Annotated in this window: 99 protein-coding genes (2 of these 99 cut by a window edge); 35 read left to right on the top strand and 64 right to left on the bottom strand. The window is 59.5% G+C overall.

What is annotated here, in order from left to right; genetic code table 11:
• From DX909_RS10975 to DX909_RS10890, 18 genes are all read right to left on the bottom strand, one after another.
• Positions 1-1,005, bottom strand: partial view of a glycosyltransferase family 4 protein gene (locus DX909_RS10975; RefSeq protein ID WP_128545219.1) — the 5' portion only. 156 nt of this gene lie to the left of the window's left edge; the window shows 1,005 of its 1,161 coding nt (coding positions 1-1,005); it begins with the start codon at positions 1,003-1,005; the stop codon falls past the left edge of the window.
• 59 nt (positions 1,006-1,064) lie between these two features.
• Positions 1,065-2,417 carry a hypothetical protein gene (locus DX909_RS10970; RefSeq protein WP_128545218.1) on the bottom strand — a complete coding sequence of 451 codons (1,353 nt, stop codon included), beginning with the start codon at positions 2,415-2,417 and terminating at the stop codon, positions 1,065-1,067.
• Between the two features lie 5 nt (positions 2,418-2,422).
• Complete coding sequence (locus DX909_RS10965; RefSeq protein ID WP_128545217.1) at positions 2,423-3,313, bottom strand: glycosyltransferase family 2 protein; 891 nt, start codon at positions 3,311-3,313, stop codon at positions 2,423-2,425.
• A 17-nt stretch (positions 3,314-3,330) separates the two neighbouring features.
• Complete coding sequence (locus DX909_RS10960) at positions 3,331-4,476, bottom strand: glycosyltransferase family 4 protein (protein WP_229311013.1); 1,146 nt, start codon at positions 4,474-4,476, stop codon at positions 3,331-3,333.
• Between the two features lie 134 nt (positions 4,477-4,610).
• Positions 4,611-5,582 carry a hypothetical protein gene (locus DX909_RS10955; protein ID WP_128545216.1) on the bottom strand — a complete coding sequence of 324 codons (972 nt, stop codon included), beginning with the start codon at positions 5,580-5,582 and terminating at the stop codon, positions 4,611-4,613.
• Between the two features lie 9 nt (positions 5,583-5,591).
• A complete protein-coding gene (locus DX909_RS10950; RefSeq protein WP_128545215.1) occupies positions 5,592-6,620 on the bottom strand; it encodes a glycosyltransferase family 2 protein in 1,029 nt (342 codons plus the stop codon).
• Positions 6,604-7,437 carry a DUF5672 family protein gene (locus DX909_RS10945; protein ID WP_128545214.1) on the bottom strand — a complete coding sequence of 278 codons (834 nt, stop codon included), beginning with the start codon at positions 7,435-7,437 and terminating at the stop codon, positions 6,604-6,606. Before DX909_RS10945 ends, DX909_RS10950 begins: the two co-directional genes overlap by 17 nt.
• Before the next feature lie 33 nt (positions 7,438-7,470).
• Positions 7,471-8,454, bottom strand: coding sequence for a glycosyl transferase (locus tag DX909_RS10940; RefSeq protein WP_128545213.1), 984 nt, complete (start codon positions 8,452-8,454; stop codon positions 7,471-7,473).
• A complete protein-coding gene (locus tag DX909_RS10935; protein ID WP_128545363.1) occupies positions 8,451-9,518 on the bottom strand; it encodes an acyltransferase family protein in 1,068 nt (355 codons plus the stop codon). Before DX909_RS10935 ends, DX909_RS10940 begins: the two co-directional genes overlap by 4 nt.
• Before the next feature lie 16 nt (positions 9,519-9,534).
• Positions 9,535-10,746 (bottom strand): glycosyltransferase family 4 protein, encoded by a 1,212-nt coding sequence (locus DX909_RS10930; RefSeq protein WP_128545212.1) that lies wholly within the window; start codon positions 10,744-10,746, stop codon positions 9,535-9,537.
• Positions 10,747-10,778: 32 nt separating this feature from the next.
• The gene (locus tag DX909_RS10925) at positions 10,779-11,432 is read right to left on the bottom strand and encodes an acetyltransferase (RefSeq protein ID WP_128545211.1); all 654 of its coding nucleotides are present in this window, start codon (positions 11,430-11,432) and stop codon (positions 10,779-10,781) included.
• A 103-nt stretch (positions 11,433-11,535) separates the two neighbouring features.
• Positions 11,536-12,240: a WbqC family protein gene (locus tag DX909_RS10920; protein WP_128545210.1), complete on the bottom strand. Its 705-nt coding sequence runs from the start codon at positions 12,238-12,240 to the stop codon at positions 11,536-11,538.
• A gap of 26 nt (positions 12,241-12,266) precedes the next feature.
• Entirely contained in the window at positions 12,267-14,321 is a 2,055-nt protein-coding gene (locus tag DX909_RS10915) for an ArnT family glycosyltransferase (RefSeq protein WP_128545209.1), read from the bottom strand.
• Entirely contained in the window at positions 14,318-15,391 is a 1,074-nt protein-coding gene (locus DX909_RS10910) for a DegT/DnrJ/EryC1/StrS family aminotransferase (RefSeq protein ID WP_128545208.1), read from the bottom strand. The genes DX909_RS10915 and DX909_RS10910 overlap by 4 nt, the downstream gene beginning before the upstream one ends.
• Entirely contained in the window at positions 15,384-16,649 is a 1,266-nt protein-coding gene (locus tag DX909_RS10905) for an ABC transporter ATP-binding protein (RefSeq protein WP_128545207.1), read from the bottom strand. Before DX909_RS10905 ends, DX909_RS10910 begins: the two co-directional genes overlap by 8 nt.
• A 69-nt stretch (positions 16,650-16,718) precedes the next feature.
• A complete protein-coding gene (locus tag DX909_RS10900; RefSeq protein ID WP_128545206.1) occupies positions 16,719-17,549 on the bottom strand; it encodes an ABC transporter permease in 831 nt (276 codons plus the stop codon).
• A 108-nt stretch (positions 17,550-17,657) separates the two neighbouring features.
• Complete coding sequence (locus tag DX909_RS10895; protein WP_128545205.1) at positions 17,658-18,752, bottom strand: hypothetical protein; 1,095 nt, start codon at positions 18,750-18,752, stop codon at positions 17,658-17,660.
• 32 nt (positions 18,753-18,784) lie between these two features.
• Complete coding sequence (locus DX909_RS10890; protein ID WP_128545204.1) at positions 18,785-21,385, bottom strand: SLBB domain-containing protein; 2,601 nt, start codon at positions 21,383-21,385, stop codon at positions 18,785-18,787.
• A 308-nt stretch (positions 21,386-21,693) separates the two neighbouring features.
• Here DX909_RS10890 and DX909_RS10885 point away from each other — a divergent pair, with 308 nt between their 5' ends.
• Positions 21,694-23,580 (top strand): DNA topoisomerase IV subunit B, encoded by a 1,887-nt coding sequence (locus DX909_RS10885; protein ID WP_128545203.1) that lies wholly within the window; start codon positions 21,694-21,696, stop codon positions 23,578-23,580.
• Positions 23,581-23,668: 88 nt separating this feature from the next.
• Positions 23,669-24,745, top strand: coding sequence for a prephenate dehydratase (pheA, locus tag DX909_RS10880; protein WP_128545202.1), 1,077 nt, complete (start codon positions 23,669-23,671; stop codon positions 24,743-24,745).
• On the opposite strand, the gene DX909_RS10875 is transcribed toward pheA, so the two are convergent.
• The 6 genes from DX909_RS10875 to DX909_RS10850 all read right to left on the bottom strand — a co-directional run bounded on the left by DX909_RS10875 (position 24,724) and on the right by DX909_RS10850 (position 29,850).
• Positions 24,724-25,665 (bottom strand): bifunctional riboflavin kinase/FAD synthetase, encoded by a 942-nt coding sequence (locus DX909_RS10875; RefSeq protein WP_128545201.1) that lies wholly within the window; start codon positions 25,663-25,665, stop codon positions 24,724-24,726. The genes pheA and DX909_RS10875 overlap by 22 nt on opposite strands.
• Positions 25,662-26,360 (bottom strand): tRNA pseudouridine(55) synthase TruB, encoded by a 699-nt coding sequence (gene truB, locus DX909_RS10870; protein ID WP_128545200.1) that lies wholly within the window; start codon positions 26,358-26,360, stop codon positions 25,662-25,664. Before truB ends, DX909_RS10875 begins: the two co-directional genes overlap by 4 nt.
• Before the next feature lie 145 nt (positions 26,361-26,505).
• Positions 26,506-27,285 (bottom strand): undecaprenyl-diphosphate phosphatase, encoded by a 780-nt coding sequence (locus tag DX909_RS10865; RefSeq protein ID WP_128545199.1) that lies wholly within the window; start codon positions 27,283-27,285, stop codon positions 26,506-26,508.
• Complete coding sequence (locus DX909_RS10860) at positions 27,282-27,485, bottom strand: DUF3098 domain-containing protein (RefSeq protein ID WP_128545198.1); 204 nt, start codon at positions 27,483-27,485, stop codon at positions 27,282-27,284. Before DX909_RS10860 ends, DX909_RS10865 begins: the two co-directional genes overlap by 4 nt.
• 28 nt (positions 27,486-27,513) lie before the next feature.
• On the bottom strand, positions 27,514-28,392 hold the full coding sequence (locus DX909_RS10855; protein WP_128545197.1) for a cell division protein FtsX: 879 nt from the start codon (positions 28,390-28,392) through the stop codon (positions 27,514-27,516).
• A gap of 159 nt (positions 28,393-28,551) precedes the next feature.
• On the bottom strand, positions 28,552-29,850 hold the full coding sequence (locus tag DX909_RS10850; RefSeq protein WP_128545196.1) for a serine hydrolase domain-containing protein: 1,299 nt from the start codon (positions 29,848-29,850) through the stop codon (positions 28,552-28,554).
• Positions 29,851-30,060: 210 nt separating this feature from the next.
• Between DX909_RS10850 and DX909_RS10845 the strand changes: the two genes are divergently transcribed.
• The gene (locus DX909_RS10845; RefSeq protein ID WP_128545195.1) at positions 30,061-31,098 is read left to right on the top strand and encodes a spore photoproduct lyase family protein; all 1,038 of its coding nucleotides are present in this window, start codon (positions 30,061-30,063) and stop codon (positions 31,096-31,098) included.
• 292 nt (positions 31,099-31,390) lie between these two features.
• On the opposite strand, the gene DX909_RS10840 is transcribed toward DX909_RS10845, so the two are convergent.
• From DX909_RS10840 to DX909_RS10825, 4 genes are all read right to left on the bottom strand, one after another.
• Positions 31,391-31,579, bottom strand: coding sequence for a hypothetical protein (locus DX909_RS10840; protein ID WP_128545194.1), 189 nt, complete (start codon positions 31,577-31,579; stop codon positions 31,391-31,393).
• A 208-nt stretch (positions 31,580-31,787) separates the two neighbouring features.
• Positions 31,788-32,219, bottom strand: a complete 432-nt coding sequence (locus tag DX909_RS10835; RefSeq protein WP_128545193.1) for a DoxX family protein — start codon at positions 32,217-32,219, stop codon at positions 31,788-31,790.
• Between the two features lie 62 nt (positions 32,220-32,281).
• On the bottom strand, positions 32,282-33,280 hold the full coding sequence (locus DX909_RS10830) for an endonuclease/exonuclease/phosphatase family protein (RefSeq protein ID WP_128545192.1): 999 nt from the start codon (positions 33,278-33,280) through the stop codon (positions 32,282-32,284).
• A 45-nt stretch (positions 33,281-33,325) separates the two neighbouring features.
• A complete protein-coding gene (locus tag DX909_RS10825) occupies positions 33,326-35,425 on the bottom strand; it encodes a tetratricopeptide repeat protein (RefSeq protein WP_164851257.1) in 2,100 nt (699 codons plus the stop codon).
• 254 nt (positions 35,426-35,679) lie between these two features.
• Here DX909_RS10825 and DX909_RS10820 point away from each other — a divergent pair, with 254 nt between their 5' ends.
• On the top strand, positions 35,680-36,036 hold the full coding sequence (locus DX909_RS10820) for a hypothetical protein (protein ID WP_128545190.1): 357 nt from the start codon (positions 35,680-35,682) through the stop codon (positions 36,034-36,036).
• 14 nt (positions 36,037-36,050) lie between these two features.
• Here DX909_RS10820 and DX909_RS10815 read toward each other — a convergent pair whose 3' ends face one another.
• A complete protein-coding gene (locus DX909_RS10815; RefSeq protein WP_128545189.1) occupies positions 36,051-37,094 on the bottom strand; it encodes a sensor histidine kinase in 1,044 nt (347 codons plus the stop codon).
• A gap of 529 nt (positions 37,095-37,623) precedes the next feature.
• Between DX909_RS10815 and DX909_RS10810 the strand changes: the two genes are divergently transcribed.
• Positions 37,624-38,466: a DNA/RNA non-specific endonuclease gene (locus DX909_RS10810; RefSeq protein ID WP_128545188.1), complete on the top strand. Its 843-nt coding sequence runs from the start codon at positions 37,624-37,626 to the stop codon at positions 38,464-38,466.
• A 15-nt stretch (positions 38,467-38,481) separates the two neighbouring features.
• Here DX909_RS10810 and DX909_RS10805 read toward each other — a convergent pair whose 3' ends face one another.
• The gene (locus tag DX909_RS10805; RefSeq protein WP_128545187.1) at positions 38,482-38,829 is read right to left on the bottom strand and encodes a hypothetical protein; all 348 of its coding nucleotides are present in this window, start codon (positions 38,827-38,829) and stop codon (positions 38,482-38,484) included.
• Positions 38,830-39,026: 197 nt separating this feature from the next.
• Here DX909_RS10805 and DX909_RS10800 point away from each other — a divergent pair, with 197 nt between their 5' ends.
• The 4 genes from DX909_RS10800 to DX909_RS10785 are packed head-to-tail and all read left to right on the top strand — an operon-like array spanning position 39,027 to position 41,808.
• A complete protein-coding gene (locus DX909_RS10800; protein WP_128545186.1) occupies positions 39,027-39,545 on the top strand; it encodes a GFO_1088 family ECF-type sigma factor in 519 nt (172 codons plus the stop codon).
• A complete protein-coding gene (locus tag DX909_RS10795) occupies positions 39,529-40,275 on the top strand; it encodes a HEAT repeat domain-containing protein (RefSeq protein ID WP_128545185.1) in 747 nt (248 codons plus the stop codon). Before DX909_RS10800 ends, DX909_RS10795 begins: the two co-directional genes overlap by 17 nt.
• 42 nt (positions 40,276-40,317) lie before the next feature.
• Positions 40,318-41,094 carry a DUF4097 family beta strand repeat-containing protein gene (locus DX909_RS10790; protein WP_128545184.1) on the top strand — a complete coding sequence of 259 codons (777 nt, stop codon included), beginning with the start codon at positions 40,318-40,320 and terminating at the stop codon, positions 41,092-41,094.
• 12 nt (positions 41,095-41,106) lie between these two features.
• Positions 41,107-41,808 carry a DUF4097 family beta strand repeat-containing protein gene (locus DX909_RS10785; protein WP_128545183.1) on the top strand — a complete coding sequence of 234 codons (702 nt, stop codon included), beginning with the start codon at positions 41,107-41,109 and terminating at the stop codon, positions 41,806-41,808.
• 13 nt (positions 41,809-41,821) lie between these two features.
• Here DX909_RS10785 and DX909_RS10780 read toward each other — a convergent pair whose 3' ends face one another.
• Together DX909_RS10780 and DX909_RS10775 are read right to left on the bottom strand one after the other, a co-directional pair.
• On the bottom strand, positions 41,822-42,076 hold the full coding sequence (locus DX909_RS10780) for a hypothetical protein (protein ID WP_128545182.1): 255 nt from the start codon (positions 42,074-42,076) through the stop codon (positions 41,822-41,824).
• Between the two features lie 150 nt (positions 42,077-42,226).
• Complete coding sequence (locus tag DX909_RS10775; protein WP_128545181.1) at positions 42,227-42,559, bottom strand: hypothetical protein; 333 nt, start codon at positions 42,557-42,559, stop codon at positions 42,227-42,229.
• A 214-nt stretch (positions 42,560-42,773) separates the two neighbouring features.
• Here DX909_RS10775 and DX909_RS10770 point away from each other — a divergent pair, with 214 nt between their 5' ends.
• Positions 42,774-43,646, top strand: a complete 873-nt coding sequence (locus DX909_RS10770; protein WP_128545180.1) for a sugar phosphate isomerase/epimerase family protein — start codon at positions 42,774-42,776, stop codon at positions 43,644-43,646.
• Between the two features lie 92 nt (positions 43,647-43,738).
• Complete coding sequence (locus tag DX909_RS10765) at positions 43,739-44,233, top strand: GtrA family protein (RefSeq protein ID WP_128545179.1); 495 nt, start codon at positions 43,739-43,741, stop codon at positions 44,231-44,233.
• On the opposite strand, the gene DX909_RS10760 is transcribed toward DX909_RS10765, so the two are convergent.
• The gene (locus DX909_RS10760; protein WP_128545178.1) at positions 44,211-44,489 is read right to left on the bottom strand and encodes a hypothetical protein; all 279 of its coding nucleotides are present in this window, start codon (positions 44,487-44,489) and stop codon (positions 44,211-44,213) included. The genes DX909_RS10765 and DX909_RS10760 overlap by 23 nt on opposite strands.
• Positions 44,490-44,665: 176 nt before the next feature.
• On the opposite strand from DX909_RS10760, the gene DX909_RS10755 reads away from it, so the two are divergent.
• Positions 44,666-45,352 carry a hypothetical protein gene (locus DX909_RS10755; protein ID WP_128545177.1) on the top strand — a complete coding sequence of 229 codons (687 nt, stop codon included), beginning with the start codon at positions 44,666-44,668 and terminating at the stop codon, positions 45,350-45,352.
• An 11-nt stretch (positions 45,353-45,363) separates the two neighbouring features.
• On the opposite strand, the gene DX909_RS10750 is transcribed toward DX909_RS10755, so the two are convergent.
• Both DX909_RS10750 and DX909_RS10745 read right to left on the bottom strand, forming a co-directional pair.
• A complete protein-coding gene (locus tag DX909_RS10750) occupies positions 45,364-46,500 on the bottom strand; it encodes a family 20 glycosylhydrolase (RefSeq protein WP_128545176.1) in 1,137 nt (378 codons plus the stop codon).
• Positions 46,501-46,572: 72 nt separating this feature from the next.
• A complete protein-coding gene (locus DX909_RS10745; protein WP_128545175.1) occupies positions 46,573-47,382 on the bottom strand; it encodes an XRE family transcriptional regulator in 810 nt (269 codons plus the stop codon).
• Positions 47,383-47,617: 235 nt separating this feature from the next.
• Here DX909_RS10745 and DX909_RS10740 point away from each other — a divergent pair, with 235 nt between their 5' ends.
• Positions 47,618-48,046 carry a YopX family protein gene (locus DX909_RS10740; protein WP_128545174.1) on the top strand — a complete coding sequence of 143 codons (429 nt, stop codon included), beginning with the start codon at positions 47,618-47,620 and terminating at the stop codon, positions 48,044-48,046.
• A gap of 89 nt (positions 48,047-48,135) precedes the next feature.
• Here the strand turns inward: DX909_RS10740 and DX909_RS10735 are convergent, their stop codons facing one another.
• Positions 48,136-48,375 carry a hypothetical protein gene (locus DX909_RS10735; RefSeq protein WP_128545173.1) on the bottom strand — a complete coding sequence of 80 codons (240 nt, stop codon included), beginning with the start codon at positions 48,373-48,375 and terminating at the stop codon, positions 48,136-48,138.
• Between the two features lie 527 nt (positions 48,376-48,902).
• On the opposite strand from DX909_RS10735, the gene DX909_RS10730 reads away from it, so the two are divergent.
• Together DX909_RS10730 and DX909_RS10725 are read left to right on the top strand one after the other, a co-directional pair.
• Positions 48,903-49,262: a hypothetical protein gene (locus DX909_RS10730; RefSeq protein ID WP_128545172.1), complete on the top strand. Its 360-nt coding sequence runs from the start codon at positions 48,903-48,905 to the stop codon at positions 49,260-49,262.
• Between the two features lie 118 nt (positions 49,263-49,380).
• A complete protein-coding gene (locus DX909_RS10725) occupies positions 49,381-49,821 on the top strand; it encodes a response regulator (protein ID WP_128545171.1) in 441 nt (146 codons plus the stop codon).
• Positions 49,822-49,893: 72 nt separating this feature from the next.
• Here the strand turns inward: DX909_RS10725 and DX909_RS10720 are convergent, their stop codons facing one another.
• Positions 49,894-50,829 (bottom strand): ring-cleaving dioxygenase, encoded by a 936-nt coding sequence (locus DX909_RS10720; RefSeq protein ID WP_128545170.1) that lies wholly within the window; start codon positions 50,827-50,829, stop codon positions 49,894-49,896.
• Positions 50,830-51,052: 223 nt separating this feature from the next.
• On the opposite strand from DX909_RS10720, the gene DX909_RS10715 reads away from it, so the two are divergent.
• From DX909_RS10715 to DX909_RS10695, 5 genes are all read left to right on the top strand, one after another.
• Complete coding sequence (locus tag DX909_RS10715; protein ID WP_128545169.1) at positions 51,053-51,487, top strand: DoxX family protein; 435 nt, start codon at positions 51,053-51,055, stop codon at positions 51,485-51,487.
• Between the two features lie 10 nt (positions 51,488-51,497).
• Entirely contained in the window at positions 51,498-52,817 is a 1,320-nt protein-coding gene (locus DX909_RS10710; protein ID WP_128545168.1) for an MFS transporter, read from the top strand.
• Positions 52,818-52,940: 123 nt separating this feature from the next.
• Positions 52,941-54,053 (top strand): sensor histidine kinase, encoded by a 1,113-nt coding sequence (locus DX909_RS10705; protein ID WP_128545167.1) that lies wholly within the window; start codon positions 52,941-52,943, stop codon positions 54,051-54,053.
• Entirely contained in the window at positions 54,034-54,738 is a 705-nt protein-coding gene (locus tag DX909_RS10700; RefSeq protein ID WP_164851256.1) for a LytR/AlgR family response regulator transcription factor, read from the top strand. Before DX909_RS10705 ends, DX909_RS10700 begins: the two co-directional genes overlap by 20 nt.
• 113 nt (positions 54,739-54,851) lie before the next feature.
• Positions 54,852-57,278, top strand: a complete 2,427-nt coding sequence (locus DX909_RS10695; protein WP_128545165.1) for an ABC transporter permease — start codon at positions 54,852-54,854, stop codon at positions 57,276-57,278.
• A 13-nt stretch (positions 57,279-57,291) separates the two neighbouring features.
• Here DX909_RS10695 and DX909_RS10690 read toward each other — a convergent pair whose 3' ends face one another.
• From DX909_RS10690 to DX909_RS10665, 6 genes are all read right to left on the bottom strand, one after another.
• Positions 57,292-58,176 (bottom strand): sugar phosphate isomerase/epimerase family protein, encoded by an 885-nt coding sequence (locus tag DX909_RS10690; protein WP_128545164.1) that lies wholly within the window; start codon positions 58,174-58,176, stop codon positions 57,292-57,294.
• Positions 58,177-58,215: 39 nt separating this feature from the next.
• Positions 58,216-58,992 (bottom strand): SDR family NAD(P)-dependent oxidoreductase, encoded by a 777-nt coding sequence (locus DX909_RS10685; protein ID WP_128545163.1) that lies wholly within the window; start codon positions 58,990-58,992, stop codon positions 58,216-58,218.
• 323 nt (positions 58,993-59,315) lie between these two features.
• A complete protein-coding gene (locus tag DX909_RS10680) occupies positions 59,316-60,341 on the bottom strand; it encodes a zinc-binding dehydrogenase (RefSeq protein WP_128545162.1) in 1,026 nt (341 codons plus the stop codon).
• A 55-nt stretch (positions 60,342-60,396) separates the two neighbouring features.
• Positions 60,397-61,095: an orotidine 5'-phosphate decarboxylase / HUMPS family protein gene (locus tag DX909_RS10675; protein ID WP_128545161.1), complete on the bottom strand. Its 699-nt coding sequence runs from the start codon at positions 61,093-61,095 to the stop codon at positions 60,397-60,399.
• On the bottom strand, positions 61,092-62,681 hold the full coding sequence (locus DX909_RS10670; protein ID WP_128545160.1) for a sodium:solute symporter family protein: 1,590 nt from the start codon (positions 62,679-62,681) through the stop codon (positions 61,092-61,094). The genes DX909_RS10675 and DX909_RS10670 overlap by 4 nt, the downstream gene beginning before the upstream one ends.
• A gap of 1 nt (position 62,682) precedes the next feature.
• Positions 62,683-63,624 (bottom strand): dihydrodipicolinate synthase family protein, encoded by a 942-nt coding sequence (locus tag DX909_RS10665; protein WP_128545159.1) that lies wholly within the window; start codon positions 63,622-63,624, stop codon positions 62,683-62,685.
• A gap of 141 nt (positions 63,625-63,765) precedes the next feature.
• Between DX909_RS10665 and DX909_RS10660 the strand changes: the two genes are divergently transcribed.
• The 4 genes from DX909_RS10660 to pafA are packed head-to-tail and all read left to right on the top strand — an operon-like array spanning position 63,766 to position 69,416.
• Positions 63,766-64,590, top strand: coding sequence for an HpcH/HpaI aldolase family protein (locus tag DX909_RS10660; RefSeq protein ID WP_128545158.1), 825 nt, complete (start codon positions 63,766-63,768; stop codon positions 64,588-64,590).
• 41 nt (positions 64,591-64,631) lie between these two features.
• Positions 64,632-66,770 carry a hypothetical protein gene (locus DX909_RS10655; RefSeq protein WP_128545157.1) on the top strand — a complete coding sequence of 713 codons (2,139 nt, stop codon included), beginning with the start codon at positions 64,632-64,634 and terminating at the stop codon, positions 66,768-66,770.
• Between the two features lies 1 nt (position 66,771).
• On the top strand, positions 66,772-67,755 hold the full coding sequence (locus tag DX909_RS10650) for a Gfo/Idh/MocA family protein (protein ID WP_128545156.1): 984 nt from the start codon (positions 66,772-66,774) through the stop codon (positions 67,753-67,755).
• A complete protein-coding gene (gene pafA / locus DX909_RS10645; RefSeq protein WP_128545155.1) occupies positions 67,752-69,416 on the top strand; it encodes an alkaline phosphatase PafA in 1,665 nt (554 codons plus the stop codon). Before DX909_RS10650 ends, pafA begins: the two co-directional genes overlap by 4 nt.
• Here the strand turns inward: pafA and DX909_RS10640 are convergent, their stop codons facing one another.
• The 3 genes from DX909_RS10640 to DX909_RS10630 all read right to left on the bottom strand — a co-directional run bounded on the left by DX909_RS10640 (position 69,417) and on the right by DX909_RS10630 (position 74,021).
• The gene (locus tag DX909_RS10640; protein ID WP_128545154.1) at positions 69,417-71,828 is read right to left on the bottom strand and encodes a hypothetical protein; all 2,412 of its coding nucleotides are present in this window, start codon (positions 71,826-71,828) and stop codon (positions 69,417-69,419) included. It lies immediately after the preceding gene.
• A 69-nt stretch (positions 71,829-71,897) separates the two neighbouring features.
• A complete protein-coding gene (locus DX909_RS10635) occupies positions 71,898-72,848 on the bottom strand; it encodes a metallophosphoesterase family protein (protein ID WP_128545153.1) in 951 nt (316 codons plus the stop codon).
• A 33-nt stretch (positions 72,849-72,881) separates the two neighbouring features.
• Positions 72,882-74,021, bottom strand: a complete 1,140-nt coding sequence (locus DX909_RS10630; RefSeq protein WP_128545152.1) for an acyltransferase family protein — start codon at positions 74,019-74,021, stop codon at positions 72,882-72,884.
• A gap of 87 nt (positions 74,022-74,108) precedes the next feature.
• Between DX909_RS10630 and DX909_RS10625 the strand changes: the two genes are divergently transcribed.
• The 5 genes from DX909_RS10625 (at position 74,109) to DX909_RS10605 (ending at position 81,129) form a co-directional block, all read left to right on the top strand.
• Positions 74,109-76,685 carry a family 20 glycosylhydrolase gene (locus DX909_RS10625; protein WP_128545151.1) on the top strand — a complete coding sequence of 859 codons (2,577 nt, stop codon included), beginning with the start codon at positions 74,109-74,111 and terminating at the stop codon, positions 76,683-76,685.
• 27 nt (positions 76,686-76,712) lie between these two features.
• Complete coding sequence (locus DX909_RS10620) at positions 76,713-77,537, top strand: ROK family protein (RefSeq protein WP_128545150.1); 825 nt, start codon at positions 76,713-76,715, stop codon at positions 77,535-77,537.
• Complete coding sequence (locus DX909_RS10615) at positions 77,534-78,784, top strand: MFS transporter (protein ID WP_128545149.1); 1,251 nt, start codon at positions 77,534-77,536, stop codon at positions 78,782-78,784. Before DX909_RS10620 ends, DX909_RS10615 begins: the two co-directional genes overlap by 4 nt.
• Positions 78,785-78,877: 93 nt before the next feature.
• The gene (locus tag DX909_RS10610) at positions 78,878-79,960 is read left to right on the top strand and encodes a DUF2652 domain-containing protein (protein ID WP_164851255.1); all 1,083 of its coding nucleotides are present in this window, start codon (positions 78,878-78,880) and stop codon (positions 79,958-79,960) included.
• An 11-nt stretch (positions 79,961-79,971) separates the two neighbouring features.
• Positions 79,972-81,129, top strand: a complete 1,158-nt coding sequence (locus DX909_RS10605; RefSeq protein WP_128545147.1) for an AraC family transcriptional regulator — start codon at positions 79,972-79,974, stop codon at positions 81,127-81,129.
• An 11-nt stretch (positions 81,130-81,140) separates the two neighbouring features.
• On the opposite strand, the gene DX909_RS10600 is transcribed toward DX909_RS10605, so the two are convergent.
• From DX909_RS10600 to DX909_RS10580, 5 genes are all read right to left on the bottom strand, one after another.
• Positions 81,141-81,377, bottom strand: coding sequence for an acyl carrier protein (locus tag DX909_RS10600; protein WP_128545146.1), 237 nt, complete (start codon positions 81,375-81,377; stop codon positions 81,141-81,143).
• A gap of 5 nt (positions 81,378-81,382) precedes the next feature.
• Positions 81,383-84,523, bottom strand: a complete 3,141-nt coding sequence (locus tag DX909_RS10595) for an efflux RND transporter permease subunit (protein ID WP_128545145.1) — start codon at positions 84,521-84,523, stop codon at positions 81,383-81,385.
• 24 nt (positions 84,524-84,547) lie between these two features.
• On the bottom strand, positions 84,548-85,597 hold the full coding sequence (locus DX909_RS10590; protein ID WP_128545144.1) for an efflux RND transporter periplasmic adaptor subunit: 1,050 nt from the start codon (positions 85,595-85,597) through the stop codon (positions 84,548-84,550).
• Between the two features lie 24 nt (positions 85,598-85,621).
• Positions 85,622-86,944 carry a TolC family protein gene (locus DX909_RS10585; protein ID WP_128545143.1) on the bottom strand — a complete coding sequence of 441 codons (1,323 nt, stop codon included), beginning with the start codon at positions 86,942-86,944 and terminating at the stop codon, positions 85,622-85,624.
• Between the two features lie 68 nt (positions 86,945-87,012).
• Positions 87,013-87,636 carry a TetR/AcrR family transcriptional regulator gene (locus DX909_RS10580; RefSeq protein WP_164851254.1) on the bottom strand — a complete coding sequence of 208 codons (624 nt, stop codon included), beginning with the start codon at positions 87,634-87,636 and terminating at the stop codon, positions 87,013-87,015.
• Between the two features lie 216 nt (positions 87,637-87,852).
• Between DX909_RS10580 and DX909_RS10575 the strand changes: the two genes are divergently transcribed.
• Positions 87,853-88,500 carry a 3-keto-disaccharide hydrolase gene (locus DX909_RS10575; RefSeq protein WP_128545141.1) on the top strand — a complete coding sequence of 216 codons (648 nt, stop codon included), beginning with the start codon at positions 87,853-87,855 and terminating at the stop codon, positions 88,498-88,500.
• Between the two features lie 244 nt (positions 88,501-88,744).
• Here DX909_RS10575 and DX909_RS10570 read toward each other — a convergent pair whose 3' ends face one another.
• From DX909_RS10570 to DX909_RS10550, 5 genes are all read right to left on the bottom strand, one after another.
• Positions 88,745-91,087: a hypothetical protein gene (locus DX909_RS10570; protein WP_128545140.1), complete on the bottom strand. Its 2,343-nt coding sequence runs from the start codon at positions 91,085-91,087 to the stop codon at positions 88,745-88,747.
• Between the two features lie 17 nt (positions 91,088-91,104).
• The gene (locus tag DX909_RS10565) at positions 91,105-92,328 is read right to left on the bottom strand and encodes a DegT/DnrJ/EryC1/StrS family aminotransferase (RefSeq protein WP_128545139.1); all 1,224 of its coding nucleotides are present in this window, start codon (positions 92,326-92,328) and stop codon (positions 91,105-91,107) included.
• Positions 92,329-92,499: 171 nt separating this feature from the next.
• The gene (locus DX909_RS10560; protein ID WP_128545138.1) at positions 92,500-92,859 is read right to left on the bottom strand and encodes a nucleotidyl transferase AbiEii/AbiGii toxin family protein; all 360 of its coding nucleotides are present in this window, start codon (positions 92,857-92,859) and stop codon (positions 92,500-92,502) included.
• On the bottom strand, positions 92,814-93,116 hold the full coding sequence (locus DX909_RS30085; RefSeq protein WP_128545137.1) for a DUF6922 domain-containing protein: 303 nt from the start codon (positions 93,114-93,116) through the stop codon (positions 92,814-92,816). Before DX909_RS30085 ends, DX909_RS10560 begins: the two co-directional genes overlap by 46 nt.
• A gap of 82 nt (positions 93,117-93,198) precedes the next feature.
• Positions 93,199-93,993, bottom strand: a complete 795-nt coding sequence (locus DX909_RS10550) for a glycerophosphodiester phosphodiesterase (protein ID WP_128545136.1) — start codon at positions 93,991-93,993, stop codon at positions 93,199-93,201.
• Positions 93,994-94,140: 147 nt separating this feature from the next.
• On the opposite strand from DX909_RS10550, the gene DX909_RS10545 reads away from it, so the two are divergent.
• Positions 94,141-94,530, top strand: coding sequence for a hypothetical protein (locus DX909_RS10545; RefSeq protein ID WP_128545135.1), 390 nt, complete (start codon positions 94,141-94,143; stop codon positions 94,528-94,530).
• Positions 94,531-94,543: 13 nt separating this feature from the next.
• Positions 94,544-95,131, top strand: coding sequence for a protein-S-isoprenylcysteine O-methyltransferase (locus tag DX909_RS10540; RefSeq protein ID WP_128545134.1), 588 nt, complete (start codon positions 94,544-94,546; stop codon positions 95,129-95,131).
• Positions 95,132-95,138: 7 nt separating this feature from the next.
• On the opposite strand, the gene DX909_RS10535 is transcribed toward DX909_RS10540, so the two are convergent.
• From DX909_RS10535 to DX909_RS10505, 7 genes are all read right to left on the bottom strand, one after another.
• Positions 95,139-96,515, bottom strand: coding sequence for a PhoPQ-activated pathogenicity-related family protein (locus DX909_RS10535; protein ID WP_128545133.1), 1,377 nt, complete (start codon positions 96,513-96,515; stop codon positions 95,139-95,141).
• 35 nt (positions 96,516-96,550) lie between these two features.
• Positions 96,551-97,825 carry a hypothetical protein gene (locus DX909_RS10530; protein WP_128545132.1) on the bottom strand — a complete coding sequence of 425 codons (1,275 nt, stop codon included), beginning with the start codon at positions 97,823-97,825 and terminating at the stop codon, positions 96,551-96,553.
• A 78-nt stretch (positions 97,826-97,903) separates the two neighbouring features.
• A complete protein-coding gene (locus DX909_RS10525) occupies positions 97,904-99,601 on the bottom strand; it encodes a SusD/RagB family nutrient-binding outer membrane lipoprotein (RefSeq protein WP_128545131.1) in 1,698 nt (565 codons plus the stop codon).
• A 27-nt stretch (positions 99,602-99,628) separates the two neighbouring features.
• On the bottom strand, positions 99,629-103,225 hold the full coding sequence (locus tag DX909_RS10520; RefSeq protein ID WP_128545130.1) for a SusC/RagA family TonB-linked outer membrane protein: 3,597 nt from the start codon (positions 103,223-103,225) through the stop codon (positions 99,629-99,631).
• A 37-nt stretch (positions 103,226-103,262) separates the two neighbouring features.
• On the bottom strand, positions 103,263-104,285 hold the full coding sequence (locus tag DX909_RS10515) for a FecR family protein (protein WP_128545129.1): 1,023 nt from the start codon (positions 104,283-104,285) through the stop codon (positions 103,263-103,265).
• A gap of 92 nt (positions 104,286-104,377) precedes the next feature.
• Positions 104,378-104,950 (bottom strand): RNA polymerase sigma factor, encoded by a 573-nt coding sequence (locus DX909_RS10510; protein WP_128545128.1) that lies wholly within the window; start codon positions 104,948-104,950, stop codon positions 104,378-104,380.
• A gap of 324 nt (positions 104,951-105,274) precedes the next feature.
• Positions 105,275-106,666 carry a purple acid phosphatase family protein gene (locus DX909_RS10505; RefSeq protein WP_128545127.1) on the bottom strand — a complete coding sequence of 464 codons (1,392 nt, stop codon included), beginning with the start codon at positions 106,664-106,666 and terminating at the stop codon, positions 105,275-105,277.
• A 165-nt stretch (positions 106,667-106,831) separates the two neighbouring features.
• Here DX909_RS10505 and DX909_RS10500 point away from each other — a divergent pair, with 165 nt between their 5' ends.
• From DX909_RS10500 to DX909_RS10490, 3 genes are all read left to right on the top strand, one after another.
• Entirely contained in the window at positions 106,832-109,081 is a 2,250-nt protein-coding gene (locus DX909_RS10500; RefSeq protein ID WP_128545126.1) for a ligand-binding sensor domain-containing protein, read from the top strand.
• A 65-nt stretch (positions 109,082-109,146) separates the two neighbouring features.
• Positions 109,147-110,193 (top strand): polysaccharide deacetylase family protein, encoded by a 1,047-nt coding sequence (locus tag DX909_RS10495; protein ID WP_128545125.1) that lies wholly within the window; start codon positions 109,147-109,149, stop codon positions 110,191-110,193.
• Between the two features lie 63 nt (positions 110,194-110,256).
• Complete coding sequence (locus tag DX909_RS10490) at positions 110,257-112,446, top strand: ATP-binding protein (protein ID WP_128545362.1); 2,190 nt, start codon at positions 110,257-110,259, stop codon at positions 112,444-112,446.
• On the opposite strand, the gene DX909_RS10485 is transcribed toward DX909_RS10490, so the two are convergent.
• A protein-coding gene (locus tag DX909_RS10485; protein ID WP_128545124.1) for a VCBS repeat-containing protein crosses the window boundary here: on the bottom strand, positions 112,410-115,343 show its 3' portion. 447 nt of this gene lie beyond the right edge of the window; 2,934 of the gene's 3,381 nt are visible here — the last part of the coding sequence; the start codon falls outside the window, past its right edge — the gene reads right to left on this strand; its stop codon occupies positions 112,410-112,412. The genes DX909_RS10490 and DX909_RS10485 overlap by 37 nt on opposite strands.

Raw genomic sequence — 115,343 nt, 5'->3', positions numbered from 1 at the left:
CTGTTCCGGATCGAACGTATAGCCGTTGACTCCGTCCCGGACCAGATCCTGAGCGCAGCCGCAGCGGTCGGAAACCAGCACCGGCATCCCGCAGACCATTGCTTCGTTGACCACCAGCCCCCAGGGCTCCGACCGGCTGGGCAGCACCAGTACGTCGGCCAGGGCCAGCCGCTCCGGCACACGGTACCAGGGCAGGCCGGGCAGAAAGTGAACGGCGTCCGACAGGTTCAGCGACTCCGCCTGCGCCTGAAGGGCGGTTTTTTCGGGGCCTTCGCCCAGCAGCAGCAGCCCCCATTGCCGGCCCTGAGCGACTTCCTGCCGGGTGCGGGCAAAGGCTTCCAGGAAAAAGGATAGATTTTTCTCGGGGGCCAGACGGCCCACATAGATAAAATTACAGGGTTTCAGGTTCAGATTTTGCTGAACGGCCGTCCGTTCCGGAACCGCCTGATCGAAAGCCTTCCGCAGAGTCCGGTTGTCCACCACGGCATTTTTTCGGACCAGAATCTGCTCCGGACGGGCTCCCAGCTGCATCAGGTAGTCGGCCTGCGGGGTGCCGAAGCAGAAGAACCCGTGGCTCAGGCCGATGATCCGCCGTTTGATCCACTCCTTCAGCGGGCTGCGGACCTGGTCGACGGGCGTGGATTCGTTCTGGATGACCACCCGGATTCCCTTCGCGCGGGCCAGCAGGAGCAGCGCCAGCTGTGCCGGGTCGTAATAGCCGGTCAGGTTGATGACGTCCGGCCGGTAGGCGAGCATCCGGCCGATCAGCGCCCGCGTCTTGGCGAGCGTACCGACCTCCTCGATGTTGGTGTCGAACAGCAGCTCATGGCTGTAGCTTTCGTTCAGCCGCTCCGGTTTGCCCAGCCCCGCCCGTGACCGTTCGCTTCGCGCGATCTGCAGCACATGAACCTGACAGCCGAAATCCGGTGCCTGCCGGGCCAGTTCGCTGAACACGGTTGATTTATAGTGTGCCCACAGCGTATTGTGAACAATCAGTATCTTCATAAAAACTTGAGTTCAACCCGGTTAAACCGTCTGTATGTCAACGGTTTCGGGGTTGTTACTCAGGAGGTTGAAAGGGCCGGCTGCCGGTAGAGCAGGTTAGACGGAAACTGGTGACTGATGCCCATGAACCGGATCATCAGGCAGAAAGGATGCCAGAACGAAATCTCATACGGGCGGCCGTTGGTGAACAACTGCACAAACAGCATGATGTAGAAATAGGCCAGGAAAATCGACAGCTGATCGGAGTTTTCCTTCATCGCCCGCAAGGAGTAGAACAGCACCGAAAAGCAGAAGGCCGAGAAGGTGACGAACCCGAGAACGCCGTGGTTGATCAGGGCCTCCATGATCGGCACGTCGAGGTAGGCCGATTTGTAGCCCTGCCCCGTCAGCAGGACGTGCTGGTGCCCCCGGATGATGTTCTGAAGGTACATAAAGCTGGTCGCCCGGTTCCCGGCCGAAGCATCAAAGGCCGCGGCCTGGTTCTGGATTTTCAGTCCCAGCAGGGCGTAGACGTTTTCCATGTTCCGCTCGATGAAGGCCACGAAATACCCGTACAGGATGGCAATCAGGTCCCCGTTCCTTCGCATGAAATAGGAAATGCCCAGAAAGGCGATGAAGAAAAGCACCAGCGAGGCCGGCCGGAACAGCCCCCGCACGGCGGCTTTGACCTGACGGGGCCGGAGGTTGAACATACAGAACAGCCCCATGATGATGATGAGGGCCACGACGCTCGAACGCGTCTGGGTCATGACCAGAATCCCGATGCTGAACACGCAGGAAAACAGCGCAATGAGTCGGGCCAGAAAGCCGGTTTTGGAATCGAACGCCCAGATGCCGCAGGCCACCACGCCCATCAGCGCATTTCGGGCAAAGACGTGCGGGTTACCGGATCGGTACTCGCCCTCCCCGAACTGGATGGCGGCCCGCTGGCCGATGTTCCAGGTCGGGTCGGTCAGCAGGGCGTAGACGAGGGCGATGTTGGAGACGATGGTGAAGGCTACCGTGATCGGGATGAACACCTCGATGATGTCGTTGGGAATGTTGATCAGCAGGAACAGGAACAGCACCACGTAGAGGTAATAAATGGCGTCGGTGGTCGTGTCCGTGAACCAGCGGTCGCGGTAAAAGGCCATGTAGAAAATGATCACCGCGAAGAACATCAGGGCCAGTTTCAGCAGGCCGGTGTTCAGCCGGTAAATCTTCCGCAGGAAGTGGAACGGCACCATCAGCAGGAAGCCCAGGGCCATAAAGGCCGCCGTAAAGGCCGTGCTGCCCGGCGCCAGCATCAGGGTTTCCTTGAAGAAGAAGACCAGCGGGTAGCCGTCGATCACCATCAGCATGCCGACAACGTACCGCATCAGGTTCAGCCTGCGCCACGAGAAAAATTCGAGTATCGACGATAGGGACAACATAACACTTAGGTGCGGTTAAGGCGATGCCAGATATAGGAAAATTCACCGCGCAGAACAAAATGACTGAGTTTCCGGGCTTTGCAATAGCGCTTCCAGAAGCCTTCGCCCATCGACGACTTCAGCTGCGGCCGATACCGGTCCTGGATGGCCTGATGCTCCCGCCGGCCGACTTCCGCGATGGTCGAGGATTTGGCCTGGGCCTGAATCCGGAAGGCGCCCCAGAAGTCCTCGACCAGCCGGCAGCGGATTCCGGGCTGAAGGCCGTAGCGCGTCGCAATCTCATAATCGAACGCAAACCGGTACTGCTCATCGAAATAGCCGAAGCGGTCGAGCATGGACCGTTTGAAGAAAAACGCCTGGTTGAAAATCTGCATCCCTTCAAACAACTGGCATTCAGCACAGAAAGGCAGCACGCGCATATTTTCGGTAATAACGTCCGCTTCGTCGATGATGTACATGTGACCGTAAAAAACGTCGTCGTCCGGATGTTTCCGCACGGCCTCGGCCACGGCCTGAAAGGCGCCCGGGGCAAAGGTGTCGTCGGAGTTCTGGAAACCGACGAGGTCGCCCGTCGCCCGGCGAAAGCCTTTGTTGATGGCGTCTACCTGCCCCTTGTCCTTCTCGCTGACCCACCCGGCCAGATACCGTTCATACTTCCGGATGATCTCGACGCTGCCGTCGGTCGAACCACCGTCCATGATGAAATATTCGAGATTCGGATAATTCTGGTTCAGGACACTCAGGATGGTCCGTTCCAAGTAGTCGGCCTGGTTGTAGGAGGGAGTCACCACCGACAGCTTCGGCCAGGAGGACGCTCCCTTTCCGGCCCCGGCCGGTCGTCGGTCGATGCGGTCGGTCGTTACGAAATCACGCAGGGAGCCCAGGTTGGTCGGCATGGAATTAGTACAAACGATTACAGTAGGTTACGGTATACGTCGAGGGTTTCCTGCGCCATTTTCCCGCAGGAAAACCGCTTCAGCCGCTCGGTGCCTTTGGCCCGCAGGCCGTTCCGGAGCGCTTCGTCGCCGACCACCTGTTCGACGGCCTGGGCGATGGATTCCGGCTGTTCGGGGTCGAAATAGACTGCGGCCTCCCCGGCCACCTCCGGAAACGAACTCCGTTCGCTCAGGATCACCGGACAGCCGCAGCTGTAAGCTTCCAGGATAGGCAGCCCGAACCCCTCGTTGAGCGAAGGATAGACGAATGCCAGCGCTTTGGAATACAGGTAACACAGCGCCCCGTCGCTCGCCTGGCTGAAATGAACCCGATCCGACAGACGGGCCGCTTCAAACATTTCCTTTTCGTCGGGATGGAACGGCCCACCGCCCGCACAGACCAGGTGCAGGTCCGGGTGGCGCTTCAGCACCGGCCGGATGGCCTGGAAAAAGGCGTTGAAATTCTTATACAGCGGCCGTTTGCCGACGTAGAGCAGAAACGGACCCGGCGTTTTGACCGGAACGGCCTTCGGCAGCTGATCGCTGAACGGTGTACCGTGGTGGACCACCGTAATCCTGGCCGGGTCGACGTCGAAGTAATTCAGGATTTCTTCCTTCGTAAACTCCGAGACGGCGATGATCCGGTCCGCGCGGGGAACGAGGGCCTTCTTCACCTCGAACAGATGCGCTCCGACGTCGGGATAGATTTTACCGTACCGTTCGCTGGTCGCATCGTGAAAAGTGAGCACGAAGGGCTTGCTCCCCAGATGGTTAAGAAAATATTTGTGGTAATAGGTCGGATGAAAAATATCGAACTGCCCCGCCTTCAGACGCTGAATGCTGTACATCCGGTTGACCAGCGAGGCCACCCGGTTGGCGTTCATGCTGTGGGCGAAGCTTTTGAAGGTGATATGGCGCCGGAAGGACGCCTTCTCCAGATACTCGTTGTTCGAGAGCTGAAGCGAAAGCTCGAACGTAACGTCGTCCCGCTGCTCGAAAGCCCGCATCAACTCGTAGAAATACCGGGTCACCCCCCCGTAGGCCATTCCTGAAAACGATTGATGGTCGTACAGAACCTTGATTTCGCCGATGATGGTATCCGGCCGGGTTTCCTTTAACAGCATTCGTTAGCCGAAGCGATTGTATTTTTTGAATAAAACCGGGTAAATATAGCGAAAAGTCTTGTCTTCAACGGTGATTTGTTGGATTTCTTAATGAATGGTTCCGAATTCTGCGGCTTGTGGGGAAAGATCATGCTTCAAACCTTCCTGGGTACGTCCACGGTCTCGATAAAACGCACGGTTTCCCGGAGGCTTTCGACCACATTTCTGCGCCATCCGACGAGGGGAGGAACGAACGGCTGCCGTCCGTAAGCCGGCTCGATTCCGCTCAAAACCACCTCTCCCGTCCGGTCGAAGGGCCGGATCCGGTTCCGGTAAGCCTCCAGCAGCGTCCGGACCACCGGGTGCCGCCCCGGTCGGCTGCGGTTCTGGGCCTGGAGGTAGCCCTCCTGATCCACGATGCCCTTGAAATTGAAAAAAGCGGGCGAGAAGCCGGCCCCCTGAAACCGTTCGTGCAGGTTCCACAGGCCGACGTGCCAGCTTCGGTCCTTCACGATTTCCACCCCGTCGAACAGGCCCGGCACCAGCGCCAGCCAGATCTGGTCGGTACAGAGCGCGTCGCAGAATCGGATGAACGCCCGTTCGGGAACCCTTTCACTCCACCAGTCGAGGAAACGGCCGGCCTCTGCCGTCCGGCGCAGGGCCAGAAAACCGGAGCTGTACAGGCCGATGTTCTGGAAATATTTCTCGTCGGGATAAAACCGGTCGACGGGCGGTTCAAGCAGGTGGGGCGTCAGCAGGAGGGAGGCCCCGCCGTACCGCCCGGAGAGGTCATCCAGCGGTCGGTAAAGCAGGACCGAGGGGTCCAGATACACCAGCCGTTCGGCCTCCGGACCCTTTTGCCACTGATTCCTGATAAACAGGGGTTTGACGGCGGCCGAGAACTCCGCCGGGGTATACTGCGCCGAAAGCCGGTTCAGGTCGGTGAGGTTCAGGATTTCCGGATGAATCAACGGGTAAGGACACCGGAAGCCGGCGGGCAGGTGGCTCGGGTCGTCGGCCAGCCCGATGGTGAACGGCTCACCGGGATGATGTTGCTGCAAGCTTTCCCCCAGCGTCAGGGCCTGCGGGAGTTGACGGATCGTACAGACGGTGTGAAACAGGATCATGTCGAGTGCTTATTCCAGTAAATCGCCGAAAGCCGCCAGAAACGGTGCATACCGGTTGGCCTCCTGGTCGACGTAGCGTTGGTAATTGCCGGCGAACCACTCCTTCAGGACCGGCCCGATGCGGCTCAGGCGGCCTGCCGGGAGCGTACTTCGGCGGGTGTAGTGGGCCAGCCGGCGCTCCATCTGCTCCATGCCGGGCGTCGAATCCGGGAAGCGCTGCCGGAGAAGATCGTACAGCTTCCGCACCTCCTCGCGTTTTTTTACAAGCGGTTCGAGCTTCTCGCTGCGGGGCCGCGAGAGCCGTTTCTTCAGCCCGACGGGCGGCCCGGCTTCGGGCGGGCGGGTGCCGACCTGCTGCTTTTCGTGGGTTCGATACAGCACCAGCGGTTTTTCGTAAAAGCCGATCCGTCCGCCGGCCGCCCCGACCAGCCCCAGCCAGCCGTCGTAGATGTAGTTCGGCAGTTCCGGAATCGGCAGGATCTGCGGCACGATGGCCCGGCGCAGGGCCGACGCGCAGCCCATCACGCGGTTGCCGTCGAGCAGCACTTCCATGGCTTCTCCCTTCCGCCACTTTGCCCGGATGGGTTCGGTGAACCGGACGGTATCCCAGAAAAATTTGCCGGTATCGTTCAGGTGTTCGTCGGCGATCCGGGCGTTGCTGAACACCAGATCGGTTTCGGGATGCCGGACGAGGTAATCGGTCAGGCTTTGAATTTTTTCGGGAATCCAGAAGTCGTCCTGGTCACAGATGAACAGGATGTCGCCGGTGCAGAGCGACAGGGCCTTTTCAAAATTCTTGTTGTAACCAAGCCGTTCCGGGTTCCGGATAATGCGGACCCCGAAAGGGGCTTCGGCGGCAAATCGTTCCAGAATCTCCAGCGTCCGGTCGGTGGAAAGGTCGTCGCAGACCACCAATTCGTCGGGCCGGCGGGTCTGGTCGAGGATGCTCTTCAGCTGGGTTTCGAGGTAGGTTTCCCCGAAATAGGTGCAGAGGGCGACGGAAACGGTCGGGCGGTTCGGTTCAGATGGTGTAGCCATACGCTGCAAAGATAGGTCGCCAGTAGTCGGTTCCGTGGATGTTCCAGGCGTGGCAGCCGAACGGCAGCCGGCCCTGGTTGTAGGTCTGGATGGCCCGTTCGGGGTAAAATTCCACCGAAAACCGCATGGCCGTCCGGAAGTCGGGCACCTTCAGCAGGGGCAGATACCGGTTGACCTCGATACCCCAGAAAACGTCTTCGTTGTACTGGTGGGCGTGGATTTTCTCGTAATTGGCGATTTTCCGCTGAAAAAACCGAATCCAGTGAAGCAGGGACGGAATCCTGCGGAGCGAAAAGCCGCCGTTGCCCACCCCGTTCAGGGAGGTGATCTCCCGGGGCGTCACGCCGTCGTCCTTTTTCAGGTCCAGCCAGAGGGCAATCCGTTTCTTGAGGTTAAAAACCGCTTCGTCGCGCCAGCCGGTGAAATCGCGGTCGCGGAGCCAGGGGGCCCCGACGTATTCGTAACCGCGCCGGCACCATTCCGTCAGTTCATCCCGGAACACGAAGGCGTCGAGCTGATAGATGAGCATATACTCGAATTCCGGAAAGGCCCGGTAAAACTCCTCCGACAGCATCAGCCGGTTATAGGTCTGCACGTTCCTGAAATAGGCATCGTCGAACTCCCGGACCTGAAGCCGGGGGTGCGGGGTGGTCAGGTAGGAGACATCCAGCGAACGCGGTTTGATCAGAAGGATGGGGTAATGGCCCAGCACTTTCAGGCACTGGTCGAAAGAAATCTGTTCATAGGCCGACAGCGACTTCTGGTAGACCGGTATGGCGACGCAGGCCAGCTGCCGTTTTTCATTCAACTTGCTCATTGATTCAAACCGATGGGACGACGGAGGGAGGGGTTACCGGTTTTCAAAGGCCGAAATTAGTTTATTGAGTGGAGATTTCAGCGCTTTCCGGACGCTCTGGTAATACAGCACCTTCGGCGGTTTGATGTAATAGCACGGATACCGGCGATACGTCTCGTTCAGGTTGTCGATCAGTCGCTGGTGATAGAGCCGGAAGAGAGGCACGATGTCCGGGCGGTCGGGAAACGTGTAGCGGTTCTGGTATTTCGACACCTCCTCCGGCTTGTGGACACCATAGCCGCTGTAATGAAAGAACTGAAGGTCATACGAGTCGTTGACCACCCAGCGGCCGTCCTTTTCCGAAAACGTGCGCTCGTGCAGGTTCCAGTAGGCCGCGTTGTAGCCGGGATGCTTCTCGATCCAGACCCGGTCGTAATAAATCGGTGCGAAATTGACCCAGTGCTGGTCCACGAAAAGGCCGTTGCAAAGGTCGATGCGGCATTCGTGAACGAGCCGTTTTTTCCACCACTGCACGAACCGGTTCGATTCTTCGGACTTCCGCAGGCCGATGAACCCCAGGTTATAGGTCCCGGTGTTCAGGTGGTTCAGTTCATTCGGGATCAGGCCGTCGTCGATGGGGCGGCAGATATGGGGCGTAAGCACCAGGTTATACTCGCCCAGATGATTTTTTAGCCGGGTAAGAGGCTGGTAGACAATGATATCCGGGTCAAAATAGATGACCTCGGCGGCCTCGGGTTCGTTCCGGAAGAAATAGTCGATGTAAAAGGGCTTGACGGCCGTGTTCAGCTCCGTGATGTCGTACCGGTCGCACATGCCGGCAAAATCTTCGATCTCGATCCGGTCCACTTCCAGCATCGGGTAGGCCGGAATCAGTTCGGGCGGCAGGGCGGCCGCGTCCAGCTTATCGACCAGCCCGATCACATACTTCCAGTCCGGGTTGGTTTGCCGCAGGGAGTCGCCCAGCGTGCGGGCCTGGGCCAGGTAATTGATCGAACAAATGGTGAAGGCTAAGGTCATGCGGCTGATTTGGAATAGGAAAAATACCGTTTCAGATCGTTGAACGGCTTCTCGATGAGGTACCACGACAGGGTGGCGATGAGCAGGAGAAGCACGAAGCTGATCAGGCGGTGGATGCCGGGCGAGTCGAGCGAAACCGGCGAGAAACGACTCAGAAAGCTCAATACCGGGGGGGTCAGATGGCTCGAAACCACCATGTGGTAGACGTAGATGCCGTAGCTGATCCGGCCCATGTAGACCAGCGCCGGGTGGGTCATGAACCGCCCTGCCGGCCCTTTGAAGCCGAAAGAGGCATGGACCACGAAATACAGCGACAGCACCGACAGGAGGGTCCGCTGAAATACCTTGAAAAAGCTGGTGTAGGGCAGGCTGACCAGATAGAGGAACGCAACGAAGGCGAGCAGGGTGGCCCAGAGCAGCCGTTTCCGGAACAACGGCATGGTTTCGGGCTGCTCGACCACCGTATGGCTCCAGAGAGCGCCGATACCGAAGGCATCGAGGCAGGTGGGGGTCAGCACGCCGTGAAAATTGCCGTTCAGCGCCCACAGCACCCGGGAAGTTACGCCCAGAAGGATGGTCACGATGATGACGTTTCGGAGCATCGGCCGGGGGGTCATCAGCACCACCGTCGGCCAGACGAGGTAAAACTGTTCTTCGGCCGAGAGCGTCCAGAAAGGGGAGAGCATGTCGGCCCAGTTGCCGGTCTGATGGAGCAGAAGGTTATAGGCGTAGAGAAAGTAATACGCCGGATACCGGCTGAGGTCCGAGGTCTGGGGTAAAAAGAAATAAATAAAGAGCAGAAACAGGTAGTAGATCGGAAAGATCCGCAGGGCCCGGCGGATGATGAAGTTTTTGTAGACCTCCGACAGGCTGCTGTGGCCCAGAAGCACCTCGTTGCGGTTTTTTATCAGGATCTGGGTAATCAGAAAGCCGCTCAGGACGAAGAACAGCGTGACGCCGATGGAGCCGTTGGGCAGGATGTTGAGCAGGGACGTCTGCGGGAACCAGTGAAAAATCAGCACGAACGATACGGCGAAGGCGCGCAACGCATCGAGCTGGGGCATATGTCCGGGCAATCGGCTAAGTCGCATATCGGCTTGCTGTGGTGGTCTGCTGATCCACGATCGACAGAAACTGGTCCATACTCTGTTCGGAAGAATGGCGTTCGAGCACCTTCCGGCGGAGTTGCCGGCCCATGGTCCGGCGCAGGGTTTCATCGTCGATCAGCTTTCCGATGCTGTCGGCCATGGCCACCGTATCGAGATAGGGAACCACAAAACCGCCGTCTTCCTCCACCAGCTCCGGCGCACCGCCCGCTTTTTCAAAACACACGACGGGGGTCTCGCTCAGAGCCGCTTCCAACGCCACCAGTGGGTAAGGGTCTTCACGCGAACAAAGTGCAAATATATCAAATCGGGACGTGTAGCGGAACACCTCGGGCGTCGGCTCGATCAGCAGCACCTGCGCGGTCAGCCCGGCTTTGCGTAAATCCAGGTGGAGATCTTCGTACAGCGGGCTGCGGGGCATACCCACCCAGACGAAATAGACGGGCCGGTCGGGGTAACGGCTGATGACCTGTTCGGCAATGACGTTGAAGAGGTCGTTGCCCTTCCGCCATTCCGCATTGCCGCAGCCGCCGATTACGACGGCGTCGGCCGGAACGCCGTGCTGCGCCAGTACGTCGGGCAGGGCGCGGGCCTGTTCGATCTTCGCCAGCAGGTTGGGAATGTCGATCAGCTGAAAGGTGCTGATCCGGCCCGGATCGAACCCGTAGGCTTCACTATAATACCGGGCCACGGCTTTGGAAACGGCGATCAGATGCCGGCTCCGGTCGAGGGTAAACCGCAGGTTATCGGGCTGGGTGTACATCCGGACGGCCATTTCCAGCTCGTGCGCGAACAGGACCGCCGGCAGCCCGCTTACCCACGGCGCAATGTCCCGGTAGCCCTTCGAGCAGGTAACGGTATTGATCAGGACGAGGTCCGCCCCGACGGATTTTATTTCTTCTTCGAACGCCTTCCGGCGCTTTTCCTCCTCCCGGCGGTGGAGCCACTGGCCGATCCGGAGCAGGTACAGCACCTTATCGATGCGCCAGCCGAACAGCCGCGTGACGGGCTGGGGGAGTTTGGTGACGCCGGTCAGTTGCCGGTATTCCGGTTCCAGCGGCCCGTCGCCACACAGGAGCAGATGCGTCGGAACCCCGCGTTGCCGGAGCATCCGGAGCATCTGCAGGAGCACGAGCTGGGCTCCGGCGCGGTTGGCGTCATGGCCGATGAACAGTATTTTCTTCAAAGCGTTTTCTCCAAAAGGCAAAACCGGGCCTGCTAATAGATTTTATGGCTCGGCATGGATTTCTTTTCGGCCGGGTTGCCCATATAGACCCCCCACGGCTCGGTCGGCTTGGTGATGGAGGCCGCCATGGCGACGAACGTGCCTTCGGCGATCGTCATGTAGTCCCGGATGGTGCTGTTGACTCCGAAGAAGCAGTAGGACTCGATCACGCAGTGCCCGGACATGACCACGTGCGAGGTAAAGAACACATGGTCTTTGATCTGCCCGTGGTGGCCGATGTGGTTTCCGCTCCAGAGCACGACGTTGTTGCCGATGGTGGTAAACGGCTGGATCGTGTTGTCTTCCAGGATGAAACAGTTCTCACCGATCGGATTGCCGAACAGGGTGGCCTTCGAGCTGACGTAGGAGATGAGTTCGTACCCTTTGGCTTTGGCCTCCCGGTAAATCCGCTCCCGGTTCCGGTTCATGCCCCGGGCGGTCATCGGCGCGAAGAATTTGAATTCCTGCGGGGGGTAAATGGTTTCGACCTCCTCGAAAGCCACCAGCGGAAGCCCCCGGAACTCGGTGTCCTTCAGGAACTCCCGGTTGACGGTAAACGCCACCACCTCGTGCTCCGAATCGTGCGTCAGGTAAAAATGGGCCAGTTCGGCCGTGTCCATGACACCAAAAAGTACTACGCGCGCCATATGGTTAAGTTTTGGAATTGTTGAATGATTGAATGATTGAATGATTGAATTGGCTTCGCAGTGCTGTAAATGGCGGAGCTTACTCAATCATTCAATCATTCATTTATTCAACAATTAAATCGTATTCTTCCAGCATCTTCCGGACCGCATCGACCTCGTTGAACATCAGGATGTCGGCGATCGAGAGCCAGGGGATGAATTCGTTGCTGAACTGCGGATATTCGACCCGCCGGGAGCGGATGAAGAACAGTTCGATGCCCTCGTCGGTAAAGCGCTGCCGGTCATAGATTTCCATGCCGCCGATGGGGTTGATATACCGGTCGGCTTTTTCCTGACGGCAGATGTCCAGAATCCGTTCCTGGCCTTTCAGGGCCTCGTTTTGGTAAATCACCGACGACGGCACGATTTCCGTCCGGATGCCGAGATAGTCGTTCAGGACGGAAAAGCTCTCCCGCACCAGATCGGCGATCGTCCGGGCCTCCAAGTTTACGACTTTTTCCAGCAACGGGTAAACCGTATTATAAAATGGCGCTTTCCGGTACGACTGAGCAAGGGTCTGGAGCAGCTTCGGCCGCCATTTCGGGTCGTCGCCGAGGTCGATGTCCCGGATGCGTTTGTTCTGACTGGCGTCGCGGAGCGGCACCGTAAACAGGTGGTCTTTCCCGTTGACCAGAATGCGGTTGCGATTCACCCATCCCCGGTTGATGTAGGCCACATCGTCGTAGAAAATGAATTTATCGACGGCATTCATCAGTTGCAGGTAACCGATATACGGCAGAAAATACGGCTGCATGATGGCAATGGTCATGTCGGTAGGGGAGGTTCGAAAACCGTCTATTGTTTCAGTTTGCGCAGGTAATAGTCTTCCCCCGGCACGATGAGGTGCTTCATGGTGGTGTCGGTGCCCAGACGAATATCACCCGGTATGGGTTTGATCACATTTTTGGAGAAGAACAGGTAGTCGGCCTCTTTGGGAATCGGCTGGACGCCTTTCTCGAAGGGGTTGATCGGGATGAGCCGGCGGGAAAGATGTTTGCCGTACAGCGGGTACTCGAAGTCGTCGTTGATCGTTCCGAGGGCCACCGTGGCATTTTCCGGCACAATCGTGTCGAACCGTTTGTAGGGCACGTAGCTGTCGGGCCGGAACATCATCTGGAAATACATCCGTTCGGTATTGAAGGCCGAAGGCCGTCCGTAGGCAGGCAGAGGCAGACAGCGTTCATTCAGAAAGACCGTAAACACCGCCGACAGGCAGCCGAGGGCCACCACGATGCCAACATACAGCTTCATGAGCCGCCGGCGCGGTTCCAGCAGGCTAAGGGTCCGGTTGGTAAACAGCAGCGGCAGAAACAGCGACCCGATCAGGCCGGTTTCGATGAAATACCGCCCCTTGAACGGATCGTAGGGGGCGGAGTAGGAGAGGGCCGCAAAGTGCAGGGCGAAGGCGACGGCCAGGAAAAAATGCGCCTGCGACCGCATGACCCCGATCAGACTCAGAAAGACCAGCGGCAGAATCAGCGCAAAACCGATGACGCCCCAGTAGGGGTTGGCGTTGTAAAACTCGAATCGGCGGCTGAACTCGAACGGCACGATGCTGAAGTCGGTTTCCTCATCCAGCCGCAGCCGGGTCACCTCTTCGAGCTTCACCAGCGGCTTCCGCATGGTGATGTTCATGTTCAGGCCCCACTGGGTGTTGCGGAGGCCGTCGAGATTGATGTGATCATAGCCGTAGCGGATGACGTTCCGGGTGCCCTGTTCGAGCAGGTTCCGCAGGGTGCCGGCCCGTTCGACGGACTGGTGCCGCAGGGCCGTCGGCGGACCGATCGGATGACCGAACACTTCGATGTTCTTCAGGTAGCCGGTCGGGAAGGTCCAGAGGCACATGGCGACGACGATGGCCGGCGCCAGATACTTCAGCCGGCTGAACAGGACCGGCAGCCCCGGCGACCGGAAAACCGTGTATACCATCACGACGAAAACGGAAGGCAGCAGCAGCGTAAAGGTAATCTTATGGCCGTAGGCAATTCCGAAGGCCATCCCGGTCAGGTACAGGTAACGAACGTCGCGCGGTTCCCCGGTTTCGGCGTCCTCGCTGACCCGGTAGGCAAACAGGAAGTACAGGACGCAGCCGAGGTAGGCCGTCAGGACGATGTCCGTTTCGGTCGTGATGGACTGCATCAGAAAATCGGGCAGCAGGGCGAAGCACAGGGCCGAGAACAGGCTGGCCGTCAGGTTCCGGCCGATGCGGTGCGTAATGCCGAACACGGCAACGATTCCCATCCAGAACGACAGGTGGTGAATCAGCTTGAAGGCATTTTCGAACCGGCCGGTCATCAGAAACGAGAAGATCTGGATCGTGCAGACGCTCTTGGGGTAGGTGTCCATGTTCCAGTTCGTACCGCCGAAATGCCGCATGCTGCCCCGCTGCATGTACTGCATGACCCGGTTGAGGTGGCCCGTCATGCTGTCCCATTCGTTCGGGACCGTAAACAGCACCAGCAGCAGGTTGGTGAAGGCCACCACGCCGAGGGTCGTCAGCAGGACCGTAAACAGCAGCTTGAAATAGGGCGGGAGGTAGCCGAACCAGTCGACGAAGGTTTCCTTCCGTTCGCGGAGCATCCCGAACACCGGCCAGCGTTCCTGCCGGACCAGCCGTCCGAACAGAAACCGTAAGGCGGTAGCGGTAAGAAAAACGGCCGCCACCCAGGCCCAGACATTCGCCGTCAGGTACAGGGCGGACAGACAGAAGCCGGCGAAGATGACGCTGCCGGTAAACAGAATGAACGATACCAGCAGCCATTCCGTCAGCGACTTTCGGCTGATGCCGGCGGCCGTGTTGCCGATGTATCCGACAAACCCGACGAAAATAAGCAGATAAAAGACCGTCATGACACCTTGTTGACGATTTCACAAACCTGATCGATCACCTCGATTTCCAGGTCCGGGTACATCGGCAGACAGAGCGCCCGCAGGGCGATGTCCTCCGAAACCGGGCAGGATTGCCGTTCTTTCAGGAACGGCAGGGTGTTCAGGGATGGATAGAAATACCGTCTCGGAAATATCTGGACCGCTTCCAGGGCGGCTTTGACTTCCAGGAGTTTGGCTTCGGTCGGGAAGACGATCGGGTAATAGGCGTAGTTGTATTCCACCTCCGGCTGAATCACCGGGCGGCTCAGGCTGGAGAAGTCAAGCTGGGCGTCGTAGAGGCCGAACCGCTGGCGCCGGGCTTCGATCAGGTCCGGCACCCGGGGCAGGTTGCACAGCCCCATGGCGGCATGCAGTTCGGAGTTTTTGGCGTTGATCCCTACGTCGAAATAGTCGTCGAACCGGTGGCCGAAGCTCCGGAAAAGGCCCAGTTTTTCGTACAGCTTCGGGTCGTTGCAGACGATGAGGCCGCCCTCGACGGTATGAAAAACCTTGGTGGCGTGGAAACTACAGGTGCTGATGTCGCCGTAGCTGAGGACCGACTGCCCCTTGTAGCGGGCGCCGAATGCATGGGCGCCGTCGTAAATCACCTTCAGGCCATGTTTCCGGGCCAGCGCGTCGATGGCTTCTATCTGGCAGGGGTTGCCGTAGACGTGGGTCGCCAGGATGGCTTCCGTATTGGGGGTGATCAGGCGTTCGATCTGCTCCGGGTCGATGGTGAAATCGTCCGGCCGGACGTCGGCGAAAACGGGGGTGCAGTTTTCCCACAGGATCGCGTGCGAACTGGCGCAGTAAGAAAACGGCGTGGTAATGATCTCCTTGGTGAGCCCCAGCGCCTTGATGGCCATCTGCAGCACGATAGTGCCGTTGCTGCAGAACAGCAGATGGTCGACGCCGAGGTAAGATTTGATTTGTTTTTCCAGCTCACGGACCAGCGGTCCGTTGTTGGTCAGATGGACGCGTTCCCAGATTCCTTCGAGGTAGTGAACGTATTCGTCGAGTTGCGGCAGGTAGGATTTGGTAACGTTAATCATTCAGAATGTTCTCCTCCATCATTTCAGTATGGAACTCAAGTTGCGGCCGTACATAACCGGGCCATTTGCCGTACCAGGCCACCCCTTCGCGGTAGTCGGCCACGTCAAAGATAAGCCCTTCTTCCATATTGTACAGGGGCGTCACGGTATCTTTTACGATCATCACCGAGACATTATAGGTGCCGTCGTTCAGGAAATGCCCGGGAATCAGGCACTCACCCGAGATCACACCCTTCGCAAACGGCTGCGACTGCGTACCGACGTTGAAGATGCACTCGCCGGTCATGGAATTGAGATGGAGGCTCAGGTTGAGATTGGCCTTGTCCATCATATTCCAGAACTCGAACCGCACCCGGAACGGCGTCCGGACGTCGATGAAGTTCTGATTGTCGCGGTATTCGGGGATCAGCTCGATGCGTTTGATCCGAACCAGGTCGTTGCCGGGGGCCTCCTCGGGGGTAGCCCAGTGCCGGGCGAGCCGGGTTTTAGACACCTTGCTGAGGTAGGAGGAAATTACCTGGTTGGTTTCGCCCTGCTCGATGAGCTGTCCGCGCTCGAAGTAAAGCGTCTTGTTGCAGAGAGCCTGCACGGCGGTCATGTTGTGGCTCACGAAGAGGATGGTTCTTCCGCTGGCCGAAACGTCCCGCATTTTACCGAGACATTTCTTCTGGAATTCGGCGTCACCCACGGCGAGTACCTCGTCGATGATCATGATCTCGGGGTCGAGGTGGGCGGCAATGGCAAAACCGAGCCGGACATACATCCCGGACGAATACCGCTTGACGGGCGTGTCGAGGAACTTCTCGATGCCGCCGAAGTCGACGATCTCGTCGAAATGCCTGCGGATTTCTTCCCGGCTCATGCCCAGGATCGACCCGTTCAGGAAGATGTTTTCGCGGCCGGTCAGTTCGGGATGGAAACCGGTACCCACCTCCAGGAGGCTGGCGATGCGGCCCCGGATGTGGATGCGGCCGCTGGAGGGTTCGGTAATCTTGCTGAGAATCTTCAGAAGGGTGGATTTGCCGGCGCCGTTATGGCCGACGATCCCGATGCGATCGCCCTGTTCGACGGCGAAGCTGACGTCACGCAGCGCCCAGAACTCCTCATGTTCGATACGCTCGGCGTCGGAACTGTTTTTCCCGTTGAACAGTTTCCGGAACTGCTCCACCACCGCGTCCTTAATGCTATTACTGCCCTTTCCTTTCTTGTGGTCAATAATATATCGTTTGCTGATATCTTCTACCGTGATTACTGCCATATGTCTTTTTGTCGCAAACCGGTGGGATACCACACGCTGCCGCATGGTCCCCCGACGGCAATTTTCATGCTAAATATCGTCGACGAAGGTGTTTTCCCGCTTCCGGAAAAAATACACCGAAATGACCAGTACGACGCTGATAATCAACACCGAATATACAATACTGGTTGGATTAAAGAAAGCGTTTTCGCCCAGAAGGGACCAGCGGAAACCGTCGATGATCCCGACCAGGGGGTTGAGAATGTACAGCGGATACCAGGACTCGCCCGCCACCAGCCGGCTGCTGTAAGCGATCGGGCAGGCGTAAAAGCCGACCTGAACCAGGAACGGAATCAGCTGGGCGATGTCGCGGAACCGCACATTCAATACGGCAAAGATAAGACCAAATGCAAACGAAGCCAGCAGGGCCAGCACCATAAAAAGCGGCAGGAACAGGATGTGCCAGTCGGGCCAGAACTGGTACCAGATGGCAATCAGGACGAACAGCCCAAGGGCGATCAGAAAGTCGATGAAACTGACGACGATGGAACTCAGCGGCATGATGAGCCGCGGGAAGTATACTTTTGTGACCAGGTTGGAATTGGCCGTGATGCAGGTGCTGATCTGGGTGAAGGCATTAGCGAAAAAGGTCCAGATGGTAATCCCGGCGAGCACCATCAGCGGGTAGGGAATGCCGGGGTCGCCTTTGAGTTTGGCTACTTTACTGAACACAAACACCATGATGAGCATGGTCGTCAGCGGGCGGATGAGGCTCCAGGAGGTGCCGAGGATGGTCTGTTTGTACCGTACGGAAATGTCGCGCATGGACAGGATGTACAACAGTTCCCGATTTTTCCACAAATCCCGCCAGTAATGTTTTTCCGACCGGCCCGGTTGAATAACCACTTCGTGTGTTTTCACAAAAAATGAGGGGGTGTTACAAATTTAAGAGTTAAAAGCCGTGAGTAACCAATGCCGGGGCAAGTTAACTCATAACTTTTAACTCTTCACGATTCCTTCAAAACTCTGTTAGCTGTGCATGATGCTGAAGTAGGCCTGCCGCAGGAAGACGATGACCAGACCCAGCATGAGGCCCAGAATCAGCCCGGCCTGCATGGCATACGGTTCGTGGGCTTCCTTGTACAGCGGCAGGGCCACCGGCTCGATGATCGTGAACAGCGGTGCCTCTTTGATGAGGGTCATATTGATGTTCTCCACGCTCGACAGGGCCTGGTAATACAGCTGTTGCAGAAACTGCGAGTTGCGGGTCAGCTTAGTCTGGGCCAGCTGGCCTTCCGCCACCACGATCTGCTGGTTCTGATCGATGTACCGGGCCAGGCTGGACTCGTTTTTACCGAGAATCCGGCCCAGTGAGTCGGCCCGGTGAACGAGCAGGTCCTTCATCTCGTGGGTTTTTTTCGTCTGCTTTTCGGTATAGTCCTCCTGAACGGTTTTCAGCAGCGTTTCGACCCAGATCTTGGCCAGCATTTCGGAATGCTGGCCGGTCTGCAGCGTCAGGAAGGACGACTTCCGGTCTTTCTGAACGATGGAGGTTTCGCCCTTGATGCGGTTGAAGACGTCGTCCAAAGCCTGATTTTCCAGCCGGGTGTAGGTGGCGGGGCTCTTGCCGCGCACGAACCGGAAGTTCCGCAGGGTGTCGTTCTTTTCCCACTCGTCGTCCCGAATCCCGCTGTGCTGGATGTAGTAGTTGATCATCAGATCCTTCTGATTGTTGAGGGTATCCACCTCCTTCATCAGCGTCCGGGTAATGATCGGTCGGGAAACGACGTAGTACATGAAGTTTTCGCCCGTGAAGATGTTGGCGTCCGGAGCGCCCCCGCCCAGACCGAACATCCCGGCGATGCCGCCGAGGTCGCCCATACCGCCCTGGCCTGAACCACCGCCTAGGTTGAAGGTGATGAAGGCCGTATAGGTCGGGCGTTTATCCAGGTTCATGTCGACGAAAAAGCCGATCAGACCCCCGATTACCACACAAACGGCTATCAGTTTCCAGCTGCGCATCAGGAGATTCCTGAACACGATCATCCGGTTAATCACTTCCTTCGGCGAAATCTGATCGGGAGGAAGTTCGTTTGACGATTTTTTAGAATCTATGGTTTCCATACGTTTTCAGGTCGCTTGGTGTTGGATGAAGTTTATCGGAGCGCGCGGAAGGCGAGCACCGCCGTAATCAGCGTCATCAGGGACGTTACGATACCCGTCGTGCTGCTGATGACCTGCTGGGGCGTCAGCTCACCCCGGGTTTGCTGCGGAACGATGATTTCCGAGCCGGGTTCGACACGCGGATACACGTTGAAGAAGGCGAACCGGCGCGTCCGGTCGGCTGAGCCGTTGGCATAGACGACGTAGGCGCGTTTGCGGGCCGAGCGGCTGGTGAACCCGCCGGCCTGCGAAATATAATCCTGGAACGACTGCCCCCGGCGGAATTTGGCCGTGGTCGGCAGCAGCACTTCCCCGCCGACGCGGACGGTTTCAAGCATTTTCGGAATCCGGACCACGTCGCCTTCGCGCAGGATCATGTCCTCGCTCGAACCCGGGTTGCTCAGAATTTTGCGCAGGTTGATGCCGATCAGGTCTTCACGGCCTTCCGTCGAGGTATCGAGGTTGACGATCGCTTTCGGGCTGTCGTCGGCCAGTTCGGTAATCGTTTGCTGGCGCATCGCCTGCTCGGCCTGGCTGATCTGGACCTGCCGCACGAGCGTGGCGCCGTCGACGTAGGCGTAGGGAGAAAGCCCGCCGGACATCTTGATGATGTCCGAGATCCGCTGGTCTTTGGTTTTCAGCGGATATTGTCCCGGCATGAGCACCTCTCCGTCGACGAAGGCGAAGGTCTGTTCCTGGTAGTTCGGAGAACGGCGCACGACGACCTGATCGTAGGGCGCCAGCAGGAATTTGGTGTCCGACGGTTTGATGCTCAGGTCGCGGTCGATGTTGAAACGGTAGATTTCCGAAATCTGGGCGCTCGTGGAGGTGACGTCCACGTCCTTCTTCCGGCGAATCACCTCCACCTGCGAAGCCGCGGCCGACTCCTTCAGCCCGCCGGCCTGGAGCAGAAGGTCCTCCAGCGTCATGTTGGAAATATAGGCCGTCGAATTGATGGGCGTAATGACTTCACCGACGATGCTGACGTTGGCAAACTCGGCCATGTCGAAGCGGGAGGGGATCACCACCTGGTCTTCGCGCTTCAGCTCCACGTCCGGGGCGGTGCCGTTGATGATGTCGGCCAGATTCAGGGAAATGTTCTCGATGGCCATGTCGTCGCGGGTCCGGACGATCTGGATGCGGCCCGTGAAAGCCTCGCCCTTGAGGCCCTCGGCGCTGCTCAGCAGTTGCTTCAGGGTTTTGTTCTGGTCGAGTGAGTAAGTTCCGGGGCGATACACCGCTCCCTGAATGCCCACCTGGTTTTCATAGCGGGCCAGGACCGATTCGACCGCCACGTTATCACCGTCCTGCAGCTGGAAATTGCCGAATTCGGATTCGACGACATCCACCACTTTCAGTTCGCGGTTGGTGAACCGGGTGATTTTGATGCGGGATTTATAGGCGTTGCTGGTGAAACCGCCGGCCAGCTCGAGCAGGCGGCTCATGGTTTCGCCCGGCAGCAGTTCGAAGATGTTGTTGCGCTTGACGGAGCCGGTTACCTCGACGTGGGTCTTATAGGTCGTAAAGCGGATATTGTCATTGTCCTGAAGGCGGATGTCGTTCCGCTGAATACCGGACGTCAGATAGTCGTAAAGGTCGAGCGTCCCGACGACCCGGTTGTTGCGGATCACCTGCACGTTCCGGAACGACCCGAGTTCGCTGGGGCCGCCGGCCTGATAGATGGCATTGAGCGCCGTCGAGAGCGAGGAGAGCGTATAGGTTCCCGGCCGGATGGCTTCGCCGGTGACCGAAACCCGGATGCTGCGGATGTCGCCGAGGGTGACGATCAGGTAGGTGTTGGCGGGGCCGTAGGAGCTGCTTTTCAGGCCGACATAGATTTTGGAAAGCCGGTCCAGGATGCGGGTGCGGGCCTGTTCGATGGTCAGGCCGGCCACGTGGATGGGGCCGACGCGCTGCACGTAGACGAACCCGTCGGGGTTGACCGGCAGCAGGAAGGTGGCTTCCGAGAAGCCGTAGATGTTGATGTTCAGCTGATCGCCGGGACCGACCACGTAGCCTTTCGGGGTGGCGATGTTCAGGTTCGGCTGGAAGGTAGCGGCATTGTTGGGATCGTTGAAGGTCTGGTAGCCGAACAGTTTCCGGCGCTGGGCGGCCAGTTCCTGTTCGCGGAGCCGTTCCTGTTCGGTCAGCGCCTGTTCGGCCTGTTCATCCTGGCTCAGGTCCTGGGTCTCGCTGGCGTTGCTGCCCTGCGGACCCGGGCCCAGCTGGCCCGCCTGACCGGTTTGCCCGGCACCCTGCTGGCCCGTTCCAGCACCGGTCCGGCCACCCTGCTGATTTCCACCCTGCTGTCCCTGGCCCTGCGTCTGACCCTGCCCGCGCGGACCCTGCTGGCCCTGCGTCTGGCCGGGGACCTGACCCGGGAGGGTGCCCTGCGATTGTCCGGCGGGGGCCGGTCCGGTCGCACCGGGACGGGCCGTATTACCGCCTGCGGGGGCCGAGGGGCGGGGTTGTGCGGTAGCGGGAGCGGTGGCGGGTGCGGAGGGAGCGGACGGCGCCGGCGTTACCTGTGCCACGGCATTGATTCCGGTGCAGAGCAAAGCGACACCCAGAATGGTTTTGCGGACAAAAAGCATCGAAGAGACAGGGAATTTTTTTGAGCTAAAACGATGGAAATCTTGAGATTTTTGCATATTTTTAAGAATGTATTCGGACGCCGGACGCCGATCAATCTCATGCGTTTTTGTATGCTATCAACGACAAATCGCTTATTGTATTATTTTTGCGCACTTTGCGCTACAAAGTAAACGAACTTTTATTACTTTTTAAACAAATTCTTCCTGAAGGGTAAAATTTCATATTCCACGAACTTTTCCGGAGAGGAACCGGGTTTACAAAAGGCCCTTTCGATCATTCTGACTTTATAAATTGCTCCCTCCCTTTTATGGCAGACAACAACCAGGTACAATACACCGAAGACAGTATACGGTCGCTCGACTGGCGTGAACACATCCGGCTCCGCCCGGGCATGTACATCGGAAAACTGGGCGACGGCTCGGCGGCCGACGACGGCATTTACGTCCTCCTCAAAGAAGTCATCGACAACTGCATCGACGAACACGTCATGGGTCACGGCAAGCTCATCGACGTGAAAGTGACCGATCACCGGGTCGAGGTCCGCGACTACGGCCGGGGCATCCCGCTGGGCAAGGTGGTCGATGTGGTTTCCAAGATCAATACCGGCGGCAAGTACGACTCCGGAGCCTTCCAGAAATCGGTCGGGCTGAACGGGGTAGGAACCAAAGCCGTCAATGCGCTCTCCACCTTTTTCAAGGTCCAGTCCTACCGCGAGGGCAAATCCGTCTGGGCGGAATTCGAACGGGGCCAGCTGACCCGCCAGGGTGAAAGTGCCACTACCGAGCGGAACGGAACTCTGATCTGTTTCGAACCGGACGCCACGGTATTCAAGAATTATCATTTCCGCAGCCAGTTTGTGAAGGACATGATCTGGAACTACTGCTACCTCAACGCCGGCCTGACGCTGAGCCTGAACCGCGAAAAATTCGTTTCGCAGAACGGCCTGCTGGATCTGCTTCAGAACAAGACCGACGAAGAGGCCCTGCGTTACCCGATCATTCACCTGAAAGGCCACGACATCGAAATCGCCATGTCGCACGGCAATCAATACGGGGAGCAGTATTACTCTTTCGTGAACGGGCAGTTCACCACCCAGGGCGGGACCCACCAGAACGCCCTCCGCGAAGCCGTGGTGGAAACCGTCCGGAAGCACTTCGATAAAAACTACGACACCTCCGACATCCGGGCGTCCATCATTGCGGCCATCAGCGTCCGGGTGCAGGAACCGGTTTTCGAGTCGCAGACCAAAACCAAGCTCGGTTCGCTCAACATGGCGCCCGACCCGGACAGCCCGTCCGTCCGTTCGTTCGTGATCGATTTCGTGAAAGACCGGCTCGACGACTACCTGCATATGCACCCGGCCATCCGCGATGCCCTGAAGAAACGGATCGAGCAGTCGGAACGCGAGCGGAAGGAACTCGCCGGCATCAAGAAACTGGCCAACGAACGCGCCAAGAAAGCCAATCTCCACAATAAAAAACTCCGCGACTGCCGCGTACACCTGTCGGACCCCAAAGCCGAAGACCGCCAGAACTCCACCCTGTTCATCACCGAAGGCGACTCCGCCAGCGGTTCCATCACCAAGTCCCGGAACGTACAGACCCAGGCGGTATTCAGTCTGCGCGGCAAACCGCTCAACTGCTTCGGGCTGACCAAAAAGGTGGTGTACGAAAACGAGGAGTTCAACCTGCTGCAGCACGCCCTCGACATCGAGGACGGACTGGACACGCTGCGCTACAACCGGATCGTCATCGCTACGGACGCCGACGTCGACGGGATGCACATCCGGCTGCTGATGATGACGTTTTTCCTCCAGTTCTTTCCGGATCTGGTCCGGAACGGCCATCTTTACATCCTCGAAACACCCCTGTTCCGCGTTCGGAATCCGAAAAACCATAAGGAAACCGTCTACTGTTATTCGGAGGAGGAGAAACAGCGGGCCATCGACAAGCTGAACAAGAGCGGCAAGAAGGTGGAAATCACCCGGTTCAAAGGGTTGGGAGAGATTTCGCCGGAGGAATTCGGTCTGTTCATCGGCGACGACATGCGTCTGGAGCCGGTGATCATGGAAAAGGAAACGTCCATTCCGAAACTGCTCAGCTACTACATGGGAAAGAACACGCCCGACCGGCAGAAATTCATCATCGAAAACCTCCGCATCGAAAAGGATGTGGAAGACGCGGCTCTGGTGTAATCGGACCCGGTCGGAAACCGTGCGTGCCGGACGGCTCCGGAGCGCACGGTTTTCTGCTGCCCGGCGCATGAATACTTAGTTTACGAATATGACTCTCGAATCCCTCCGTACCCAGATCGACGGTATCGACGATCAGTTGCTGACTCTGCTCAACCAGCGCATGGACCTGGTCCGGCAAGTGGGTGAACTGAAAAAAACGAGTAACTCCATCATTTACCGGCCCGAGCGCGAAAAGCAGATTCTGGACCGTCTCCACCGGCTGAACGACGGCCTGATGACGCCCTCGGCCATCGATGCCATCTATCTGGAGATTTTTGCGGTTTCCCGAAATCTGGAGATGCCCGAGCGCATCGCCTACCTGGGGCCGGAAGGAAGCTTCACCCACCAGGCCGCCGAAAGCCGGTTCGGAGCCATGAGCGAATACCTGGCCCTGCCGAACATCCGCTCCGTGTTCGAGAGCGTCGAAACCGGGCGGGCGCGGTTCGGGGTGGTACCGATCGAGAATAACCAGGAGGGGGTCGTCAATGAAACCATCGACCTGCTCTACGAGAAGGACCTCGTCATCGCGGCCGAAGCCCAGATCCCGGTGCATTTCACCTTCGCCACCCAGACCGACGTTCTGGGCGACATTACCCACATTTATTCCAAAGACATCGCCTTCGGGCAGTGCAGCAAGTTCCTGAAGGAATATTTCGAGGGGCTGCCGGCCGAACTGGTGCCGGTCGAATCGACGTCGAAGGCCGCCAAACTGGCGGCCCAGAACCCCCGGGCGGCTGCGGTCTGTTCCCACATTGCCTCCAAGCTGTTCGGGGTGCCGGTGCTGTTCGACAACATCGAAGACACGGACCTGAACCGGACCCGCTTTCTGATTCTCGCCAAGGATTTTAAAAACCAGCGGAGCGGAAACGACAAAACCACCCTCGTGGCCCGCCTGCCGAACACCAACTCACCCGGGGTGCTGGCCCAGTTCCTGCAGGAGTTCAACGCCCGCCGGATCAACCTGACCAAAATCGAAAGCCGCCCGCTGCGCGAAGGGGCGACGTTCCGCTACTGGTTTCTGATCGAATTTGAAGGACACGCTGAAGACGCGCCCGTGCGGGAAATCCTCCAGCACCACGCGGCCGACGTCAAATGGCTGGGCAGTTACGTCCGGGCGCTGGAGTAAAGAATCCGTTTGGCCTTCCCGACATCGAGGTCCATCTGGGCCACGAGGGCGGGGAGGCCGTCGAATTTCAGTTCCGGCCGCAGATACTCGATGAACCGCACCGTCAGGTGTTCGCCGTAAATTTCCTGATCGAAGTCGAAGATGAATACCTCGATGGTCCGGTGCGTCCCGCCGACGGTCGGGCGGGTGCCGATGCTCATGGCTCCGCCCAGCAGGCGGCCCTGGTAGATGACCTCGGCCGCGTAGATGCCGTTGGACGGAATGAGCTTATTCGGATCGTCGACCTGAATGTTGGCGGTCGGGTAGCCGATGGTCCGGCCCAGCTGCTGGCCTTTCACGATGGTGCCGGTCAGGCTGTAGGGGCGGCCCAGAAACCGGGTGGCGGTGGCGAGATTGCCTTCTAGCAGGGCCGTCCGGATTTTGGAGGAACTGACCCCGACGGCATCGACATCCTGACGCGGAATCTCCTCGATCTCGAAACCGTACTGGTGAGCGTGCTGCTTCAGGTAGTCGAAACTGCCCTCCCGGTTCCGGCCGAAGTGGTGGTCGTAGCCGATCACCAGCTTCTTCGTGCCGATCCTCTCCACCAGAATCTGCTGGATAAACTCCTCCGACGACAGCTCCGAAAACGAGCGGGTAAAGGGAATGATCACGAGGTTGTCGACGCCGGCGGCTTCCAGCAGCTCGGTTTTTTCCTCGATGGTAGACAGCAGCCGAAGGTCCCGGCTGTCGTTCGAAACCACCGTGCGGGGGTGGGGCCAGAACGTCAGCACGACGGTTTCCCCCCCGTGAATCCGGGCGATTTCCGTCAGCCGGGAAATGATTTTCTGATGACCCAGGTGAACCCCGTCGAAGGTGCCGCTGGTAACGACGGCGTAGGGCAGGGGTTCGAACGTATCAATTCCTTGGTATATCTTCATGTAGGTGACTGCTCAGCAGGGCGGTTATTGCGGATAAACTCCTCCAGGGAGTCGGCCTCCTCGATCCGAAACGCTCCGATGCGGGTCCGGCGCAGGACCTTGAGGTAGGCTCCGTTTTGCAACAACGCTCCCAAATCGCGCACTAAGCTACGGACGTAAGTCCCTTTCGAGCAAACAATCCGGAAATCAATTTCGGGAAACCGGGCGGTTTCCACTTCAAAGACCGAAATCGTGACCGTGCGGGATTTGATACCGCCTTCGATGTCGTCGGCGGTTTTTCCCTTGCGGGCCTTTTCATACAGCCGCTGCCCGTTGACCCGGACGGCCGAGTAGATCGGCGGGATTTGGTCGATGGTACCGGTCAGCCGGCGGGCGGCCGACTCGACGGCTTCGGGCGTGATGCCGGAAACGTCGTATTCGGCATCGAACCCGGTTTCGAGATCGACGGAAGGGGTGGTTTTTCCGAGAACCAGTGTCCCGGTATATTCCTTTTCCTGAGCCTGGTAGCTGTCGATCTGTTTGGTTTTTCGGCCCGTACAGAGTATCAGCAGCCCGGTCGCCAGCGGGTCGAGCGTCCCGGCATGGCCTATTTTTTTGAATTTACAGGCATACCGAAGCTTATTGACCACGTCGAACGAAGTCCAGTTCAGCGGTTTGTCGATGAGAATCACCCGTCCTTCGTCTGGAGGAAGCATTGGTATTTTTGGGAAATTGAGGCTGTAAAGATAGTGAAGGTTGCTGGTTAAGGAGTAGGGGGGTGTAAGCGTTGAGGAGCTGGCAGCCACCCGGTGTCCGTCAGTGGAGCCCTAACTCCACAACCCTCAAACTCCCCAACGCCCTCTACACCACTTCCAGCTTTACGCCGGCCGCCAGCAGGCCCAGCAGGATCAGGCCGAGGGCGATGCGGTAATAACCGAATACCTTGAAGCCGTAGCGGGTCAGAAAGCCGACAAAACCGCGGATGGCCAGCAAACCGACGATAAAGGCGACCGCATTCCCGATCAAAAGAAGCTGGACATCGTCGGCCTGAATGGTTTTGTAGGATTTCAGCAATTTGTAGCCCGTTGCGGCCGCCATGGTCGGAACGGCCAGAAAGAACGAGAATTCGGCGGCCTGCTTGCGGGTCAGTCCCTGAAACATGCCCCCGATGATGGTGGCCGCGGAACGGGAAACCCCGGGAATCATGGCGACGCACTGAAAGAAACCGATCTTGACGGCCTCCGGAAAGGTGACGTCGTAATCACGGGGAAGCTCCTTGAAAATCCGGTCGATATAGATCAGCACGATCCCGCCCAGCAGAAGGGTGACGGCCACCACCGTGACGTTTTCGAGCAGGGAATCGATGAAGTCGTTGAGCAGAAAGCCGATGACGGCCGCCGGGAGGAAGGCGACGAACAGTTTCAGGTAAAAATGGGTCGTCTGGAGAAACCGCCGTCGGTAGAGTACCAGCACCGACAGGATGCAGCCGAACTGGATGTTGACGGTAAACAGCTTGGTAAATTCCGATCCGCTGATGCCGACGAGCGACGAATAGATAATCATGTGGCCCGTCGAAGAGACCGGAAGAAACTCCGTCAACCCTTCGATGATGGCCAGAATAATGGCGTGAAAAAGACTCATTGATTCGGTGATCGGCGCAAGATGGCAAAAAATTCAAGGATAAAGCCACTCATGACGACCAGCGGGCCGACGGTTAGGCCGAGGGTGCCGAAACCGAATTCTTCGGTGTCGAGGTTCATGATGATAAAGCCGATCAGGATAATGACCACCCCGATGATCATGAGGGTGTAGTTGGCGCGGCCGAAAGGAAGTTTACTCATGGTGGTATTGAAATCTCGTTTTATTGAATTAATACAGTTCGTCGAGCGACAGGCTCAGGTAGCGGTGAACGGCCTGAAACGTGCTGATCAGCCCGATGATGATGCCGAGGATGACGATGGCGCCCAGTAGGATCCCGGTTTTTTCGGGTTCCTGGAGCGTTGCCAGCCCCTCGATGTTCCGGATCGCCAGCTGGAGCAGCACGAACAGCAGAACGGCGGCAATCAGGCCGCTGATCAGCCCCTGGGTCATGCCCCGGCGCAGGAACGGCATCTGGATGAAACCGTTCGTGGCCCCCACCAGCTGCATGCTTCGGATCAGCAGACGCTGCGAATACAGGGCCAGCCGGATCGTATTGTTCATCAGTACGACGATGATAATCAGCATGATCACCGCAAATACCGACATGATGATGTAAATCTTGGTGATGTTCTTGTTGATGTTGTCGACCAGGTTTTCCTGATACACCACCTCGAACACGCCGTTGACGCTTTCCAGGTCGGTTTTCACCTCCTCCAGTTTGACTTCTTCAAAATAATCTTCCCGGAGTTTGATCCGGTAACTGTCGCGGAGCGGGTTCTCGTTCAGGAATTTGGAAAAGTCCTCCTTCGTTTCGGCAATAAACTCCTTCGCGGCCACGTCCTTACTGACAAAACTGATCTGGGGGGTGGTTCCGGTGTAGAGGACGAACGGTTTTTTGATGATTTCGTCGTACAGCTTCTTCTGCTGGCCGGCATCGAGGTCCTTGTCCAGAAAAACACGGACTTCATTGTTTTCGCGAATGTAACGCACCAGCTTTTTCGACTGGAGCACCAGCATCCCGCAGAAGCCGATCAAAAACAGTGCCGAGGTCAGGCTGAAGAGAATCATCCCGCCCGGATACGAACCCACTTTCTTCTTTGAAGCCATAAATATTGGTAAAGGCAACGGATGCCCGACACAAAAATAGGAATTTTGCCCGAACGATTGCCGAACACCCGGAAAGCCGCCCGGAGATTTAGGAAAAATTAAGAGTTGAAAAACGGAAAAAGGCAGGTTCTCCCTGCCTTTCCGATGTTCCCTCGACCCTTACTTTCCGGCTTCAAACAGCGGCTGTTCAGAGTCGGTGATCGCCTGGTAGAGCAGCGCCCTGAACTTGTCGGCCAGGTCCCTGTAGCTGTTGGGTACCTTCTGGGTGAAAATCAGCGCCACGATTTTTTCCTTCGGGTCGACCCAGTAGACGGTTCCGAAGTAGCCGCTCCAGGAAAAACTGCCTTCCGATACCCCGATGCGGGCTTCTTCCCGGTCGGAGGCAATCCCGAAGCCGAGCCCGAAGCGCTGGTTGGGAATGGCCGGCGTCTGGTTCATGGTCATCATCCGGACGGAAACCGGGCTGAGTATGCGTTTTCCGTTGTATTCCCCGCCGTTCAGCATCATCTGCAGGAAAATCGCGTAGTCGTATAGCGTGGAAGACAGGCCGGCTCCGCCCGAAAAAAACGTACCTTTTTGTTTCGGGTAATCGGCCGACATGCCGTTGCGCATCAGGATCTTGCGATAGGCTTTGGTGGAGTCTTCGGTGTAGAGCGCGGTCAGGCGGCTGTGCCTGTCGGCAGGCAGGTAAAAGAACGTGTCCTTCATGCCGAGCGGGTCGAAAATGCGAGACCGCAGAAACTCGTCGAAAGGCTGTTTTGAGACGACCTCCACGAGGTAACCCAGCACGTCGGTATTGAGGCCATAAGTCCAGCGTTCGCCGGGCTGGTGCATCAGCGGAAGCCGGCCGAGGGCCGGAATCTTCTCGGAGAGCTTTTCATTCGGGGTGCCGATGCCGCTCGGAATCTTCGCTTTGGCATAGATGGCGTTGGCCTCCTTCGAGCCGATGCCGGCATAGCCGATGCCCGAGGTGTGCGTCAGCAGGTCGCGGATCGTCACCTCTCGTTTGGCCGGAATGGTGGTATAGGTCGTATCCTTCTCGTTGAACCGGCTCAGCACCGTCTGATTTTTGAAAGCCGGAATATAATTCGACACCGGTTCGTCGAGCAGCAGTTTACCCTCCTCGAACAGCATCATAACGGCCGTGCTGGTGATAGCCTTCGTCTGGGAGGCAATCCGGAAAATGGCGTCCCGACGGAGCGGTGTCCCGGCCTCGATGTCGTCCTTCCCGAATCCTTTATGATAAACGATCCTGCCGTCGCGGGCGATCAGGGCGGCAACACCGGGCAGTTTTTTCTGATCGACGTATTCCTGCAGCACCCGGTCGAGCCGCATCAGCCGTTCGGAACTGAGGCCGACGGACTCCGGGCGGGCTTCCAGCAAAACCGGGTGGGCGGGCTTCTGGGCAAAAGCCGCGGAAAAACAACTGCATAAAAGAAACGCAGCAAATCGATTCATGGGAAAGAGACGAATAAAGGGTTTGGAAACAGTCCGGAAAAAAGCGGAAAAATCGGCTAAAAACAAAATACGGACGGCCAGGAACGATTTCGATTTTTTATTCAACAAAAACAATTTAAAAGACTGTATAACAGAGTATTGCAAATAAAAAATTATGAACTATATAGGATTGGTAGATGTTAACTTAATACGATACTCAACTCGATCTTAATGACCGACTTTCAGCCGAAGATCATTCTCTACACCGCCGACGCCATGAACGAGCGCGGAGAAGCGGTGCTGGAGCAGTACCCGGATGCCGAGATGATGGAGGTGCGGCAGCATAACCGGCTGCCCGAACTGGGCATGAATCACTTCCGCGTCAAATCGGACGTGCTCGTGCTGGGCCGGCTCAAAACCCTCGAATGCCGGTGGAGCGGTCGTTCTTCCGATTATATTTCCCCCAGCCTGGCCAACGGCTGCTTCGGCGGCTGCGCCTACTGCTACGTCGACCGGCACAAGAAGGTGAATCCCATTACGCTGTTCACCAACGTGGACGAAATCAATTCGGCCGTAGACAGCCACGTCATGAGCCTGCCCTGGCCCAAGACGCCCAACCAGACCGACCCGGTTTTTCATACCTACGACATCGGTTGTAATTCCGATATTTCGGTGGATTTCAGCTTATCTAACGGTGTTAGGGAAGTGTTCGGGTTCTACCGGGACCACCCCCGCGCCAAAGCCACCTTCGCCACTAAGTTCGTCAACCGCGACCTGCTCGACTTCGATCCGCAGCGGAAGATCCGCATCCGGTTCAGCCTGATGCCGTCGCGGGTCAGCAAACTGGTCGACGTCCGGACCGACTCCATCGAGAAGCGGATTGCGGCCATCAACGATTTTTATGACGCCGGCTACGAGGTACACGTCAACTTCTCCCCGGTGATCGTCTACGAGGGCAAGCAGTGGCGCGAAGACTACCGGGAACTGTTCCGGGAACTGAATGCGGCTTTGCGCCCCGAGGTGAAGGCGCAGCTGAAATGCGAAGTGATTTTCCTGACCCACAACCAGTGGCAGCATCAGGCCAACCTGGCGATTAACCCCAAAGCGGAGGAACTGCTCTGGGTGCCCGAGCTGCAGGAGAACAAGCGCAGCCAGTTCGGGGGCTGGAACATCCGCTACGATCACCAGCTCAAGTCGAAGATGATCCGGGTGTTCGAAGGGCTGATTGCCGACGAAATCCCCTGGTGCGACATCCGATATATTTTTTAACAAAAAGGCCGATTCCTGCGAATCGGCCTTTTTTGACGGGTTTTATCAACCCTGATCGGTCGTGATCCGACCGTTGGTTCAGCGTGAACGAAATCAGCGTCAGGACCCTTTCGGCCGTCCGGGATTGTTGTGCCTGGCGTCATCGGGTCCGGCTTTTTTCTTGGGACCCGTGCTGTTTCGGCCTCCTTTCCGACCTGCTTCCGCGTGTTGTTCCGACGAACCTCCCTGCTTTCCGCTGTTCGGGGAAAGCTGTCTTACCCACATTTCCATGTCGCCTTCCGATTAGGTGAACTTAGCTGTGGCTACCGCCTTTGGTACCGCCCGTAGAGCCGCCACCGCTGCGGGGGCCTTTGTTGCCGTTGGTTTTGGACGTACCCCGGCGGCCGCCGGTAGAACCGTGCTGGGCACCGTTGTTGGCATCATTGCCCACTTTCGGGGTGGATAAGGTCTCTGCCGCTTTCTCCAAATCTTTATTAGCCATAACGTTGATAAATTTGGTTCTGGTCAGAGTTTAACCCTGACTTTGCGGGTTCTGTTTGAAAAAACGGCAAATTATTCCTCAGCAGGGAAATGGTTGAATGGTTGAATAATTGAGTGACTGAATGTGCTTTGCCGTTTCGAGAATAGCAGCGCACCATTCAACCATTCATTCTGTTATTTCGCTGCTGCCGGGCCGTCCAGTCTGCATTTCAGTGGGCATTCCGGCGCATGGACTCATCCATGGAAAACTTACCGGAGCCCAGCACCAGGAACATGAGCAGCAAACCCAGCACGATCAGCGACAGCCACAGCTCGGAGTTGAGGGCCGAAAAACCACGGCTGATATTGACGAAAAAAACGGCCCCGATCAGAATCGGCAGCTGCACCAGAACTGCCAGCCGGGTCAGGCAACCCACCGCGATCAGCAGACCCCCCACCAGATGGGCGAAGGCCACATAGTGAATCAGAAAGACCGGAACGACCTGAAGCCGTCTGCCGACCAGAGCGTTGAGATACTCGGTGTCTCCAATGAAGCTGATGCCTTTCAAGACCAGGATGATTCCCAGCATGATACGAAGCGCGTCGGTCCAGGCGGGGTGATGCGTATCGCCCCAGTGCTCAATTCGATGCAGCATGTTCATAACTATGTCCGATTTGGTGACAATAGCCTAAGTTACTGCATTTTATAAGACAAAAGCAAGATTTAGTTGTGATCCTTCCGAAAGGCCAGATCGACCACCAGCGATTTGTGATCGGATTTCGGGAGGTCTTCCGTCCGGAACCCTACCGTCTGCAGACCGTCGTTGATCAGGGCATGGTCGATGGGGATCATCAGCAGCGGGATGCCGGTCAGGTTGTTCCAGGTCGGGGCAAGGCCGTAGCCCCATCGGCAGGCGTTCAGGCCAGAAACCCGGATCAGATCGTGATAGATCGGCGACCAGACCGAGGTGTTGAAATCGCCGATGAGGAGGGTCGGCTCCCGTTGCCGGCGGGCCAGACCGGCCACGTAAGCCAGCTGCTCGTTGCGCTCCCGGAACCACCAGCCGACCGTCGGGGTGCGGGGATGCACGGTGATGAAGTGGAGGGGCCGGCCGTTCAGGATCGTGCGGTAATGGATCGTCCGGTTTTCGAGCCAGGCCTTCCTGTCGATCCGGATCGGCGTCCGGCTTCCGACCAGGATGTAGCACTCATTTTTGGCCCAGGTGCTGAACTGATAGGGGTATTTTGCCCGCGTGGCCCGGTCGATTTTCCGGATGGTTTTGGGGATCATCTCGTGCAGCACGAACAGGTCAGGCTGCTCTTTTTCAATGAGGGCGACTACCCGGCGGGTATCATGTTCGACGAAGAAGACGTTGGAATGCAGCACTCTAAAGTCCCGCTTCTCCGGGGCCGGAGGGGGGGAAGCCATCAGCCACGGCAGCACCTGAATGCCCGACCAGACCAGCACCCCGACGGACACGGCCAGCATCAGCCGGCTTTTTCGGAGCCAGAAGAGGGTGGCCGCCCCGGCCGCCAGCCCGTACTGAACCGGAAAATGGCTGGCCAGTTCGAAGACAAACCAGGTCCGGCCGAGAAAGCCGATCAGCGAGGCCGCCAGCAGGCCCCACGTTCCGAGGGCCAGAACAGATCGGAGCGGGCTAAGGGTCCGTTTGGACGATCGGCGGGAAACCGGCGGGCGGGAATGAGCCGTTCTCGTTCTCAAGATTTCTTTGACTTTCAGGTAGTATTCAGCGCAAAGATAAGGCCATTAAATGATCTTTGGGCACTTCGTACTTCCGGCCATCCGCGATTTTCGGGCTTTGGGCATCCGTTTTGTTACCACACGGACCGGCTCGGCCACCCGGGCGCCGGCCCGATCCGGGCGAATTTCCATCGACAGCAGGTCGTCGAGCGGCCGGTAATCCGGCGGAACGGGGGCATCAGTCTGGATCGGGAAGAAGTGGTCGCCCGGAAATTCATACCGTTCGAAATCGTAGTCGTACAGGTAAATGTTGATGTAGCCGTCCTTGCTGTATTTGGAGCTGATGGAGGTGGACGGCATCAGCTGCTCGGCCCGGAGCAGGTCGGGCCGGTGCGCCAGCGAATCCTTGAAAAATTCCCGGTATATCTTGAAACGGTTGTAGTTGTAGACCAGGCTGGCCGAATCCAGGGAGATGGCGATGTTGAGGTAGTGCCGTCCCAGATCGGGTTTGCCGTTGCTGGCGAACAGCACCCCCATGTTGTTGATGGCGCTGCGGTCGAGATGCCCCTGGTAGCTTTTGACGGCTTTCGCCTGCTCCTGAATGTTCTTGTAGACGTTCCCCAGGTTATTGTAGTAGGTCTTGTGGGTGGAGTCGAGATCCCGGGCGCGTTCGTAGTCCCGGATGGCCCGGTAATAAAATTGTTTGGCCTGATTCACATCCCGGTGCTTCTCGTGTTTCAGCGCCAGGTAGGAGCGGACGATGCCCCGGTTGTTATAGAGAAACGATTTGTGGTTGCCCCGGTTGATGAGACTGTCCAGCACCAGCTCGGCCTCCTCGATCCGGTCTTTCTCCAGCAGGGCGATGGAAAGGCCGTTCAGTGCGTTGACGTTCCGGGCGTTGTGGTTCAGTGCCCAGGAGAAGTTGGCGTAAGCTTCCTCCATGTTGCCCGCCCGGAGATACATATTCCCTTTATTGGTCAGCATCCGGTCGTTCTGGGGCGACAGCCGGATGGCTTTTTCAAGGTATTCCAGCGTATAGCGAAAGCTATCCTTTTTGCGGTATACCTCGCTGGCCCCCGCATAGGCCGCCGGATGTTTTTTGTCGAGACGCATCGCCACGGCAAAATTGACTAAGGCCGAATCCAGACGATTGAGGGCCAGATAGGTAAGTCCCCGGCTCAGGAAGCAGTCCGCAAGGTCCGCGTTTTTGGCGTCGAACAGGTCGGGCGCCTGCAAAAAATGCTCCATCGCCTGTTCGTACAGACCCTGACGGTGGCTCACTACCCCGAGCCCGAGGTGGGCGGCCTGATTTTCCGGATCGACGACCAGGGCGGCTTCGTATTCGATGCGGGCCGACCGGTAGTCGCGGGTGGAGCAGAGCGCATTGCCGAGCCCGGTGCGGGCCTGCACCCAGGTGGGCTGAAACTGAACCGCCCGGCGGTATTCAGCGACGGCTTTGGCAAATTCCTTCCGGCCGTAATACGCGTTGGCCAGTCCGTAGCGGGCCGAAGCCTGAAACGTCCGGTCTCCGGAGAGCAGGTAGGATTCGAACTGTTCGGCGGCTTCCTCATACTCTTTCAGGCCGAGCAGGGCGTTTCCGATCCGAACCGGCAGAACCGTGGCGAGGCTCTCCTGTCTTTCGAGCTGCCGATAGGTGTTCAGGGCTTCCTTATGCTTGCCCAGACCCAGCTGGGCATCGCCCTTTACCAGACGATAAACGGGTTCGCTGCCGCGAGAGCGCAACGCCTGACCGGCCGCCTGCTCCGCTTCCGCAAACTGGCCGGCGTGCAGGTAGGCGACCGCCCGGTTGAAAGCCACGCGGTCGGCGCCCTTCCCGACGGCGGCACTCTCCATCATCGCCAGGCCGGCTTTGACGTCGCCCGTCATGCAGGTAAAAACGCCCCGGTTTGCCTGAGCCTGCGAGAAAGAGCCGATCTGCTGCATGAGGCTTCCGGCTTCTTCGTATCGTCTGAGCCGGCTCAGAACGATGGCCTGGTTGTAAAGGATGGTGTCGGAGGGCCGGGCGGCAGCGGCCCGCTGAAGGAGCTGGAGCGCCCCGGAATAATTCTTATTGTAGGCAAGCCGGATAGCGGTATTATTCAGACGGGGAATCGAATCGGCATCGCCTTTGGGGGGAGAAGCGGAATGGTTGGGAGGGCCGACCATTGAACGGAAGGCAACACAAATCAATAGCACAAAAACGGTGCAGCAAAGCCTCAGCATGCAGGAGAAGGGTTACGACTGGCAGTGGTGAAGGTACGTTTTTTAGGCCGACAGGCCAAAAAAAGTGAGTTGGCGGTCGAATATTTGAAGTAAATGGTCGTTGCCGGTTTTTTCGGATTTTTTCGGGAACGCCAAAAACCGGGTGTGACTTATCGCAACCCGGCGCGTCTAACCTTCTGTATTCACTCTTTTACATGATGGTTCCCCAACTAAAAAAAGTACTATTCCGGCTCCTTCTGCCGGTTTTTCTGCCGGCCGCCCTGACGCTCTCCTGCGGGGGGCCGGAAACCGGAACGCCGATCCGTCCCGCCCAAAGCCCCATCGACACGCTGCCCCCTGTGTTCGAGGATCACCCGGACGACCAGTGGAAGCTGAAGGGCTTCTACGATTACATGGCCCGGCGGGAACCACCGATCTATTTTACCCGGGAAGAAAAGCGGATGATGGAAGACTATCCGTATACCCTGCCGGTTCGAGTCCTCCAGGAGGTGCAGCGAACCGGTACCAAACCCGATATTCGAAACCTGTATCTGGAACTGAAATACCCGATCTGATCCCGGCGCCGGAATCAGGACGGCACCACCTCCACCGGCGGAGCAATCAGGGGTACGCCCACCAGAAACCGCTTTTCGTCGTCCTGAATAAGAACCGACGGCTGGTCCAGCAGCTTGTATTTCATCATGATATTCTGCAGACCGATCTGGTTGGACGGAACGGCCAGCTTCTTCTTCTGGATGTTATTCTCCACGAAGAGGCTGCCGTTCCGGGTATACAGACGGATCGTCAGCGGGTTGTTCACCGCGATAATGTTGTGCTTGATCGCATTTTCAAATAAGATCTGGAGCGTCAGGGGCGGAATCAGATACCGCATATAGCGCGGCTCGATGTCGGTTTCCATGAAGATGCCTTCCGTATACCGCGTTTTCAGGAGGTGGAAGTAGGCCCTGATGAAGTTTACCTCGTCGGAGAGCGGGCATAAGTCGCGGTTGTTCTGCTGAAGCAGGTACCGGTATACCGACGACAGCTCGTCCAGAAACCGTTCGGCCTGCCCGGCGTCGCTTGAAATGAGGGAGGACAGCGAATTCAGGTTGTTGAACAGGAAGTGCGGGTTGATCTGGGTCTTCAGCGATTCGAGCTGGCTTTGCAGGTTCGCCTTTTTCAGTTCCTGCGCTTCCGTAAATGACACCTTCCAGCGATTGTACAGATACAGGCCCTCGAAGCAGGCCGCCACCTGCACCGTCCCGACGACGGAAACCAGCGTGTTGAAAAAATACGGCCTGAACTGGATCTGATCCTCCGTATGCCACAGTCCGATCAGGTCGTACAGGAACGTCTGGGAGATGCGGATCAGGCTGGAGAAAACCACGAACCACACCAACTGGAACACTACCCGCTGCAGGGTCTGGCCCAGTTCCGGGTACCGCCGGCGGGAGAGAATGATGCCCCAGCGGTTGCACTCCCATACGACGACCGTCCCCAGAATAAAGAAGAGAGGAATCCGCCAGTCGTCCGGATAAGGAACGTTGGTATAACCGTACATCATCCATTGCCCCGCCAGTGCCAGCAGGGGAACGCCGATGATCCGCATCCACTTGTCATTCAGTTTCTGCATTTTCCCTTTCCATCCTCTCCGGAAAACCTGCTGAATCGGGTTTGCGGGTGCCCCCGGCCAGACCTCGGCCCAATGATCCGATTTTAATTTTTCTGTCAATACGGTAGTGAATTTGCGAAAAGCCGTCTATTTCTACAACAAAACGGCTTTACGCCTGGAAAAAACCCGGATTTCGTAAAAAAGAGGGTGTGTAATCCCCGAGGCCGAACCGGCCTGTATTCAGGGTGCGAACAAATGAGGAAGGAAGGCGGGGCACACGCTTCGGCTTCCGGTTGCCCGGTTTTCTCCAAAGTGGTGTGCCTGTGCGTCACCTGAATTTGGGCCAAAACCCGCTCCCGGCAAACCCCAATCTTCATGGAACGGGAAAAAAGCCGGATGAATTGCGAATTCCTGCCCCCGAACCGGTACAACCCCCGACCGAAACGTCGGCCGGTGGTTCGCCACCCCGCCGGTGGGCGGAACCGAGGCAATGGGGTAGTTTTGTTAGTAACTTAAATTAGGTTTGTGGACACAACTTTTTCCTGTCCGCATGACCTCTCTTCTCCGTTCGTTGTTCCTGTCGGCAACCGTCACCCTGCTGCTGGTCGAATGCCGGTCTTCCCGGCAGCCGTCGCCCCAGTCCGACCAGCCCACCCGCGACGCCCACCTGGCGCTCGGAAACCCCTCCGGGGCCGACGGCTCGCAGGAGAATAACTTTCTGATCGATCGCGCTACCTATGTGCTGAGTTATAATCGGGGGGGCGGCATTGCCAACTGGTGTGCCTGGCACCTGTCGGCCGCCTGGAAAGGGGCCGCCACCCGGTATGCAGGTACTTTCATTCCGGATCAGACCCTTCCGGCCGGCTGGTACCAGGCCCGCCATGCCGATTATACCGGCACCGGTTTCGACCGGGGGCATCTGTGCCCCTCCGATGACCGGGATTCGACGGCGGACGAAAACCGCAGTACGTTCATCCTGACCAATATCGTACCGCAGGCCCCCCGGCACAATCGGGAAAGCTGGCGGTTGCTGGAAGAGTATATCCGGAAACGGATCGGAGAGGGGAATGAAGCCTACATCGTGGCCGGTACGAACGGTAGGGGTGGAGAAGGTGACAACGGGAAGGCCGACGCCATCGGTTCCGGGCGGATCACCGTGCCGGCGGCTCTCTGGAAGGTGGTCGTGGTGCTGCCGGTCGGAAGCGACGACCTGCGCCGGGTCGGCGACCAGACGCAGGTAATCGCGGTTTGGATGCCCAATACCAACGCCGTAGGCGATCAGTCCTGGGAAACGTACAGGGTTACGGTGGATGAAATCGAGCAAAAAACCGGCTACGACCTGCTGTCGAATCTGCCGGACGCCGTCGAACAGGTGATCGAAGCGCGCCGGTAGGCGACGCCGGGCCGGTCAGAGCGTAATGGCGTATTTCAGGGGCTGGCGGGCCGTTTTCGGGCGGTTACCCAGAACGAGGGGTGCCTTGTAACGGGCCTGGTACCAGTCCTGCAGTTCATGGACATACTGAAAATGCCGCCGGGAACGGTGACAGATATAAAACCTGCGGTCGGGAATCAGACGGGCGTCGTCCAGCGTCCAGGTCCCATCCGTCGGTTCGGGCCGAAAACCGAAACCGACCAGCCAGAGCCGGGTAATCGGAATCGGAAGAAGCGGGGTGTTCGACCGGAGGTGTTCCGGGGTGACCCGGGTGGCCTGTCCGCCGATGAAAAAATACTGTCCGGTTTTGGGGGAGGGTGTCATATCCGCAATCGTTTCAATAAGAAACGGTTACAAAAAGTGAGCCGGAAGCATTCCCTGTTGCCTAAAAGTTTCCGCTTGTTATTATCCGGTTATTAACCAGGCTCTGAGGCCACCCGGACCAGCTTTTTCGCCTGCTCCGAAAATTTTTTTCTCCCCGGTTGTAATGTTTCGCTCCGACCGTCGTCTTTGCGGTTGAAATGGACCTCCAGACCTTTAAACAACAGATCCTTCCCGTCCAGGGCCGGCTTTTCCGGCTGGCCAAACTGTTTCTTCGCAACCGCGAGGAGGCCGAGGATGCGTTGCAGGAGGTTCTGATGAAGCTCTGGATGAACCGCCACCAGCTCGATGCCTACCGCAGCGTGGAGGCCCTGGCCGTACAGATGACCCGAAACCTCTGCCTCGACCGGTTAAAAACCCGGGCCGGTCGGCCGATGGACGACGGCGCTCTCCTGGAGAACCTTCAGGCGGCCACGGTTTCGCCCTACCGCCAGACCGAACTGGCCGACAGCGCCGGGCTGATGATGCGGTTTGTCGATGCGCTGCCGGAACCCCAGAAGCTGATCCTGCACCTGCGTGACGTGGAGGAGTATTCGTTCGAGGAAATCGAGGAGGTGACCGGTTTGACCGTCAATAACATCCGGGTCATTCTGTCGAGGGCGAGAAAGAGCGTGCGCGAAAATTACCTAAAGGCCAACAACTATGAAGCCGGACATTGAAAAACTGCTGGAACGCTATTACGAGGGCGAAACCACGCTGGAGGAAGAAAAACTTCTGCGGGAGTTTTTCCGGAGCGAAGCCGTGCCGGCGCATTTGAAAGACCATGCCGCCCCGTTTCAGCACTACACCGATTTTCGGCAGGAGCATCCCTCGCCGGCCGTCGGTAGCCGGTTTGCGGACCGGGTGGGGGCGGAAAGCCGCATCCGTCCGCTGGTCCGCTGGGGCCTGCGGGTGGCCGCCGGGCTGACGCTGCTGCTGCTGGGCTTCTTCGGGGGAATGTTGTATTCCGCGCGAACCTCTCCGGCCGGGGAGGGGCAGACGGCTTCGGCCGCCGAGGACCTGAAAACCGTTCTCCGGTATGACCGCGTCATGCAGACCTCGGCCAGCGAGCGGATTCAGGCGGTATATCAGAGCATGGAACTCGACCGGGCCGATCAGGAAATCACCCTGCTGCTGGTAAACGCCCTGAATTCGGACGCCAACGTCAACGTCCGGCTGGCGGCCTGCCAGGCCCTGCTCCGGTTCCGTGATGAACCCGGCGTGCGGGAGGCCCTGATCCAGTCTCTGAAGGTTCAGACCGACCCGAACGTCCAGATTTCACTCATCGAGGCCCTGGTGGTGATCCGGGAGAAGCGGGCGGCCCGCGAAATCCAGCGTATGGCCCGCAACGAGCAGATTATCAAAGCCGTGCGGATGAAGGCCGAAGAGGGCCTGAGCCGACTGATCTGACCATTCCGAACAGTAAATAAACAATCCGTTAATCGAAAGCCGATGAAAAAGCTTCTGCTGGTAAGCTGTGCCCTCTGGTGGGGCAGTGTAAGTGCCCAGGAAACCAAGGAATACAAGGTGAAACTGGGAAACAACAAGGACCGGAAAGTATCGATCCAGATGGATCAGAGCGAGATCCGGATCGAAGGCTACGACGGCGACGAGGTGGTCGTCCGCGGGGCCGGTTTTCAGGAACCTCCCGAGCGCGCCAAAGGGCTGAAGCCGCTGTATTCGCCGATGGACAATACCGGCATCGGGCTGGCGGTGACCCAGGAGGGCGGCAACGTCAAGATCGAAAAAGCCAACCGCAAGGCCGTCAGCTACACCATCCGGGTGCCCAGACGGGTGGCGCTCCTGTATGAGCAGATCAACTGGCAGGGCGGCAAAATCCACATCACGGGCATGGAAGGCGACCTGGAAGTCCGGACGCACAACGCGGCCATCGAACTGGAAAACGTCACCGGCCCCATCGTGGCCAACACCACTTCGGGGGAGGTCCGGGTGGCGTATTCGGCCCTGAACCAGGAAAAACCGAGCGCCATTTCGACGGTCAACGGCATGATCGACGTTTCCCTGCCGGCTTCGGCCAAAACCAACCTTCGGCTGCGGTCCATCCAGGGGGAGATGTTTACGGATTTCGACCTGAATCTGAAAGGCGGCCGCGACGGCCTGTCGCGGGTGGGAGGAGGGCAGGTGATCTCCGGAACGACCAACGGCGGGGGCGTCGACATTCAGCTCAACACGATCAGCAGCAATATCTACATCCGCAAGCAAAAGTAAAGGCCCGAACCCATGAAAAGATACCTATTACTCCCCCTGATCTGCCTGCTGGCCGGACCGCTTTTCGCCCAGAAGATCATCGAAAAAAAGCTGCCCTACGTGACGGGCCGGGAGGTCAATATGAACCTGAAGTTCGGCGACAGCATTCGGGTCCGCTACTGGGATAAACCGGAGGTGTCCGTCCGGATGGCCGTGGAGGTCAACGGTGGGCGCCTGAACGACGCCTTTCTGGTGGAAACCGCCATGAACGAGCGGGAAATCAGCGTTAAAACCGACTTCGACCGCGAAAAGATCAAGGAGGGCCGGGCCGAAGACTGCCCCGGGAATGCGTCTACCTGGCGAACCGACCGGGACGGCCAGAACCATTACATCTGCTCCCGGATCAACTACGACGTCTACGTGCCGAAAGAAGCCGGGCTGAAGATCGAAACCATCAACGGCAACATCGAGATCCAGGGCTCCGCCGGGGCGCCGGTTCACGCCAAAACCATCAGTGGTTTCGTGGACATGGGCTGGCCGGGCAACCGGGGCGCCAACGTGGCCATGAAAACCATCACCGGGGAGGCCTATACCGACCTGGCGATCAGCTTCCCGAAGGAGCCGAAAAAGAACCCGATCGTCGGATACCAGCTCGAAGGCACGATCAACGGGGGCGGGCCGGAAGTCCGGCTCGAATCGATCAGCAACAACGTCTATCTGCGAAAAACCCGGTAGCCGCCCGCCGGTTTCAGTGGCTCAGGCTCAGGACCTGGTTCCACTCTTCCTGCAGCTGCTGCATATAAATCCGGATCGGTTGACCGTCAAATGCTTCCAGGGGGAGGGGTATTTCCTTCCCCGATTCTTCCAGGGATGCCTGAAACAGCGTATGCCCTTCGTTGACATACAGGTTCAGGATTTCCATGGCCAGTTCAATTTCTTCCATGCAGAAGGCGCCGTGAAGGTATTCCTCCTCTGCCGATAAAGCCGCGAACCTCAGATACATACACAGATTCCTTTATGGTGTTGGGTTAGACCTGGACTCTTGCTGCCGCGGCTGGTCACCGCGGACGTTCTTGCTTACGGAAATCGGTGGGATGATGGAAATTGGCGGGAAGGAGATCGTTTGGTTCACCGGGCCGGGGAAGCCGGCCGTCTACAGGACAGAGGACGTTTCGGACTCGAAGGTTTCAACCCGGACAATCGCCCATTCACCCGCCAGCATGGGCAGGCCCCGCAGGACGCCCCGGTTGGTGGTGCAGATGAGGTAGAGGTCACCGGAATTGAAGATGGCCACCACGGACTCGCCGGCGGAGGACGATGGTTTTCCCACCGTCTCGGTCAGGCGCATCCCGTTGTCGTCGAATTCAATTTCATAAATGCGGGAATCATTGGGCTGATACCCTTTCTTAACCATGTTTTTACGAAGGATGGAATACACGTTTTCCGCTTCTTTTTCATCCTTCGTGCCGGGCACAAAAAACTTCATAATAATAAATTAACATTCCTTTACGGTAACCTGAATTTCCCGCGGTAGTTATCTAAAGTTCAAAATTTTTTATTATAAATACCATCCGGTGATAAAAATTCATATTCTTTTTCGATAAAACCGAATGGAAGTCAAAAAATGAGTGAGGATATTGAAATTCTGGTTCATCCGGTCGTACATTTCCGTCTATTTTGACGCTAACATTCCTACACTCATGGCACTTGCCTCCAACCTATCCCGCAAAGACTTTCTGCGGGGTCTCGGGCTCGCCCTCGCGACGCCCTTCCTGACGAAACTGGAAGCCGGACCGCGGGCCACGATGAAAAAAGTGGGCCTGCAACTCTATACCCTGCGAAACGAATTGCCGAAAGACCTGGAGGGGACGCTGAAAAAAGTCTCGGAAATCGGGTATAAGGAACTGGAAACCTTCGGCTATGCCGACGGCAAATTTTTCGGAAAAACCCCGAAAGAGTTCAAATCGCTGATCGCCGGTATGGGCATGAGCAGCCCCAGCGGCCACTACATGCCGGCGAACCTGAAGGCCGACTGGAGCCGGGCCGTCGACCACGCGGCCGAACTGGGGCAGAAGTACATGATGTGCGCCTTCCTGTTTCCGAACGAACGCAAGACCCTCGACGACTACAAACGCTTCGCCGAACTGTTCAACCAGTCGGGCGAGGTGGCGAAAAAAGCCGGGATTCAGTTCGGATACCACAACCACGATTTCGAATTTCAGGCCATCGACGGCCAGTTGCCCTACGATATTCTGCTGAAGCAGACCGACCCGAAGCTGGTCAAAATGGAACTCGACCTGTACTGGACGGTCTTCGCCGGAAAGGACCCCATCGAACTGTTTAAACAGCATCCCGGTCGTTTCCCGCTGGTCCACCTGAAGGATATGGCCAAAACCGAGAAACGGGAGTTTGCCGAAGTCGGCACCGGTTCGATCAACTTCCAGCGGATTCTGGACGCCCGCAAAACCGCCGGAATCGAACATTTCTTCGTGGAGCAGGATGCCGTGGTCAAAGGGACTCCGATGGAGGCCATCGCCGTCAGCTACGCCAACGTCCAGAAACTGAGTGTGTAGGCAAATCGAAATGGAAAAGTGGCGTTGCCGGACCGGCAACGCCACTTTTCCATTTTATTTCATTTATTTTGCTGCCTTGTTCCACCCTACGGATGAAAGAGAAAAACGAGTTATTTAACCGAAAGGATGTCATTGCTTACTTTATTGTCGCTGCGATTGGTGCTTCCTTACAACTGCTGGTCGGGACCCTGACGCAGGAATGGTTCCCGGTCACTTACGAACAGGCTCTGTTAATCGGCTACGTCACTTCGTTTTTCATCGGTTTTTTCCTGACCAAGCTGTTTGCCTTCAACGCGCGGAACTCGACCAAAACCCGGCGCGAAATGACGAAATTCGCCATGGTGTCGGTCATTTCCTGCATCATCACGGTGTACGGCTCCTCGCTGCTGTATTCGGCTTCGACGGCCTCGCTGGGGGTCTTCTCCTTCGTGATTCCGTTCTCGGTCAAGGTCGTCAACGTCAATAAGCTGGTTTCACATACGGCCGGGATGGGCCTGAGCTTCATCAGCAACTACATCCTGCACAAGACCTTTACCTTCCGCAACACCGGCTTCTACGAAAAGCTCAAGCGCCTGCTGAACCTCTGACTTCCGGGGGGCTGCCGGCCCCGCTTCCGGCGCTTTCCGACCGCACCCGGAAACGGCTGCACCCGTTTTCGTAGATACCGTCCTTGAGCAGTTTGCGGAGCATCGGAATGGTCAGGACCCGGTCGTCCGAGCCGCTGACGTAATATCCGGAATACTTGTCGGAGCGATACGGCCGGTCGATGTCGACCGTAAACTCGCCGTTGGTGTACAGGCTGAGAAAGGTGGTTTGCGCTAACCGGCGTTCGAGCGTATTCATGGCTCTGGAAGATAAGGTTCGCTCATCTATCCGCGTTTGGGCCTCCCCGTTATCACCTTCGGTCGTTATTTTTTTGCCGGTTGTTCACCCACAGCCGCCTGCCGTTGATTCCGGCTCCCCCGGCCGGTAGCCAGGGACTACCTTCACGTCCGGAAACTTAGTTAGCTACTTCAACCATGGAACGAACGATGACGCTGCTGGTCACCAGCCTCTGCGCGGCCTCCCTGCTGGGAACGCTGGTGGCCTGGCTGATCTGGCAGCAGCGGGGCAGCGGGCCGGACGATACCCTCGGTATTGCCTTCGGCGGTTTGTACCTGGGGATTGCCGCCGGCCTGCTCGGCTTTTTTCTGAGCTGGTTCCTCGTTCCCCGGTACCTTTTTCCGGCCTACCTGCGCCCGGTTCAGATCGCCGACGGCCTGGTGGTGCTGGGCTGGGGCATCGCCGGACTCATGGCCCTGAGCCGGCAGCCGCAGGAACTGAACTACGACGGCCACCGGCCGGTGCTGGAGGTGGAGGTTCGTGCCGATACGACCCTGCTGAAAGGGAAGGCGATTCAGGATGCCGTCGAGATTCTGTACGTCGGCGGGCAGGATTTTGATTATCCCACCTCCGCGGAGGTCCGGAAAGAAGGGGCGTTTGAGGTCCTGCCCTGGGCCACGGTCCCTTTCGAGGTGAAGGAATGGGCCGTCCGGGTATTTCTGCCCGACCGCCCGACCTGGTTCTCCCTGGCCCTGCCGAAACGCCCGACCCAAAGCACCGACTGGTCCGGCTGGATTAAACCGACCCCCCGCGAAGACAATACCACTCCGGACGGAATCACCCTGCGGTATCGTTTCCGGCTTGTTCCCTTCTCGGAAATGTAAACCGAATTCTTTTAATGACCCGATTGCCCCGCCGGAGCGCCGGGCTGTCCGGACAGGCGGCCGATTTCGTCGTACAGGGCCTTGAAACAGGCGGTCGGCGAATTGCCGTCGGCGGGGGCGGGTTTCCGGCCATAGAACTCATCGAGGAAGGTGCCCGCGTCGGACCAGACCGTCTGGATCATTCCATGAAAGCGGTCTTTCATGACTTTGGTGGCCGTATTCCGGAAACGGACCATATCCTGGGCCTGGGCCACCGCATTTTTCGGTTTCCGCCAGGGGCAGGTCATCACCTTCAGCCCCTTCATGGCGAAATGGACCGGTGTCTGGTCCGGGCGTTCGTAGTGCCAGTCGCAGATCATCACGTCTTTCGGAATCAGATCGACGGCCCGGTGGGTGTTGTTCATGCTGGCCTCCCACATGCCGATGCCGGTTTCCTTGCCGTCGATCAGCCGGTCGCCCCAGATCCAGAGTTTGCGGCCGTCGCGGGCGAGGTGGTCGCGGATGGTCCGGACTTCCCCGGCGAACAGTTCCGCCTTGTCGCGGCCGGAACAGCGCGGGCATTTGTCGTCGCCGAGGTAAAAGACTTCATCCATCCCGGCATGGAAGGCATCGGTTTCGCATACCTCGCAGATTTCATCCACCAACTCGAACACCACCTTATGGACCTCCGGATGGAGCGGGCAGTAGCTTTTGCAATAGAGGCCGTCTTCATTCGGCCAGACGTATTTTTCCGGCATTTTCACGTGCGGAGTTTCGTCGAACTGGGGGTAGACCCGCAGCAGGTTCGTGGTTTTCGAGGCCCACGACTGGTGGCCCAGCAGGTTGATCTGCGGAATGAGCCGGATGCCGTTCTTCCGGCAGGCCCGGACCAGCTTTTTCAGATCCCGTTTCGAGAGGGCGACGCTGTCGCGAAGCTCCGGATGGCTTTTGTACTGGTAGTTAAAATCGATTCGGACGATCAGGGTGTTCACTTTCCGTGGCGCCAGTTCGGTTTCCACGAACCGGACGAATTCGTCGATGCGGTCCGGCTTCGGCGAGCCGATGCAGAAGCCGCGCACCGGCATCAGGCTGTCCGGATGTACCTGGGCCTGAGACGTAAGGAAGGACAGGCAGCCGGCGAGCAGCAGGCAAAGGAAACGCGTTCGCATGAAGGGTTGGGTTTACAGGAGCCAAACAACCGCTGAATCTAAAAAGGAATCCCCATTTTTAAAACCATCCGCTCACTCCAGCTTTTGCAGCAGGCGCTCCTGGGCGGTTTTGAGGTTCCGGAGTTCGGACAGCAGCGTACCCATCGAGGGTTCGGAATCCGGGAAGTCGGTGGTCAGGTAGAGCACGTACTTCCAGAGTTCACGGATTTCTCCGGCGGGCATGGCGTAGGGTTCGTAGGCGGGGTTCAGCGAGTGCAGCACCAGCCGCCGGTGGGTCGCCAGTTCGTTGTCGACCTTCTTGAGCACGATCCCCTCCTGGCTGATGACCACACAGCCCGTGCCGTCCCTGACGCTGTACCAGTCTTCGACGTATTCCCCCAGCACGTAGGAATTGGACGGGATGGGGAGCATGGAATCCCCGCCGGCCGGAAACAGGCGGTATTTGCGGTTTCGGGAAATAAAGGGCAGCGGCAGGCGGAACCAGGGCAACTCGGCAATGAACACCTCGTCGCCGTAACCGCCCTGGCAATAGCCCATTACGGCCTTGACCGGCACCAGTTCGATGTTCTCCTCATTGTCGTCGCCGATGGTCCGCACCAGTTCACGGATGTGAAGCGTCTGGCCCCGCAGACCGGGGTCGGGAGCGTCGAGCAGCTGTCCGACCTGCCGGGGCGACAGCTTCGAGAGGTCATGGTGGGTCAGCAGGTCGAGCGTTACCTTGTACAGCGAGGCCAGGCGGGCGGCCACTTCGAGCGGAGGGTCCGCCTGGCCCTTTTCGTATTTCGACAGCGTCTGGCGGGAGATTTTGACCAGGTCGGCCACATCCTCCAGTTTCATCTGGTAATGGTTACGCAGGGTAACCAGGTTATCGGATAATTTCATCGTTTCTGCGGGTTGGGCCGACCGGGCCGGACGGCCGATGCTATTATCCTTCTTTTTGCCGTATTATCCAAGCGGTTAAATCGAAATGTTAAAAATAGTGGCGGATTTATGTTAAAAATAGTTGCGTAATTGGGCTGAAATTGGTAGGTTGCAATATCAAAAGACACCTGTCTAATCCAGTCGTTCCCTGGTTGAACGGCTGCTCCAAACCATCCTGTTAACTGTTCGAAAAACGATGCAACCCATTCAATCCCGCATTTGGGACGGGCAGCAGATGCTTTATCTGGCCGGGCTGCCCCTGACCCGCGAACCCTTTCTGACGATCTGGCTCCAGGAAGCGATTGCCCTCATCAATCAGGTTCCGCCCGTCGAGGAGGAGAACTTTCAGACGGCTTTTTCCTGGCGGCTGATGCGCACCATCGGTCAGACCGACCGGGAAGGCACGCTGCTGTACGAAAATGACCTGGTGGAGTGGGACGGCCGGATCTACGAGATCGGCTGGTCGAGCCACCGCTGCGGCTACGCGCTGTTCCAGCCCCTCAGTCTGCACCACGTACCCACCTTTTCGCTGAGCGCTCTGCACGCCCGCCAGCTCCGGGTGCTGGGCAACCGGTACGAACACCCTCAGCTGCTGCGGCAGCGGTATTATTCGCACGCGGCCTGAGCGCTTTCGCGCCCTTTCCTTCCATGAAATCAAAAAGCCGGACCGTCCCTCGGGGCGTCCGGCTTCCGTTTGAAGGAATGTCGGGCCGATCAGACCCGGGTCGGTTCCAGGCATCGGGTGAAGCCCAGCTGCAGCAGCTGTCTGCCCACCTCCTCACCTACGATCCAGTAGATGCTCTGGTCCATGGTCATGATCCAGAGCGGGCCTTCGTGGGGGTCGTTCGCCTGCCACCAGAGGCCGGCCTGTTCGGCCGTTTCAAAAATGACGATCGGCATCGTGAGCGCCGACGGCAGAACTTTCAGGACGGCTAACCAGATTTCCTCATTCATAGGTTAAGAAAGAAGCCGGCCCTGGCCCAAAAGGTTTTCGGGCAGACTTCCGGTTATCAGCAACTCAGAGTTGCCCAACCCAGCAACACGGCCATACAACCGAACATACAGGCTTTCACAAGCCGCCGAACCTGCGTGTGGCGGGCGACCGGCCTCTGGAAAGCGGTGTAAATCCAATATGCTGCCAGCAGGCCATACAGGAGCGCAGAGATCCCGATCAGGTAGTTGGCCTGCATGGTTCGACAATCAGATTCAAAAGTGAAAACAGGAGAGTAGTGCTACAAGGGCGACCGGTTTATGGCCGTTGTCCGGCAATGTATCAAATCACATGCCACCCATCCGAAAGATACCGGTTTTCGCGGTTGTCGGTTCCTTTAATTTATTATTCGACACCATGAGGGGAAAAGTGTCTGAAAACGGCTCCGCATAATAGGAAAACGCCCCCTGGTCGGGCATTTGTCCGGGCATGGTATGAATTTTGCCCTTTTCGGCCTGACTCTGGTCCAAACCTTTATCCTGAAACCCTTATGGAATCCGTACTCCAGATGCTGTCGACCGACAGCTCCATGCAAAGCCTGAATTTTCCGCAGTGGAGCCACCAGGTGCAGGAACTGTTCGATCTCTATCATGCCCTGCTTGTCACTCAGGATAAAGCCCGGACGGCCGAGGAGGCCGAGTCGCTGGAAAAAGGCCGGCAACATCTGCTGGAGGAACTGGTCGCCCTGTTCACCGGCCTGCAAAGCGCCCCACCGCAGGAGGACCAGACCGCCCTGCACGACTATCTCGAACAGTATTACGTAAGGCTGAGGGAGGAGGAACTCTACATCCGGGAGCTTCTCCGGCAGGTTTCGGGTACGACGACGCCCGGCTTCCGGGCATTCGGCTGAGACCGACCACCTTCCGGTCCGGACGGTTTTGGCCGTCTGTACGATCGCTTTCGCTCAAATGTATGAACAAATACGGCTGAAAATAGTCTATACGTTATCAATCATTTGAAGTGTAGGCATGGACAGGCCGTTTACGATTGTGTTGCTGGATGACGATGAAGAAGAATGCGTTCTGATTTCATCCGTCGTGGTGAAAGAATGGCCCGATGTGGTTCTGCAGTGCATTCACAGCGGGGCCGAATTCTGGAATTACCTGGAAACCGCCGAAACCCCGCCGGGGCTGGTCATGATGGATCTTAACCTGCCGGTCGAAAGCGGGTACGAACACCTGAAGCGCTTGCGGAAGGACAAACGATTTCAGGCCATCCCGGTGATCGTTTATACCGGGTCGCCATCGGAGGAAGACGTGGCCGCGTGTTATGAAGCCGGCGCTACCGCTTATCTGACAAAACCGGACGATCTGTACGGGTATCGCGATATGATGCATCATATCCGGAGGTTCTGGATCGACACTCCCCGGCCCTCGGGAAAGATCAACCCGGCCCTTCCCAATAACTGAACCGGGGGCCGGGTTTTTATTGAAACTTCCTTTTTTCGTATAGACTGATCCGGCAGGCGGAAGGAGCGTCGCTCAGGTTAGGGGAGGCAGCACCTGCTCGATTTCCGCCCGATGGGATTCATACTGGGCCGGCAGCTTCAGATGCGTCCCCAGGTCGGCCAGCGGCTCGTCGACGGTAAAGCCGGGATAGTCGGTGGCAATCTCAAACAGCACGCCCCCCGGTTCGCGGAAATACACCGAATAAAAATAATTCCGGTCGATCCGGTCGGTCACCTGAAGACCGGCTTCGGCGATCCGCTCGCGGAAAGCCGTCTGCACGGCCTGGTCCTTCACCCGGAAGGCGACGTGATGCACCGTGCCGCCGGCCACCAGTCCCTCGGCCTCCCCCGGAACCTCCACCAGGTCCACCAGCGCGGCATTCTCCACGGCGGAGGTGGCATACCGGTACCGGTTCACGTGCTGGTCGATGAGCCGGTATCCGAAGATTTCCGTCAGCACATAGGCCGTGGGTTTGATGTCGGCCAGGGTCAACGTCACGTTGTGGAAGCCGCGGGTGGCGACGTCGGCCCCGATTTCTCCGGTGGCCCAGGGTCGGCGGGCATCCGGCGTTTTCGACACGATCAGTTCCAGCTTCAGGCCGTCGGGGTCGAGAAAGGGCAGGTAGGTTTCCCCGAACCGCTGGGTGGGCTTGTTGAACAGGACGTTGTGCTCCCCGAACCGTTTCAGCCAGAAATCGAGGCTGCCCTCCGGCACCGAGTAACCGATCTCGGTAGCCATGCCGGTCCCCCGGCGGCCTTTGTCAATGCCCTCCCAGGGAAAGAACGTCAGGATGGTTCCGGGCGAGCCGGCTTCGTCGCCGTAATAGAAGTGATAGGTTTCGGGATCGTCGAAGTTGACGGTTTTCTTCACGAACCGCAGGCCCAGAACCCGGGTATAAAAGTCGTAATTGCGACGGGCGCCGGCGGCAATGGCCGTGATGTGGTGCAGCCCGAGAATCTGGTTTTCCATACGTAGAGTGCGTTAGGGTGAACGGTTGAAAACCGCCTGGCGGGCAAATTACGAAAAAAGCCGTCAAGCCGGTTCGGCGGGCCGGTTTTTGCCGGTTTAATTTGCCGCAATCCGCCCGCAGGATTGCCGTTTTTACACCCCCTCGGAGTGGGAGAAAGGAGGTAAATTTGTTCTGTGCTTCGAGCCGCAGCCGAATCAGTTTTCAACCATAACCATTCTTCCCATGAAAACGACTAAAATTGCTTACTGGATCCTCACCGGATTGTTCGCCTTCGTGATGCTCGGTTCCGCCGTTCCCGATATTCTGATGGTTCAGATGGCCGCCGACGGCTTCCGGGAAATCGGCCTGCCCACGTACCTGCTGCCTTTCGTGGGCATTGCCAAACTGCTCGGCGTGATCGCCATCCTGGTTCCCGGCTTTCCGCGCCTGAAGGAATGGGCCTACGCCGGACTGATCTACGACCTGCTGGGGGCCACTTACTCGATTTATTCCAGCGGAAAGGAGGCTGCCAACTGGCTGCCCATCACCTTCTTCATCGCGCTTGGATTTGCTTCGTATTTTTACTACCACAAACGTCTCAAAGCCGGAAAGGCGGAGCCGGACCGGAAGCCGACGGATGCGTCCGTTTCCGCGCCTGCCGGCTATGCCTTCCGCTGACTCCACACCCATGAACAACCGATTTTATGCCATCCTCGGAAATACGCTGGTCGCATCGGTGACCAACACCTTCGTCTGGTTCGCCATCACCTTCTGGGTGTATCTGGAAACAAAATCGGTCGTAGCCACTTCGGTGATGGCGGGGGTCTATCTGGGGACCGTCGCCGTCTCCGGCTTTCTGCTGGGGTCGATCGTCGACCGTCACTCCAAAAAGACGGCCATGACCCTCTCCAGCGTGATTTCGCTGGGGCTGTATGTCGTATCCGGGCTGATCTATTTCCTCACGCCCGAACAGGTCTTTAAAAACCCCGCCAGCCCGGCCCTCTGGGTGTTCATCATCCTGGGGCTGGCCGGGGCCATCGCCGGCAATCTCCGCAGCATCGCCCTCTCCACCCTCGTGACGATCCTGGTTCCGGAAGCGGAGCGCGACCGTGCCAACGGCCTCGTCGGGACGGCCAACGGGGTCTCTTTTCTGGTGGCGTCCCTGTTCAGCGGCATGGTCATCGGTTTTCTCGGAATGGGCTGGATGCTGATTCTGGCGGTGGTGCTGACCACGCTGGTGCTGCTGCACCTGCGGCTGCTGTCCCTCCCGGACGGACGGGCCGAGCCGGCGGAAAGCGACAGCGGCCCCATCGACATCCGGGGGACGATTCGGGCGTTGAGGCAGGTGCCGGGCCTGCTGGGGCTGATCTTTTTCAATACGTTCAACAACTTTCTGGGCGGGGTGTTCATGGCGCTGATGGACGCCTACGGGCTGTCGCTGGTGTCGGTGCAGGTCTGGGGTGTCCTCTGGGGTTTCCTGAGCCTCGGTTTCATCATCGGCGGAGCCGTGGTGGCCCGGCGGGGGCTGGGCGTCAGCCCGCTGCGGACCCTCTTTATGTGCAACATCGCCATGTGGACCATCTGCGTCTTCTTCACCATTCAGGCCTCCATCGTGCTGCTCTCCGTCGGGATGTTCCTGTACCTGTGCCTGATCCCGGCGGTGGAAGCGGCCGAGCAGACCATCATCCAGAAGGTGATTTCGCCCGAACGCCAGGGCCGGGTTTTCGGGTTTGCCCAGAGCGTGGAGCAGGTGGCGGCCCCGGTGACGGCCTTTCTCATCGGACCCATCGCCGAGTATGTTTTCATTCCCTTCATGACCACGGGCGGGGGCGTCGACCTGATCGGCGGCTGGTTCGGCACCGGCCGCGACCGGGGCCTGGCGCTGCTGTTTACGATGACCGGCCTGATCGGGCTGCTGGTGACGCTGGCCGCCAAACGCTCCGGTGCCTACCGGAAACTGGCGGAGATTTACCCCCGGACGACCGCCGAAATGGCCGTTTCGGAATAACCGTTCATCCGGTTTGCAGCGAACCGACGGATTCATGCAGCCAATGGGCTGAGAATCCGTTGGTTTCCTGCCCGGTTTGACGTACTTTCCGGACTGATTCCGGTTTCCGAACTTCCGATCTGCGTGCTGACCGACAAACTTCTTTCCCGCTGGCTGTTCACCGCCTGGCTGGTGCTGGGGCTGCTTTACGGCATCCAGCAATACCTCTTCTTCTCGCTGGAGGGCACGACCTGCAACTTCTGGGGAACCCTCGTCGACCAACTGCCCAACTTTGCCCTCTGGGGCGTCTATAGCCTGCTGATTTTCCGGTTGAACCACCGCTTCCCGATCCGGGCCGATAACCGGCTGAGTCGGGGGCTGCTGCACCTCGCCGTCGCCACCGCCTTTGCGGCTTTTCACATCGGGGTGCTGGGGTCGGTGCGCTGGCTCTGGTTTTCGTGCTGCGAAGCCGATACGTTCGTGGGGCATCTGGCGGTTTATTCCCGCGCCTGGTTCTTTTTCCAGTATGTGCTGTACGGGCTGGTGCTGCTGCTGGTCAACGCCCTGCAGTGGCATGACCGCTACCGGGCCAGGCGCGAACAGGCCCTGCTCCTGGAAAAACAGCTTACCGAAGCCGAACTCCGGATCCTGAAGATGCAGCTGAACCCGCATTTCCTGTTCAATGCGCTGAATACCGTCAGTATGCTCATCCGGGTGCAGGAGCCGGAGCAGGCCACCCGCACCCTGGCCGCGCTGGGCCATCTCCTCCGCGAATACCTCAAAACCAGCGCCACCCAGCAGGTGTCCGTCGAACGGGAGGTGACCAACCTGAAGCGCTATCTCGCTATCGAGCAGGTGCGGTTCCAGAACCGTTTCCGGTATGAAATCACCGTTTCGCCGGAGAGCCGTTCCGCCCTGATTCCGGACCTGCTTCTGCAGCCGCTGGTCGAGAATGCCCTGCGGCACGGCTTTGCCTGCCGGATGACCGACTGCCGGCTGGAAGTCGGCATCCGGACCGACGGGCAGTCCGTGCAGGTCGTCCTGAGCGATAACGGCTGCGGCTTCGACCCGGAAACCGTGCGCCGGGGCATCGGCCTGAACAATACCGTCCAGCGGCTGGAAAAAATCTACGGCCCTGAGGCCGCCTTTCGGATCGAAAGCGCTCCTGGGGCCGGGACCCGCCTGACGCTCCGCCTTCCCTTTCAAACGTCCGTCCCCGATGAACAGCCCGAAGCCCTTGAAAGCCTGCGTAATTGACGACGAGCCGCTGGCCCGGGAGGGGCTTTGCCGGCTGCTCGCCCGCCATCCTGCCGTCGAGGTGGCAGGCTCGTACGCCATCGGGAATGCGGCCGTTGGACAGATCCGGCAGCACCGCCCCGATCTGTTGTTCCTCGATATTCAGATGCCGCAGCTCGACGGTTTCGAACTGCTCGATGAAGTGATCCGGACCATCCGGCCGGTGGTGATCTTCGTGACCGCCCACGAGGAACACGCCCTCCGGGCCTACCAGGTGAAAGCCTTCGACTATCTGCTCAAACCGTATACCGACGACGACCTTTTTCAGACCCTCGAACGGGCCGAGTTATACGTACGGGGGCAGCAGGCCCTGACCGGGCTGCCGGAGCCGGGGTTGTCGGCCATCCCGGTCCGGACCCGGCGGGGGCTGGAACTGATTCCGCTCGACCGCATCGACTACATCCGGTCGTTCGACTATTATGCCTGCCTGTTCAGCGGGGGGCGGAAACACCTGCTCCGGCAGTCGATGAACGAACTGGAGGAGCAGCTCGGGCCGGCCGGCTTTGTCCGCGTACACCGCACGGTGCTGGTTCCTCTGCGGGCGATCCGGTCGCTTTCGGCCCAAGCCGTCGTGACGCAGGACGGCATTTCGCTGCCCGTCAGCCGGGCGGGCCTGTCCCGGCTGAAAGCCGTTCTGGAACGCTGAGGCCCCCTCCGGCTTTCCCTGCAAAAGAGGGTGGGTTCCCTGCAAATCTCTTTCGGAAACACCGTCGGGTATTCAACTTCGGAGCGTGGAGTTCAATCCCCTCCGAAACCCCGATGATCCGCACCTATTTTCGCCTGGCGTGGCGCAATCTGCTCAAACGGAAATTCTACAGCGGCATTGAAATGGCCGGCCTCACCGTCGGGCTGGTGTGCTTCACGCTGGTAGCCCTGTACATCCGGCGCGAACTCAGCTACGACCGGTTTTTCAACCATGCCGACCAGATCTACCGGGTCACGAACATTGAGGACCGGAACGGCAACCGGTATTCGGGAACATCCTCGGCCATGGGGATTCATATTGCGCAGGACCTGCCCCAGGTGACCAAAGTGATGCGGGTGTTCTTCCCGAACCGCATGGGCTCGTATTCCACCCTGATCCAGCGCCGGGGGGCGGGGAACCTCCGTTCCGGGAAAGACGAGATGCGGAGTAGCGACTCCCGTTTTTACGAAACGGAAATTCTGCACGCCGACTCAACCTTTTTCGATTTTTTCGACTTCCGGTTTCTGCTCGGTAACCGGAAAACGGCCCTCCGCGCGGCCAATGCGGTGGTGTTGAGTGAGCAGACCGCCCGGCGGTATTTCGGGGAGCAGAACCCCCTCGGAAAAATCCTGATGCTCGACAACCGGGACCCGCTGGTCGTGACCGGGGTGGTGGAGGTGCCGGACAACACGCACCTGGCTTTCGACTTTCTGAGGCCCGCCCACTGCCGCCCCGAATGGCTCAATACCTGGATGTATACCATGGCCTTCACCTACGTGCAGGTGCCCGACGAAACCGCCGTTCCCGCCCTGGAAAAGCAGATCTACCAGCTGGTGATGACCCACACCCGCGGCCGGCCCAATACCGATTATCTGAAAAGCTATCACCACCGTCTCCAGCCCCTGACCGACATTCATACCACCGTTCTGAACTGGGACATCGTCCGGGCGGTGCCGGCCACCCAGCTGACGGTGTTCGGAGCCATTGCCGTATTGGTTCTGCTGCTCGGCATCGTGAATTTCGTGAATCTGGCAACGGCCCGTTCCGCCGAACGACTGCCCGAGGCCGGTATCCGCAAGATTATGGGGGCAACGGCCCGCAATCTGGTTCTCCAGCATCTGGCCGAATCCCTGCTGCTGACCGGTTTTGCCGGTGCGCTGGCCGTCGGACTGCTTTACGGACTGGTGGGGCCGTTCAACGCCGTGGTGGGCGGTTCGGTGGCCTTTACCGACCTGCTGACGCTTCCGGCCCTGACGGCCTATGCGCTGCTGCTGCTGGGGGTGGGGCTGGTGGCCGGGGCTTATCCGGCCTGGGCCATTGCCCGGTTTGCGCCGACGCAGGGCCTGAAAAGCGCCCGGGCGACGGCCGGCACCGGCCAGAGCCTCCGCCGAAGCCTGGTAGTGGTGCAGTTCGTGGTGTCCATTGCCCTGTTCTGCGGGGCGCTGGTCATCGACCGGCAATTGACCTTTCTGCAAAGTGCCGACCTGGGGTTCCGGCCCGAACAGGTGCTGGTGGTCCGGATGCGGAATGCCGACCGGCCGCAGTTCGACCGGCTTCGTAACGAACTGCTCAAACAGGCTGGAATCCTTAAAATCGGGGGCGCGTCGACCTATATCGGCGGGTCGCCGGGAAGCTGGCCGTATCTGACGGAGGAGATGCCCTTCGAGCGGCCCGAAAACTTCGTCAATACGATGCAGATCGAGCCGGAGTTTCTGGAAGTGATGGGAATTCCGCTGCTTCAGGGCCGCAATTTCTTCCCCGATAATGCCTCCGATTATACGGAAAGCTATATCGTGACGGAATCCGTCGTCCGCAATTTTCACCTGAAAAAACCGATTGGGGCCGTGTTCCGTCCATCGAACCGCCCAACCGGCCGCATCATCGGGGTCGTGCGGGATTTTCATTTCGAATCCCTCCAGAAACCGCTGGGCCGCATGGTGTTCGGCATCGACTCGACGGCTTCGTACCGCAACCTGTTCATCCGGCTGGACGGCCGCCGGGTATCCCGAAGCATTCAGGCCATCGAAGCCGTCTGGAACCGCCTGATGCCGGATTATCCCATCGAATATTTCTTCCAGGATGAGTCGTTCCGGCGGCTTTACGACCAGCAGCAGCAATTAGGCCGCATGGCCCGGTATTTCACCGGTCTGGCTCTGTTTCTGGCCTGCCTCGGCCTGTTCGGGATGGCGTCGTTCATGACGGTGCAGCGCACGAAGGAGATCGGCATCCGGAAAGTCCTGGGCGCGAGCGTGATTCAGATCGTCGCGATGCTCGGGATGGAATTTGTCCGGCTCGTCATCCTGGCCACCTTGCTGGCCGGCCCGCTCAGCTGGTATGCCGCCGGCCGCTGGCTCGACGACTTCGCCTACCGCATTCCGTTTCCCTGGTGGGTGTTCGGGGTGGCGGGCCTCACCGTGCTGGCGGTATCCCTGCTGACGGTTTCGTGGCAATCGCTGAAAGCCGCCCTCGCCAACCCGGTCGAGAGCCTCAAAACCCGCTGAACCGCTGGCCAGTTCAGGGCCAGTAGTGGGCCATTTTCCGGCGCAGGAAGGCCACGCTGCGCTCGAGCTGGTCCATCCCGTCGACGCCGTCCTCGATGCTGATCCATCCGTCGAAACCGACCCGTTTCAGTTCGGTGAAAATAGCGTCGTAATCGTTCAGCCCCTTGCCGATTTCGCCGTGGCTGAGCCGCTTGACGTAGCCCGCCGAGCCGCTTTCTTCCCGCCGAAGGTCCTCGATGGTGCCCTCTTTGAGGTAGCGGTCGCTGGCGTGCATCGTCACCACCCGGTCCGATACCCGGCGGAGCAGTTCGAGCGGGTCCTCCCCGGCGAGGTAAGTGTTGCTGGGGTCGTAATTGACCCCGAAATTCGGATCCCGGACCCGGTCCACGAGCCGGCAGAATACGTCCATCTTCTGGGCAAATTCCGGGTACTCCCAAAAGTCGTCCTTATAGTGGTTTTCGATGATGAGGGTGATGCCGCGCTCCCGGGCGTAGGGCAGGCAGGCTTCGATGCAGTCGGCCGCCAGTCGGACGCCTTCTTCGATTGACAGTTCGGGCCGGCGCTGGCCGGAAAGGACCCGGCAGTAGGAACCGCCGAGGGCATGGGTCATGTCGATCCATCGCTTCTGTTTGGCGATTTCCTTCTCCCGGAAACCGGCGTCGGGGTGGGTGAAATCCGGCGAGCAGCACATCATCGGAATGACCTTGCCGTGGTCCTCAACCTGCCGCCGAAAGCGCGGCCAGTTGGACTCGTCGGCCATTTCCAGAAAACCGGCGTACCATTCCAGACCGTCGATGTCGAGCCGGACGGCGAGTTCGATCCATTCGGAGACGCGCATGGTGCCGTCCTTGCAGAGGGCCTGCATAAAAGCTTTGGGGAAAGCGGCTAAGTGGGGCATGGTGGGGAGTTTATGGGTTTGGGAGTTTAGGGGTTGGGGTTAGTTTTTGGGTGGGTTTCGTCCGAAAAAAGGATACTGCTCCAGATCGACGACCTGCCCGCTCACGGGGCCGCTCTCGTCGCCCAGCCAGTAGACGGCGGCCGCGGCAATCTCGGAAGGCCACAGAATCCGGCCGGCCGGGGCAAAGGAGGGAGGGAGATCGCGGTACCAGTCGGAGGGCATCCCCTGTTCGTGTTTGCGCCGGGCCTCGTTTTCGGTCAGCACCCAGCCGGGGTTGATCTGATTCACCCGGACCCCTTCCTCCCGCAGCAGCGTATCGCCGAGGTTGCGGGTCAGGGTCGTCAGCGCCCCTTTCGAGACGCTGTAGGCCAGCAGGCCGGGTTCCCCGCTGTAGGCATTCACGGAGCCGATATTCAGCACGCAGCCCCGGGTCCGGCGCAGATGGGGCAAAGCCGCCTGAATCAGCGCGAAAGGGGCCAGCGTATTGACTTCCAGTATTTTCCGAAAAAACGGCAGGTCTGTGGTCTGGATCGTGGAGGGGATCACCAGGGCGGCATTGTTCACGACCGCATCCAGCCGCCCGAAAGCTTCCAGGGCCGTATCGACCAGCCGTTGCGGAACGCCCTCGGCCGTCAGATCTCCGATCCGCAGCCGGGCCCGGTCCGGACCGATCTCCGCCACCACGGCTTCGCCCAGTTCCGGCTCCAGGCCGTTCACGACCACCCGCGCTCCCTCCTCCGCACACCGTTTGGCGATGGCCTTCCCGATGCCGGTGCAGCTTCCGGTCACGATGATGACTTTCTGTTCGAGACGCATGGTTTTCAGGTTTGGCTGTACAGCTTTTACCCCCAACCCCCTGAAGGGGGCTTAGCTCCGCAATGCCTGGCTGGCAGCACCAAGCCCCCTACAGGGGGTTGTTTGAGGAAGGGTTCTTGCTTCCAGGTCGGATGGTCATCCTGGGGAACATGGACCACCGGACCACCCCCGGCCCCTCCTTGTCAAGGAGGGGGAGAGCGCTGCCAGATATTAACCCTGCGGAGCCACCCCCTCGTTAGCAGGGAGGGGGCTGGGGGTGGTTCTTCGTTCCTCGTGATGACAAAAACGGACGGAAGAACAAAACCGGCTCAGCCATCAAAAAATCAAACCGGCTTCAGCACGCTTTTCACCACTTCGCCCCGATGCATCTTCTCGAACGCTTCATGCCAGTGGTCGAGGGACCAGACGCCCCCGATGATGGGTTTGACGTCGAGCTGCCCGTTGGCGAGCAGGGCCAGGACGCGCTCCCAGATCGGCCAGTTGTGACTGAAACTGCCCTGCAGGGTGACGTTTTTCTGAACGAGCGGGTCGAGCGAGAAACCCAGCGGCTGCGGCCCCCAACCCACCTTGGTGATGTGGCCGTTCGGGCGGACGAGCTGCATGGCGAGCTTCAGGGTGATGCTGGCCCCGGCGGCATCGATGATGCAGTCGGCCCCCAGGCCGTCGCGGGCTCTGGCCCACTCGCCGGCGTCGCCGATGATGCCCTCGCAGCCGTACTGTTCGGCAATGGCGATCCGGTGTTTGTCGGCTTCCAGGCCCACCACGGCCACTTCGGCCCCGCAGAGCCGGGCCATGGCCGCACAGAGGATGCCGATGGTGCCGGGACCGAGCACGATGACGCGGTCGCCGGGTTTGAGACGGCTGTTTTCGACCACGGCATTGAAGGCCACGCAGCAGGGTTCCGTCAGACAGGCCTGTTCGAAGGCCAGTTGATCCGGAACGCGGTGGAGGCAGCGGGCCGGGACGCGGACGTATCGGGTCATGGCCCCGTTGACCCCGTAGCCGAAGCCTTTGCGGGTCGGGTCGAGATTGTAGCGGCCCTGGCGCGACATGGGGTTGTTGGGGTCGATGACGGCCGCCGTCTCGCTGACCACCCGGTCGCCCTCCTTCCACCCGACCACCCGACTGCCGACCTCGGCGACGTGTCCGCCGAATTCGTGGCCCAGCACGACGGGGTAATTCACCGGCCAGCTATGGTCGGCGGTCCACTGGTGGAGGTCGCTGCCGCAGACGCCGACGTTGGCGACCTCCAGCAACACGTCCTCTTCCCCGATAGACGGTTTTTCGATTTCACGCAGTTCGACGGAATATTTCTCCGGAGCAAAATTAACGACGGCGGCAGATTTCATAATGGATCGAATTTTGTCTCAAATCCTGCCCCCTTCAGGGGGTTGGGGGGTATTATTACACGACTACATCCCCATACGCATGAATTTTTTCACAGATCAGCCGGAGCGAGCTTTCCAGGTCGCCGTCGGCGGTTTTGAAGGCGTCGGCGTCGATGGTCAGGGGAGCGCCGAGGACCACCAGCGGGGCGCCGTATTCCGGGCAGCGGATGGCCTGTTCGAGCGTCAGTCCACCCACGGCCTGCACCGGCACCTTCACGGCCTGCACCACCTCCCGCAGCTGGTCGAGGGGGCTGGGCATCCGGTGACCGGCGGCCGCAATGCCCCGGCGCTCGTCATAGCCGATGTGGTGGATGACGTAGTCGCAGCCGAGGTCTTCGAGCCACTTCGCGCCTTCGACCATGTCGGGGCAAACCATGTTGTCGCCCATGACCTTGACGCCGAAGTCGCGTCCGGCCTGCACCACGCACTTGATCGTTTCGGCGTGGGCGCGGGCCATCACCACCACGTGGGTGGCCCCGGCTTTCGCCATCATTTCGGCTTCGAGGTAGCCGCCGTCCATGGTTTTCAGGTCGGCCACGATCGGGACGCCCGGGAAGGCTTCGCGCAGTTTGCGGACGCCGTGCAGCCCTTCGGCCAGAATGAGCGGGGTGCCGGCTTCGAGCCAGTCGACGCCCGCCCGCATGGCCAGGGCCGCGGTTTCCAGGGCTTCGTCGATGTTGGTCAGGTCGAGGGAAATCTGAACGATGGGTTTCATGGCGTTACGTTTTTTACACTTGGTTCGGCCGGGAAGACCGGCTTCCGTTTCAGTCTGGTCAGGAGCGTACCGGCCAGAAAGATGGTCAGCGTGCCGATCACCATGATCATGTTCTGGTGAAAGGGGCTGCGCAGGGCCGCGTACTCGTCGGGGATCCGGGAGGAAAACGTCATCCAGACGATCACCAGGATTCCGATCAGCGTGGCCGTCAGGGCCTCCGCGTTCCGGGTCTGCCGCGAGATCATTCCGAGCAGGAACAGCCCGAGCATCCCGCCCGCAAAGATGCCCGACAGCATCCACCAGATGTCGAGGACGCTCTTGACCCCGATCATGGCAATGCCCGTGGTCATGCCCAGCAATCCGAACACCGTCGTGGCGATGTAAAGCAGCCGCATCGCCTGCCGGTCGGTCAGGTCGGATTTGAAATACCGCCGGTAAATATCGACGGAGAAAACCGTGGCGGAGGCATTCATCCCGGAACTGATCGTACTCATGGCGGCTGAGAGAATGGCGGCCACGATCAGCCCCACCAGCCCGGCCGGCACCTTGTTGACCATGAAATGCGGCATCACCTTGTCGCCAAAGTCGGCGGGGGAGAGGGTGGCCGCCAGCCGGCGAAGTTCTTCCGGCGAACCGCCCGGCAGCCGGTCGGCGGCCGCCTGCATCCGGACCGCTTCCAGCAGGTTGGGATGAGCCAGGTAATAGGCGTAGAGGCTGGAACCGATGACGAAGAACATCAGCGAAACCGGCACATAGAGGTACACGCACAGCCAGATCGAGCGGGTGGCTTCCCGGGCGGAGGTGGTGGTGTGATACCGCTGGACGTAGTTCTGGTCCATCCCGAAGTTGTTCAGGTTCATGAAGAACCCGTAGAGCAGCACCACCCAGAAGGTGGATTGGGTAAAGTCGGGCCGGAAGCTGCCGAGGCTGAACTTGTCGGCGGACTTCCCGATCTCAACCACCCGGTCGACCCCGCCCGGCATCCCGGCAATGACCAGATACAGGATGATCAGCGCCCCGGCGGTCTTGATGACGCCCTGCACCACTTCCGTCCAGATGACGGCTTCCATCCCGCCCAGTACCGTGTAAAAAATGATGCATAAACCGACCACGATCATGATCGTCGCCATCGGGTAGCCGGTCAGGGCCTGAAGGCTGAGCGCGATGCCGAAGAAGATCGACCCCATCCGGGCGAGCTGCGTCAACAGGAAACAGACCACGGCGTAGGTCCGGGCCCAGGCCCCGAAGCGGTGTTCGAGGTGGGTGTAGGCCGACACCTCGCCGGTGCTGCGGTAAAACGGCACGAAAAACCGCGACGCCACCCAGGCCGCCAGCGGCATCGAGAGGCTGAAGACGAAGGAGTTCCAGTTACTGCCGAAGGCTTTCCCCGGCACGCCCAGGAAGGTGTTGCTGCTCAGAAAGGTGGCGTAAATCGACAGCCCGATGGCCCAGCCCGGAATCTTGCCCGAAGCGGTCGTAAACTGGTCGGCATCCTGGTTTTTGCGCGAGAAATAAATCCCGACGGCCACAATGCCCACGAGGTAGGCCAGGATCACCAGCAGGTCGAGGACGGGTAATGTTTTCATGTCAGAGGACGGACGGGATCGAATACTGGTCGGCCAGGGCGTGGAACGAGTCCATCAGCGAGTGCAGCCGGATCTGGTCGGCGTTGCCCGGCGTTTCGGCCGGGATGCGGGTGACGGTCTGGATCGGAAGCCCCCGCCGTTGCAGGAACACCTTGGCCGCGTAGGGATAGAAGTTGTGGGTCGTCCGGTCCATCATCGTCAGGAAGGCGTGCAGGCGGTTCAGGGCGTCGGTCCGGCCCCCGGAGCGGTATTCGCGCAGCAGGTAGCTGTAGAGTTCCGGGTAGAAATTGGCCGAGATGGGAGAGAGGCCGTCGGCGCCGGAGTCCAGCGAGTCGAGGGCCGTGGCGGTATCGGCGTTGAAAAATCCGAGATTGCTGCCGGCCACCGCCCGGATTTTCCGGTCCAGGGTGCCCGAGTTGCAGCTCGTATCCTTGTGGTACAGAAACCGCCCCGTGGCCGCCATCCAGCCCATCAGTGCCGGGCTGAGCAGCCGTTTGTAGGGTACCGGGCACTCGTACACGCCGAGCGGGATGGTGCCGGTTCCGTTCAGGATCTGTTCCAGCCGGTGCATCAGCACCTCCTCGTTCTCGTCGGGTTCGGCCAGCATGCTGGTGATCAGCACCACCGCGTCGACGCCGGTATCGTGAAGCCGGTGGATGAATTCGATATTGTCCGACACGTCCCGGCTGAACGTGCCGGTGGCAATGACCGGCACGGCCCCGGCGCCGGCCTTTACCACCGTCCGGCAAACCTCCAGCCGTTCTTCCCGCGTCAGCTGGTACATCTCACTCGACAGGCAGTTGGCGAACAGACCGCTGGAGCCGGCATCGATGTAGAGCCGGGTCAGTTTTTCCAGCCCCGCCGTATCGACGTGGTTGGTCGGGGTAAAGGGCGTCAGCATGACGGGCCAGAGCCCGCCCGGCAGCTTATTCAACTGGGACATGTATCGTTTTTTCAGGTAATACTTCAATTGCGGGGATTCGGGCCACCTTCCCTCCAGGATTTCTTCCCAAAAAATAGCCTGAAAAGTAGGGGCCGGAGTACTATACGCGGTCCCGATCCCCAATGATTTTACTAAAGACAGATGAACCCCATCCCATACCCTTCCCTGCGTCAAAAGCTGAAAGCCGGCCGGAACGTCTACGGAACCTGCATCACCTCGACGGGGCCGATGTGGCCCGACGCCCTGAAGCAGGTCGGCCTGGATTTCGTGTTTCTGGATACGGAACACATCCCGCTGGGCCGGCCCGAACTCGCCCGGTTGTGTCAGATTTTCAAAGCTTTAGGGGTAACGCCCATCGTGCGTATCCCGAAGCCGGACCCCTTCCTGGCCTGCGTCGCCATCGACGGTGGGGCCGTGGGGGTGGTGGCTCCGTATCTCGAATCGGTCGATCAGGTGCTGGACCTCGTCGGGGCGACGAAATACCGCCCGCTGAAAGGCGAGCGGCTGGCGGCCTGCCTGAAAGGCGGTGAAATTCTTTCCGAAGAACTAAGGAGATATATCGATCGCTATAATGCCGACCACCTCTGCATCGCCAACATCGAAAGCCGCCCCGCCCTCGAACGGCTCGACGACCTGCTGGCCGTCGACGGGCTGGATGCGGTCTTCATCGGCCCGCACGACCTGTCGGTGAGCCTGGGCCTGCCCGAGCAATACGATCATCCGGAGTTCGAAGCGGCCGTCCGGACCATCATCCGGAAATGCCGGGAGCGGAACAGGGCCGTCGGTATCCATTTTTCGCTGGAACCCGAACGGCAGGTGCGCTGGATGGCCGAAGGGGCCAACATCGTCGTCCACAGCTTCGACGTCGCCCTGTTCAGCCAGCGGCTCCGGCACGACATCGGCCTGATCAAACGCGCGGCCGGAGAGGTTCCGGCTGTCGATAACGGCGCCCTGCCGGTCGTGTAACCCACCCTGTACCCAATTTATTTTCCCACGATTATGAGGACATGATTACTACCGAGCCTCCCTATCTTTCCGCCGTCCGGGCCCAGCGGCCTCCGGCCCGGCGGCTGAGCACCTGGCTGCTCGTCGGCCTGTCCCTGTCGGTCGGCTGGGGCATCCGCGGTAACTTCGGCCACGAATACGGCGCGGCTTTCGCCGGCTGTCTGGCCGCCCTCACCGTCAGCCTGCTGTCGGGCCGCGACGACTGGCGGGAGCGGGTTCTTTATTTCGGCTTCTACGGTGCCATCGGCTGGGGGTTCGGCGGGTCGATGTCGTACATGCAGATGATCTCGGCCACCGAGAGCGGGCAGGCGGCTTCGCAGTGGTACGGCTACGTCGCCCTGTACTACATCGGCTTTCTCTGGGCCGCCCTCGGCGCAGCCGGCACCGCCTTCGCGGCCGTAGCCGAACGGCCGGCGCTGGTAAAGCTGTTCAAACCCATTCTGTTCGTGTTCGGCGCCTGGCTGCTGCTGGACCTGATCGAGGACCCGGTGGCGCAGGCCCTGCAGGACGGCGCTTCCTTCGACCATACCTGGGCACGGCACAAAAGCCCTCTTTACTGGTTCGACGCCGACTACCTGGCGGCTTTTTTTGCCCTGCTGGGGGTGGGTGTCTACGACCTGACCGAATCGCGCGGGTTGTACCGGTGGATTCTGCCGATCTATGCCGGAGCCGGGGCGCTGGGTGGCTGGCTGATTCAGTGGCTTCTGCGGTTGACGGGGCTGGAAAACCGCCTGGCTGCCCTGCTGACCTACCCGCTCGGCGACCCGGCCTACCTCGACCCGGCCACCGGCCAAAGGGCCTTCGGTCCGGATGACTTTCTGAACAACTGGCCGCAGTGGTTCGGGGATTACCCCGGGCACGTGGGCTGGGTCGTGGGGCTGGTACTGGGCCTGACGGCCTGGTTCGTTCAGTTCGGGCGCTTCCGGAACGGTTCGTCGCTGATCGTCTACATGGCCTCGGGCTGGCTGCTGTCCTTTCTGGCCTTCCCGGTATTGGGAAGCCTGTTTTTCAGGGAAGCCGGCGGCCTCCGGATGACCCCGCCCCGGGCCGACGACTGGGCCGGAATCACGGGGGTCTTTCTGGGCATGATGCTGTGGATGCGCCGGAACCGATACCTGCCGGTGGCGCTGGCGTCGGTCATGGCCGGAACGATCGGCGGGTTGGGTTTTTCGGGGGTCCAGTGGCTCAAGCAGCTCTTGATGGCCCCGGGGAATCCGCGCATTCCGGCGGCTCAGGGGTTCGGTCCGGGCGACGAGGTCTACGACCGCACCCTGATCGACTGGGCGGCCTGGCAGGGGCAGAACTGGCACAGCTTTCTGGAACAGACCTACGGCTTCGTCAACGGCCTGTCGGTGGCCGTGGCGATGGCCATGCTGGCCTCCCGGCTGCCCATTCAGCGGGACGCCGGTCCGCGGAAAGGGCGCTGGACGCTGGGCTTTGCGGCTTTTTTCCTTCTGCTGGCGATTCCGTACGTCAACCTCGTAAAAAACGTGAAGGAGTGGGGCGACCACCTGAACCCGGACGTCTGGAAGCGCGTGGCGGAGCAGGCCGACGGCTCGACGCAGAGCCTCCCGGCTTTGTGGGACATTCCTTACCTGGGTCATCTGCCGGGCGGCCACTGGCTGAGCCTGACGCCGGAAGGCTGGTTCAACCTGACCTGGCTGCTCATCACGGCGGTGTTCGTGGTGGTTATCCGGCGGCACCTGCGCGAACCGCTGGCCCTGATCCCCGAAACCTGGCTCGGCAAGGGGCAGCTGGTATTTCTGATCCTGCTGTGGCTCATGGTGATCGGGAATTTCGAGCGGGCGCTGGTGGGCTGGACGCCGACCCGCCTGCTGACCGAATGGGGCATCTTCCTGAATGCGTCCGTCGCCACCGTGCTGGTGCTGCTGGCGCCCCGGCGGAAAGAAAATAGCGTCGTGATGAGGAGTACGGAGCCTCTGGAACCTTTGTATGGCAGGGCGTGCCGGCGGGCGATGGCCGCCGGGATCCTTTCCGGGGTTCTGTTTCTGGTCACGAACCGGATGATCTACCGGTATCCGGCCGACAGCCGCACCGACCGGGCGAAGTATTTCACCCGCTTCGGCCCCGAAGCCAACTGGCGGGCCCGTCCGAACCTGAAAAACGCAACGCATAAGTAACATGGATGAAATTCGCTGGGGCATGATCGGCGTGGGAAACGTGACCGAGAAGAAAAGCGGACCGGCCTTCAACCGGGTGCCCCATTCCTCACTGGTGGCCGTTATGGGCCGCGACGCCGAAAAAGCCGGGGATTACGCCCGTCGTCACGGGGTTCCGAAATGGTATACGTCGGTCGATGAGCTGATTGCCGACCCGGAGGTGAATGCGATTTATATCGCTACCCCGCCCCACGTGCACGAGGACTATACCGAACGCGCCCTGCGGGCCGGAAAGCCGGTGTACGTCGAAAAGCCGATGGCGCTGAACGCGGAGGAATGTGCGCGGATGAATGCCGTCAGCCGCGAAACCGGGGTGCCGCTGTTTGTGGCCTTCTACCGGCGGTCGCTGCCTTACTTCCTGAAACTGAAGGAACTGGTGGACACGAAAGCCATCGGCGACCTCCGGGCCGTGAACATCACCCTTCACTGGAACCCTTACGAGGAGGAGGTGGGGGAGAGCCCCAAACCGCGCTGGCGGGTCGACCCGGCCGTGTCGGGCGGGGGGCATTTTCATGATCTGGCCTGCCACCAGTTTGACCTGCTCGAATTTGTGCTCGGCCCCGTCCGGACGGCGTCCGGCATCGCCCGCAACCAGGCCGGGCTATACGGTGCGGACGACATCGTGGTGGCCACTTTCGAGTTCGAGTCCGGGGTGCTGGGCACCGGGAGCTGGTGCTTTACGGTCAACCGGGGGCAGCGCATCGACGAGACGCAGCTGATCGGGTCGAAGGGGAAGATCACCTTTTCTTACTTCGAGAAATTTACCATCCGGGTCGAAACCGACGATTCGACCGAAGAATTTCACCTTCCCTACCCGGAACACGTGCAGGAGCCGCTGATCGGCACCATCGTGCAGGAACTCCGTGGAGAAGGCCGCTGCCCGAGTACCGGCGAAACCGGGGCGCGGGCCAACTGGATTATGGATTTGATTACCCGAACCTCATGAAAAACGCTTTCTCATTCCTTCTTGCTTTCGTTACCGCGCTTTCCGTTACCGCTCAACCTGCCTCAAAAAAAGCCGCTTCTTCCGCGAAACCCGCCCCCCTGGCCCGCCCGAAACTGGTGGTGGGCATCGTGGTCGATCAGATGCGGTATGATTACTTTTACCGGTATTACGACAAATACGGCGCGGGCGGCTTCCGGCGCCTGCTGGCCGACGGCTTCAACTGCCGGAACAATCATTATCACTATGCCCTCACCGTGACGGGGCCGGGCCACGCTGCGGTCTACACCGGGTCCATGCCGGCCATCAACGGCATCGTGGGCAACGAGTGGTATGACCCGTTTGCCCGGAAGGGGGTCTACTGCGCGGAAGACAGCACCGCCCGGACCGTCGGGAGTGAAAATCCGGCCGCCGGGAAGATGTCGCCCCGCAACCTGCTGACCAGCACCGTCACCGACCAGCTCCGCATCGCCACCAACTTCCGGAACAAAACCATCAGCGTCGCCATCAAGGACCGGGGGTCGATTCTGCCCGCCGGACACACCGCCAACGGCGCCTACTGGTTCGACTCCAAAACCGGCAACTGGATCACCAGCACCTTTTATATGAAGGAATTGCCCCAGTGGGTGAAAGACCTCAACGCAAAAAAGCTGCCGACCGAATACACCCGGCGGGGCTGGAACACCCTGCTGCCCATCGCGGAATATACCGAAAGCACACCCGACGACCAGCCTTACGAGGCCAGGCCGGCCGGGGCCACCAAACCGACGTTCCCTTATGAGCTGGCCGGTCTGGCGGGCAACGCCTTCGGCACAGTGACCGGCACCCCCTGGGGCAATACCATGACGAAGGACATGGCGATGGCGGCCGTCCGGGGCGAAAACCTCGGCAAGGGCGACTTTACCGATTTTCTGGCGATCAGCTTTTCGACGCCCGACCAGATCGGCCACGGCTTCGGCCCTAACTCAGTCGAACAGGAGGACATTTATCTGCGGCTCGACCAGGAGTTTGCCGACCTGCTGACGTTTCTGGACGGCTGGGTGGGCAAGGGAAACTATACGGTTTTCCTTTCGGCCGATCACGGTGTCATGGACATTCCGGGTTTCTGGAAGCAGCATAACCTGCCCGCCGGCCTGATCGACGCCCGCCAGCTGACCGCCACCGTCAGAAAGGCGGTTTCCGACGCCTTCGGTACGGCCGACCTCATCCTGGCGAGCGAAAATTACCAGGTCTACCTAAACCCGCAGATGCTGAAGGAGAAGAAGGTTTCGGTCGAGCAGGTGCGCGACGTTATCCGGGAAGCCATCCTGCCGCTGCCCGGTGTCGCGGACGTCATCAGCCTGCGGAATCTGGGTACCGCCGGCCTGAACGACTATCTGCTGCCGCTCTACAAGAATGCCTACAATGCCAAACGGAGCGGTGATATTCAGATCGTCACCCAGCCCGGATGGTTCGCCGGCGGGGCTACCGGCACGACACACGGCTCGCCCTATAACTACGACACTCACGTGCCGTTCCTGCTCTACGGGTGGGGCGTCAAACCCGGCGAAACCCTCCGCCGGACCACCGTCGCCGACATTGCCCCCACGATCTCCGCCCTGCTGCACATCCTGCCCCCCAGCGGCAGCGTCGGCCAGCCGGTGGAGGAGGCTCTGAAGAAGTGATCACCTTCGGATCAGCCAGATTTCGGTGACCTGGGAGCCGCGTTCGCCTTCTCCGCAGGTCCAGATGAAAGTGACGCGGCCGTCGGCGGTGGCGGCTTTCGGCACCTCGAACTCGAAGATCGGCTGCTCGCCGGTTTGCAGGAAATCGTGGATGACGCGGCCGTCGTCCGTGGTCAGTTTCATGCGCGACCGGAACCGGCCGGTATAGGCGATGCGGAGCGTGTAGGCCGCCTGCGGGTCCAGTTCGTCGTAGGCGATCTTCAGCGGCTGGTCGTACAGCGTCTTGGCCTGTTTCATCCAGGCCCGGGGCGTAATCTCTCCCTTGAAGCCGGTGGCTTTGATCTCATCGACCCACTCCACCCCGACCAGCCCCACCCCGAAACCGATGCGCGGGGACTGAAGGCTGCCGGGGTCCTGCTCCCAGGGCGTTTCCTGAACCACCCGGTGCCAGCTCTCCGGCGACCCGAAATGGTCGTAAAAACCGCCGGGACCGGGGTCGGTGCGGTGCAGAGCCTCCCGGATTTTCCGAAGCCGGTCGGTGTCGGATTCCAGTCTGGCGATGCGGCTCAGCTGATCGAGGAGCCAGGGGGCATCGTTGAGCGGAATATCGATGTTGTCCAGAAAATTGCCGCGTCCGCTCATGGCCCCGTGCCGTTCGATGGTCAGCTGGGCACCGATGCTTCGGTAGAGCGAGTCGGCGAGCGCGAAGCATTTCCGGCGGTAGGCCGGCAGGATGGGTTTGGTGCGGGCCTGATCCAGAAGGTCCCGGGCCTGCCGGATGGCTTCGGCCGAGCCGCCCGGCGTCGCGGTTTCCAGCACTTCCCGGGCCTGTCGCTCCAGCTCGGTTTCGTAGATCAGCCGCCCGCGGGTGTAGGCATCGAAATACGCCCGGATCAGGCCCATCTGAAACCGGGGGTTTCGCAGCACCTTCGGCGGGGCCGTCCGCTCCAGTTCCTGCCACTGCATGAGGGTCCGGTCTACGGTTTCGCGGGTGAGCAGCGGACCGCGCAGGTTCTGCTCCAGCGCCAGGAGCCCCTGGGCCGCCGTTTCCGTGTATTCCGGTCCCAGGAACAGCCGGGCGTAATCCCGCAGGGTCTCGATCACGGGCGTTTCGGGGCTCCAGTCCTGATCGCTCCAGACGAACTTGTTCACGTCATCGTTGGTGCCCTCGGAATAGCTGATGCTGCCCGCTCCGTATTCATCGAGGGCGTTGTGGATGGTTTTTTCGTCGTGGGGCCGGGGGTTGATGCTCTCGCGGCCGAGCGTCATGGCCCAGGCGAGGTCCCAGTGCGGCACCGGGTATTGCGAACTGTAATTATGCGTAATGTCGGGGTAATGGCGAATGGGAATACGGGCATTCAGCCGCCTGCGGATTTCCTGCACCGGCATCTTTACCCAGGGACCGAACACCACCCCGCCGAACCACGGCCGCTCCCGGTTGACCTGCGCAAAAAAGGCGTCGAACCAGGCCTGCGTCGGCCGGAATACCTGGGGAGATACCCAGATTTTGGCGTTAGGGTGATACCGATGCAGAACGGCGGCCATTTTTTCGAGCCACGCGAACAGCACATCCGGCTCCAGCTCGCCCGGGTCACCGCCCGGCACGAAGACGTGGTCCAGCTTCGGGACGGCCGCGAACACCTCCTGCCGCTCCTTCAGTTCGTTGCGGATCGAATCGGGATGGACGTAATCCAGCCCCATGTTCGGGTACCACATCCAGACATCCAGCCCGTAGGATTGACCAATCCGGGATTGCTCCGCGATCATCCGGATCGGCGGAAGCTTCATGTGGCGGCTGGTCGCATCGTCGTCCGTCCGGGGCGGAACGATCTCGATGGAATTGGCGCCGAACAGGGCCAGTTCCCGGATGTACTGGTCGAAACGGGCCACCGAAAAGGCGTCGTAGGCGTTGGTCTTGGGCCGGTATCCCAGCTGATGCCCCCGGATCGGATAGCGCGGGCTGGTGGCGAGGGCGGGGGTGTTTTCCAGCTGAACCCGCCCCGGCTGCATCGCCAGCTTCCGCAAAAGCCGCCCGACTCCGTACAGCAGACCGCGGGCGTCTTTCCCGACGATCACCACCGCCCCGGCTTCTGGCATCACCAGCCATCGGAACCCTTCGGCCTGAATGACAGGTAAAGCCTGCACCGCCGTTCGGACGGCGGAGGGCCATTGCGGCACCTCTTTTTCAGTGGCCAGCCAAACGGCGGGTTGCCCGGCGCCCGGTAATTTCTTCACCAGCGGCCACCTCAGCCCCGTTCGCTTTTCCACTTCCTGCTGAAGCACTTCGACCGTTCGGAGCAGGGTATTTTGGTCGGAAACGGCCGTGTAAATCTGAGCCCGGCTGAGGTCGAGGGGCTGGCCGAGGGCCGGGCGGGGCAGGAGAAAGAGCAGAAGGAGCAAATGCCTGTACATGGGAAAAAGGGTATTTTGCCGAAAGCCGCGCTCAGGGCCGGCGGGTTCGGTCCAGGTTAAAAAGGCGGGTCATTGGCCGATGAACCGAAGCTCCCGCGCCCGGATTTCCGGGACGATGTAAGCCTTGTCTTTTTCGGGATAGCCGACCTGCCAGGGCGACGGCCCGACCCACTCGGTCTTTTTGCCCGACATTCGAATTCGTCCGTCGCCGGAAATTTCCACTACCGTGAAAAGCGGGTCTTTGTACGGGGCGGTGTACTTGATCCACTTGTAATTTTTATCCACTTCAGGGCTGTAACGGACGTGTCCGTATTCTTCGCCTAACCACTTGTAGGACATGGAATTGATGCAGATGTACCAGATGCCGTTGACCTGCTCGGCCCGGTCGTAGTGGATGTGTCCGTAAAAATTGGCGATGATGCGGGGGCGGCCCGGGGTGGCGTTGTGGGTTTCGAGCAGGGTACGGATTTCGGCGGCATTGTCGACCCCGTCGAGGCCCAGGCCCTGGTGGGAGAAGATCACGATGGGTGCCTGGGCCCGGCCCAGTTCCTCCCTGAGCCAGGCCAGCTGCTTCGGTCCGATGTGCTCCTGATAGCCTTTCTGTTCCGGAAATTTTTTATCGTTGCCGTCGAGGACGATGAAGTGAAAACCGTTGGTCATGAACGCATAGTACGACGAAGGCATATTCCGGTAGGCCAGCGCCTGTTCCAGCGAGTAGCCCCCGTCCATTTCGTGGTTACCGATGAGGTGGTATTTCGGGCCGGGCCAGGCGTTCCAGCGGTCGAAGGCCGACCGGTATTTTTCGGCCGGCGTTCCGAAGTCGCCCAACTCGATGATGAAGTCGGGGCGGGCGGTTTTCATACTGTCCAGAAAGGTCGTCAGGCGGGCGTCGGCATCGTGCATGGTCGGCACGTGGAGGTCCGCGAACATCCCGATCCGAACGGTAGCGACGGTTTTTTTCTGAGCGGAAACCGGCGAGAGGGAGAGCAGAAGAAGCAGGAAGCCGAGGCAGGTTTTCATGACGGGTGGTCGGTAGCGGAAATCCCGGGAGGGTTATAGCCGGATAAAAATCTTTCGACGATACAGCATCCAGGCCGGAATGAAATTGATCCCGACGAAGCACAGGGCATACAGCATACTCGCCAGGCGAGGGTCGCAGCCAAGGCCGGTGAGCAGGGAAACGCCGTGTTCGTTGAGCGATTTTCCGCCGAACCGGGCCCCGTAAAAAACCAGAGCCAGCAGATCGGCCAGAACATAAACGGCAATGGCGTTGGCGCCGAAGATAATGCCCGGCCGGGTGCCGCCGGTTCTGCCCAGCACATCCACCAGAAAATAGACCGCCCCGAGCAGCAGGGCGGCAAACCCGGAGGTGACCAGCACGAACGAACTGGTCCAGAGGTTCTCGTTGACCGGGAAAGTCAGCCCCCAGACGTACCCGAGGGCCGCCGAGAACAGCCCGGCCGTCATCAGGTAGTTTACTTTCTCATTCCGCGACAACCCGCTGAGCATCAGCCGACCGGCCAGCATCCCGGTGATGCCCGAAACTGCCGAGGGGAAGGTGCTGAGGATACTTTCCGGGTCCCAGGTACCCTGCCACATCCGGCCGGGCAGATAGAGACTGTCGAACCAGGCCACCAGATTTTTACCCGGTTCGAGCAGGACGCGGCCGTAGCCGGGCGTCGGGATGAGGGTCAGGGCCAGCCAGTAGGCCACCAGCACGAACGCGCCGATCCAGGCCTGTTTTTTCCAGTCGGTATTCAGGAAGAGGAGGGCGCAGAGCAGAAAGACGAGCGCGATCCGGTGCAGGGTGCCGGTCCAGCGCAGGTCGGCGAAGTTGAAGTCGGGCAGCAGGTTCAGGAACATGCCCACGGCAAAGATTTTGAGCGACCGTACGACGATCTTCCGGACCATGCCTCCCTTCGGTTCGCCGGACGCGAGCCTTCGGGAATAGGCAAAGGCGATGGAGACGCCGATGATGAACAGAAAGGTCGGGGCAATCAGGTCGGTGAACGACAGGCCGTTCCAGCGGGTGTGCTGCAGGGGGTGGTAGACGTGGTCGCCGTCGCCGGGGAAGTTGACCAGAATCATGGCCGCGATGGTGAAACCGCGCAGGGCATCGAGCGACACCAGCCGGTCGGAGGCCGTGCGGCCGGCGTCGGTGGGTGGATTTGGCCGGTTGGTTTGGGTGATCATTCGGGCAGCGTTTGAAAAAGTCTGGAAACGCAATGGTATTTTTAATACGTCAATCCGTATTATTAAGGCTACTTAACCCCCCGGTTCATGAAGAAAATAGTTCAGGTCTGCCTGTTTATCGCCTTTTCCCTGTTGCTGGATGCCTGCCGTACCACCGGAAACACCCCCGGTGACATTGCCGTCTCCTGGGAGTTAGTCAGCAATTTTACCAAAGTTCCCAACGGCTTCGATGCCCGTTTTACTCTGACCAACAACGGAAAGGAAACGCTTGGGGAAAAAAACTGGGCGCTGTTCTTCAGCATGGCGCCCCGACCCATTCAGAAAACCGCCACCCCCGGCCCGGCCACGGTGCAGCACATCAACGGCGACTGGTTCAAACTGGTGCCGGAGAAGGGCTTCAGCCTCGAACCCGGCAAATCCGTCGATATTCCGTACAGCGGCTACGATGCCGTCATCAAGGTGACGGACGGCCCGCTGGGTCCGTACTTCGTTTTCTATGACGACGACGGAAAGGAGAAGGAAATCGTGCCGGTCGCGAATTTTACGGTGAAGCCCTTTACCCGGAAGGAGCAGATGCTGCGCGGCCCCAATGACCTGCTGACCCTGTCGACGCCCGAAAACCATTACCGGGAAAACGAGGGACTGAGCGCGGTCCCCCAGGCCGGTCTGCTGAAAATCATCCCCTCGCCGGTTCGGATGACGGCCGGTGCCGGCACGTTCACGCTCAGCGGACAGGTGCCGGTCTTTTACGGCGCGGGCCTTGAAAACGAAGCCAAATTTCTCGGTAAACGACTGAAAGACCTGACCGGCACCGATTTTTCGGCCAAAGCGGGCGCCGGTTCCGGCCCGGCCGTCGTCCTGAAAACCGGTCCGGTTTCGGTGAACGGCGTCACGAAGGAAGCCTATCAGCTGGTCATCGACGCGAACGGCGTCACCATCACGGGCAGTGACGCGGCCGGGGTGTTCTACGGCATTCAGAGCCTGCTGGCCCTCGCGCCGACCGACGCCTACCTGAAACCGGCGGCTTCCCTGCCCCTGGCCCACACGCGGATCGAGGATGCGCCCCGCTTCGGGTTCCGCAGCCTGCACGTCGACGTGGCCCGCAATTTCCAGACGAAGGAAACCATCCTCCGCCTGCTCGACCTGCTGGCCGTCTACAAGATCAACCATATGCTGTTCTATACCACCGAGGACGAAGGCTGGCGGATCGAAATCGACGGGCTGCCCGAACTGACGGAGGTGGGCGCCCGGCGCGAACACGCTTCCGGCAAGGAGGCTCCGGTGCTGCACCCGGCCTACGGCTCCGGCCCGAAAGCCGGCGACCCCGACAAGCACGGCAGCGGGTTCTACACGAAAGCCGACTTCATCGAAATCCTGAAATACGCCCACGAACGGCACATCAAGGTCATCCCGGAACTGAACTTTCCCGGCCACGCCCGGGCCGCCATCAAGGCCATGGAAGCCCGGTATAACCGGCTGATGAAGGAGGGGAAGGAAACCGAAGCCAACGAATACCGCCTGATCGATCCCGAAGACAAATCGGTGTATCTGTCGGCACAGGGCTATACCGACAATGTCGTGAGCGTAGGCCGGGAATCGACCTACCATTTTTACGAGAAGGTGGTCGACGAACTCGCCAAGCTGTACCGGGAAGCGGGCCTGAAGATGGACGTCATGCATGCGGGCGGGGACGAGGTGCCGGAAGGGGCCTGGACAAAATCACCTCAGGCGGCCGCCGTGCTGAAGCAGAACCCGGGCATCAAAGACCCCAAGAACCTTCAGACTTACTTTTTCGGCAAACTGCTCGACCGGCTTCAGAAACGGAACCTGGAGGTGCACGGCTGGGAGGAAGTGGCGCTGACCAAATCGCCCGAGGGAAAATACCTGCCAAACCCCGCCTTCGCGGGCCGCCGGGTGGTACCCTACATCTGGAACAACATCTTCGACCTGGACCTGGGCAACCGGCTGGCCAATGCCGGTTATCCGGTGGTGCTGTGCAACGTGACCAACTTCTACTTCGACCTGGCCTACAACAACGACCCGCTGGAGCCGGGCCTGTACTGGGGCGGCTTTGTCGATACGCGCAACAACTGGGAATTCGCTCCCTTCGATATGTTCAAGACCACCTACCGGACCTCCCTCGGCAAACCGCTGGACTTTAGTGGTTTGCAGCGGATGAAACCGGAGGCCCGGAAGAACGTGATCGGGCTGGAGGCCCAGCTCTGGAGCGAAACCGTCAAGGGCCGCGACATGCTGGAATATTACATCCTGCCCAAGCTGATCGGGTTTGCCGAGAGCGCCTGGGCGGCCGAGCGCCCCTGGGAAACCATCGAGGACCGGGCCGCCCGCACGAAAGCCATCCAGACCGGCTGGAACGTCTTCGCCAATACCGTGGCGCAGCGGGAACTGCCCCGGCTGGCGACGCTGAACGGCGGGTATAACTACCGGCTGCCGCCCCCCGGCGCCGTGATCGAAAACGGGCAGATGAAGGCCAATACCGCCCTGCCCGGTCTGACGATCCGGTATACGACCGACGGCACTGAACCGACCGCCGGCTCGACCGTATACAGCGGGCCGGTAGCGGTTTCGGGCGCCGTCCGGCTGAAGAGTTTCGATGCCGCGGGCCGTTCGAGCCGGAGTACCGTGCTGACCCCCGCACCCTGAGCGTAACCACCCATTTTTCGATACGTTATGACCATTGGAGTTGATCTGGGAGGAACCAATATCCGGGCCGGTCTGGTGCTCGACGGTTCCATCGTGCGCCAGACCGCCGTTCCCCTCCGGCAGAAAGAGTCACTTCCGGCCACGCTGGCCCAGCTGACGCGCCTGATCCGTCCGCTGACCGAGTTTCCGGTCAAAAGCATCGGCATCGGGGTGCCGTCCGTCGTCGATGTGGAGCGCGGCATCGTTTACAACGTCGTCAACATCCCCTCCTGGGAGGAGGTGGCCCTGCGCGACATCCTGGAGAACGAGTTCAGCCTGCCGGTGATCGTCAACAACGACGTCAACTGTTTCACGCTCGGCGAACACCGCTACGGGCTGGCCCGGACCTACCGCTCCGTGGTCGGGATGGCGATCGGCACCGGGCTGGGGTCGGGCATCATCATCGACAACCGGCTCTATACCGGCCATAACTGCGGGGCGGGGGAGATCGGCATGCTGCCGTACCTCGACCGGAATTTCGAGTATTACGCCTGCAACAACTTCTTTGAATCCCTCCACGGCCTTTCGGCGCTGGAGGCCGGTCAGGCCGCCGGGCGGGGCGACGCCCGGGCGCTGAAGCTCTGGGCCGAGTTCGGCACCCACCTTGGTTTTGCCATCAAGGCGGTTCTGTATGCCTACGACCCGGAGGTGATCGTGCTGGGCGGATCGGTGTCCAAGGCCTATTCTTTTTTCGAAGGAGCTATGTTCGAGGCCTTGGAGGACTTCGCCTGGCCCGAATCGCTCCGGCGGCTGAAGATTTTCCAGTCGCAGAACGAACAGATCACGCTGTTGGGGGCAGCCGCACTGGAATGAACCGGAGTCCGCTGATTGTCCTTCTGATTCTGCTGATTTTCTTCGTCATCTCGTTCCTGACGAACATCCTGGGGCCGATCATTCCCGACCTCATCGCGGGCTTCCGCCTGAGCATCGGGCTGGCGGGGTTTCTGCCGTTTGCCTTCTTCGTGGCCTACGGCGTCATGTCCATTCCGGCGGGGGTGCTGGTCGAGAAATACCGCGAGAAGCGGGTGCTGTGGTGGGCCTTTCTGCTGGCCTTCTGCGGGGCGCTGCTGTTTGCCCTCGTTCCCGGTTTTGCGGTGGCGCTGGTGTCCCTGTTCCTGATCGGCATCGGCATGGCCATGCTTCAGGTGGTAATCAACCCGCTGCTGCGGGTGGCCGGCGGGGAGGAGCATTTCGCCTTTAATTCCGTGCTGGCCCAGCTGTTTTTCGGCGGGGCCTCCTTCCTGAGTCCGCTGCTGTACAGCTACCTTGTGCGGCACGTCCATTCCGGCGATCCGTCTCCGCTGATGCGACTGTTCGACCGGCTGGTACCGCCGACGCTGAAATGGGTCTCGCTCTACTGGGTGTTTGCCGTCATCGCCCTGCTGATGGTGGTGGTGGTGCGGCTGGTGCGGTTTCCTGAGGTGGAACTGAAGGAGGACGAACGCATCGACACCGGCCGGGCTTTCCGGGAGCTGCTGGACAGCCGCACGGTCTGGCTGTTTTTCCTCGGCATATTCTCCTACGTCGGCACCGAGCAGGGCATCGCCAACTGGACGTCGAAGTTTCTCCAGACCTACCACGGCGTCGATCCGGCCACGACCGGGGCCACGGTCATTTCGTGGTTCTGGGGCCTGCTGACCATCGGCTGCCTGCTCGGGCTGCTGCTGCTGAAGGTCGCCGACAGCCGGCGGGTGCTGGTCCTGTTTACGGTAGGGGCCATTCTGTCCCTGCTGGCGGGTTTATTCGGCAGCCGGGAGGTAGCGCTGATCGCCTTTCCGGCCACCGGTTTTTTCGCATCGGTGATGTGGTCCATCGTGGTGTCGCTGGCCCTCAACTCCGTCCCGCATCATCACGGCACCTTCTCCGGTATCCTCTGCACCGGCATCGCCGGGGGCGCCGTCGTGCCGCTGATCATCGGCGGGCTGGCCGAGCTGACGGGCCTGCGGACGGCCCTGCTGTTTCTACTGCTGACGCTGGGGTATATTCTCAGCATCGGTCTCTGGGCCAAGCCCCTGGTGAACAACAAAACCGTGACGAAACTGAAGGAACTATTTGCGTAGGGAAGGGATGAGCCGGTCGGGTGAAAAGGGAAGAGGCATTTTGTAGGCCTCTGATTTTCCGTAACTTAGTCAGGTACTTCTCTCCGAATGGCTATGGCTGAAACACTTGCAACGATTCTGATCCCGGACATCAGCGGCTTCACTGAGTTCATGACGACCAACGAACTCAGCCATGCCTCGCATGCCATCAATCTGCTGATGGACGCCATGCTGGAAGCCGTCGGTGATGAGTATGAGGTGTCCGAGATCGAGGGCGATGCCGTCCTGCTGCTCCGGAAAGGGCCGGCCCCTACCCGCGAAAAAATTCAGGAGACCTGCCTTAAAATCTTCAATGCGTTCCATTTCCGGCGGGCCTGGCTACAGCAGTATACCATCTGCCCCTGCGGAGCCTGCCAGGCGATCATCAACCTCTCGCTGAAATTCGTCGTTCACCATGGCCCGCTGGCCGAAATTAAAGTCGGGAAGTTCGTCAAACATTCGGGGCCGGATATGATCGTCGCCCACCGGTTGCTGAAAAACAACATCGGACATACTGAATACCTGCTGGTGACGGAAAAACTGCTGGAGCAGGCCGCCGACTCGACCGAACATGCCGAATGGAGCCGGTCCTTCGACGAGTATGCCTCCCTGGGCCGGGTCCATTACCGCTTTTCCCTGCTCAGCGAAGCCCGCCGGCTCGTTCCGAAACCGCCCGAACCGCCCGGTTATGCTTCGACGGATTCGACCTCCTACCTTGAGCTGCCGATACAGGCTCCCTTTCAGGAAGTCTACATGGTCGTCGCGAACATGGCCGCCCGTTCCGACTGGGTGCCCGGCCTTCGGGAGGTGGGGCAGGACCGACCGGAGGTATTTATCGGAAGCCGGCACCTGCTCCGGTTCGATACCTTTCAGGCCCTGGTATCCCCGGTACGGATGACGATTTCGGAGGAAGGAATCCTGTATGCGGAGAACTGGCGGATCGAGGAGCAGGACCTTTCCCTGATCTTCGAATACGTTTTCCGGAATCAGGAGGAACGACTGTGCGGCTTTGCCGCCCGGTTTCTCAATGCCGGGGATACCGCATGGCCGGATCAGGACCGCACCGCGCTTTTCCGGCAGCTGCAGGACACGGCGGTGCAACTCAAAACGTTTTGTGAGAAGAATTTCGCGTCATCCGGTCCGCCGGGGACTGCCTGACCACCGTAATTATGTATAAAATCATCCTGCTGATCGACTTTGCGGAGGAATACAGCAAGAGCCTGCTCAAGGGCATCACCCGGTATTCGCGCGAACACGGCCCCTGGGTGTTCTGCCGGATGCCGCTCTATTACCGGGAAACCATCGGCATCGACGGGATTCTGAAATGGGCGCAGGAGTGGGAAGCCGACGGCATCATCGGGCAGCTCTACAACGACCGGAACATCGGCAAGTTCGTCGAGGCCGGCATTCCGGTCATCGCGCAGGACTTCAACGAGCGGTTTACCGAAATTCCGAACATCACCGGCGCGCACCGGGAAGCCGGGGCGATGGCGGCCGATTACTTCCTGAAAAAAGGCTTCAAGAACTTCGCCTTTTACGGTTTCCGGGACATCGTCTGGTCGCGGGAGCGGGGAGAGGGATTTGAGCAGCGCATCCGGGGCATGAGCTACCCGGTTCATTTTTTCGAACACCTGACCGACCGGTCGAGCGAGTTGTGGTACTATAAACCCAGCGCCCTCAGTCAGTGGCTGCAGTCGCTGCCCAAACCGGTCGCCATCATGGCCTGCGACGACCGGCAGGGGCAGCATATTACGGAAGCCTGCCGGCATTCGGGCATCCGGATCCCGGAGGAGGTGGCGGTGCTGGGCGTCGACAACGACGAGCTGATCTGCGAACTGTCGGACCCGCCCCTGTCGAGCATCGTCCAGAACGCCGAGAAGGGCGGCTACGATGCGGCCCGGCTGCTCGATCACATGATCCGGCACGGGGTCCACGACTTTTACGACATCATCGTGAACCCCCTGCAGGTGATTACCCGCCAGTCGACCGACATCTACGCCACCCACGACGATTACATCGCATCCACGCTGAAATTCATCCACCAGAACGTCGACAGGAACCTTCAGGTCGACGAGGTGGTACGGCAGGTGCCGCTGTCCCGGCGGGCGCTCGAAAAGCGGTTTCAGGACATTACCGGCTACCCCATCTACAAGTACATCTTCAACCTGCGGATGGAAAAATTCACCCGGAAGCTGCTCGAAACCGATCAGACGGTGTTCGAGATCGCCCTCGACATGGGTCTGTCCGACAGCAAGAACATCGCCCGGCAGTTCCGGCAGGCAAAAGGCTGTACGCCCATCGAATACCGAAGCCGGATGAAGAAATAAAACGGTTTCGGTCAGACGGCCTGCCACTCGTGCAGGTATTCCCCGATGGCCCGGACGGTCATTAAGCGGGGATAATCCTGGTCGGGAATCGAGATGCCGAACGTCTGTTCAAGCTGCATGATCAGGTCGACGGTATCGAGGCTGTCGAGGCCGAGGTCCCGGACGAGGTGGGCCTCCGGGGTGATGGCGGAAGCCGACACGCCGGTCAGCTCCGCCAGAAGGGTGGCAATCTGTGTTTGTGTTTCCATGAGAATCAGGCTTCAAGAATGACCGGCTCTTCGGCCGGTTTTCGGGTTCTGGACCGCCGGAACCGTTCGGCCAGGCGGTCGACGAGGTAATAGACCATCGGAACCAGAAAGACGGTCAGGATCATCGAACTGGTCAGACCGCCGATCAGCACCCACGCCAGCGAGTTTTTCCACTCGGAGCCGGCCCCCGACGCCATCGCAATCGGCACCATCCCGATCACCATCGCAATGGTCGTCATCAGGATCGGCCGCAGACGTTCCTCTCCAGCCTGCAATACCGCATCCCGGTAGTAGACGCCCCTGGCTTTCAGCTGATTGGCGAAGTCGACGATCAGGATGGCATTTTTCACCACCAGACCAATCAGCATCAGCAGACCGAGCATGGCGAAGATGCTGAAGCTGGACATGGACAGGCTCAGGGCGATCAGCGCCCCGATCACGGCCACGGGGATCGAGAACAGCACCACGAACGGGTAGATGAAACTGTCGTAGAGCAGCACCATGATGAAGTAGACCAGGATCAGGGCCGCCAGCATGGCCAGACCGAGCGAGCCGAAGCCTTCGGCCTGGTTTTTGGCGTCACCGCCCCAGATCAGGGTGACCCCGGCCGGCAGCGGGTTCTTCACCAGATCGGCGTTGATGGTATTGACCAGCGTTCCCGACCCGAGGCCGAGGGTGTTGGCCGTCACCGTCACGGAGGTCCGGCGGTTTTTGCGTTCCAGCACCGAGGGGCCGTTGTCGAGGGTGATGTCGGCAAACTCGGCCAGCCGGACCGGCCGGTTGGCGAGCGGGCTGAAGAAGGTGATCCTTCCCACCTCCTCCGGATCTTTCCGGTCGAACGCGTCCAGCATGACCCGAATCTTGTATTCTTCCCCGGCTTCCCGGTATTTGGAGTCGTCGTTGCCCGCGAAGGCGTTTTGAAGGGTGGCCCCGACGGTCTGAATCGTCAGGCCCAGTTTCGCCATTTTTTCCCGGTCGATCTGGACCCGCACTTCCGGGTTTCCGGCTTCCACCGAGACGTGAACGTCGTTGGCGCCCGGGGTTTTCCGAAGGCGGTCGGCCAGCTTCTCCGCTTCGGGCAGCACCTGGTTCAGGTCATCCCCGCTGAGAAACATCTCGATCGGTGCGGAACCCGAGTTGACCATCCCCACGATGGAGGAGGAAAACTCGATCCCGGCGAAACGCTGCTCCAGTTCTTTTCGGACGTCGATCATATAATTTTCGGTCGGCACCTGCCCGGGCCGTTCGGTGGCCGGGGCCAGCTCGACGGTCAGTTCCGTGCGGTTGGTTTCCCCCTGTCCGGTGCTGTTAAGGCCGGTGCTGGCTCCGCCCACGTTGGCGAAGAGGGTCCGGACCTCCGGCTTTTTCCGCAGGTAGTCTTCAACCTGACGCGAAACGAGGTTGTTCTGTTGCAGCGATGCACTCTTATCCAGCTTCAGGGTGAGCAGAAACTTACCCTGATCGCCCTGGGCCACAAATTCCTGCCCGACGATGCCGAGGCTCATGATCCAGCCGGTGGCGACGAACAGGCCGACCAGAATCCCGCTAAACACCAGCTTGTGGTTCAGCACCCAGCCGAGGCTGCTGCGGTACCCCTGCGTCAGGCGGTTAAGCTGTTTTTCGAACCAGAGCAGAAAGGCCTGGAACGGATTTCGGGGGTTCAGGTGTTCGACGCGGGCCAGCCGGGAGGTCAGCCAGGGCGTCAGGGTGAAGCTCACCAGCAGACTGACCATCGTCGTGAAGGCCACCGTCAGCGAGAACTGCCGCAGCAGGTCGGCGATGACCGAACTGACCAAAGTGATCGGCACGAACACGACCACGATCACCAGCGTGATGGCGACGGCCGCGAAACCGATCTCACTGACGCCGTCGAGCGTGGCCTGCCAGCGGTTTTTGCCCATCTCCATGTGCCGCTGGATGTTTTCGAGCACCACGATGGAGTCGTCGACCAGGATCCCGATCACCAGCGACAGGGCCAGCAGCGTCATCAGGTTGAGCGAATAGCCCATGACGTACATGAACAGGAAGGCCGACACCAGCGAAGCCGGCACCGAAACCATCACCATCAGGGCGTTGCGGAAACTGTGCAGGAACAGCAGCATGACCGCAGCCACCAGCACCACGGCCAGAACCAGGTCGTGCGTGACGGCTTCGACCGACTCCAGCGTGAAGGTGCTGCTGTCGTAGGCGACGGCGAAATGCACCTTGTCCTTTGCGTTTTCGGTTTCGATCCGGGACAGCTTCTCCTGCATCTGGCGGCTGATTTCCACCGCGTTGGCGTCGGACTGCTTCTTCACGAACAGCCCGATGCCGTTGCTGCCGTTGTACCGGCTGATGCTCTCGGTTTCGGCCAGCCCGTCGGTAATGTCGGCTACGTCGCCCACCCGAATCGGGCTGCCGTCGGGCGGGGTCAGTACGACGAGGTTCCGGATGTCGTCGAGGGACGAGAATTTGCCGGCGAGCTTCAGCGTCAGCTGCTCCGTGGGGCTTTTCACCTTGCCGGTCGGAAATTCGATGTTGGCCTGGTTGATGGCCTGCGTTACCTGAAGCAGCGAAAGTCCGTAGTGGTTCAGCTTATCGTCGTTGACGTTGACGCGGATTTCGCGTTTTTCGCCCCCCACCATCGTGATCTCGGCCACGCCCGGAATCTGCTGCAATACCGGCAGGTACTTGTCTTCCACCTGCTGGTAGAACACTTCGTTAGGCAGGCTGGACGTCGCCAGCAGCTGCATGATGGGCTGGTCGCTGGGCGAAATCTTGGACAGGCTCGGTGCCTCGGCGTCTTCGGGCAGATCGCTCAGGACGTTGTTGACGTCCCGCTGCGCATCTTCCAGCGCCTTGTCGAGGTCGGTGCCCGGTTTGAACTGGACGATCACGATGGAGGCATTCTCCAGCGACTTGGACATGATGTCGTCGATGTTGTCCAGGCCGGACACCGCATCCTCAATCTTTTTGCTCACCTCGGATTCGACTTCCGAGGGGGCCGCGCCAGGGTAGGGGGTCGTGATGGTCACGATGGGTACCGAGAACTCCGGCAGCAGCTCGTAGCTCAGCAGCCGGTAGGAGAACAGACCGCCCAGCGTCAGCACCGAAAACAGAACGATGATGAGGGAAGGCCGTCGGATGATCGTTTCAACAAATTTCATAACTCAGGTAGTTGAATGGGTGGATTACTGGGCGACGACCGGCGTGCCGTTCCGGAGGTTGATCTGGCCGCTCGTGACGACCTGCTCACCGGCTTTCAGCCCGTCCGTGATCTCGTAGTAGTCGTTGGTGGCGGCCCCGATGGCGACTTTCCGCAGGACGGCCTTACCGTCTTCGACCACGAAAACCTGCGGCTGCCGGGTCGAACCGACAAGTGCCTGACGGGGAACCGCCAGCGCCCGGCCTTTCCCTTCGCCGGTATTGGCGACCGAACCGTACATACCGCCCTTCAGCGGGTGGGCCGGAGAATTTTCGACCGTGATTTCCACCGGGTAATTATGCGAGGCATCGCCCTGCACCCCGATCATCGTCACGCGGCCGGTTAGGGGAATGTCCGGATACACTTCGGTCTGCACGGGAATCCGCTGCCCGACCCGGAACCGGTTGACGGCCTTCTCCGGGACGCTGACGACCAGCTTCAGGGTAGAGATGTCCGTAATTTTGGCGATGGGCGTTCCGGGCGAAACCACCGAGCCTTTTTCCACCAGCTTTTCGGTGACGATGCCGGAGAAGGGGGCCGTGATGGTCGTGTTGCGGATCTGTTTCTGCAGCTGCTTCATCTGCGCTTCGGTGGCCCGGATGCTGAGGCCGGTTTTTTCGAGGTTGACGGCCGGAGTGGCGTCGCCTTTGACGAGGGCCTCATAACGTTTGAGGTCGTTGCGGTAGCCTTCCACGTTCACCTCCAGCGCTTCGAGCTGGTAGTGCAGCTGCTCGTCGTCGAGTTTGGCGATGAGCCGCCCCGCGCCGACCGACTGGCCTTCCTCGATGGGCAGCTGAACGACTTCACCGCCGGCCTGGGGCCGGATTTCGATCTCACGGTTGGGTATAAACGAACCCAGGAAGCGGCCCTCTTCGGCGAGGTTGCGGACCCCGGCGGCCGTCGTCCGGACCCCTACTTTGCGGTTCGGATCAGGGCGGTACACTTTTTCGGCTACTTTCTCCTGATTGTCGAGGAGTTTCCAGGCCATCAGGCCAAATGTGCCTAACAGCGCAAGTATGACATAAATGCGTTTCATGGGGTATGTTATCTTGGATGTTGATCAGGAATTGGCAACGAGCGTGCCGGTGGCTTTTTTCCAGTCCAGTTCGGCGGTGCGGAGCCGGATCAGGGTATTGAGGTAATTGTTCTGTGCTTCACGAAGTGAATTCTCGGCCTGAATGATTTCGGTCAGCGAAACCATGCCTTCCTTGAACTGAAGCTGGGCGCGGCCGTATACTTTTTCGGCCAGGGTCACCTGGTCGCGGCCGGCCGCCAGGTTCTGCTGTTCGACCAGAAACCGGTTGCGGGCGTTGGTGATTTCCATGGCCATCGACTCCCGGACCTGCTGCTGCTGCAGGGTGATTTTTCCGTTTTCGATCCGCTGCTGCTGGAGCCGGGATTTGCGGGCCAGCCCGTCGAAGAGGTTCCAGTTCAGTTGCAGTCCGAACCAGTAGCCCGGCACGTTCTTCAGGATGCCGTTCTCCCCGCCGATGCCGAAAAACGTACTGTTGGCGACGCCGTAGGCGGCCACCGTAGGAATAAACCCGGCCCGGACGTTTCGCTGGCCGATTTCGTTCAGGAGTTTCTGACGGTCGAGGAGCAGGAGGTCGGTCCGGCCGGCGGTTTCCGCCTGGGAGTGAAGCGGGGCCGGGGCCGATTCGGGCAGGGTAACCTGCACCCGGAGGGAATCCGACTGCGGAGTGCCGGTCAGGTATTTCAGGAGGTTCAGCAACTGGTTATAGTTCGCCTGCACGGACTCGATCTGGGTGGCGGAGGTCGTGCGGCTGATCTGAAGCCGGTTGACGTCGATGCCCTGGGCCAGCTGGTTCTGCCGAAGCAGTTCGGTGATGCGGATCAGCCGGTCGACGGATTCGAGGTTGCTGCGGAGGAAAGTCATCTGCTGGACGGTCGCCTGGAGGTTGTAATAGGTGGCGGTCACGTTATAGGCGACGTCCTCCTTCGTTTTCAGGGTCTGGAGCGAGGCCGCATCCTGGCCGATACGGGCGGCTTTCAGGCCCAGCCCCACGGACGGGTTGTACAGAACCTGCGAAGCCTGAATCGTGGTGGAGAGATTGTAGGGAAGCCCGAACGCCAGGGTCTGGTAGCTGCCCTCCGGCCCGCCGAAGATGGAAGCCGGTACGACCTGACCGGGTATTTTGGCGTAGCGACGGTAGTCCCCGCTCAGATTCACCTGAGGCAGCGCACCGGCCTTCACCTCCCGAATCCGGGCCTCGGTTCCGGCCTCGTCGAGCCGGGCCGTCTGAACGCTCAGGTTATTCTTCAGCGCCCGGTCCACCAGTTGGTCGAGCGTCAGGTCCTGCGCCCGGGCGGTCCAGCCGGTCAGCAACAGGAGGAGGCTCGTTTGCCATCGTAACTGTCTCATACTGTGAGTTGTGGATAAAAGTTGTAAATAATTGATTTAAACAATTGATTAAAGAAGGGGCAAAAAAATTACGGAACTTCCTGGGGCAGAAAAAGATAATCCGTCACCATTTCGATCACCATGTCCTTATGTTTTTCGGCAAACCGGACAAAATCGGCTTCGGTCATATTCCAGGTTTCCATGGTCATGCTTTTGCAGAGAAACAGGAAGTGGATATTGGCCATCAGCAGCGGAAAAAAGTTCTTGATGTCGATGGGCCGGATTTCGCCCTTGGCCGACGCTTCTTCGAGCTGCCGGGCCAGCAGGGCCTCGTTCACCATCTTGTGGGCATTAAACGTCTGGCCGAATCGCTCGGGCTCCCGGTGCAGTTCGTTCAGCACGAAGTTGGTCAGGCTCGGATTTTCGACCAGCGTCCGGAAATCGTGGTTCACCAGTTCAACGACCTTTTCCTTCAGGCTGATCGGTTTGTTCAGAATATTGGTCATTCCCTGAAAGAACAGGATCAGCATATCTTCGAAGACGCTGCTGAACAACTTCTGCTTGCTCCGGAAATAGTAGTTCATCAGGGCGCAGTTCAACCCCGCCTGTTTGGCAATATCCCGCGTCGTAGTACCGTCGAAGCCCTTTTCCAGGAAGACCTTTTTGGCCGCTTCCTTGATCCGATCTTCCGTTGATATCTGAGAATTGCTCATCTTCTTACTCATTGCCGTATCAAATGTATGGGTCGAAAATTAGTAAACAAATGGTTTAACCAAAAAATTTAAACAACTGATTAAAATTCTTGGTCCGGTCAAAATTCATCCAAATTTATTTCTATTCCCCCGGTATTGAAAACGCCCGACAAATGAATTAGTTTTGATCACAACCCCAACCCCCAAACTCCTAAACCCCTAAACTCTTAACCGCCTATGCTCCACCATCTCCTGCTTCTGCTCTCGCTCCAGTCCGGCTGGATCGCCCTGTTCGACGGCAAGGACACGAGCCAATGGGTCGGGGCGAAAACCGGGACGTTCCCGCCACAGGGCTGGGTCGTGGAAAACGGAATGCTGGTGGTGAACAAGGACGGTTCCGGCCGGGGTGGAGACCTGCTCAGCCGGCGGCAGTTTACCAATTTCGACCTGGAGTTTGAATTCAGGCTGACACCCGGCGCCAACAGCGGGCTGAAATACCTCGTGAAGAAATACCCGGACGGCTCGGTTCTGGGCTGTGAATACCAGATCATCGACGATCAGGACAACAAGGACATTGCCGCCGACAAAGACGACAAGCGACGGACCGCCGGCCTCTACGAACTCTTTGCCCCAACCTCCCGGCGGCTGAAACCCATCGGGGAATGGAACCAGGGCCGGGTCCGCGTGAACGGCCCGCTCATCGAACACTGGCTCAACGGCGTCAAAGTCGTGGAGGTCCGGCGCGACGGCCCTGACTTCCAGACCGCCAAAGCCGCCAGTAAATTCCGCAATGTGGCCGACTTCGGCCAGGGCTCCGGCTATCTGCTGCTCCAGGACCACGGCGACCCGTCGGCCTTCCGGAATATCCGGATTCGGGAACTTTGAGACCACCCCCCGGCCCCCTCCTTGGTAAGGAGGGGGTGATGTATCTGTCAACCATCTGTGGGCAAACCGTGCCGGATTGAGTTCTCCTATAGAGCTTGTTCGAGGAAGGGCTTTTGCCTTTCCGGGCGTTTTGTCATCCCTCCTGCGTCGGGATGACAAAACGCTTCCTCAAACAACCTCCGAAGGGGGCTTAGCTCCGCAGTTTTTATCTGGCAGCGATAAGCCCCCTTCCGGGGGGTTGGGGCTACTGCTTCAGCAACCACACGTCCGAAATCTTGGATTGTTTGCGCCAGTTCAGGTGGGATTCCTCCGGCTCGTCGAAGGTCACGGAAATCCGGCCGTCCTGGGTCAGGGCGCGCGGAACGATCCACTCCTTGAACGCTTCCAGGCCGCGCTCATACCGGACGGGAGAGAGTCGTTTGCCGTCGACCCGCAGCAGGGCTTCTCCCTCCCCGGCCACCCGGATGAGGTAACTTGCACCCGGCTCCAGATTCCCGTAATCGAGGGAGGGACAGTTCTGGAAGGTCTGCGTCGACAGGCGGGCACGGCTTTTGCCGTTTTCCCACCAGGCAATGTCGGTGGCGTCGTCGGAGATGGTTTTCACCCGTGGGCCTTTCGTCACGCTCGACACGTCGTCGTAATAGCTGCCGGGCCCTGGGTTCTCCCAATAGGCGAGGGTCCGGAGTCGTTCGAGCTGTTCCTCCGGTTTTTTCATATCCCGCACTTTCTTAAACTCGTCGGCCAGCCACCAGCGGTTGTTGAGCGGATAGTCGACGAAGTCGAGGAGGCAGCCACGTTCGTAGCCTTTGGCCTTGTATTTCGGCACACTGGTTTGCAGGCCGATCGAGGCAAAGAGATCGGCGCAAAGGCTTTCGATGCGGTTCCGAAGGTCGGCGGCCACGGGCTGCTGCTCCGCCCGGTTCAGGCGTTCCAGCGCCCGGTTCATGGCCGTCTCCGGGCCGGTTTCCCCGGCTTTCAGAAGCTCGGCGTTGGCCTGTCTTTCCAGCTCCTGTTCGTAAATTAGCCGCCGGCGGGTGTAGGTATCGTAGTAAGCCCGGAGCAGATTCATCTGCCAGCGCCAGTTGTTTTTGAGGGCGGGATTGGCGGTTTCCAGGTTTTTCCAGAAGGCGAAGGTCGTTTCCACCCCCCCGTTTCGGGCCAGCGGCCCTTCCCAGTTCTGTTCGAGGGCGGCCATCCCGGCCGCCGAGGATTCGGCGACCCGGGGTCCGAAAAAGAAGCGGCCGTAATCCGTCAGGATGGCGTTGACGTCCTGCTCCGGGTCCCAGGCCCGCATGCTCCAGACCACCTTGTTGACATCGTCATGACAGCCGTCCGAATAGGCCACAAAGCCGTCGGTGAATGGGGCGTAGGTCTCATGGATGCGGGCGGAGAAGAACGGGCGCGGATTGGCCGGCTCGCGGCCCAGGGTCAGGGCGAACGCCTGGTCCCAGCGCTCGACCGGAAATTCACAGCGGACGGTATGCGTAATGTCCGGGTATTCGCGGTGGCGGTATTGGCGGGGCAGCCGGTAGCGGGTTTCGGCCATCGGCGGGCTGCTCGGCCCCGACACCACGCCTGCGAGCCAGCCGGGTTTCTGCTCGTCGAGGTAGCGGTAGAAATAGTCGACCTGCTCGACGCTGAAGCCCTGGAGGGAAATCCAGATTTTCGCTTTCGGATGGTATCGGACCAGCCGGGTATGCAGGTCTTTCAGGAATGCCATCACCTCGCGGGGATGGTTGTCGCCGGGGTCGCCCCCTGGGAAAAAGATATGGTCGAGCCGGGGGCAGGCCTTGTAGAAGGCTTCGTGCAGGTCCAGTTCCTTCCGGCGTTTGGCTTCGTCCGTCAGTTCGAAGGTCGCCGGGGTCCAGACCCAGTAGTCGAGGTCGTAATCGCGGCAGATCCCGCTGATTTTCAATCGCATCTCGGCCGCCGGAATTTTGAAGTGCGGGCTGGGATTTTCGTCTTCGTGGAAGGGAATACCCTCGACGGCGTTCGTCCCGAAAACCGCCAGTTCCCGAATGTACTCTTCAAACTGACGCACCGTCCAGGCGTCGTAGGAGTTGGCGGTATGCCGGTACCCGAGCTGGTGCCCGCGGATGGGGTAGGCGGGGGCGGAGGCCGCTTCGACCGGCAGTTCCAGCCGGGCCTGGCCGGCTTCCATGTTCAGGTGACGCAGGAGCCAGCCGGTCCCGAACAGGATGCCCCGGCTGTCGGCCCCGATGATCCAGACGGTCGTGCCTTTGGGCGAGGATTCACTGACCACCCGGAAGCCTTCGGGCCGGGTTTCGGGGCGGTCTTTGCCGACGACGGCCGGAACCGGGCGGCCGAGCAGTTCCTTCTCGCCGGCGGTTACGAGGGCGATCACCGGCGTTCGTCCCGAGGGCCAGGCTTTGGCGAGGGCGGGGCCGGCACCGCTGCGTTTGGCGACCTCCTCCGCCAGCATTCGGGGGGCGGTTTCACGCATGGGGGAGGCTACACCCGTGGAAACCAGGACAGCCGCATTTTTCAGTTCCACGGGCTGGGCCGCCCCCGAAAGGCGGAACACAAAAAGAAAAAAGAGGGAACGGGTCAGGGTTTTCAGGATCATTGGGCGAATCGGTGCGGCTATGCGGTTACATACCGCTGAATTTTTCGAATGGCTTCGGCGAAGGACTCCATGTCTTCCCGGGTGCCGAGCAGGGCGTTCTGGAAAATCCAGACGGCCTCGTCCAGACAGGCCCGTTCGGCCACCGGGCAGTACACGCCCGTGTAGTCGACGGTTTCGGGGATCGCGTAACACATGAAGTTCTTATTCTGAAACAGGGGCTGTTTATAAAGCGGGTGTGGATAGCCGGCCGAGCAGGGGACGCCTTCCGCGCCCAGCATCTCGACGAATTTACGTTTCGGAAGCTGCCCGAACTGCGACGCTTCGTACCGAAAAATAAAGAGGTGATAGCAGTGAAGCGTTTCGCCGTGGCCCCGGGTCAGGGGCGTGATGCCGTCGATGCCGTCGAGCAGGGCGCCGAGGTACCGGCCGTTGGCGTCCCGGACGCGGGTCTGTTTCTCCAGCCGGGTCAGCTGCCGCGACAGCAGGACGGCCTGCATCTGGGTGATGCGGTAATTGCAGCCGGGATTGAAGTGGTCATACCACTGCCCGCCCTCCATGCGCCCGACGTTCCGCAGCGAGGCCATCATCCGGTAGAGGGCTTCGTCGTTGGTTACCACGATTCCGCCTTCCCCGGCGGTCAGGTTTTTGGACGACTGGAAACTGAAACTCCCTACGTCGCCGATGGAGCCGAGTTTCCGGCCCCGGTATTCCGCCCCGTGGGCATGGGCGGCATCCTCGATGACTTTAAGACCGTTCCGGTGGGCCAGGTCCATCAGGGCGTCCATGTCGCAGGACTGCCCCGCAAAATGAACCGGGATGATGACGCGGGTTTTATCCGTGATGGCCGCTTCGACGGCCTTCGGGTCGAGGTTGTAGGTGTCGGGGTCGATGTCGACGAACACCGGCACGCAGTTGACCTCCAGCACGACGGAGGCCGTGGCGATGAAAGTGTAGGGCGGAACGATCACCTCGTCGCCGGGCCGCACCCCGCAGGCGATCAGCGCCAGCCGCAGGGACACCGAGCCGTTCACGCAGCTGACGGCGTAGCGGGCGCCGCAGTAGGCCGCAAATTCCTTCTCGAAGGTTTCGACGGTGTCGGCGCAGTCGGGGTCACCCCAGCGGCCGCTGCGTACCAGATCGGCTACGGCCTCGACCTCGCTTTCGTCGAAAACGGGCCAGGGAAAGCTGCGGCCCACGGTTTTTTCGCCCCCGTGGATGGCTAATGGCGCAATGGTTTCCATGTCAGGAATTAAATTCAGAAGTAGTACGGAGGAGGAGGGGGTTCAGGCTATCGGGATGACCGGAAATTTGTACGGCAGGAGAAGAATACGAATTACCTCAGATTGAATTCCGGATAAAACCTTTGGTCTTTTCAATAATGACTTCTTTGACTTCGGACCATTCAATGTCTTTTAAATCGATTGGGCCGGCAATGAGGTCAAACGAATCCCATCAACTGTGTCAATTGGCTGAAGGTAAGGATATTTATGAAGAATCAGATCAACCTTCACGCCTTCTATAAAGTATTGCAGAGTTTGATTCCCTGCATAGAGTTGCAGGGCGGTTGGGAAGTTCTCTCTCAAAATTTCCTGCGTTTCAAAAAGGTCGAAGGGGTTAGATGTAAAAAAGTCGAGATCGACTGACATACGATGTCCGAAACGTAAAGAAAGGTTAGTGCCTCCAACCAGGGCAAATGCTGCCAGTTCTGGAATCGAAGAAAGCCGTTTTAATAAGTCCAGGGTAGGTTCTGCGACTGTCTCCGTGTGTAGCATGTGAAGTCGGTGGGGCTTAGGTCAAAAATGACACAAACGAAATTCAAAGCCTCCTTTTTTAAATAAGCCGCCTTGAGAATCTCCTCCTTGAAACGATGGATTCCGTAGAATCTCAACATTTCTACAAAATCCTCCCAGGTTCCGTAGTTAACGATTTTTTCGATTACAAACTGACTATGCTTTTCAAAATCGATTGTTTCGAAATTGACGTCCCAAAACGCAAGGGGGGAAAAAGATGGTCGCTTTGCACCCTTCATTAACCAATCGGTTAGTCTTTACCGGCTTTCTATCTTTTTACTGTCTGAAAAGCTGAACGAAAGTTAATGAAAAAATTGACCCTTACTGTTTTTTCTCCCCTTCCAGGGCCTCCCGCACCCGGCTGACAAAGTCGGTCTGGATCACGTCGATGCCCATCCGGGCGGCTTTGCGGTATTGTTCCGGCTGTTCGAAATCGTCCAGGGCGTCGGAGAAAATCCGGATGCCGTGCCGGTGAATCTGCCCGACGAGGGTGTCGCTCAGGAGGTTCCAGCGCACATCGAAGGCATAGGGCGACAGGGCCTGCACTTTGGCGGGGAGGTCTTCGGCCTTCTTCAGGGACGGCATCAGCCGGGCGTCGGGGGCTTCCTGTCTCAGGCTGAGCAGGTAGGCGTCGGAGCCGTAGAAAACCGCTTCCCGCAGCAGCCCATAGCTCCGCAGCGTCTGCACCAGCGGCCCGGCGGCAACCTCCTTGCAATCGACATACAGATTGACCTTACGGTCGGAGTGGCCGGCATTCCAGTCGCGCAGCAGGGCGCAGACCTCTTCCAGGGTCGGGACTTTTTCGCCGGCGAACCGCGCCCCGAAGCCTTTTCCGGCCGACAGCCCTTTCACCTCCGGTAAGGTTTTATCCCGGACCGGTCCCGACCCGGTGGTGGTGCGATCCAGAGAGCCGTCGTGCAGGATCACCAGCCGGCCGTCTTTCGTCGTCCGGACGTCGATCTCGATGTAATCGACGCCCAGTTTCAGGGCTTCCCGAAAGGTGGACAGGGTGTTTTCCGGCGCGGCCCCCGAAGCCCCCCGGTGAGCCGAAATACCGGGCTGGGAACGGGAATGAAAACCGGTCAGAAAAAGGCCCAGCAGGAACAGAAACTTCATGGGCAACGGCCGTAAATGAATGTAAATGATTATCAATTGGATATACCGGAAAATGCCCCGTAGATCGGGTGGTTTTCCCGTGTGCGGATCCGGGTATTTATTCTTACTTTGCTGCGTCTTGTCTCTACCCTTAATCACTTCACGATCATGCAACCCAAACTGCTGTTCTCGACGGTAGGCATCATCTGTATGCTGTTCGGGATTTCCCTCACCTTCACGCCGGATTTGATGGGCGATCAATACCTCACCAACCCGCAATGGATCAACGCGGGGGCCCGGTTTGTAGCCCAGGGATGGGGAACCACCCTCTTCGCGGTCGGCATGGCCTGCTGGTATGCCCGGAATGCCGGCCCGTCTCTCGGCCGGAAGGCGATGATTCTGTTTATCCTCGTTTCCAACCTGGCCCTCGTCGTGATCAGTTCCATCGCCGTCCTGAACGGCGTGGAGACCGCGCTGGGCTGGGCGCAGGCGCTGCTGGCCGCCGGCCTTGCGGCCTGGTCCGGAATGCTCTTTCGGCAGGAAACAAGCGTCAGCTAAACCCACCTTCCTCATGGCGGACGAACTTACCTTCCGGATTCTGCTCCTGGCCTGCTACCTCCCCGGACAAATCATCCGAATGCTCATTCTCCGGAGAAATCCGTTTGGAAAACCGGTCCGGACCGTCAACCCCGGCCGGGAGATGCTGATGTACCGAACCGGCTTTTACCTGTTTCTGCTGCCCCTGATTTACGGGCTGACCCCCTGGCTCGACTTTGCGCATTTCTCCCTGCCTGACGGCCTGAGATATACTGGTTTTCTGGTAGTCGTGGCCGGAACCGTGGTGCTGCTGCTGTCGCACTCAGCGCTGGGTTCCAACTGGAACGGTCAACTGAACATCCGGGAAAACCATACGCTCGTGGTCCGGGGCATTTATGCCTACGTCCGGCACCCGATGTACCTGGCTTTTCTGCTGTCGGGCATCGGAACCCTGCTACTTTCGGCCAACTGGCTGGTCGGCGGGCTGCTCCTGATCTGGTTCTGGATTATGTACCTCGGCCGGGTAGACCGGGAGGAACAGATGATGATCGACCAGTTCGGGGAGCAGTACCGGGCGTACATGAAGTCGACCGGCCGCCTGCTTCCCAAACGCCTGGTCTGATCCGGCCTCACTGGAACGAACCCGGTTTCAGGAAGGCTTCATCGTTGTCCGTGACGAACATCCGGGTGCTTTCCGTGTAAGTGCCGCCGTTGGGGTCGGCATATTTCAGGTCGACGTAAAAGGCGTGGTAGCCGGAGGCCGGATAGCTTTCCGTATGCGCGACCGTTCCCTGGTTTTTAATGCCTAAGCTTCGGCTGGTCCACTTTTCATTGCGGAAGTCGGTATCGGTCGAGTTGGCCGACCAGACCACCACGTCGGTGAGCGCGTCGGCCGTGGTCCGGACCGTGACCTGAAGCCCGTCCTTGCCGGGGGTGGCTTTCCAGGTGCAGACCGGATACGGTTTACCGGCCATCGTCATTCCGAAAAAGGCGCTCAGCCCTTCGAACGCCTGCCGGCCGTCGCCGAGGTTATGCCCCGCGTTCGGGACGTAATGGATCAGGTTCTGGCCGGGGATGTCGTCGTAATAGTTCTTGATGTTGTCGACCACCCAGTACTCGTCGTTGGTACCCATGAAGATCATCTTGGGCATGGTCAGGTTTTTCCGGTAGGAGTAGGGGTCCACCATCGTGTTGATGGCGCTGCCGGCTTCGGAGCGGGCGGTCTGCGGGATGCCCAGCTTGACGTAGTCCTCAATTTGGATGCTGTATTCCTTCCAGACCTTCACCTGATAATCCAGGCTGACGGGCATGTTCAGGATGTCGATGACCATCGGGGCGATGGCCGTCACCCGCTTGTCGTTGGCGCCCGTCAGCCAGGTGGTCCAGCCCCGTTTGGAGGCCCCCGAGACGACGAAGCGGGAAACCGTGTGGTTCAGGTTCTGCTTCGAGAAAGCCTGCACGGCGTCCATCGCCCGCACGGCGCCCTTCACCATCGGGAACAGCAGCGGCCAGGTGTAGTCACGGTCTTTCTTAAAGTTGTGAAGCGTGAACGAGATCAGGGCGTCCTCGGTCAGGTTGTCATACAGCGGCTGGTTGGGGGTTTGCCGGAGAACGGCCACGATGGCCCTGTTCTTCACCGCAATCGGCCCCAGGCCGCGCAGGAGCCTGTCGTCGGGGCCGCTCCAGCGGGGCAGGCCGTTTTCCAGCGAACCGCCCGTGATGAACAGCAGCGCGCCGTCGAACCGGTTTTCCTTCGGAACCAGAATCGTCAGCTGGTGTTTCCAGGTATGATCCCGCCATTTCTGCGAAGTCAGGAGCAGGTTGTACCCCTGAACGTCACCGGCTTCGAACCGGTCTTTGAGTTCCCATTTGAAGGAGGGATCGCCGTTGCCGAGGTAACTTTGCAGGGCGGTGGCCGGCGTCACGGGTTCACGGTTTCCGGTTTCGAAGGAGAACAGCAAAACCGGGGTAACCAGCAGGGCAAGGATTAGAAAAAGGCGGTTCATAAGTAGGTAAATTTCAAAGGGTTATTTGTGGACGGTTAGTTGTTTCCCTCCGGCCTGGGGCTTTCCGACAGCCATTTCAGCACGGCCTCCATGTAGATTTCTCCGGTCATCTCGCCGAGGCTGGTGCGGCTGATGTATTCATAACGTTTGAAACTGTTGAAATCGACCTTCGTCAGCATATAACCGAAGGCATCGTTGGTCAGGCCGAACAGAAACGGGAAGCGGGTATTCATGTGTCGCTTGACGTAATAACCGATGTTGGGCAGGGCCTCCCCCGGAATGGTCAGAATCCGGGCGGGACCGAGGTTCAGCAGGTTTACCTGGGCGGTTACCCGGTTGTCGGCCCCGATGGCGTAGTTCAGCGGGGATTTTCGGATGATATACCGCATGATCTCCGCATCGACGGGAAACTCCACCTTCCGGGCGGCACAGTAGAGGGCCGGGTTTTCCAGCACGGGCGCCGGTTCCACGATCCGGAGGGCTTCGTCCGCCAGCAGTTCGCCAATGCGGATGCACTCCTCCCAGGTATTGGCTTCCTGGCCGTTTTCCCGCCGGTTGTCGGCCGTGACCATGCCGCCCTGCGCCCCGTTCATGAACAGAGCGATGCCGCCCGCCTTCGCTTCGATCCGGGCATAGAGGGGGCCGCAGAGGTCGGGGCTGAGGAGGCCCCGGCCCGAGCCGATGATCTCGGGATGGACGGCATAGTTCACCAGGGTAACGATCGGTTTGCCCCGGTTCGGTCCGGCGACCGCCAGCGCCTGAATCACCCCGCAGCGGGGGTCGTAGAGCTGGTCGGCGTAGTAGTTGTAGGCGATTTTTCCTTTGGCCTCGCCGACGGCGATTTTCAGCACGGCCGGCTGAAGCTTTTCGCCGGCTTCATTGACCGCGTCGGCAATGAGCCGCACGCAGCGGTCGAGGTAGGGCAGGTCGGCCAGGGACTTTCCGGATTCGTCCGGGAACCCATAGGCGTCGGGGCCGCTGTGGGTGTGCGTGGCTCCGATGAGCACGTTTTCCGGCGGAATTCCTTTGATCAGCGCCCGCGACCGGTTGCCCAGCGCCGACGGCCAGCCCAGGTTATCGACGCTGACGATGGCGACCCGGGTGCCGTCCTGTTCGAAGACCACCGCCCGGGCAAACAGGTCGCCCTTCTTTTCAACGGCTTTTTTGGGAGTGCCGATGCCGCCGGAAACCGGCAGAAGGGGGTCGGGCGTCAGCACCCGGACGGCGGCCCCGGCCCGGAACGACTGCGCCCGCCCTGCCGAAGTCAGGCACAGAAGCAGCAGGAGAGAGAGGAGAATGGGTCGGTTCATGGCGGATGAGGCTGAAGATGGGTAAAGTAAAAAAAGGGTGGAAAGTTTCCACCCTTTTCTGTTGACACTTTTGACTGCTCACCAGGGTTTGCCGGTTCCCTGAATGATCCAGGGCTTGGCCCACTGGCTGTTCTTACCCCGAATTTTGGTATAGGGGTTTTCCTCCAGTTTGGAAAGAGCGCTCAGGATGTTAGCGTTGTTGTAGTTGGTTTCATTATCGCCGTAAATGAACCGAACGGGCAGAACGGCTTCGGGCGAGGCCGGTCCGGCTTTGAAGGCCGGCAGCCCGGTCCGGCGGTAATCCATCCAGGCTTCCGTTGCCGCCGTCCAGCCGGCGATCCATTTCTGTTCCATGATCTGCTCCAGCTTGTTGCTGAACTTGACGTCCTTATGCTGAATGAAGGTGGCATACTGACCGCCGACTCCCCAGGTTTCGAGGGAGTTTTTGATCCCCGCGTTATAATGCGTTTCGGCCGATCCGGCAGCCCAGCCTTTCAGGGCCGCTTCCGCCAGGATGAACGACACTTCGGCCGCCGAGATGATCCGGGCTTTCAGCAACCCGCCTTTCGTTCCCCGGTACACTTCGGCCAGTTGGGAGACGTGCTGGTTCTGGACCACCTGTCCGGGGGTCGGGTTGTAGTTATACGAACTCGGGTCGATCAGTCCGGCCGGAACGCCCACATATTCGCGGGTATCGACGGCCACCGTGAAGGTGTTCGGATTGTAGTGCCGCGTAAATTTGGCCCCGGCTTTTATTTCGGTCAGGTATTTGGCATCGGTCAGCGAGACGGTCCCGTTCTGAATCACCCCGTTCTTCCGGATAAAAGGATCGACGGGCACCGTCAGCGTGGGGTCGGCCACCCAGCGAACGTAAACCGGCTGGAACCAGACTTTCAGACGGGGGTCGTCGACCGACAGCAGCTTGTCGGTCAGCATTTTGGCAGGCTTCCGACGGCGGAACTCCGAGGGGTCGGATTCGAATTCGGCCGCTCCCGGCCAGGAGTTTCCGGAAGTGCCGCCGACGTATTCCATCACGGCATCCTCGGCCGGGGTTTTGATGAACACGCCGGAAGCGTAGATGCTTTCGATCCCTGCCTTGGCCACATCCGGCAGCTTGGCCGAAAGCCGCATGTAATAGCGGAGCAGCAGTGAGTTCGAGAACTTCTGCCATTTGGCCGGGTCGCCGTTGTAGAAGACGTCGTAGCCCGTCCGGTAACCGGTAGCGTCGCCGGAGGCAAAAAGGGCCGATGCGGCTTTCAGGTCTTCGAGGATGCCTTTGTAGATCACTTCCTGGCTGTCGAATTTGGGCAGGATGTAGTCGTTGGAAACATCGCCCTTCAGCGCGTCCGTGTAGGGGGCATCGCCCCAGAGGTCGGTGATCTGCCCGAACAGAAACGCCCGCATCGTCAGGGCCACTCCCTGGTGAAACTTGTAGTTGAGTTCTACAGATCGCTTGTACAGAAATTCGTTGTTTCTCAGCAGGTTGTAGTAGGTGCTCCAGTCGTTGGGCGTCCAGTCGTAGCTGTTGTGCCCACTGAACCAGCCGTCCTTCTGGGTGTGCTGAACCACCCCGGCAACATCGCCGTAACCAAGGTTCAGGTACTGCTTGCCGACCTCGGTCATGACCGTCGGCATGAGCATATTGGGGTTGGCCGAAGCCGGGTCGACGACGTTGGGGTTTTCGTTCAGCTCCGTCAGTTTATCCTCGCAGGAGGAAGACACCAGCAGAATGGCAAGAGCGAAAACGGCTTTTGAAAAAACGGAGAGTCGTTTCATTTCCTTTTATCGTTTCTTAATGGGCGGTTACAGACTGAATCCTACTTTAAAACCTACCGGAATGGTCCACGGCATCACGTTCTGCAGCTCGATTCCCTGACGGAACCGGCCGTTGTCGGCCTGGAAGGCGCGCTCGGGGTCGATACCGATTTTGGCGGCCGTCCACAGGATCAGGTTGCGGCTGTATACCGAAACGTTGACGTTCCGGAAAGCCCCCAGCTTCGGAAGGGTGTAGCCGAGCGATATTTCCCGCAGCTTCACGAACGAGGCATCGAAAGTGATCTGCTTGTTGAAGCTCCACGGATAGGTGTCGGTGATCGGGTAGACGTTGGTGCCCGGGCCGCCGAGGTGTTCGGTATAGGAACCGTCGGCATTCTGAATCACGCCCGGAATGAATCCTCCGTCGTATTCCAGTACCCCGTCTCCGTTCGAATCGAAGCCCATTCCGCCGGTTTCCTTGGTATGGCCGCCCACCCGCGGGAAGTTGCCGTTCTCAGGGATGATGTATTGCTCCGGGTTGGACTTGAGCAGGTTGGCCAGTTCCTCAGGCGAGTATAAACCACCCGGGATCAGGTTGTTCAACTGGCGCTGCGACCGCCAGTCGGACTCGCCGTAGCGGTAGGTATACGACTGAAAATTACCTCCGCTGCGCCAGTCGAAGCTGGCGTTCAGGGTAAACCGCTTGTAGCTGATGGCGGCCTGCATCCCCATCATGAAACGGGGGTTGAAGTTGCCCACCTTCTCCCGCTTGTTCCGGTCGTTGACGGCGATCCATTCGCCGTTCTTGCTCAGGATCGGCCAGCGGTAGTAAGGGGAACTGGGGTCGGTAACGGTGGCATACCCACGGCTGTACAGGTTGCCGATCTCTTCCCCCACGAAGGAAAAGGCACCGCCGTTGTTGTCGTCCCAGAGCTGGTAGAAGTCGATGCCTGGGGCCAGTTCCTTGATGGTGGTCCGGTTGCGGGTGAAGTTCAGGTTGAGGTCGAGGGTCCAGCCGGCAAGGTCCTTGATGGGGGTTCCGCCCAGGGCCAGTTCCCAGCCTTTGCTGACCAGCGCACCGGCGTTGATCAGTTTACTGCCGTAGCCCGAAGAGGTCGGTGTGGTCACGGTCAGGATTTGATTCCGATTTTCGGCGTTGTAATAGGTACCGTCGAACCGCAGCCGGTTGCTGAACAGGTTCAGTTCCATCCCGAATTCCGTCGAGGTCTGGATCTCGGGTTTCAGCTGCGGGTTCAGCAGCGTCCCCGAAACGTTGGTCGTGATGAGGCTTCCCCACGAGCCGGTTCCGAGGGCGGGCACCAGCCGGTAAGGATCGGTGTCGTTCCCTACCTGCGCCCAGTTGGCACGGAGCTTCAGCAGGGAAATCTGCTGCGGCAGATTGAAGGTGTAGTTGGCGAGCCAGGCCAGCGAAGCGGAGGGGTAGAAGTAGGAACGGTTGGAGGCCGGCAGCGTGCTCGACCAGTCGTTGCGGGCGGTCAGGTCGAGGTATACCATGTCCTTATACCCCAGGGAAGCCGTACCCAGCAGGCTGTAGATGGCTTTTTCGGCCGTTCCGTTGCTGAACTGGAGGGCGGTGTTCGGGACGTTGCCGATGCGGTACAGCCCCGGAATGGTCAGGGCCGATCCGCCCATGTACGAATCGCGGTACTTCTGGGTCATGTAGTTTCCGCCCCCGGCGATGCTCCAGTCGAAGTCGTTCAGCTTCTTCTTATAGGTCACCATGAAGTCGGCGTTGGTTTCCTGACGGGCGATGTCCTGGAGATAATAGCCCCCGTTCCGGACCCGGGAATAGCTCCAGGGGATTTTGGTTTCGCGGTTTTCGGTAAACTGGTCATGCGAAATCCGGCCGTAGGCCGATAGGTCCTGCGATATCGTCCAGTCCAGCTTGATGTTTCCGAAGATGCGGTCCCGAACAAAGCCGTTATTGATCCCGTAAGCCAGGAAATACGGATTGTCCCCATTGGTCGCCGGAGCCCGCTGCTGAATTTCCTCGCTGCCCGGCACCCAGTAGTCCTTCAGTTGACGAACGTCGACGTGCGGATACAGATACACCGCTTCCAGCGGGTTGGCACCCCGGTTGTTGGTCGACGGGCGGTTGTTCGATTTCGAACGGACGAAGTTCAGGTTCGTATTCAGCCGGAAGTTCTTGTTGAGATCGAACGAAACCGCCGAGGCCAGGGAATTCCGGTACAGGTCCGAATTCGGGATCAGACCCTTGTTGGTCATGTTGTTGAACGAAACCCGGTAGGTGGTTTTGTCACCGGCCCCGGCCAGGGCGATATTGTTGGTCGAGGTGAGGCCGGTTTCGAGGAAGTTTCTCATGTTGTCCTTGTAGGACACCAGCGGGGTGGCCACCTTGTTGCCGTCGGGTCCCACCGGGCTGTTCCACTGCACCGCCGTATTCCCCATATCCAATGCCGGGCCGCCCCAGTAAGCCGAACTTTCGTCCAGACGGTTGTTGCGGTCGCCGTTGGCGTATTTGTAGTGGAAGTCCAGGTAGCGGTAGGGCCGCTCGAACACGTTGCTGGTGGAAAACGTAATGCCGAGCCCCCGGCTTTTCGATCCTTTTTTTGTCGTCACGAGGATGACCCCATTACCGGCCCGCGAGCCGTACAGGGCCGCTGCGCTGGGGCCTTTCAATACCGAGATGCTCTCGATGTCCTCCGGGTTGAGGTCGGAGATGGCGTTCCCGTAGTCCACGTTGTTGCGGTCACCCATGGAGCGGAGGTTATTCAGGTTGTTCGCCACCGGCACCCCGTCGATCACGAACAGGGGCTGGTTGTCGCCGGTGAGGGATTTGGCCCCCCGGATCACGACGCTGATCGATGAACCGACCCCGCTGGTCTGGTTGATGGCGACCCCCGGAACCCGGCCGGCCAGCGAATTGATGGCGTTTTCCTGCGGAACGTTGGTCAGGGCGTCGCCCTTCAGTTCAGGTACCGCATACCCCAGCGAGCGTTTTTCCCGCTTGATACCGAGCGCCGTTACGACCGCTTCCTGCAGGGTTTCGGCCCCTTCCGTCAAGACCACGTCGATGGTGTTCCGGCTGCCGACGGTTACCTCCTGGGCCTGATAGCCGATGTAGGAGAAAACCAGAGTGGTGTTGGGGCCGGCCACATCGAGGGCGTAGCGGCCGTTGCCGTCGGTGGTGGTCCCGACCTGCGAACCCTTGATGACGATGTTTACCCCCGGAAGCCCTGTACCGTCGATGTTCGAGGTCACCCGGCCGGATACCTTACGGTTCTGCCGGGCGTCGTTCGGATCGGTCAGGGCGTCGGATTTTTTTCGGATAATGATGTTTTTGTTGACGGTCCGGAATTCGAGGGCCGTCTGTTGGGAGATGCTGGCTAAGACGCTTTGTAGATTTGTGCCATTTTCAATGCGGATGGATCTGGACAGGTCATTCTTCAGGTTATCCTCGTAAAAGAAGGTGTAACCGGTAGTCCGGGTGATCTTGTCCATGATTTTCAGGATCGATCCCTCCTCGTGACTGAAGCTGGTTTTTACCTTCTCCAGGTCATTTTCCGGCTGTTTCGCCGATGCAGCGGAGCAACACGTCCCCACCAGCAATGCCATTGCAAAAAGACACCTCAGGGTCTGCTGGACGATAGAGTTCGCATTCATAGTTTTTGGATTGAGTGTTTCATGAAGGTAATTAGGGTTAACGCGAAATAGTGACGGTCCGCCCGTCGATCTCATAGCGGGCGTTCATGGCAAAACAGAGCGATTCTAGGATGGCCGGCAGGCTTTCGTTCCGGTGCTTTCCGGTAAAGGACGACCCGTACATCGTCGAATCCTGGATGACGACCTCGACGTTGTACCACCGTTCCAGGGTCCGTTCGACCTGTTCGAGGGGCGTGTTGCCGAATTGCAGCGCCCCGTCGACCCAGATGCTTTCCTGCCCGGCATCCACGCTGGTAATCTGATACTGATCGGTTTTTTTATGAAAGGTGAGCTGTTGGTTTTTCGTCAGGATGACGGGCGATTCAGGCCGGCCCGCGATGTCGACGCTGACCTTCCCGGAATGCACCGTGATCACGATCTCGTCGTCTTCGGCATAGGACCGGATGTTGAAGGAGGTGCCGAGCACTTTCACTTTCAGGTCGTCAAGGGCAATGGTGAACGGGCGGGCGGGGTCGCGTTTGACGTCGAAATAAGCCTCGCCGTTCAGGGCCAGCTTCCGTTCGTTCCGGCCGAAACGCTCCGGAAAACTCAGGCGGCTCGCCGAATTGATCCGGACCCTGCTGCCGTCGCTCAGTTGGACGTTCTTCCGGCTCCCGCGCGGAACGGCCTCTTTCCGGGCAAAGGCGTCGTGGGGAGTCGTCGCGGAGATGCGGCCGGTGAGCCGCGCGTTGCCGGGCCGGTCGATGAACGCATACCAGCCGGCTCCCAGCGCCAGCACGAGGGCGACCGTGGCGGCCAGCCGGCCGTAGTCAGAAAAAAAACGACGGAAAAGTCCGGGGCGTTCGGGGAGGGGTTCGGCTTCGGGGGAGGGGGCCGGGTCGGCCGGGGTGTCGGTCGTTTCCTCCGCCATCAGCGAATGGAAATAACGCTCCAGAATATCTGAATACTCCTTCAGCGAGTCGTCGTTGGCCAGACCTTCCAGCAATTCGTCCAGTTCGGCCTTCGACAGCTCATTGCTGATCAGTTTGTTAATCAAATAGTCGGCGCGGGACCGTTGCATCGTAAGCTTCGTTTGTGAATCTGCTTATGATACGGTGGCCGGTTTCTAAAAGACTATCGATCAGGAAAATATTTTTTGCCGGAAGGGAAGGGTCAGCGATTCAGGAGAAACAGGGAAATGAGGGTAGCCACGGTGGCGAAGTCGACCTTTTCGCGCAGGAACTGTTTGGCCTTCACCAGTTGGTTCTTGACGGTATTTTTGGAGATGTGCATCATCTCGGCAATTTCCTGGTAGGATTTGCCTTCCTCGACGTTCAGCATCAGAATCTGCTTCCGCTTTTCCGACAACAGGTCGATGGCCGTATTCAGCAGCCGGATTTTGGCCTCCTGTTCTTCGAGTTCCTCCTCGCGGGCGGCTTCCATGCGCTCCATGTACTGCTGGCGGAGGTGCTGGCTTTTCTCGATTTTCTTCAGATTATCGAACGCCAGGTTCCGCAGGCAGGTGAAGAGATAGGAGGTGAAGTTCAGTTCCGGATTGATCTGGCTACGGCGCTCCCAGAGCTTGATGAAGACCTCGTGGAGCATGTTCTCGGCTTCTTCCTCGTCCTTGAGGATCGTGATGCAGAACTTCAGCCCCGGTTTGCGGTAATGGTTGTACAGAACGGCAAAGGCCTTCTGGTCACCCTGAATTACCTTCTGGAGAATTTCAACGGTAGGAGCGCTCATTGGAAACGGAGATTAATGATCCTCTGGAAAAAGCACGTATGGAATACTGACTTTATATACTGATAAAAAATAAAGCGATTATCCTAATCCACTGAATCGAAGCAGTCCGCGTATACCCTGTTCCGGTATTGATTCCTGTACTCCCGTTCTATTGCCCGATGATTTCCGCTATTGAAGGTAATTCCGCTCCTGCCGCCACGCCCGGTCTCCCAATTCTCCGCAGGTCGAAGATTATAAAGTTAAAGTAACATCATTTCCCGTAAACTTTCGTCGCAAATTGCGTAAATATACCTTCAATTTGCGCAGTATGTTTTTCGGTCCGGCTTACTTTCCCTGCTTGCGGGCCTTGTACTCCCGGAAGCGCCGGTTGTATTCCTCCAGATCGGCCTCCTTATACCGGTTCCGGTACTCGGCCGGCAGGTCGAGCCGTTCGGGTGCCAGGGCCGGAGAGGTGTCCGCCAGCACATTCCGCCCCCGGCCGTCCTTCGTCAGTTCGAAGGCGTCGTAGCGTTCGCCCGTCACCGTGAACGACTGGTAGGAGAGCCGGTTCCCGTCGATGGAGATGATCTGGTACAGCTGGGTATTGGAAGCCGCCCGGTCCATCCAGTCCTGGAGGCCGAGGTCATACATCTTCGGCCCGCTGACCGACACCACATACACCGGCCCGTCGGGGTATTTCCGGCTTTTTCCGAGCGGCATATTAAGTCCGCGCGCATACGTGTGATCGTGTCCCTGGAGCACCAGGTCGACTTTGTGCTTTTTGTAAAGCGGCTCCATGGCCGCCCGCCATTCCTTATTGTCGCGCCCTTTGGCCGTGGAGTAAATCGGATGGTGATGCACCACCACCGTCCAGCGGTTCGGATTGTCGGCCAGGGTCCGGTCGAGCCAGTCGGCCTGGGTTTTCAGCAGCGTCGAGTCGAGCAGGGCTCCCTGGGAGTCGAGCGCCACGAACCGCACGCCCTGATAATCCAGATAATAAGCCGTCTCCTTCAGCCTCTCGGGGCCGTTTTCCGGCAGCACGAACGACGGCCGCCAGTGCATCGACACCCGGCGCGGGCCGTTTTCCGGTTTGAAGTATTCGTGGTTGCCGGGTGCGGCCAGGGTCGGAATCATGCCGTTGATCCAGCCGCCCGCTTCGAACCATTCGGCCCACTGCCAGTCGGTATTCGAGGTGTTGATCAGGTCGCCGGCATGGATCATCAGCTTGGCTTTCGGCAGGTTGGAATAGGCACCCCGGATGGCCCGCGACCAGAGGGAACGGATGTCGTTCTGGGCATCGCCGAAATAGATGAACGAGAAGGGAGCCGGGCTGTCCTGGGCCGTCGTGAAATGGAACCACTCCGTCCAGTGGGTGCCGTCGCCGACCCGGTAGGCATACTGGGTATTGGGTTTCAGGTTGCTGAACTGAACCGTATGGTACAGCACCGTCCGGCCGTCCAGCACCACCCGCTGCGTCTGGGCCGGAACCGTGGCCGCCTTTTTGACGAAGTCGGGCGAGGGGTCGGCTTCAGCGACGGCCCCGACGGCCCCGGTGACGGTGGAGTCGGTGCGCCAGTTGACGGATTGCGAGGTGGCCGGGTTGCCCTGGTACCCCAGCACCAGGCGGTCTGGATAGACCGAGGGCGGATAGGACTTGTGTTCCTGCGCGTAGGCGGGCAGCAGGGCCGGTACGAGAAGAAACCAATAAATTATATCACGGAAAAGTCCGGTTCGCATAGGGATACGGTTAGTCACTATCTAATACCGGCAAAGATGCCAAATGGACTATTACCGGTGTGTTAAACTTTCCGCCTGCCGTTCACGAAAAATTACCGCTGCCGATAGTCCGGTCGGGGAACCGGGGAGTATTGTGGGCGTATCAGCCCCTGACCGAACGCACCGATGACCCTTTCCGGCCTTTTCAAACTGACGCTGCTCCTCGGTATCCTGTTTCTGTTTTTCAAGTCGCTGCCGCGGAACGACCGGCCGGAAGCCGGCACCGTCTGGAAGGACAGGGACTTTCTGCAGGAGTATCATGAGCCGTATCCGGTTTTTCCGGATGGAAAGCCGGTCGGGGTACGGAGCATCACGGTGGACGGGGCCGGCCAGGTCTGGATCGCTACGGAAGCGGGCGTCTACCGAAAAAAAACCGGTGAAACCGCCTTCCTTCCCGTGCTGCCGGAAGCCGACCGCGGCCCGGCCTTCTCCGTAACCACCGACCGCCGGGGAACCGTCTGGATGAGTGCCTGGAACGGGATTTACCGCGCCGAAGGAAACACGGTCGTTCCGCAAACCGGGCCGCCATCGCCCATCGCCGTGCTGGCTCCGGCGCCGGAAGGTCTGTATGCCCTCGGACCGCATGGCCTCTGGCTGCTCGGACCCGGAGGCTGGCAGAAAAAAACCGATACCCTGGCCCGTTCCGTCCGGGCCGCCGTGGCCGGGCCGAAGGGGAGTTTCTGGATCGCGTCGGACGTCGGCCTGTATGAGATTGGAAAGGCCGTGACCCGCCGGATCGTGGCCCCCACCGAATTGCCGAGCGCCTACGTAAAAGGGGTGGCTTTCGACACGGAAGGTAACCTCTGGGCGGGTGCCCTCGGGGGCGTTTCCATCCTGAAGGAAGGAAAGACGGTCCGGTTTTTAAGACCGAAAGACGGCCTTCCCTCGGCCGAGGTGACCACGGTCGAACGCGCGCCCGACAGCACCATGTGGGTCGGAACCAAAGGGGGCGTGGTGCGGTTTCGGCCCGACGGCAGCCGTTCGCTGCGGTTCAGCCGGCGGTGGCTGCTCGACGACCAGGTAAACGACATCGCCTTCGACCGCGACGGAACGGCTTGGATCGCCACCCCCCAGGGAGTGAGCGCCATCCGCCGACGGCCGATGACGCTGGCCCGGAAGCAGGATTATTTCTACGATGTGCTGATGAAACGGCACATCCGCACGCCCTGGATTGCCGGCCAGTGCCGCCTGCGGACGCCGGGCGACCTGTCGACCTGGGAACCGGACGACGACGACAACGACGGGGAATACACCGGCAACTACCTCGCCATGGAAGCCCTCCGCTATGCCGTCACGAAGAGCCCGGATGCGAAGGAGAAGGCCGCCAAGGCCTTCCGGTTTCTGAAACTGCTCCAGGAAGTGACCGGAACGGACGGCTTTTTTGCCCGCACCATCGTACCCGCCGACTGGAAGACCGTCGACGATGCCAACCGGACCTACACGACCCGGGAACTGGCCGACGAGCTGGTGAAGGAACCCCGCTTCAAGCCGGTGGAGGTGCGCTGGCGCAAGTCGGCGGACGGGAAGTGGCTCTGGAAGGGGGATACGAGCAGCGACGAATTATGCGGCCATATGTTTGGCTATTATTTCTACTATGAACTGGTGGCCGACGAAGCGGAGAAGACCGTGATCCGGCAGCACGTCGCACGGATTCTGGATTACCTGATGAAGCACGATTACAACCTGGTGGACATCGACGGCAAACCGACGCGCTGGGCGGTCTGGTCGCCCGGCCGGCTCAACCGCGACCCCGAATGGGCGCCCGACCGGAGCCAGAACTCGATGGAACTGCTGGCTTTCCTGAAGCTGGGGTATTACATGACGTGTCAGGAAAAATACCAGAAAGAATACCTTCGGCTGATCGAAAAGGAACATTACCTGGAAAACATGGACCGCATTCCGGAGCAGAACCCGGCCTGGTTCATCTACTTCGACGTCATGCTGCAATCCTACGTGTATCCGATCCTGATTCGCTGTGAAGAGGATCTGACGCTCAGGAAACGCTATATCAAACACATGGACGACTGGATGGAGCGCCGGAAGGGCGACCGGAACCCTCAGATCAATTTTCTGTACGGCTATGCGACGGGTAAAAAGGTGGAACTGGCCTCGTCCATCGAATTTCTGGTCGACACGCCCCTGGACCTGATCAACTGGACCGTCGACCACACGAAACGCGAGGACATCCGGATCGTGCGCTCGCCGGTGCTGGACGAATGGCAGACCAGCGAACTGCCGCCGGCCAGCATCCGCACCGTGGTCCGCTGGGACAAAAACCCCTGGGCGGCCGTCAACGGCAACCCCGACATCGAGCGCGAACCGGTCTTCTGGCTGTTCCCCTACTGGCTGGGGAGGTATATGGGAATGATTGAATAATTGAATGATTGAATGATGGTTCGTCGTTTCGAATGAATGGTTGTAATCTTTAAAACTTGTTGGTTATGAGAGTTTTGTGTTTGATTGCTTTCGTGTGTTTTGTGAATGGGGCGGCCTGGGGGCAGCAGACGTATGCGGAGAAACTGGGCTGGCCGAAAGGAGCGAAGGTGGTGATTTTCCACGTCGACGACGCCGGCATGTTCTACTCCGCCAACCAGGGTACCATCAAATCCATCGAGCAGGGCGTGGCAACCTCCACCAGCATCATGATGCCCTGCGCCTGGGCGGCCAGCTTCGTCAACTACGTCCTGAAAAACCCGACGGTCGACGCCGGTATTCACCTGACGCTCACCTCCGAATGGAGAGACTACCGCTGGGCTCCCCTGGCCGGCATCAAACAGGTTCCCACCCTGACCGACAACGAGGGGGCGCTCTGGCGCTCGGTCGAGGAGGTGGTGAAACACGGCAGCCCCGACGAAATCGAAACCGAAATCCGGGCGCAGGTGGACCGGGCCATAAAGATGGGCCTCAAACCCACGCACCTCGATTCGCACATGGGGACGCTGTTTGCCACCCCGGCTTTTCTGGAACGATACATCAAGGTCGGGATCGAGTACGGCATTCCGGTGATGTTTCCCGGCGGCAACAACAAACTGCTGATCGAATGCGAAGTGCAGCCGGTCATCGACAAACTGAAGGCCGAGGGCAAATGGCGGGACGGCATGGAACTTCCGGTGCCGGAACCCCTGAAGCAGACGAAAGCCATCGGGGAAAAGATCTGGAACGCCGGCCTGCCGGTTCTCGACGACCTGCACACCATGAGCGGCTCCTGGAAACCACGGAATGCCGACAACAACTTCGAAGCCTGGGGGAAATACAAAACGGAGAAATTCAAGGAGACCCTCCGGAAAATGCAGCCGGGCGTCGCCATGCTCATCGTCCACAGCAACGACCGGAACGATACCTTCCAGTACGTCAGCGGGTCGGGCGGCTCGCGGCTGGCCGACATGCTCTCCATGATGGACCCCGACCTGAAAGCCTTCCTCCAGTCCGAAGGCATCATCCTGACCACCTGGCGCGAACTGATGGAACGCCGGCGGCAAATCAAATAACTACCGGTTTTTCCGTACTTACCTGAACGAACCATGCGAATAGCTACTACCTGTTATCGTTGGATGACGGCCGTCGTCCTGCTGGCCCAAACCCACCTGCTTTCCGCCCAGGCGGTATATCAGGACAAACCCTTTGTACAGGACTACAGCGTCAAATACTACCTGAATCAACCCAACGTCAGCCTGTCCGGGCTGGCCTGCGACCGCAACGGGGTTATCAGCCTGCTGAGTTCCGACGGCGAACTTTTTCATCCCACGGGCGGCCAGTTCCTGCACCCCGGCATGGTCGTTCCCGACAACCGCTACCGGTTCATGAAGGACAAGGACCTGCGGGCCGTGGCTACCCACGATCAGCAGCTGGTTTACCTTGACCGGCAGGCCGTCCTGAGCAATGCCTGGGCGGGGCAGCCGTATTTCCGTCATGAGTTGCCTAACGCGAAATGGATGGCCTGCGGCCGGGATTTCAGCACCCTGATTTCCGACGGAAGCGCCCTGCATCTAGTCCGGGATTCGAAAACGCTCTGGAAGGGCAGCCTCCCGGCCGACGAGGTGATCGCCCTCCGGGCGCAGGAGGGCACCGACCGGTTCTGGGTGCTGGGCCGGCGCTCCCTGTCGACGTTCTCCCTCTCCGGCAACCAGTTGACGAAGGTGTTCGACGGGGCCGATTTCATGGCGTTCGACCTGGCTGAACAGGGCCGGAAGGTGATCGTCGGCACACGGGACGGATATATCGAGTTCGACGCGGTGAACCGAAAACCGGTCGGTACCGTCCGGAAAAAACTGCCCTCCACCGAGATTACGGCGGTGGCGGAGGTCGACGGGCGGCTCTGGTTCGGCTCCCCGCAGGGGGCTTTCGCCCGGAGGCCGGACGGCGGCTTCGACTATTTCAACGGCGAACGCTGGCTGCCTTCCAACGAGGTGGTCGGTCTGGCACGGGGTCGCCGGGGCTCGGTGCTGGTGCTGACCAAAGCCGGTTTGGGCGAAATCTGTTTTAAAACCATGACGCTGCTGGACAAGGCCCGGTTTTATGAGGAGCAGGTGCGTTCGCGGCACATCCGCAACGGCTTCAACGCATCGCTGAGCGGCATGGAGAAAGGAAATCTCGGCACCGGTTTTCTGGCCGATTCGGACAACGACGGACTCTGGACGTCCATGTATCTGGCGGCCGAGGTGTTCCGGTATGCGGTGACGAAAGAGCCTGAGGCCCTGCAGAACTGTCGTGAGTCGCTCGATGCCATGGAGCGCCTGTATACCATCAACCCCGTGCCCGGTTTCCCGGCCCGTTCGTTCGAGCGTAGCGGCCACATCGCCGAACTGTCGGACCCGGAGCGCTGGCAGCACGCCAAACACCCGGACTGGGACTGGAAGGCCACCACCTCCAGCGATGAGGCCATCGGCCACATCTTCGCCTTCGGGGCCATTGCCGAACTGATCGACGACGCCCGGCTGAAGAAACAGGCCGTGATGCTCATCGACACCCTGATGAGCCACATCGTTCGCAACGACCTGTATCTCATCGACTACGACGGTAAGCCGACACTCTGGGGCAAATGGAATCCGACCTACGTCAACTCGTTCCCGAAAACCGTCGGCGACCGGAAGCTGAACTCGTCCAACATCATCGGGATGCTGCAAACCGCCTACCACTTTACCCGCAAGGAAAAATATCGGCAGAAGGCCCTCGAACTGATGCAGAAACACGGGTATCTGGACAACCTGATGACGCCTATGAAGGAAATCGGACGGGCGCCGGACCAGGCTGACGACCACAGCAAAATGCTCTCCGACGGCTGGAATCACTCCGACGACGAAATGTATTTCGTGGGCTACTGGGGCCTGTACCGCTATGCCCTCAACGATACCCTGAAAGCGAAATACCGGCAGGCCATTATCGACCACTGGGAAGCCGAGCGGCCGGAGAAGGAGGGGGCCTGGAACATTTTCACCGCCCTGACCGGCACCCGAAATTTCGACCTGAACGAAGCTGTCTGGTACCTGAAGGAACATCCCCTCGACCTCATCGACTGGTCGATCATGAACAGCCACCGGAAAGACATCGAGATGATCGAACCCAATTTCCGTCGACAAACCACCCGGGAAGTGCTGCCCCCCGACGAGCGGCCGGTCCAGCGGCACAACGCCAACATGTTCAGCCTCGACCGCAAGGGCGGCAACGGAACCTCCGAACACAGCGCGGGCGACATCTGGCTGCTTCCCTACTGGATGGGACGGTATCTGGGCGTGATCCGGTAGGTTTCCAGCGGCCCGCCGGTGTTGGCGACCACCAGCAGCGCAGAACCGTGCTTCCTGTGCAGAAGGACGGAGCCTTTGGCGTCGCGGTCGGCGTGAAGGCCGGAATTCGGTTCGGGCCGGAACCCGCCCCGGCCGTCGCCCAGCAGCAGCGTGCCGCACGAAGCATCGGGCCAGCCCCCGATGGTTTCCGTCGCATAGGAATTTCCGGTGAGCAGGGCGTCCGGGTGGCCGTCCTGGTTGAAATCCCGCACCAGAATGCCCTGCACCGTCGAGAACTGGGCTTCCATCGGCAGCGGCCGGGCGTTGAACCGGCCGCTGCCGGCATTTTCAAAGTACATACTCCGGAACTCGGTGGCGCTCGTATGGTAGGCCGACCGGATTTCCTCCGCCGTGAATGACTCCGCAAAACCGGCTTTGGCGTAGGACGCGAAATCCGGGAACCGTCGCTTCATGGACGGAATCTGGAACATCAGCAGGTCGCGGGCCGGGGTCAGGAATTTCCGGGCTCCGTTGTAATGGGTCAGGATCGGGTCCAGCCGGCCGTTATTGTCGAAGTCGGCGGCATACACCTCGATGGGCCGTTCGGGCGTGGGCCGGTAGCGGGTGTTCAGCCCCCGGTTGCCGGCCATCAGGTCCGCGTCGCCGTCGTGGTCGAAGTCGCAGGCGATCAGGGTGTTCCACCAGCCGGGGCCGGGAGAATGGTTGAATGATTGAATTGCTGAATGATTGAATTGTTGGCCTTTTGCGTTTTTGAGGATTATGAGGGGCATCCATTCGCCGGTGAGGGCGAGGTCGGGCCAGCCGTCCCGGTCGGTATCGGTCCAGACGGCGGAGGTGACCAGGCCGATTTTTTGAAGGCCGGGGGCCAGTTGGGCGGTTACGTCGGTGAAATGCCCGCCGTCGTTCCGCAGCAGCAGGCTCGATACCGGCATGGGGTAGCGCCCCGGTTCCAGGCGGCTGCCCCGAAACAGATCGAGGTCGCCGTCGCGGTCGAAATCGGCCGCAACCACGCACGAGCCGCTGATCCCGATGCGGGGGAGGGCGGTTTCGTCCGGCCGGAAATTTCCCCGGCCGTCGTTGCGGTACAGCCGGTCCCGGTAAGCCGGTGAAAGGCCGTCGGCATGGCTTCCGCCACTGACCACGTACAGGTCGGCATCTCCGTCCCGGTCGGTGTCGAGGAACAGCGCCCCGGTATCTTCCTGATCCGCGTTTTTCGGAATTTCTTTCCGGGTAAACCGACCGTCAGGCTGCTGGAGGAACAAAACCCCCGGCCGACCGAAATCGGCCCCGACGTACAGGTCCTCCAGCCCGTTGCCGTCGGCGTCTCCCACGGCCAGGGAAGGCCCGTTCTGCGAATGCTTGTGGGGGAGGAGGGGCGTGCGGGCAAAGTCGTTGAATTCGCTTTCGACATGCGTATAGGCCAGCCCGGTTTCTACCGGGTCCAGTTCCTGAAAAGCCGTCAGGGCACTGGAGGATTCGGGCCGGGAGAAACCTTCCGGGCGGAAGGCAACGGTCAAAAGCTGATCGGCCGGCACCCGGCGCAGCACCTGCCTTTGGCCGGTATTCCAGTCAATCTCCACCGAATCCACCAGCGCGGTCTTTCCTAATCCGAAATGGAGAACCGGCTCCACCGAGGAAACATACCCCCGCGTCGGGTTCAATTCTGCCGATTGCACCTCCCGGCCGGTATAGACCAGTACCTTCGTGCCCTGGGCAGGCTTCCGGTCGAGGGCCACCCGAAGCCAGTGGTTGCAGGCGGCTTTTTCTTCCGGCTTTCCGGTACCGGTTTCATTCAGCGTGTTTTCGTAGACCAGGGCTTCGTCGTCGATCCGGTTGATGAGGATATCGAGGTCGCCGTCGTTGTCGAGGTCGGCATAGGCGGCCCCGTTAGAATACCCGGGCGCATCGAAGCCCCAGCGGGCGGAAACGTCCTCGAACGTCAGGTCGCCCCGGTTGCGGAAGCAGAAATTCGTCAGCTTTACCTCCGGCAGTTCCCGGAGCCGGCGGGCGGCTTTCAGTTGTTTTTCCTGCGTATCGCCGAAACCGCCCGCACCGAGGTCGGCCAGATAGGCCGTGAAGTCGAGGTTGGTGACGTCCCGGCGGTAGCCGTTGGTGATCAGCAGGTCACGAAAGCCGTCGTTGTCGAAGTCGGCGAACAGGGGCGCCCAGCTCCAGTCGGTTTTGTCGACCCCGGCCAGTTGGCCGATCTCCGAGAACCGCGCCGGGCGGTGCCCGCCGACCGGTTCGTCCGGTCCGGCTCCCCGGTTTAACTGAAGCGTGTTTCGCATGTATTGCGGCTGGTAGCCCATCTGGAGGTCCATCCGGAAACGGTCGTAATTATAGCCCGGCAGCATCATTTTCTGCCGTTCGTTGGTGTGGGGGAGCATGTCCACCACCATGATGTCGGGCAGGCGGTCGTTGTTGACGTCGGCGATGTCGACACCCATGCCGTTGTGAGTCTGGTGGCGGAGGTAGTCGGCCGCCCGGTTGGTGAAAGTGCCGTTCCGGTTATTGATCCAGACGAGGTCGTTCGACAGGAAATCATTGGCGCAATAGACGTCCTCCCAGCCGTCGCCGTTCAGGTCGCTGATGGCCAGCCCCAGGCCGTAACCCTCGATGGTGATCCCGGCCTGACGCGAAACGTCGGTGAAGCGGGGATGGTCCCGGGGGCCGTCGTTGCGGTAGAGCCGGTCGGTGGAGGGCGCTTCGCCGTTCAGCCGTTTGGGCCGGAGGGCGTTGCGGTTCTGGCGGTCGAGGGCGTTGGTCAGGACGTAGGCGTCGAGGTCGCCGTCGTGATCGTAATCGAAAAAGGCGGTCTGGGTGCTGTATCCCTGATCGTCCAGCCCGTATTCCCGCGCCATTTCCCGGAACCGGACCGGCGCGCCCGGAGTACGGGT

Origin of the sequence: Larkinella soli, assembly GCF_003703975.1 — a bacterium.
Lineage (GTDB): Bacteria > Bacteroidota > Bacteroidia > Cytophagales > Spirosomataceae > Larkinella > Larkinella soli.
This window is presented reverse-complemented; position numbering and strand designations above follow the sequence as displayed.

Excerpts from the sequence above, each read along its gene's own strand:
- DX909_RS10970 (WP_128545218.1), bottom strand. The coding sequence starts at position 2,417 with ATGTTGTCCCTATCGTCGATACTCGAATTTTTCTCGTGGCGCAGGCTG.
- DX909_RS10965 (WP_128545217.1), bottom strand. The coding sequence starts at position 3,313 with ATGCCGACCAACCTGGGCTCCCTGCGTGATTTCGTAACGACCGACCGC.
- DX909_RS10960 (WP_229311013.1), bottom strand. The coding sequence starts at position 4,476 with ATGCTGTTAAAGGAAACCCGGCCGGATACCATCATCGGCGAAATCAAG.
- DX909_RS10955 (WP_128545216.1), bottom strand. The coding sequence starts at position 5,582 with ATGATCCTGTTTCACACCGTCTGTACGATCCGTCAACTCCCGCAGGCC.
- DX909_RS10950 (WP_128545215.1), bottom strand. The coding sequence starts at position 6,620 with ATGGCTACACCATCTGAACCGAACCGCCCGACCGTTTCCGTCGCCCTC.
- DX909_RS10945 (WP_128545214.1), bottom strand. The coding sequence starts at position 7,437 with ATGAGCAAGTTGAATGAAAAACGGCAGCTGGCCTGCGTCGCCATACCG.
- DX909_RS10940 (WP_128545213.1), bottom strand. The coding sequence starts at position 8,454 with ATGACCTTAGCCTTCACCATTTGTTCGATCAATTACCTGGCCCAGGCC.
- DX909_RS10935 (WP_128545363.1), bottom strand. The coding sequence starts at position 9,518 with ATGCCCCAGCTCGATGCGTTGCGCGCCTTCGCCGTATCGTTCGTGCTG.
- DX909_RS10925 (WP_128545211.1), bottom strand. The coding sequence starts at position 11,432 with ATGGCGCGCGTAGTACTTTTTGGTGTCATGGACACGGCCGAACTGGCC.
- DX909_RS10920 (WP_128545210.1), bottom strand. The coding sequence starts at position 12,240 with ATGACCATTGCCATCATGCAGCCGTATTTTCTGCCGTATATCGGTTAC.
- DX909_RS10915 (WP_128545209.1), bottom strand. The coding sequence starts at position 14,321 with ATGACGGTCTTTTATCTGCTTATTTTCGTCGGGTTTGTCGGATACATC.
- DX909_RS10910 (WP_128545208.1), bottom strand. The coding sequence starts at position 15,391 with ATGATTAACGTTACCAAATCCTACCTGCCGCAACTCGACGAATACGTT.
- DX909_RS10905 (WP_128545207.1), bottom strand. The coding sequence starts at position 16,649 with ATGGCAGTAATCACGGTAGAAGATATCAGCAAACGATATATTATTGAC.
- DX909_RS10895 (WP_128545205.1), bottom strand. The coding sequence starts at position 18,752 with ATGGAAACCATAGATTCTAAAAAATCGTCAAACGAACTTCCTCCCGAT.
- DX909_RS10890 (WP_128545204.1), bottom strand. The coding sequence starts at position 21,385 with ATGCTTTTTGTCCGCAAAACCATTCTGGGTGTCGCTTTGCTCTGCACC.
- DX909_RS10885 (WP_128545203.1), top strand. The coding sequence starts at position 21,694 with ATGGCAGACAACAACCAGGTACAATACACCGAAGACAGTATACGGTCG.
- pheA (WP_128545202.1), top strand. The coding sequence starts at position 23,669 with ATGACTCTCGAATCCCTCCGTACCCAGATCGACGGTATCGACGATCAG.
- DX909_RS10875 (WP_128545201.1), bottom strand. The coding sequence starts at position 25,665 with ATGAAGATATACCAAGGAATTGATACGTTCGAACCCCTGCCCTACGCC.
- truB (WP_128545200.1), bottom strand. The coding sequence starts at position 26,360 with ATGCTTCCTCCAGACGAAGGACGGGTGATTCTCATCGACAAACCGCTG.
- DX909_RS10865 (WP_128545199.1), bottom strand. The coding sequence starts at position 27,285 with ATGAGTCTTTTTCACGCCATTATTCTGGCCATCATCGAAGGGTTGACG.
- DX909_RS10860 (WP_128545198.1), bottom strand. The coding sequence starts at position 27,485 with ATGAGTAAACTTCCTTTCGGCCGCGCCAACTACACCCTCATGATCATC.
- DX909_RS10855 (WP_128545197.1), bottom strand. The coding sequence starts at position 28,392 with ATGGCTTCAAAGAAGAAAGTGGGTTCGTATCCGGGCGGGATGATTCTC.
- DX909_RS10850 (WP_128545196.1), bottom strand. The coding sequence starts at position 29,850 with ATGAATCGATTTGCTGCGTTTCTTTTATGCAGTTGTTTTTCCGCGGCT.
- DX909_RS10845 (WP_128545195.1), top strand. The coding sequence starts at position 30,061 with ATGACCGACTTTCAGCCGAAGATCATTCTCTACACCGCCGACGCCATG.
- DX909_RS10840 (WP_128545194.1), bottom strand. The coding sequence starts at position 31,579 with ATGGCTAATAAAGATTTGGAGAAAGCGGCAGAGACCTTATCCACCCCG.
- DX909_RS10835 (WP_128545193.1), bottom strand. The coding sequence starts at position 32,219 with ATGAACATGCTGCATCGAATTGAGCACTGGGGCGATACGCATCACCCC.
- DX909_RS10825 (WP_164851257.1), bottom strand. The coding sequence starts at position 35,425 with ATGGTCGGCCCTCCCAACCATTCCGCTTCTCCCCCCAAAGGCGATGCC.
- DX909_RS10820 (WP_128545190.1), top strand. The coding sequence starts at position 35,680 with ATGGTTCCCCAACTAAAAAAAGTACTATTCCGGCTCCTTCTGCCGGTT.
- DX909_RS10815 (WP_128545189.1), bottom strand. The coding sequence starts at position 37,094 with ATGCAGAAACTGAATGACAAGTGGATGCGGATCATCGGCGTTCCCCTG.
- DX909_RS10810 (WP_128545188.1), top strand. The coding sequence starts at position 37,624 with ATGACCTCTCTTCTCCGTTCGTTGTTCCTGTCGGCAACCGTCACCCTG.
- DX909_RS10805 (WP_128545187.1), bottom strand. The coding sequence starts at position 38,829 with ATGACACCCTCCCCCAAAACCGGACAGTATTTTTTCATCGGCGGACAG.
- DX909_RS10800 (WP_128545186.1), top strand. The coding sequence starts at position 39,027 with ATGGACCTCCAGACCTTTAAACAACAGATCCTTCCCGTCCAGGGCCGG.
- DX909_RS10795 (WP_128545185.1), top strand. The coding sequence starts at position 39,529 with ATGAAGCCGGACATTGAAAAACTGCTGGAACGCTATTACGAGGGCGAA.
- DX909_RS10790 (WP_128545184.1), top strand. The coding sequence starts at position 40,318 with ATGAAAAAGCTTCTGCTGGTAAGCTGTGCCCTCTGGTGGGGCAGTGTA.
- DX909_RS10785 (WP_128545183.1), top strand. The coding sequence starts at position 41,107 with ATGAAAAGATACCTATTACTCCCCCTGATCTGCCTGCTGGCCGGACCG.
- DX909_RS10780 (WP_128545182.1), bottom strand. The coding sequence starts at position 42,076 with ATGTATCTGAGGTTCGCGGCTTTATCGGCAGAGGAGGAATACCTTCAC.
- DX909_RS10775 (WP_128545181.1), bottom strand. The coding sequence starts at position 42,559 with ATGAAGTTTTTTGTGCCCGGCACGAAGGATGAAAAAGAAGCGGAAAAC.
- DX909_RS10770 (WP_128545180.1), top strand. The coding sequence starts at position 42,774 with ATGGCACTTGCCTCCAACCTATCCCGCAAAGACTTTCTGCGGGGTCTC.
- DX909_RS10765 (WP_128545179.1), top strand. The coding sequence starts at position 43,739 with ATGAAAGAGAAAAACGAGTTATTTAACCGAAAGGATGTCATTGCTTAC.
- DX909_RS10760 (WP_128545178.1), bottom strand. The coding sequence starts at position 44,489 with ATGAATACGCTCGAACGCCGGTTAGCGCAAACCACCTTTCTCAGCCTG.
- DX909_RS10755 (WP_128545177.1), top strand. The coding sequence starts at position 44,666 with ATGGAACGAACGATGACGCTGCTGGTCACCAGCCTCTGCGCGGCCTCC.
- DX909_RS10750 (WP_128545176.1), bottom strand. The coding sequence starts at position 46,500 with ATGCGAACGCGTTTCCTTTGCCTGCTGCTCGCCGGCTGCCTGTCCTTC.
- DX909_RS10745 (WP_128545175.1), bottom strand. The coding sequence starts at position 47,382 with ATGAAATTATCCGATAACCTGGTTACCCTGCGTAACCATTACCAGATG.
- DX909_RS10740 (WP_128545174.1), top strand. The coding sequence starts at position 47,618 with ATGCAACCCATTCAATCCCGCATTTGGGACGGGCAGCAGATGCTTTAT.
- DX909_RS10735 (WP_128545173.1), bottom strand. The coding sequence starts at position 48,375 with ATGAATGAGGAAATCTGGTTAGCCGTCCTGAAAGTTCTGCCGTCGGCG.
- DX909_RS10730 (WP_128545172.1), top strand. The coding sequence starts at position 48,903 with ATGGAATCCGTACTCCAGATGCTGTCGACCGACAGCTCCATGCAAAGC.
- DX909_RS10725 (WP_128545171.1), top strand. The coding sequence starts at position 49,381 with ATGGACAGGCCGTTTACGATTGTGTTGCTGGATGACGATGAAGAAGAA.
- DX909_RS10720 (WP_128545170.1), bottom strand. The coding sequence starts at position 50,829 with ATGGAAAACCAGATTCTCGGGCTGCACCACATCACGGCCATTGCCGCC.
- DX909_RS10715 (WP_128545169.1), top strand. The coding sequence starts at position 51,053 with ATGAAAACGACTAAAATTGCTTACTGGATCCTCACCGGATTGTTCGCC.
- DX909_RS10710 (WP_128545168.1), top strand. The coding sequence starts at position 51,498 with ATGAACAACCGATTTTATGCCATCCTCGGAAATACGCTGGTCGCATCG.
- DX909_RS10695 (WP_128545165.1), top strand. The coding sequence starts at position 54,852 with ATGATCCGCACCTATTTTCGCCTGGCGTGGCGCAATCTGCTCAAACGG.
- DX909_RS10690 (WP_128545164.1), bottom strand. The coding sequence starts at position 58,176 with ATGCCCCACTTAGCCGCTTTCCCCAAAGCTTTTATGCAGGCCCTCTGC.
- DX909_RS10685 (WP_128545163.1), bottom strand. The coding sequence starts at position 58,992 with ATGCGTCTCGAACAGAAAGTCATCATCGTGACCGGAAGCTGCACCGGC.
- DX909_RS10680 (WP_128545162.1), bottom strand. The coding sequence starts at position 60,341 with ATGAAATCTGCCGCCGTCGTTAATTTTGCTCCGGAGAAATATTCCGTC.
- DX909_RS10675 (WP_128545161.1), bottom strand. The coding sequence starts at position 61,095 with ATGAAACCCATCGTTCAGATTTCCCTCGACCTGACCAACATCGACGAA.
- DX909_RS10670 (WP_128545160.1), bottom strand. The coding sequence starts at position 62,681 with ATGAAAACATTACCCGTCCTCGACCTGCTGGTGATCCTGGCCTACCTC.
- DX909_RS10665 (WP_128545159.1), bottom strand. The coding sequence starts at position 63,624 with ATGTCCCAGTTGAATAAGCTGCCGGGCGGGCTCTGGCCCGTCATGCTG.
- DX909_RS10660 (WP_128545158.1), top strand. The coding sequence starts at position 63,766 with ATGAACCCCATCCCATACCCTTCCCTGCGTCAAAAGCTGAAAGCCGGC.
- DX909_RS10655 (WP_128545157.1), top strand. The coding sequence starts at position 64,632 with ATGATTACTACCGAGCCTCCCTATCTTTCCGCCGTCCGGGCCCAGCGG.
- DX909_RS10650 (WP_128545156.1), top strand. The coding sequence starts at position 66,772 with ATGGATGAAATTCGCTGGGGCATGATCGGCGTGGGAAACGTGACCGAG.
- pafA (WP_128545155.1), top strand. The coding sequence starts at position 67,752 with ATGAAAAACGCTTTCTCATTCCTTCTTGCTTTCGTTACCGCGCTTTCC.
- DX909_RS10640 (WP_128545154.1), bottom strand. The coding sequence starts at position 71,828 with ATGTACAGGCATTTGCTCCTTCTGCTCTTTCTCCTGCCCCGCCCGGCC.
- DX909_RS10635 (WP_128545153.1), bottom strand. The coding sequence starts at position 72,848 with ATGAAAACCTGCCTCGGCTTCCTGCTTCTTCTGCTCTCCCTCTCGCCG.
- DX909_RS10630 (WP_128545152.1), bottom strand. The coding sequence starts at position 74,021 with ATGATCACCCAAACCAACCGGCCAAATCCACCCACCGACGCCGGCCGC.
- DX909_RS10625 (WP_128545151.1), top strand. The coding sequence starts at position 74,109 with ATGAAGAAAATAGTTCAGGTCTGCCTGTTTATCGCCTTTTCCCTGTTG.
- DX909_RS10620 (WP_128545150.1), top strand. The coding sequence starts at position 76,713 with ATGACCATTGGAGTTGATCTGGGAGGAACCAATATCCGGGCCGGTCTG.
- DX909_RS10615 (WP_128545149.1), top strand. The coding sequence starts at position 77,534 with ATGAACCGGAGTCCGCTGATTGTCCTTCTGATTCTGCTGATTTTCTTC.
- DX909_RS10610 (WP_164851255.1), top strand. The coding sequence starts at position 78,878 with ATGGCTGAAACACTTGCAACGATTCTGATCCCGGACATCAGCGGCTTC.
- DX909_RS10605 (WP_128545147.1), top strand. The coding sequence starts at position 79,972 with ATGTATAAAATCATCCTGCTGATCGACTTTGCGGAGGAATACAGCAAG.
- DX909_RS10600 (WP_128545146.1), bottom strand. The coding sequence starts at position 81,377 with ATGGAAACACAAACACAGATTGCCACCCTTCTGGCGGAGCTGACCGGC.
- DX909_RS10595 (WP_128545145.1), bottom strand. The coding sequence starts at position 84,523 with ATGAAATTTGTTGAAACGATCATCCGACGGCCTTCCCTCATCATCGTT.
- DX909_RS10590 (WP_128545144.1), bottom strand. The coding sequence starts at position 85,597 with ATGAAACGCATTTATGTCATACTTGCGCTGTTAGGCACATTTGGCCTG.
- DX909_RS10585 (WP_128545143.1), bottom strand. The coding sequence starts at position 86,944 with ATGAGACAGTTACGATGGCAAACGAGCCTCCTCCTGTTGCTGACCGGC.
- DX909_RS10580 (WP_164851254.1), bottom strand. The coding sequence starts at position 87,636 with ATGAGCAATTCTCAGATATCAACGGAAGATCGGATCAAGGAAGCGGCC.
- DX909_RS10575 (WP_128545141.1), top strand. The coding sequence starts at position 87,853 with ATGCTCCACCATCTCCTGCTTCTGCTCTCGCTCCAGTCCGGCTGGATC.
- DX909_RS10570 (WP_128545140.1), bottom strand. The coding sequence starts at position 91,087 with ATGATCCTGAAAACCCTGACCCGTTCCCTCTTTTTTCTTTTTGTGTTC.
- DX909_RS10565 (WP_128545139.1), bottom strand. The coding sequence starts at position 92,328 with ATGGAAACCATTGCGCCATTAGCCATCCACGGGGGCGAAAAAACCGTG.
- DX909_RS10560 (WP_128545138.1), bottom strand. The coding sequence starts at position 92,859 with ATGCTACACACGGAGACAGTCGCAGAACCTACCCTGGACTTATTAAAA.
- DX909_RS30085 (WP_128545137.1), bottom strand. The coding sequence starts at position 93,116 with ATGAAGGGTGCAAAGCGACCATCTTTTTCCCCCCTTGCGTTTTGGGAC.
- DX909_RS10550 (WP_128545136.1), bottom strand. The coding sequence starts at position 93,993 with ATGAAGTTTCTGTTCCTGCTGGGCCTTTTTCTGACCGGTTTTCATTCC.
- DX909_RS10545 (WP_128545135.1), top strand. The coding sequence starts at position 94,141 with ATGCAACCCAAACTGCTGTTCTCGACGGTAGGCATCATCTGTATGCTG.
- DX909_RS10540 (WP_128545134.1), top strand. The coding sequence starts at position 94,544 with ATGGCGGACGAACTTACCTTCCGGATTCTGCTCCTGGCCTGCTACCTC.
- DX909_RS10535 (WP_128545133.1), bottom strand. The coding sequence starts at position 96,515 with ATGAACCGCCTTTTTCTAATCCTTGCCCTGCTGGTTACCCCGGTTTTG.
- DX909_RS10530 (WP_128545132.1), bottom strand. The coding sequence starts at position 97,825 with ATGAACCGACCCATTCTCCTCTCTCTCCTGCTGCTTCTGTGCCTGACT.
- DX909_RS10525 (WP_128545131.1), bottom strand. The coding sequence starts at position 99,601 with ATGAAACGACTCTCCGTTTTTTCAAAAGCCGTTTTCGCTCTTGCCATT.
- DX909_RS10520 (WP_128545130.1), bottom strand. The coding sequence starts at position 103,225 with ATGAATGCGAACTCTATCGTCCAGCAGACCCTGAGGTGTCTTTTTGCA.
- DX909_RS10515 (WP_128545129.1), bottom strand. The coding sequence starts at position 104,285 with ATGCAACGGTCCCGCGCCGACTATTTGATTAACAAACTGATCAGCAAT.
- DX909_RS10510 (WP_128545128.1), bottom strand. The coding sequence starts at position 104,950 with ATGAGCGCTCCTACCGTTGAAATTCTCCAGAAGGTAATTCAGGGTGAC.
- DX909_RS10505 (WP_128545127.1), bottom strand. The coding sequence starts at position 106,666 with ATGCGAACCGGACTTTTCCGTGATATAATTTATTGGTTTCTTCTCGTA.
- DX909_RS10500 (WP_128545126.1), top strand. The coding sequence starts at position 106,832 with ATGACCCTTTCCGGCCTTTTCAAACTGACGCTGCTCCTCGGTATCCTG.
- DX909_RS10495 (WP_128545125.1), top strand. The coding sequence starts at position 109,147 with ATGAGAGTTTTGTGTTTGATTGCTTTCGTGTGTTTTGTGAATGGGGCG.
- DX909_RS10490 (WP_128545362.1), top strand. The coding sequence starts at position 110,257 with ATGACGGCCGTCGTCCTGCTGGCCCAAACCCACCTGCTTTCCGCCCAG.